This is a genomic window from Salmonella sp. SAL00653 (assembly GCF_046552515.1).
Classification (GTDB): domain Bacteria; phylum Pseudomonadota; class Gammaproteobacteria; order Enterobacterales; family Enterobacteriaceae; genus Salmonella; species Salmonella enterica.
This window is the reverse complement of the sequence record NZ_JBGDTY010000019.1, coordinates 1-103,674: the sequence shown is the minus strand read 5'-3', so window position 1 is coordinate 103,674 and position 103,674 is coordinate 1. Positions and strand designations below refer to the sequence as shown.

98 protein-coding genes and 5 pseudogenes are annotated in these 103,674 nt (G+C 52.3%); 57 read left to right on the top strand and 46 right to left on the bottom strand.

The window, feature by feature from the left end:
• Positions 1 to 122 precede the first annotated feature (122 nt).
• Positions 123 to 335 (bottom strand): 50S ribosomal protein L31, encoded by a 213-nt coding sequence (gene rpmE, locus ACLJRU_RS20155; RefSeq protein ID WP_000715284.1) that lies wholly within the window; start codon positions 333 to 335, stop codon positions 123 to 125.
• Between the two features lie 203 nt (positions 336 to 538).
• Here rpmE and priA point away from each other — a divergent pair, with 203 nt between their 5' ends.
• From priA to rraA, 7 genes are all read left to right on the top strand, one after another.
• On the top strand, positions 539 to 2,737 hold the full coding sequence (gene priA, locus ACLJRU_RS20150; RefSeq protein WP_023235440.1) for a primosomal protein N': 2,199 nt from the start codon (positions 539 to 541) through the stop codon (positions 2,735 to 2,737).
• Between the two features lie 154 nt (positions 2,738 to 2,891).
• Positions 2,892 to 3,917 carry a DNA-binding transcriptional regulator CytR gene (gene cytR / locus ACLJRU_RS20145; RefSeq protein WP_000841337.1) on the top strand — a complete coding sequence of 342 codons (1,026 nt, stop codon included), beginning with the start codon at positions 2,892 to 2,894 and terminating at the stop codon, positions 3,915 to 3,917.
• Between the two features lie 93 nt (positions 3,918 to 4,010).
• Complete coding sequence (ftsN, locus tag ACLJRU_RS20140) at positions 4,011 to 5,015, top strand: cell division protein FtsN (RefSeq protein ID WP_187790676.1); 1,005 nt, start codon at positions 4,011 to 4,013, stop codon at positions 5,013 to 5,015.
• Positions 5,016 to 5,106: 91 nt separating this feature from the next.
• Positions 5,107 to 5,637: an ATP-dependent protease subunit HslV gene (hslV, locus tag ACLJRU_RS20135; RefSeq protein ID WP_000208240.1), complete on the top strand. Its 531-nt coding sequence runs from the start codon at positions 5,107 to 5,109 to the stop codon at positions 5,635 to 5,637.
• Between the two features lie 9 nt (positions 5,638 to 5,646).
• On the top strand, positions 5,647 to 6,978 hold the full coding sequence (gene hslU, locus ACLJRU_RS20130; protein WP_001293360.1) for an HslU--HslV peptidase ATPase subunit: 1,332 nt from the start codon (positions 5,647 to 5,649) through the stop codon (positions 6,976 to 6,978).
• Between the two features lie 66 nt (positions 6,979 to 7,044).
• Positions 7,045 to 7,974 carry a 1,4-dihydroxy-2-naphthoate polyprenyltransferase gene (gene menA, locus ACLJRU_RS20125; protein ID WP_023235438.1) on the top strand — a complete coding sequence of 310 codons (930 nt, stop codon included), beginning with the start codon at positions 7,045 to 7,047 and terminating at the stop codon, positions 7,972 to 7,974.
• 92 nt (positions 7,975 to 8,066) lie between these two features.
• Entirely contained in the window at positions 8,067 to 8,552 is a 486-nt protein-coding gene (gene rraA / locus ACLJRU_RS20120; protein WP_000872918.1) for a ribonuclease E activity regulator RraA, read from the top strand.
• A gap of 221 nt (positions 8,553 to 8,773) precedes the next feature.
• Here the strand turns inward: rraA and zapB are convergent, their stop codons facing one another.
• On the bottom strand, positions 8,774 to 9,013 hold the full coding sequence (zapB, locus tag ACLJRU_RS20115; RefSeq protein WP_000051370.1) for a septal ring assembly protein ZapB: 240 nt from the start codon (positions 9,011 to 9,013) through the stop codon (positions 8,774 to 8,776).
• Positions 9,014 to 9,411: 398 nt separating this feature from the next.
• On the opposite strand from zapB, the gene ACLJRU_RS20110 reads away from it, so the two are divergent.
• From ACLJRU_RS20110 to fpr, 4 genes are all read left to right on the top strand, one after another.
• Complete coding sequence (locus ACLJRU_RS20110; protein ID WP_000084285.1) at positions 9,412 to 10,257, top strand: MIP/aquaporin family protein; 846 nt, start codon at positions 9,412 to 9,414, stop codon at positions 10,255 to 10,257.
• Between the two features lie 20 nt (positions 10,258 to 10,277).
• Positions 10,278 to 11,786, top strand: coding sequence for a glycerol kinase GlpK (gene glpK, locus ACLJRU_RS20105; protein ID WP_000136809.1), 1,509 nt, complete (start codon positions 10,278 to 10,280; stop codon positions 11,784 to 11,786).
• Between the two features lie 111 nt (positions 11,787 to 11,897).
• Positions 11,898 to 12,908, top strand: a complete 1,011-nt coding sequence (gene glpX, locus ACLJRU_RS20100; protein ID WP_023235437.1) for a class II fructose-bisphosphatase — start codon at positions 11,898 to 11,900, stop codon at positions 12,906 to 12,908.
• A gap of 96 nt (positions 12,909 to 13,004) precedes the next feature.
• Positions 13,005 to 13,751 (top strand): ferredoxin--NADP(+) reductase, encoded by a 747-nt coding sequence (fpr, locus tag ACLJRU_RS20095; RefSeq protein WP_000796304.1) that lies wholly within the window; start codon positions 13,005 to 13,007, stop codon positions 13,749 to 13,751.
• A 105-nt stretch (positions 13,752 to 13,856) separates the two neighbouring features.
• On the opposite strand, the gene ACLJRU_RS20090 is transcribed toward fpr, so the two are convergent.
• Positions 13,857 to 14,285 carry a DUF805 domain-containing protein gene (locus ACLJRU_RS20090; RefSeq protein ID WP_000155236.1) on the bottom strand — a complete coding sequence of 143 codons (429 nt, stop codon included), beginning with the start codon at positions 14,283 to 14,285 and terminating at the stop codon, positions 13,857 to 13,859.
• 100 nt (positions 14,286 to 14,385) lie between these two features.
• Here ACLJRU_RS20090 and ACLJRU_RS20085 point away from each other — a divergent pair, with 100 nt between their 5' ends.
• Complete coding sequence (locus ACLJRU_RS20085) at positions 14,386 to 14,982, top strand: YiiQ family protein (protein WP_000802241.1); 597 nt, start codon at positions 14,386 to 14,388, stop codon at positions 14,980 to 14,982.
• 112 nt (positions 14,983 to 15,094) lie between these two features.
• Positions 15,095 to 15,862: a triose-phosphate isomerase gene (tpiA, locus tag ACLJRU_RS20080; RefSeq protein WP_001216339.1), complete on the top strand. Its 768-nt coding sequence runs from the start codon at positions 15,095 to 15,097 to the stop codon at positions 15,860 to 15,862.
• A 91-nt stretch (positions 15,863 to 15,953) separates the two neighbouring features.
• Here the strand turns inward: tpiA and ACLJRU_RS20075 are convergent, their stop codons facing one another.
• The 7 genes and pseudogenes from ACLJRU_RS20075 to lsrA all read right to left on the bottom strand — a co-directional run bounded on the left by ACLJRU_RS20075 (position 15,954) and on the right by lsrA (position 22,625).
• Entirely contained in the window at positions 15,954 to 16,718 is a 765-nt protein-coding gene (locus tag ACLJRU_RS20075) for an epimerase (RefSeq protein WP_001088049.1), read from the bottom strand.
• A gap of 9 nt (positions 16,719 to 16,727) precedes the next feature.
• On the bottom strand, positions 16,728 to 17,018 hold the full coding sequence (lsrG, locus tag ACLJRU_RS20070; protein ID WP_001543603.1) for a (4S)-4-hydroxy-5-phosphonooxypentane-2,3-dione isomerase: 291 nt from the start codon (positions 17,016 to 17,018) through the stop codon (positions 16,728 to 16,730).
• An 82-nt stretch (positions 17,019 to 17,100) separates the two neighbouring features.
• Positions 17,101 to 17,976: a 3-hydroxy-5-phosphonooxypentane-2,4-dione thiolase gene (gene lsrF, locus ACLJRU_RS20065; RefSeq protein ID WP_000774147.1), complete on the bottom strand. Its 876-nt coding sequence runs from the start codon at positions 17,974 to 17,976 to the stop codon at positions 17,101 to 17,103.
• Between the two features lie 28 nt (positions 17,977 to 18,004).
• Positions 18,005 to 19,027, bottom strand: a complete 1,023-nt coding sequence (lsrB, locus tag ACLJRU_RS20060; protein WP_011264437.1) for an autoinducer 2 ABC transporter substrate-binding protein LsrB — start codon at positions 19,025 to 19,027, stop codon at positions 18,005 to 18,007.
• Positions 19,028 to 19,055: 28 nt separating this feature from the next.
• Positions 19,056 to 20,057, bottom strand: a complete 1,002-nt coding sequence (gene lsrD / locus ACLJRU_RS20055) for an autoinducer 2 ABC transporter permease LsrD (protein WP_000981826.1) — start codon at positions 20,055 to 20,057, stop codon at positions 19,056 to 19,058.
• Positions 20,054 to 21,097, bottom strand: a complete 1,044-nt coding sequence (gene lsrC / locus ACLJRU_RS20050; RefSeq protein ID WP_000911133.1) for an autoinducer 2 ABC transporter permease LsrC — start codon at positions 21,095 to 21,097, stop codon at positions 20,054 to 20,056. Before lsrC ends, lsrD begins: the two co-directional genes overlap by 4 nt.
• Positions 21,091 to 22,625: pseudogene (gene lsrA, locus ACLJRU_RS20045) on the bottom strand (autoinducer 2 ABC transporter ATP-binding protein LsrA). Before lsrA ends, lsrC begins: the two are co-directional and overlap by 7 nt.
• A gap of 255 nt (positions 22,626 to 22,880) precedes the next feature.
• On the opposite strand from lsrA, the gene lsrR reads away from it, so the two are divergent.
• The 3 genes from lsrR to ACLJRU_RS20030 all read left to right on the top strand — a co-directional run bounded on the left by lsrR (position 22,881) and on the right by ACLJRU_RS20030 (position 25,883).
• Complete coding sequence (gene lsrR, locus ACLJRU_RS20040; protein WP_023235436.1) at positions 22,881 to 23,840, top strand: transcriptional regulator LsrR; 960 nt, start codon at positions 22,881 to 22,883, stop codon at positions 23,838 to 23,840.
• Between the two features lie 86 nt (positions 23,841 to 23,926).
• Entirely contained in the window at positions 23,927 to 25,519 is a 1,593-nt protein-coding gene (gene lsrK, locus ACLJRU_RS20035) for an autoinducer-2 kinase (protein WP_001541244.1), read from the top strand.
• 13 nt (positions 25,520 to 25,532) lie between these two features.
• Complete coding sequence (locus ACLJRU_RS20030; RefSeq protein WP_001173080.1) at positions 25,533 to 25,883, top strand: cupin domain-containing protein; 351 nt, start codon at positions 25,533 to 25,535, stop codon at positions 25,881 to 25,883.
• A gap of 89 nt (positions 25,884 to 25,972) precedes the next feature.
• Here ACLJRU_RS20030 and ACLJRU_RS20025 read toward each other — a convergent pair.
• From ACLJRU_RS20025 to cpxP, 11 genes and pseudogenes are all read right to left on the bottom strand, one after another.
• Positions 25,973 to 26,113, bottom strand: a pseudogene (locus ACLJRU_RS20025) (CDP-diacylglycerol diphosphatase); the annotation flags it as partial.
• A gap of 45 nt (positions 26,114 to 26,158) precedes the next feature.
• Positions 26,159 to 26,284: pseudogene (locus tag ACLJRU_RS20020) on the bottom strand (hypothetical protein); the annotation flags it as partial.
• Positions 26,285 to 26,381: 97 nt separating this feature from the next.
• The gene (locus ACLJRU_RS20015) at positions 26,382 to 27,104 is read right to left on the bottom strand and encodes a GntR family transcriptional regulator (protein WP_023236134.1); all 723 of its coding nucleotides are present in this window, start codon (positions 27,102 to 27,104) and stop codon (positions 26,382 to 26,384) included.
• Positions 27,105 to 27,166: 62 nt separating this feature from the next.
• A complete protein-coding gene (locus ACLJRU_RS20010; RefSeq protein ID WP_000557885.1) occupies positions 27,167 to 28,207 on the bottom strand; it encodes an ADP-ribosylglycohydrolase family protein in 1,041 nt (346 codons plus the stop codon).
• Between the two features lie 9 nt (positions 28,208 to 28,216).
• Positions 28,217 to 29,176, bottom strand: a complete 960-nt coding sequence (locus tag ACLJRU_RS20005) for an aminoimidazole riboside kinase (protein ID WP_001541242.1) — start codon at positions 29,174 to 29,176, stop codon at positions 28,217 to 28,219.
• A gap of 10 nt (positions 29,177 to 29,186) precedes the next feature.
• Positions 29,187 to 30,521: an MFS transporter gene (locus ACLJRU_RS20000; protein ID WP_000777314.1), complete on the bottom strand. Its 1,335-nt coding sequence runs from the start codon at positions 30,519 to 30,521 to the stop codon at positions 29,187 to 29,189.
• A 262-nt stretch (positions 30,522 to 30,783) separates the two neighbouring features.
• A complete protein-coding gene (locus tag ACLJRU_RS19995; RefSeq protein WP_000750761.1) occupies positions 30,784 to 31,539 on the bottom strand; it encodes a CDP-diacylglycerol diphosphatase in 756 nt (251 codons plus the stop codon).
• 100 nt (positions 31,540 to 31,639) lie between these two features.
• Entirely contained in the window at positions 31,640 to 32,629 is a 990-nt protein-coding gene (locus ACLJRU_RS19990) for a sulfate ABC transporter substrate-binding protein (RefSeq protein WP_000758720.1), read from the bottom strand.
• A 203-nt stretch (positions 32,630 to 32,832) separates the two neighbouring features.
• Positions 32,833 to 33,795, bottom strand: coding sequence for a 6-phosphofructokinase (gene pfkA, locus ACLJRU_RS19985; RefSeq protein ID WP_000591793.1), 963 nt, complete (start codon positions 33,793 to 33,795; stop codon positions 32,833 to 32,835).
• 184 nt (positions 33,796 to 33,979) lie between these two features.
• The gene (fieF, locus tag ACLJRU_RS19980) at positions 33,980 to 34,882 is read right to left on the bottom strand and encodes a CDF family cation-efflux transporter FieF (RefSeq protein WP_001541240.1); all 903 of its coding nucleotides are present in this window, start codon (positions 34,880 to 34,882) and stop codon (positions 33,980 to 33,982) included.
• A gap of 146 nt (positions 34,883 to 35,028) precedes the next feature.
• Positions 35,029 to 35,529, bottom strand: coding sequence for a cell-envelope stress modulator CpxP (gene cpxP, locus ACLJRU_RS19975; RefSeq protein ID WP_001233463.1), 501 nt, complete (start codon positions 35,527 to 35,529; stop codon positions 35,029 to 35,031).
• Between the two features lie 150 nt (positions 35,530 to 35,679).
• Between cpxP and cpxR the strand changes: the two genes are divergently transcribed.
• Positions 35,680 to 36,378, top strand: a complete 699-nt coding sequence (gene cpxR, locus ACLJRU_RS19970) for an envelope stress response regulator transcription factor CpxR (RefSeq protein ID WP_001033731.1) — start codon at positions 35,680 to 35,682, stop codon at positions 36,376 to 36,378.
• Positions 36,375 to 37,748 carry an envelope stress sensor histidine kinase CpxA gene (gene cpxA / locus ACLJRU_RS19965; protein ID WP_000580402.1) on the top strand — a complete coding sequence of 458 codons (1,374 nt, stop codon included), beginning with the start codon at positions 36,375 to 36,377 and terminating at the stop codon, positions 37,746 to 37,748. The genes cpxR and cpxA overlap by 4 nt, the downstream gene beginning before the upstream one ends.
• 50 nt (positions 37,749 to 37,798) lie before the next feature.
• Here the strand turns inward: cpxA and ACLJRU_RS19960 are convergent, their stop codons facing one another.
• The 3 genes from ACLJRU_RS19960 to sodA all read right to left on the bottom strand — a co-directional run bounded on the left by ACLJRU_RS19960 (position 37,799) and on the right by sodA (position 39,585).
• Positions 37,799 to 38,194: a nuclear transport factor 2 family protein gene (locus ACLJRU_RS19960; RefSeq protein WP_000133656.1), complete on the bottom strand. Its 396-nt coding sequence runs from the start codon at positions 38,192 to 38,194 to the stop codon at positions 37,799 to 37,801.
• 11 nt (positions 38,195 to 38,205) lie between these two features.
• Positions 38,206 to 38,895: a 6-hydroxyaminopurine reductase gene (gene yiiM, locus ACLJRU_RS19955; RefSeq protein WP_000559229.1), complete on the bottom strand. Its 690-nt coding sequence runs from the start codon at positions 38,893 to 38,895 to the stop codon at positions 38,206 to 38,208.
• Between the two features lie 69 nt (positions 38,896 to 38,964).
• Positions 38,965 to 39,585 (bottom strand): superoxide dismutase [Mn], encoded by a 621-nt coding sequence (sodA, locus tag ACLJRU_RS19950; protein ID WP_011264436.1) that lies wholly within the window; start codon positions 39,583 to 39,585, stop codon positions 38,965 to 38,967.
• Between the two features lie 328 nt (positions 39,586 to 39,913).
• Here sodA and ACLJRU_RS19945 point away from each other — a divergent pair, with 328 nt between their 5' ends.
• Genes ACLJRU_RS19945 through ACLJRU_RS19935 form a run of 3 tightly spaced genes read left to right on the top strand, consistent with a single transcriptional unit; the run spans position 39,914 to position 42,731 of the window.
• Positions 39,914 to 40,897 (top strand): TRAP transporter substrate-binding protein, encoded by a 984-nt coding sequence (locus tag ACLJRU_RS19945; protein ID WP_000812816.1) that lies wholly within the window; start codon positions 39,914 to 39,916, stop codon positions 40,895 to 40,897.
• Between the two features lie 18 nt (positions 40,898 to 40,915).
• Positions 40,916 to 41,431 carry a TRAP transporter small permease gene (locus ACLJRU_RS19940; protein WP_001091413.1) on the top strand — a complete coding sequence of 172 codons (516 nt, stop codon included), beginning with the start codon at positions 40,916 to 40,918 and terminating at the stop codon, positions 41,429 to 41,431.
• Positions 41,424 to 42,731: a TRAP transporter large permease gene (locus tag ACLJRU_RS19935; RefSeq protein WP_023235433.1), complete on the top strand. Its 1,308-nt coding sequence runs from the start codon at positions 41,424 to 41,426 to the stop codon at positions 42,729 to 42,731. Before ACLJRU_RS19940 ends, ACLJRU_RS19935 begins: the two co-directional genes overlap by 8 nt.
• A 158-nt stretch (positions 42,732 to 42,889) precedes the next feature.
• Here ACLJRU_RS19935 and ACLJRU_RS19930 read toward each other — a convergent pair whose 3' ends face one another.
• Positions 42,890 to 43,573 carry an oligogalacturonate-specific porin KdgM family protein gene (locus ACLJRU_RS19930; protein WP_000378721.1) on the bottom strand — a complete coding sequence of 228 codons (684 nt, stop codon included), beginning with the start codon at positions 43,571 to 43,573 and terminating at the stop codon, positions 42,890 to 42,892.
• Between the two features lie 618 nt (positions 43,574 to 44,191).
• Here ACLJRU_RS19930 and rhaT point away from each other — a divergent pair.
• Complete coding sequence (gene rhaT / locus ACLJRU_RS19925) at positions 44,192 to 45,226, top strand: L-rhamnose/proton symporter RhaT (protein ID WP_000063541.1); 1,035 nt, start codon at positions 44,192 to 44,194, stop codon at positions 45,224 to 45,226.
• Here rhaT and rhaR read toward each other — a convergent pair.
• Both rhaR and rhaS read right to left on the bottom strand, forming a co-directional pair.
• The gene (gene rhaR / locus ACLJRU_RS19920) at positions 45,223 to 46,071 is read right to left on the bottom strand and encodes an HTH-type transcriptional activator RhaR (protein ID WP_001541234.1); all 849 of its coding nucleotides are present in this window, start codon (positions 46,069 to 46,071) and stop codon (positions 45,223 to 45,225) included. The genes rhaT and rhaR overlap by 4 nt on opposite strands.
• Positions 46,072 to 46,223: 152 nt before the next feature.
• The gene (gene rhaS, locus ACLJRU_RS19915; RefSeq protein ID WP_000217112.1) at positions 46,224 to 47,060 is read right to left on the bottom strand and encodes an HTH-type transcriptional activator RhaS; all 837 of its coding nucleotides are present in this window, start codon (positions 47,058 to 47,060) and stop codon (positions 46,224 to 46,226) included.
• A gap of 287 nt (positions 47,061 to 47,347) precedes the next feature.
• Between rhaS and rhaB the strand changes: the two genes are divergently transcribed.
• From rhaB to rhaM, 5 genes are all read left to right on the top strand, one after another.
• Entirely contained in the window at positions 47,348 to 48,817 is a 1,470-nt protein-coding gene (rhaB, locus tag ACLJRU_RS19910) for a rhamnulokinase (RefSeq protein WP_000143971.1), read from the top strand.
• Positions 48,814 to 50,073, top strand: a complete 1,260-nt coding sequence (locus tag ACLJRU_RS19905; protein WP_000211472.1) for an L-rhamnose isomerase — start codon at positions 48,814 to 48,816, stop codon at positions 50,071 to 50,073. The genes rhaB and ACLJRU_RS19905 overlap by 4 nt, the downstream gene beginning before the upstream one ends.
• A 142-nt stretch (positions 50,074 to 50,215) precedes the next feature.
• Positions 50,216 to 51,043, top strand: a complete 828-nt coding sequence (rhaD, locus tag ACLJRU_RS19900) for a rhamnulose-1-phosphate aldolase (protein ID WP_001179696.1) — start codon at positions 50,216 to 50,218, stop codon at positions 51,041 to 51,043.
• A 126-nt stretch (positions 51,044 to 51,169) separates the two neighbouring features.
• Positions 51,170 to 52,318 (top strand): lactaldehyde reductase, encoded by a 1,149-nt coding sequence (fucO, locus tag ACLJRU_RS19895; protein ID WP_023235432.1) that lies wholly within the window; start codon positions 51,170 to 51,172, stop codon positions 52,316 to 52,318.
• On the top strand, positions 52,315 to 52,629 hold the full coding sequence (gene rhaM, locus ACLJRU_RS19890; protein ID WP_000619478.1) for an L-rhamnose mutarotase: 315 nt from the start codon (positions 52,315 to 52,317) through the stop codon (positions 52,627 to 52,629). The genes fucO and rhaM overlap by 4 nt, the downstream gene beginning before the upstream one ends.
• Positions 52,630 to 52,717: 88 nt before the next feature.
• Here the strand turns inward: rhaM and ACLJRU_RS19885 are convergent, their stop codons facing one another.
• Positions 52,718 to 53,266 (bottom strand): helix-turn-helix domain-containing protein, encoded by a 549-nt coding sequence (locus ACLJRU_RS19885; protein WP_001517951.1) that lies wholly within the window; start codon positions 53,264 to 53,266, stop codon positions 52,718 to 52,720.
• A 100-nt stretch (positions 53,267 to 53,366) separates the two neighbouring features.
• Between ACLJRU_RS19885 and ACLJRU_RS19880 the strand changes: the two genes are divergently transcribed.
• Together ACLJRU_RS19880 and ACLJRU_RS19875 are read left to right on the top strand one after the other, a co-directional pair.
• Positions 53,367 to 54,026 carry an AzlC family ABC transporter permease gene (locus ACLJRU_RS19880; protein ID WP_023235431.1) on the top strand — a complete coding sequence of 220 codons (660 nt, stop codon included), beginning with the start codon at positions 53,367 to 53,369 and terminating at the stop codon, positions 54,024 to 54,026.
• Positions 54,026 to 54,349 (top strand): AzlD domain-containing protein, encoded by a 324-nt coding sequence (locus ACLJRU_RS19875; protein WP_000527677.1) that lies wholly within the window; start codon positions 54,026 to 54,028, stop codon positions 54,347 to 54,349. The genes ACLJRU_RS19880 and ACLJRU_RS19875 overlap by 1 nt, the downstream gene beginning before the upstream one ends.
• 354 nt (positions 54,350 to 54,703) lie before the next feature.
• Here ACLJRU_RS19875 and ACLJRU_RS19870 read toward each other — a convergent pair whose 3' ends face one another.
• Positions 54,704 to 55,804 carry a YiiG family protein gene (locus ACLJRU_RS19870; RefSeq protein ID WP_023235430.1) on the bottom strand — a complete coding sequence of 367 codons (1,101 nt, stop codon included), beginning with the start codon at positions 55,802 to 55,804 and terminating at the stop codon, positions 54,704 to 54,706.
• A gap of 182 nt (positions 55,805 to 55,986) precedes the next feature.
• Between ACLJRU_RS19870 and ACLJRU_RS19865 the strand changes: the two genes are divergently transcribed.
• A complete protein-coding gene (locus ACLJRU_RS19865) occupies positions 55,987 to 57,018 on the top strand; it encodes a YiiG family protein (protein ID WP_000710972.1) in 1,032 nt (343 codons plus the stop codon).
• Between the two features lie 264 nt (positions 57,019 to 57,282).
• On the opposite strand, the gene fdhD is transcribed toward ACLJRU_RS19865, so the two are convergent.
• A complete protein-coding gene (fdhD, locus tag ACLJRU_RS19860; protein WP_001059668.1) occupies positions 57,283 to 58,119 on the bottom strand; it encodes a formate dehydrogenase accessory sulfurtransferase FdhD in 837 nt (278 codons plus the stop codon).
• Between the two features lie 194 nt (positions 58,120 to 58,313).
• Between fdhD and fdnG the strand changes: the two genes are divergently transcribed.
• The 4 genes from fdnG to fdhE are packed head-to-tail and all read left to right on the top strand — an operon-like array spanning position 58,314 to position 63,837.
• The gene (fdnG, locus tag ACLJRU_RS19855) at positions 58,314 to 61,364 is read left to right on the top strand and encodes a formate dehydrogenase-N subunit alpha (protein WP_077248424.1); all 3,051 of its coding nucleotides are present in this window, start codon (positions 58,314 to 58,316) and stop codon (positions 61,362 to 61,364) included.
• A gap of 12 nt (positions 61,365 to 61,376) precedes the next feature.
• A complete protein-coding gene (gene fdxH, locus ACLJRU_RS19850; RefSeq protein WP_001541228.1) occupies positions 61,377 to 62,279 on the top strand; it encodes a formate dehydrogenase subunit beta in 903 nt (300 codons plus the stop codon).
• Positions 62,276 to 62,911: a formate dehydrogenase cytochrome b556 subunit gene (gene fdoI, locus ACLJRU_RS19845; RefSeq protein WP_000829025.1), complete on the top strand. Its 636-nt coding sequence runs from the start codon at positions 62,276 to 62,278 to the stop codon at positions 62,909 to 62,911. Before fdxH ends, fdoI begins: the two co-directional genes overlap by 4 nt.
• A complete protein-coding gene (fdhE, locus tag ACLJRU_RS19840) occupies positions 62,908 to 63,837 on the top strand; it encodes a formate dehydrogenase accessory protein FdhE (RefSeq protein ID WP_001541226.1) in 930 nt (309 codons plus the stop codon). The genes fdoI and fdhE overlap by 4 nt, the downstream gene beginning before the upstream one ends.
• A gap of 46 nt (positions 63,838 to 63,883) precedes the next feature.
• Here fdhE and ACLJRU_RS19835 read toward each other — a convergent pair whose 3' ends face one another.
• Both ACLJRU_RS19835 and ACLJRU_RS19830 read right to left on the bottom strand, forming a co-directional pair.
• Positions 63,884 to 64,174 carry a helix-turn-helix domain-containing protein gene (locus ACLJRU_RS19835; protein WP_000362050.1) on the bottom strand — a complete coding sequence of 97 codons (291 nt, stop codon included), beginning with the start codon at positions 64,172 to 64,174 and terminating at the stop codon, positions 63,884 to 63,886.
• Entirely contained in the window at positions 64,175 to 64,486 is a 312-nt protein-coding gene (locus tag ACLJRU_RS19830) for a cytotoxic translational repressor of toxin-antitoxin stability system (protein ID WP_001159630.1), read from the bottom strand.
• Positions 64,487 to 64,703: 217 nt separating this feature from the next.
• Between ACLJRU_RS19830 and ACLJRU_RS19825 the strand changes: the two are divergent.
• Positions 64,704 to 65,619: pseudogene (locus ACLJRU_RS19825) on the top strand (alpha/beta hydrolase).
• Between the two features lie 13 nt (positions 65,620 to 65,632).
• Here ACLJRU_RS19825 and fabY read toward each other — a convergent pair.
• The 6 genes from fabY to ACLJRU_RS19795 all read right to left on the bottom strand — a co-directional run bounded on the left by fabY (position 65,633) and on the right by ACLJRU_RS19795 (position 70,442).
• Positions 65,633 to 66,574, bottom strand: a complete 942-nt coding sequence (gene fabY / locus ACLJRU_RS19820; RefSeq protein WP_001518251.1) for a fatty acid biosynthesis protein FabY — start codon at positions 66,572 to 66,574, stop codon at positions 65,633 to 65,635.
• Between the two features lie 44 nt (positions 66,575 to 66,618).
• The gene (dtd, locus tag ACLJRU_RS19815) at positions 66,619 to 67,056 is read right to left on the bottom strand and encodes a D-aminoacyl-tRNA deacylase (protein WP_000560969.1); all 438 of its coding nucleotides are present in this window, start codon (positions 67,054 to 67,056) and stop codon (positions 66,619 to 66,621) included.
• Positions 67,053 to 67,925 carry a virulence factor BrkB family protein gene (locus ACLJRU_RS19810; protein ID WP_023235429.1) on the bottom strand — a complete coding sequence of 291 codons (873 nt, stop codon included), beginning with the start codon at positions 67,923 to 67,925 and terminating at the stop codon, positions 67,053 to 67,055. The genes dtd and ACLJRU_RS19810 overlap by 4 nt, the downstream gene beginning before the upstream one ends.
• On the bottom strand, positions 67,919 to 68,518 hold the full coding sequence (yihX, locus tag ACLJRU_RS19805) for a glucose-1-phosphatase (protein ID WP_000965695.1): 600 nt from the start codon (positions 68,516 to 68,518) through the stop codon (positions 67,919 to 67,921). Before yihX ends, ACLJRU_RS19810 begins: the two co-directional genes overlap by 7 nt.
• A gap of 190 nt (positions 68,519 to 68,708) precedes the next feature.
• Entirely contained in the window at positions 68,709 to 69,512 is an 804-nt protein-coding gene (locus ACLJRU_RS19800; RefSeq protein ID WP_000059694.1) for a DeoR/GlpR family DNA-binding transcription regulator, read from the bottom strand.
• Between the two features lie 33 nt (positions 69,513 to 69,545).
• Positions 69,546 to 70,442: a sugar kinase gene (locus tag ACLJRU_RS19795; RefSeq protein WP_001520529.1), complete on the bottom strand. Its 897-nt coding sequence runs from the start codon at positions 70,440 to 70,442 to the stop codon at positions 69,546 to 69,548.
• 164 nt (positions 70,443 to 70,606) lie between these two features.
• Between ACLJRU_RS19795 and yihU the strand changes: the two are divergent.
• The 14 genes and pseudogenes from yihU to ACLJRU_RS19725 all read left to right on the top strand — a co-directional run bounded on the left by yihU (position 70,607) and on the right by ACLJRU_RS19725 (position 86,001).
• Positions 70,607 to 71,502 (top strand): annotated as a pseudogene (gene yihU / locus ACLJRU_RS19790) (sulfolactaldehyde 3-reductase).
• Between the two features lie 22 nt (positions 71,503 to 71,524).
• A complete protein-coding gene (yihT, locus tag ACLJRU_RS19785) occupies positions 71,525 to 72,400 on the top strand; it encodes a sulfofructosephosphate aldolase (RefSeq protein WP_001541221.1) in 876 nt (291 codons plus the stop codon).
• 15 nt (positions 72,401 to 72,415) lie between these two features.
• Positions 72,416 to 73,657 carry a sulfoquinovose isomerase gene (yihS, locus tag ACLJRU_RS19780; RefSeq protein WP_000870942.1) on the top strand — a complete coding sequence of 414 codons (1,242 nt, stop codon included), beginning with the start codon at positions 72,416 to 72,418 and terminating at the stop codon, positions 73,655 to 73,657.
• 3 nt (positions 73,658 to 73,660) lie between these two features.
• Positions 73,661 to 74,518, top strand: coding sequence for an aldose-1-epimerase (locus tag ACLJRU_RS19775; RefSeq protein WP_001541220.1), 858 nt, complete (start codon positions 73,661 to 73,663; stop codon positions 74,516 to 74,518).
• Between the two features lie 43 nt (positions 74,519 to 74,561).
• Positions 74,562 to 76,598, top strand: a complete 2,037-nt coding sequence (locus ACLJRU_RS19770; protein ID WP_023235425.1) for an alpha-glucosidase — start codon at positions 74,562 to 74,564, stop codon at positions 76,596 to 76,598.
• A gap of 45 nt (positions 76,599 to 76,643) precedes the next feature.
• Complete coding sequence (locus ACLJRU_RS19765; RefSeq protein ID WP_000084250.1) at positions 76,644 to 78,026, top strand: MFS transporter; 1,383 nt, start codon at positions 76,644 to 76,646, stop codon at positions 78,024 to 78,026.
• Positions 78,027 to 78,071: 45 nt separating this feature from the next.
• Positions 78,072 to 79,493 (top strand): MFS transporter, encoded by a 1,422-nt coding sequence (locus ACLJRU_RS19760; RefSeq protein ID WP_000064892.1) that lies wholly within the window; start codon positions 78,072 to 78,074, stop codon positions 79,491 to 79,493.
• Between the two features lie 67 nt (positions 79,494 to 79,560).
• Positions 79,561 to 80,253 carry a porin OmpL gene (ompL, locus tag ACLJRU_RS19755; RefSeq protein WP_001541218.1) on the top strand — a complete coding sequence of 231 codons (693 nt, stop codon included), beginning with the start codon at positions 79,561 to 79,563 and terminating at the stop codon, positions 80,251 to 80,253.
• A gap of 156 nt (positions 80,254 to 80,409) precedes the next feature.
• On the top strand, positions 80,410 to 81,258 hold the full coding sequence (locus tag ACLJRU_RS19750) for an STM4015 family protein (protein WP_038394066.1): 849 nt from the start codon (positions 80,410 to 80,412) through the stop codon (positions 81,256 to 81,258).
• A 12-nt stretch (positions 81,259 to 81,270) separates the two neighbouring features.
• Entirely contained in the window at positions 81,271 to 82,296 is a 1,026-nt protein-coding gene (locus ACLJRU_RS19745; protein WP_001541215.1) for an STM4014 family protein, read from the top strand.
• Entirely contained in the window at positions 82,289 to 83,164 is an 876-nt protein-coding gene (locus ACLJRU_RS19740) for an STM4013/SEN3800 family hydrolase (protein WP_000282790.1), read from the top strand. The genes ACLJRU_RS19745 and ACLJRU_RS19740 overlap by 8 nt, the downstream gene beginning before the upstream one ends.
• 1 nt (position 83,165) lies before the next feature.
• Positions 83,166 to 84,407 carry an STM4012 family radical SAM protein gene (locus tag ACLJRU_RS19735; protein WP_001062051.1) on the top strand — a complete coding sequence of 414 codons (1,242 nt, stop codon included), beginning with the start codon at positions 83,166 to 83,168 and terminating at the stop codon, positions 84,405 to 84,407.
• The gene (locus ACLJRU_RS19730) at positions 84,404 to 85,282 is read left to right on the top strand and encodes an STM4011 family radical SAM protein (RefSeq protein WP_015899457.1); all 879 of its coding nucleotides are present in this window, start codon (positions 84,404 to 84,406) and stop codon (positions 85,280 to 85,282) included. Before ACLJRU_RS19735 ends, ACLJRU_RS19730 begins: the two co-directional genes overlap by 4 nt.
• A complete protein-coding gene (locus ACLJRU_RS19725; RefSeq protein WP_001270587.1) occupies positions 85,267 to 86,001 on the top strand; it encodes a Cof-type HAD-IIB family hydrolase in 735 nt (244 codons plus the stop codon). The genes ACLJRU_RS19730 and ACLJRU_RS19725 overlap by 16 nt, the downstream gene beginning before the upstream one ends.
• Positions 86,002 to 86,055: 54 nt before the next feature.
• Here the strand turns inward: ACLJRU_RS19725 and typA are convergent, their stop codons facing one another.
• The gene (typA, locus tag ACLJRU_RS19720) at positions 86,056 to 87,879 is read right to left on the bottom strand and encodes a ribosome-dependent GTPase TypA (protein WP_000572060.1); all 1,824 of its coding nucleotides are present in this window, start codon (positions 87,877 to 87,879) and stop codon (positions 86,056 to 86,058) included.
• A 375-nt stretch (positions 87,880 to 88,254) separates the two neighbouring features.
• Between typA and glnA the strand changes: the two genes are divergently transcribed.
• From glnA to ACLJRU_RS19700, 4 genes are all read left to right on the top strand, one after another.
• The gene (gene glnA, locus ACLJRU_RS19715; RefSeq protein WP_001271699.1) at positions 88,255 to 89,664 is read left to right on the top strand and encodes a glutamate--ammonia ligase; all 1,410 of its coding nucleotides are present in this window, start codon (positions 88,255 to 88,257) and stop codon (positions 89,662 to 89,664) included.
• Between the two features lie 274 nt (positions 89,665 to 89,938).
• Positions 89,939 to 90,988 carry a nitrogen regulation protein NR(II) gene (gene glnL, locus ACLJRU_RS19710; protein ID WP_000146194.1) on the top strand — a complete coding sequence of 350 codons (1,050 nt, stop codon included), beginning with the start codon at positions 89,939 to 89,941 and terminating at the stop codon, positions 90,986 to 90,988.
• 8 nt (positions 90,989 to 90,996) lie between these two features.
• Positions 90,997 to 92,406, top strand: a complete 1,410-nt coding sequence (gene glnG / locus ACLJRU_RS19705) for a nitrogen regulation protein NR(I) (RefSeq protein ID WP_001188782.1) — start codon at positions 90,997 to 90,999, stop codon at positions 92,404 to 92,406.
• 112 nt (positions 92,407 to 92,518) lie between these two features.
• Positions 92,519 to 92,629 (top strand): YshB family small membrane protein, encoded by a 111-nt coding sequence (locus tag ACLJRU_RS19700; protein WP_001578131.1) that lies wholly within the window; start codon positions 92,519 to 92,521, stop codon positions 92,627 to 92,629.
• Between the two features lie 89 nt (positions 92,630 to 92,718).
• On the opposite strand, the gene hemN is transcribed toward ACLJRU_RS19700, so the two are convergent.
• From hemN to ACLJRU_RS19685, 3 genes are all read right to left on the bottom strand, one after another.
• Complete coding sequence (hemN, locus tag ACLJRU_RS19695; protein WP_011264432.1) at positions 92,719 to 94,092, bottom strand: oxygen-independent coproporphyrinogen III oxidase; 1,374 nt, start codon at positions 94,090 to 94,092, stop codon at positions 92,719 to 92,721.
• Between the two features lie 188 nt (positions 94,093 to 94,280).
• The gene (yihI, locus tag ACLJRU_RS19690) at positions 94,281 to 94,796 is read right to left on the bottom strand and encodes a Der GTPase-activating protein YihI (RefSeq protein WP_000743291.1); all 516 of its coding nucleotides are present in this window, start codon (positions 94,794 to 94,796) and stop codon (positions 94,281 to 94,283) included.
• A gap of 118 nt (positions 94,797 to 94,914) precedes the next feature.
• Entirely contained in the window at positions 94,915 to 95,139 is a 225-nt protein-coding gene (locus ACLJRU_RS19685) for a hypothetical protein (protein WP_001541209.1), read from the bottom strand.
• 239 nt (positions 95,140 to 95,378) lie between these two features.
• Between ACLJRU_RS19685 and yihA the strand changes: the two genes are divergently transcribed.
• Positions 95,379 to 96,011 carry a ribosome biogenesis GTP-binding protein YihA/YsxC gene (gene yihA, locus ACLJRU_RS19680; protein ID WP_000183327.1) on the top strand — a complete coding sequence of 211 codons (633 nt, stop codon included), beginning with the start codon at positions 95,379 to 95,381 and terminating at the stop codon, positions 96,009 to 96,011.
• A 334-nt stretch (positions 96,012 to 96,345) separates the two neighbouring features.
• On the opposite strand, the gene polA is transcribed toward yihA, so the two are convergent.
• Positions 96,346 to 99,132 (bottom strand): DNA polymerase I, encoded by a 2,787-nt coding sequence (gene polA, locus ACLJRU_RS19675; protein WP_000249972.1) that lies wholly within the window; start codon positions 99,130 to 99,132, stop codon positions 96,346 to 96,348.
• A gap of 387 nt (positions 99,133 to 99,519) precedes the next feature.
• On the opposite strand from polA, the gene ACLJRU_RS19670 reads away from it, so the two are divergent.
• Positions 99,520 to 100,428 carry an acyltransferase gene (locus tag ACLJRU_RS19670; RefSeq protein ID WP_000196889.1) on the top strand — a complete coding sequence of 303 codons (909 nt, stop codon included), beginning with the start codon at positions 99,520 to 99,522 and terminating at the stop codon, positions 100,426 to 100,428.
• A 12-nt stretch (positions 100,429 to 100,440) separates the two neighbouring features.
• On the opposite strand, the gene dsbA is transcribed toward ACLJRU_RS19670, so the two are convergent.
• From dsbA to ACLJRU_RS19655, 3 genes are all read right to left on the bottom strand, one after another.
• On the bottom strand, positions 100,441 to 101,064 hold the full coding sequence (dsbA, locus tag ACLJRU_RS19665; protein ID WP_023235423.1) for a thiol:disulfide interchange protein DsbA: 624 nt from the start codon (positions 101,062 to 101,064) through the stop codon (positions 100,441 to 100,443).
• A 16-nt stretch (positions 101,065 to 101,080) separates the two neighbouring features.
• Positions 101,081 to 102,067, bottom strand: a complete 987-nt coding sequence (locus tag ACLJRU_RS19660; protein ID WP_000999261.1) for a serine/threonine protein kinase — start codon at positions 102,065 to 102,067, stop codon at positions 101,081 to 101,083.
• A 76-nt stretch (positions 102,068 to 102,143) separates the two neighbouring features.
• Complete coding sequence (locus tag ACLJRU_RS19655) at positions 102,144 to 102,413, bottom strand: YihD family protein (RefSeq protein ID WP_000649858.1); 270 nt, start codon at positions 102,411 to 102,413, stop codon at positions 102,144 to 102,146.
• A gap of 69 nt (positions 102,414 to 102,482) precedes the next feature.
• On the opposite strand from ACLJRU_RS19655, the gene mobA reads away from it, so the two are divergent.
• Both mobA and mobB read left to right on the top strand, forming a co-directional pair.
• Entirely contained in the window at positions 102,483 to 103,067 is a 585-nt protein-coding gene (gene mobA / locus ACLJRU_RS19650; protein WP_001048454.1) for a molybdenum cofactor guanylyltransferase MobA, read from the top strand.
• Positions 103,064 to 103,579 (top strand): molybdopterin-guanine dinucleotide biosynthesis protein MobB, encoded by a 516-nt coding sequence (gene mobB / locus ACLJRU_RS19645; RefSeq protein ID WP_012543414.1) that lies wholly within the window; start codon positions 103,064 to 103,066, stop codon positions 103,577 to 103,579. The genes mobA and mobB overlap by 4 nt, the downstream gene beginning before the upstream one ends.
• Positions 103,580 to 103,674 lie beyond the last annotated feature (95 nt).

Sequence of the window (103,674 nt, the reverse complement as noted above, 5' to 3'; positions counted from 1 at the left end):
GGCGTTTGAACTCAGTCATCATTACGTTCTCCGGATTTAAGTCTGGAACGTGTCAACGCTATTCAGGACGGGTCATAGAAAACAAAAAAAGCGCCCTGCGGCGCTTTTTTTCTGGCGGTAACTTATTTGCTGCCAGGGATGCTGAAGCGCTTGTTGAAGCGCTCAACACGACCACCGGTATCAACAACACGCTGCTTACCAGTGAAGAACGGGTGGCATTTGCCGCACACGTCCAGGTTCAGGTCGTGACCCACGGTAGAGTGGGTTTTGATAACATTACCGCAAGAACAGGTTGCAGTAATTTCTACGTAATTCGGGTGAATACCTTTTTTCATGGGGAACCTCAGTGTAAGGCCGCGTCGCTCTTCCAGCCCTAACGCCAGACACCACGCGAAGTTAATAGTAAAGGGTTTGATGCTCACAACACGCACCAAAGGCGGCGAATCATACAGAATTTGACCACCGTATGCAAACTGATCCGCGCTCCCTTATCGTAATGTGTATACTACCCGACGAAATTTCAAGTCAGGAAGATGCTATGTCCGTCGCGCACGTTGCCTTGCCCGTTCCGCTTCCCCGAACCTTTGATTACCTGCTGCCGGAAGGCGGGGTCGCCAAAGCCGGGTGCCGCGTGCGCGTGCCATTCGGCAAGCAGCAAGAGCGCGTGGGCATTGTCGTCTCGGTTAGCGACCACAGCGAATTGCCGCTCGATGAATTAAAATCGGTCATTGAAATCCTGGATAACGAGCCAATCGTTTCTCCCTCCATCTGGCGCTTACTCCTCTGGGCGGCGGATTACTACCACCATCCCCTCGGCGACGTTCTGTTTCACGCTCTGCCGGTTTTATTGCGTCAGGGAAAACCAGCCAGCAACGCGCCCCTATGGTATTGGTTCGCCACCGAAGAGGGGCAAGCCGTCGATATCAACAGCCTGAAACGCTCCGCCAAACAACAACAGGCGCTGGCGGCGCTACGGCAAGGAAAGATCTGGCGCTATCAGGTAGCCGAGCTTGATTTTACTGACGCCACGCTGCAAACGCTGCGGCGTAAGGGACTTTGTGAGCTTGCCAGTGAAACGCCCGCGTTTACCGACTGGCGGGAGCGTTATGCCGTCGCAGGAGAGCGCCTGCGGCTGAATACCGAACAGGCGACAGCAGTCGGCGCGATTCACAGCGCGTCGGACGGTTTCTCCGCCTGGTTGCTGGCAGGCGTAACCGGTTCCGGCAAGACCGAAGTGTATCTGAGCGTGCTGGAAAACGTCCTCGCCCAGGGCAAACAGGCGCTGGTGATGGTGCCGGAAATCGGCCTGACGCCGCAAACGATCGCCCGTTTTCGCGAACGTTTTAACGCGCCGGTGGAAGTGCTGCATTCCGGGCTAAACGACAGCGAGCGTCTTTCGGCATGGCTGAAAGCGAAAAACGGCGAAGCGGCGATTGTCATCGGCACGCGCTCCTCGCTGTTTACGCCGTTTAAAAATCTTGGCGTGATTGTCATCGACGAAGAGCACGACAGCTCTTATAAACAGCAGGAAGGGTGGCGCTACCACGCCCGCGATTTGGCAGTGTATCGCGCCCATAGCGAGCAGATCCCGATTATTCTCGGCTCCGCCACCCCAGCCCTGGAAACGCTATGTAACGTGCGGCAGAAAAAATACCGGATGCTGCGTCTGACGCGGCGCGCAGGCAACGCCCGCCCAGCTCTGCAGCATGCGCTGGATTTAAAAGGCCAGCGTCTTCAGGCGGGACTGGCGCCCGCCCTTATCGCCCGTATGCGCCAACATCTCCAGGCCGACAATCAGGTAATTTTATTTCTTAACCGCCGGGGATTCGCGCCCGCGCTGCTTTGCCACGACTGCGGCTGGATTGCAGAGTGCCCGCGTTGCGATCACTACTACACGCTGCACCAGGCGCAGCATCATTTACGCTGTCATCACTGCGACAGCCAGCGTCCGGTACCGCGTCAGTGCCCCTCCTGCGGCTCCACACATATGTTACCGGTTGGGTTAGGGACGGAACAGCTGGAGCAGGTGCTGGCGCCCTTCTTCCCCGGCGTGCCGATCTCACGAATCGACCGTGATACCACCAGTCGTAAAGGCGCGCTGGAGCAGCATCTGGCGGAAGTTCACCGCGGCGGAGCACGCATCCTGATAGGCACACAAATGCTGGCGAAAGGCCATCACTTTCCGGATGTCACGCTGGTGGCGTTGCTGGATGTCGATGGCGCGCTTTTTTCCGCAGATTTTCGTTCGGCGGAACGCTTCGCCCAGCTCTACACTCAGGTTTCCGGCCGCGCCGGGCGCGCGGGCAAACAGGGCGAAGTGGTGCTCCAAACGCACCATCCTGAGCATCCCCTGCTGCAAACGTTACTGTATAAAGGCTATGATGCGTTTGCGGAGCAGGCGCTGGCGGAACGGCAAACGCTCCAGCTTCCGCCGTGGACCAGCCACGTCATTATTCGCGCAGAGGATCATAACAATCAGCAGGCGCCCGTCTTTCTCCAGCAGTTGCGTAATCTGATTCAGGCCAGCCCGCTATCAGACGATAAGCTGTGGATCTTAGGTCCGGTTCCGGCCCTCGCGCCAAAACGCGGCGGCCGCTATCGCTGGCAAATTTTACTTCAGCATCCTTCACGGATTCGCCTGCAACACATCATCAGCGGCACGCTGGCGTTGATCAATACGCTCCCGGAAGCGCGGAAAGTTAAATGGGTTCTGGACGTCGATCCGATTGAAGGATAGTCCTCACGATGCGAGGCGGATCGTAAAATTAAAGATCCATCACACTTTTTATGAAAATTCTGTAACCGCTTCCACGCACTATCTGATAAAAATGTTTTCGATGAGTGTTACCAAGGATAGATCTGCGCCAGCAGTTCCCAGGCGAGGAGAAAGAGTGAAATCGAACAAGCAGGTTACTGCCGCTACGATGAAGGATGTTGCGTTGAAGGCGAAAGTCTCTACGGCAACCGTATCCCGCGCGTTAATGAACCCCGATAAAGTCTCCCAGTCGACCCGTAGCCGGGTTGAACAGGCCGCGCTTGAAGTGGGTTATTTCCCGCAGTCGATGGGGCGAAATGTAAAACGCAATGAATCCCGTACGATTCTGGTGATTGTCCCGGATATTTGCGATCCCTTCTTCAGTGAAATTATCCGCGGTATCGAAGTGACCGCGGCAGAACAGGGGTATCTGGTGCTGATTGGCGATTGCGCCCATCAAAACCAGAAAGAAAAAACCTTTCTTAATCTCATCATCACCAAACAGATCGACGGCATGGTACTTCTCAGTTCCCGACTGCCCTTTGACGCCAGCGTTGAGGAGCAGCGCAATTTGCCTCCGATGGTGATGTCGAATGAGTTCGCGCCGGAGCTTGAACTGCCGACGGTACATATCGATAACCTGACCGCCGCGTTCAATGCCATGAACTACCTGTTGGATTTGGGCCACAAGCGGATTGGTTGTATTGCGGGGCCGGAAGATATGCCGCTCTGTCACTATCGCTTACAAGGTTACGTACAGGCATTAAGACGCAGTGGCATTGTGGTCGATCCGCATTACATCGCCCGTGGCGACTTTACCTTTGAAGCCGGGGCAAACGCATTAAAGCAGTTGCTTGAGCAACCGTTGCCGCCTACCGCCGTCTTTTGTCATAGCGACGTAATGGCGCTGGGCGCCCTCTCCTGGGCCAAGCGCCAGGGTCTGAAAGTGCCTGACGATCTGTCGATTATCGGCTTTGACAATATCGCGCTGGCCGAGTTTTGCGACCCTCCGTTGACAACCGTGGCGCAGCCGCGTTTTGACATTGGTCGCGAGGCGATGCTGCTGTTGCTCGATCAGATGCAGGGGCAAAATGTGAGCAGCGGCTCGCGTTTAATGGATTGCGAGCTGATTATTCGCGGTTCTACGCGCGCTTTACCCTAAAGTAAATAGCTTTAAGACTCACCTGTCTGGTCAAAGGCCCGCCGCTTCAGTAACATGACGGGCTGACGAACGAATAAATACAGCGAAACGATAGTGGCACAACGAGATTATGTACGTCGCGGCCAACCGGCTCCTTCGCGGCGCAAAAAGAGCACCTCACGGAACTCACGGAAGAAGCAAAGCAACATGCCTGCCGTCTCGCCGGCAATGGTCGCGATTGCGGCAGCCATCCTTGTGACCTTTATCGGCGGTCTGTACTTCATTACTCACCATAAGAAAGAAGAGTCCGAAACGCTACAAAACCAGAAAGTCACCGGCAATGGGCTTCCGCCAAAACCGGAAGAGCGCTGGCGTTACATCAAAGAGCTGGAAAGTCGCCAGCCGGGCGTGCGTACGCCAACGGAACCGTCCGCCGGCGGCGAAGTCATGAATCCGAATCAGCTCACCAGCGAGCAGCGTCAACTCCTGGAACAGATGCAGGCGGATATGCGTCAGCAGCCGACGCAACTTAACGAAGTGCCGTGGAACGAGCAGACGCCAGAACAACGCCAGCAAACGCTACAGCGCCAGCGTCAGGCGCAGCAGCAGCAGCAGCAGCAGCAGCAGCAGCAGCAGCAGCAGTGGACTCAAACGCAGCCTGTTCAGCAACCACGCACGCAGCCGCGGGTAAACGAACAGCCGCAAACGCGCACGGTACAATCCGCCCCAGCGCAACCTGCGCGCCAAAGTCAGCCGCCGAAGCAGACGGCCTCGCAGCAACCTTATCAGGATTTGCTGCAAACGCCGGCGCATACCAGCGCGGCAGCGCCGAAAGCCGCGCCAATTACGCGCGCGCCTGAAGCGCCGAAGGCGACAGCAGAGAAAAAAGATGAACGTCGCTGGATGGTGCAATGCGGTTCATTCAAAGGCGCCGAGCAGGCAGAAAGCGTCCGCGCTCAGCTGGCGTTTGAAGGCTTTGACTCCAAAATTACCACCAATAACGGCTGGAATCGCGTGGTTATCGGGCCGGTTAAGGGTAAAGAAAATGCCGACAGCACCATTAACCGTCTGAAGATGGCGGGCCATACAAACTGCATTCGACTCGCCACCGGGGGTTGAAACCCTCAAAATCTCCCCCATCTATACTTGCATTATGCCCCGTACGCCGTACGGGGCCGCAATTCAGCATTAGTAACCAAGGGGTCTGCTCGTGACAACAATAGTAAGCGTACGCCGTAACGGCCACGTGGTAATCGCCGGTGATGGTCAGGCCACACTGGGTAACACAGTAATGAAAGGCAACGTGAAGAAAGTCCGCCGCCTCTACAACGACAAGGTCATTGCGGGCTTTGCGGGCGGTACTGCTGATGCATTCACGCTGTTCGAGCTGTTTGAACGTAAACTGGAAATGCATCAGGGGCACCTGGTCAAAGCCGCCGTTGAACTGGCGAAAGACTGGCGTACCGACCGTATGCTACGCAAACTGGAAGCGTTGCTGGCCGTCGCGGATGAAACCGCTTCGCTCATCATCACGGGTAACGGCGATGTCGTGCAACCTGAAAACGATTTAATTGCTATCGGCTCTGGCGGTCCTTATGCCCAGGCTGCCGCTCGCGCTCTGTTGGAAAATACCGAGCTCGGCGCGCGCGAAATTGCTGAAAAGGCGTTGGATATTGCAGGCGATATCTGCATTTACACCAACCATTTCCACACCATTGAAGAATTGACCGCCAAAGCGTAAGGACCCCTCATGTCTGAAATGACCCCACGCGAAATTGTCAGCGAACTGAACAAACACATTATCGGCCAGGATAACGCAAAGCGTTCCGTGGCGATTGCATTGCGTAACCGCTGGCGTCGTATGCAGCTTGATGAAGAGCTGCGCCACGAAGTAACGCCGAAAAATATTCTGATGATTGGCCCGACCGGCGTCGGTAAAACCGAAATCGCCCGTCGTCTGGCAAAACTCGCCAACGCACCGTTCATTAAAGTCGAAGCCACCAAATTCACCGAAGTGGGCTACGTCGGGAAAGAAGTGGACTCTATCATCCGCGATCTGACCGATGCCGCTGTGAAAATGGTTCGCGTACAGGCTATCGAGAAAAACCGCTATCGTGCGGAAGAGTTGGCGGAAGAACGTATTCTCGACGTGCTGATCCCACCCGCAAAAAATAACTGGGGCCAGGCCGAACAGCAGCAGGAGCCTTCTGCCGCCCGTCAAACGTTCCGCAAAAAACTGCGCGAAGGCCAGCTCGACGATAAAGAGATCGAGATTAACCTCGCCGCCGCGCCGATGGGCGTAGAGATTATGGCGCCTCCGGGCATGGAAGAGATGACCAGCCAGTTGCAGTCTATGTTCCAGAACCTGGGCGGTCAGAAACAGAAACCGCGTAAGCTGAAAATTAAAGACGCGATGAAACTGTTGGTTGAAGAAGAGGCTGCTAAGCTGGTCAACCCGGAAGAGCTGAAACAGGACGCTATCGACGCGGTTGAACAGCACGGCATCGTGTTTATCGATGAAATTGACAAAATTTGTAAGCGTGGCGAAACCTCCGGCCCGGATGTTTCACGCGAAGGCGTACAGCGCGACTTACTGCCGCTGGTAGAAGGCTGCACGGTTTCGACCAAACACGGGATGGTCAAAACGGATCATATTCTGTTTATCGCCTCTGGCGCGTTCCAGGTGGCGAAGCCGTCTGATCTGATCCCGGAACTGCAGGGCCGTCTGCCGATTCGCGTTGAACTTCAGGCGCTGACCACCAGCGATTTCGAACGCATTTTGACCGAGCCAAACGCGTCCGTCACCGTGCAGTATAAAGCGCTGATGGCAACTGAAGGCGTCAATATCGAGTTCACCGATTCCGGTATTAAACGTATTGCCGAAGCCGCCTGGCAGGTTAACGAAACCACCGAAAACATCGGCGCGCGCCGTCTGCATACCGTACTGGAGCGTCTGATGGAAGAAATTTCCTATAACGCCAGCGATCTGCATGGCCAAAACATCACAATTGATGCGGAATATGTGAGCAAACATCTGGATGCGCTGGTCGCAGATGAAGATCTAAGCCGTTTTATCTTATAATCGCGTCCAATGCATTTTCATCACTGTTGATGGGGCTGAAAAGCCCCATTTTTATTGGCGCTAAATATGACTGAACAACAACAAATTAGCCGCACCCAGGCCTGGCTGGAAAGCTTACGACCCAAAACCTTACCCCTCGCCTTCGCGGCGATTATCGTCGGTACGGCCCTGGCATGGTGGCAAGGCTATTTCGATCCTCTGGTCGCACTGCTGGCCCTTATCACCGCCGGGCTGTTGCAAATTTTATCCAACCTCGCCAACGATTATGGCGACGCTGTCAAAGGCAGCGATAAACCGGATCGCATCGGGCCGCTGCGGGGGATGCAAAAAGGCGTCATCACCCGACAGGAGATGAAGCGGGCGTTAATCATTACCGTCGTGCTGATCTGTATCTCCGGACTGGCGCTGGTGGCGGTCGCGTGCCATACGTTAACCGATTTTGTCGGCTTCCTGATTTTGGGCGGGCTGTCGATTATCGCCGCCATCACCTACACCGTGGGTAATCGGCCCTACGGCTATATCGGGCTGGGTGATATCTCTGTCCTGGTATTCTTTGGCTGGCTAAGTGTCATGGGGAACTGGTATCTCCAGGCGCATACGCTGATTCCGGCGCTGATTCTCCCGGCCACCGCCTGCGGTTTACTGGCGACGGCGGTGCTGAATATTAATAACCTGCGCGATATTAATAGCGACAGAGAGAACGGCAAAAACACCCTTGTAGTACGACTGGGCGATGTCAACGCGCGTCGTTATCACGCCTGCCTGTTGCTAGGCGCGCTGCTCTGTCTGGCGCTGTTTAATCTGCTCTCGCTACACAGTCCGTGGGGATGGTTGTTTATTCTGGCCGCGCCCTTGCTCATTAAACAAGCGCGCTACGTAATGCGCGAAAGGGAGCCTGCGGCAATGCGCCCGATGCTTGAACGTACCGTTAAAGGCGCGTTGTTAACCAACCTGTTATTTGTGATTGGGATACTCTTAAGTCAGTGGGCCGTTTAACTGACAAATATCAATTAACAATTGATGATTTTGCCAACAGTATACTTAGCGCGATATACTAAAAATTCTCGCAGCAACTGAACGTTAAGCCTATGAAATACGATACTTCCGAGCTTTGTGACATCTATCAGGAAGATGTCAACGTCGTGGAACCGCTGTTCTCTAATTTTGGAGGGCGGTCGTCGTTTGGCGGACAAATCATCACGGTAAAATGTTTCGAGGACAACGGGTTGCTGTACGATCTGCTCGAACAAAATGGCCGTGGTCGGGTTCTGCTGGTCGATGGCGGCGGTTCTGTCCGTCGTGCATTAGTCGATGCGGAGCTGGCGCGTCTGGCCACGCAAAATGAATGGGAAGGGCTGGTTATCTATGGCGCGGTGCGTCAGGTGGACGATCTGGAAGAGCTGGATATCGGCATTCAGGCGATCGCCGCCATTCCGGTTGGCGCCGCAGGTGAAGGCATTGGGGAAAGCGATGTGCGCGTCAATTTCGGCGGCGTGACATTCTTCTCCGGCGATCATCTCTATGCCGACAACACCGGGATTATCCTTTCCGAAGACCCGCTTGATATCGAGTGATCAAAAAAGGCGCCGTAAGGCGCCTTTTTTATGCGTTGTCGCTGATTGCCGGATGGCAGCTTACGCCTTATCCGGCCCACCGGTATCCGCATTCTAAATCCTCTATAGATTTCGCGTCAGGGCAAGGCGGCAAGTAAGTGAATCCCCAGGAGCATAGGCCACTATGTGACTGGGGTGAACGCACGCAGCCAACGCCGCCATAACGTGAAATATGACGAGGATTAGACTTCTTCCATACGACCAAGCAGCGCCTGCAAACGCTCCTGCCAGCCGCTCTGCTGTTCCTTCAGAGAATTATTTTCACGCTCGAGTTCTTCACGCTGATGCTGTGCAGACTGCACTTCCTGCGTCAGGCTGTTGTTCTTTTCTTTCAGCTCTTCAATTTCCATCTGTAACAGGGTGATGGTGTCAATCGCCTGCTGTACTTTTGCTTCCAGTTTCTCAAACACTTCTAAAGACATGATCTTACCTCTCCTGAATTGCAAGGCGACGCTTCACGTAAACGCGCACAATATATAGTGTCGATTGTATGAAGCCCCGCTCTCGCTGTCCAGCGACATACCGCGTAGATCGCGGTTTGCAGCAATTTTCATCCATCTCCTGGTAACATTCATTCAATAACTTAAAAGTGTTAACATATTAGTTAATGAAATGATTCAATTCACTCTCTTCTGCTGTCTCAAAATGCGCTTCATGGCGAGATAACGCTCATTTTATTGACGCAGTACACACATTTTGATTTCGATATTTCTCGTTTTTGCTTGTTAACGATAAATTAACAGTGTGCCTACAGGGCATCGTGGATGTCCATGACCTCCTCGCATACCAATAATCATTACATACTCTTCAGGATCCGATTATGAGTCAAACATCAACCTTAAAAGGCCAGTGCATTGCTGAATTCCTCGGTACCGGGTTGTTGATTTTTTTCGGTGTGGGTTGTGTCGCTGCGCTTAAAGTTGCCGGAGCTACTTTTGGACAGTGGGAAATCAGCGTCATCTGGGGTCTGGGGGTAGCGATGGCTATCTACCTGACGGCAGGTGTTTCTGGCGCACACCTGAACCCGGCAGTGACCATCGCACTCTGGCTATTTGCCTGTTTCGACAAACGTAAAGTTGTTCCTTTTATTATTTCTCAAGTTGCCGGCGCCTTTTGCGCAGCAGCGTTAGTTTACGGGCTTTATTACAATCTTTTTGTGGACTTCGAACAAACCCACCATATCGTCCGTGGCAGCGTTGAAAGTCTCGATCTCGCAGGCATTTTCTCAACTTACCCGAATCCTCATATCAATTTTGTGCAGGCCTTCGCGGTTGAAATGGTGATTACCGCTATTCTGATGGGGCTGATTCTGGCGCTGACCGACGACGGAAACGGCGTACCTCGCGGTCCGCTTGCGCCACTGCTCATTGGTTTACTGATCGCCGTTATCGGTGCCTCTATGGGGCCGTTGACCGGGTTTGCGATGAATCCGGCGCGTGACTTTGGCCCCAAAATGTTCGCCGGGCTTGCCGGCTGGGGTGAAATTGCGTTTACCGGCGGTAGAGACATTCCTTACTTCCTGGTGCCGCTGTTTGGCCCCATCGTCGGCGCCATTCTGGGCGCGTTTGCTTATCGCAAATTTATTGGCCGTCATTTGCCGTGCGATACCTGCGTCGTGGAAGAGAAGGACTCCACCGCGACCACACAACAAAATGCTTCGCTGTAATCTGATTACGGGACAAAATTATGACTGAAAAAAAATATATCGTTGCGCTCGATCAGGGTACCACCAGCTCCCGCGCGGTCGTTATGGATCATGACGCGAATATCGTCAGCGTATCACAGCGTGAATTTGAGCAAATTTATCCTAAGCCAGGCTGGGTAGAACACGACCCGATGGAAATTTGGGCGTCCCAAAGCTCAACGCTGGTAGAAGTGCTGGCCAAGGCCGATATCAGTTCCGATCAGATTGCCGCTATCGGTATCACCAACCAACGTGAAACCGCGATCGTCTGGGAACGTGAAACCGGCAAACCGATATACAACGCTATTGTCTGGCAGTGCCGTCGTACCGCCGATATTTGCGAACAGCTTAAACGCGACGGCCTGGAAGATTATATCCGCGACAATACCGGTCTGGTCGTCGACCCGTACTTCTCTGGCACTAAAGTGAAATGGATCCTTGACCATGTGGAAGGTTCGCGCGAACGCGCGAAGCGTGGCGAGCTGCTGTTCGGTACGGTGGATACCTGGCTTATCTGGAAGATGACGCAGGGCCGCGTCCACGTTACGGATTACACCAACGCCTCACGAACCATGCTGTTCAACATCCATGATTTGGACTGGGACGATAAAATGCTGGACGTGCTGGATATCCCACGCGCGATGCTGCCCCAGGTACGTAAGTCCTCCGAAGTCTACGGCCAGACCAATATTGGCGGTAAAGGCGGTACACGTATTCCTATCGCCGGGATTGCCGGGGATCAGCAGGCCGCGCTATTCGGCCAACTGTGCGTAAAGGAAGGAATGGCAAAGAACACCTACGGCACCGGCTGCTTTATGCTGATGAACACCGGCGAGAAAGCGGTAAAATCGGAAAACGGCCTGCTGACCACCATCGCCTGCGGCCCAAGCGGCGAAGTCAACTATGCGCTGGAAGGCGCGGTGTTTATGGCGGGAGCGTCCATTCAATGGCTGCGTGATGAAATGAAGCTCATCAGCGACGCGTTCGACTCCGAATATTTCGCCACGAAAGTGAAAGATACCAACGGTGTCTACGTGGTTCCGGCCTTCACCGGTCTGGGCGCGCCGTACTGGGACCCGTATGCCCGCGGCGCCATTTTTGGCCTGACCCGCGGCGTGAACTCTAATCACATTATCCGCGCGACGCTCGAATCCATCGCTTACCAGACCCGCGACGTACTGGAAGCGATGCAGGCCGACTCCGGTATCCGCCTGCACGCTCTGCGTGTGGACGGCGGCGCAGTGGCCAACAACTTCCTGATGCAGTTCCAGTCAGATATTCTCGGCACGCGGGTGGAACGCCCGGAAGTGCGCGAAGTGACCGCGCTGGGCGCCGCCTATCTGGCTGGCCTGGCCGTCGGTTACTGGCAGAACCTGGACGAGCTGCAGGAAAAAGCCGTCATTGAGCGAGAATTCCGCCCCGGCATTGAAACCACCGAGCGTAACTACCGTTACAGCGGCTGGAAGAAAGCGGTTAAACGCGCAATGGCGTGGGAAGAGCACGACAAGTAAGGTCGCCATCCGGCAAAATCTTTGTGCGGAGGCAACTCCGCACACACATCAATTATTCCCTCCTTCCCCTGTGCTACACTGCGCGCCACTCCTTTTTGCTACGAGTTTGTTATGAGACGAGAACTTGCCATCGAATTTTCCCGTGTGACCGAAGCGGCGGCGCTGGCTGGCTACAAATGGCTGGGACGCGGCGATAAAAATACCGCAGACGGCGCGGCGGTCAACGCCATGCGTATCGTGCTCAACCAGGTCAACATTGACGGCACCATCGTGATTGGCGAAGGCGAAATCGACGAAGCCCCGATGCTCTATATCGGCGAAAAAGTCGGTACCGGCCACGGCGATGCGGTAGATATCGCCGTCGATCCGATTGAGGGCACGCGCATGACGGCGATGGGTCAGGCGAACGCGCTGGCGGTGCTGGCGGTCGGCGATAAAGGCTGCTTCCTGAATGCGCCCGATATGTATATGGAAAAACTGATTGTCGGTCCGGGCGCCAAAGGGGCGATCGATCTCAATCTGCCGCTGGCGGATAACCTGCGCAACATCGCGGATGCGCTGGGTAAACCGCTTGGCGATCTGACCGTGACCATTCTGGCAAAACCGCGTCATGACGAGGTCATCGCAGAGATGGCCAAACTGGGCGTACGCGTGTTTGCCATTCCTGACGGCGACGTCGCGGCCTCAATTCTGACCTGTATGCCGGATAGCGAAGTCGACGTGCTGTACGGGATTGGCGGCGCACCAGAAGGCGTGGTATCCGCAGCGGTGATCCGCGCGCTGGACGGCGATATGCAGGGGCGTCTGCTGGCGCGCCATGACGTGAAAGGCGACAGCGAAGAAAACCGCCGCATTGGCGAACAGGAACTGGCGCACTGCAAAGCAATGGGCATTGAAGCGGGCAAGGCGTTATGCCTGGGCGACATGGCGCGTAGCGATAACGTTATTTTCTCCGCGACCGGCATCACGAAAGGCGATCTGCTGGAAGGAATTAGCCGGAAAGGCCATATTGCCACGACGGAAACGCTGCTGATCCGCGGCAAATCACGCACCATCCGCCGCATTCAGTCGATCCACTATCTTGATCGTAAAGATCCGGATGTACAGGCGCATATCCTCTAGCGCATTTGTTAGTTAGAGCCTTCCAGCCTCGCGGGGCTGGAAATCTTTCTCCTGACGAACGAAGATAAGGTTAGCGATTCAGAACAGGAGAAAACCATGGCCGATTGGGTAACAGGTAAAGTCACTAAGGTGCAAAACTGGACTGACGCACTGTTCAGCCTGACCGTTCACGCCCCCATTAATCCTTTTACTGCAGGCCAATTTACCAAACTCGGACTGGAGATCGATGGCGAGCGCGTTCAGCGCGCGTATTCCTATGTCAATGCGCCTGACAATCCGAATTTAGAGTTTTATCTGGTGACGGTGCCGCAAGGAAAGCTCAGCCCGCGGCTGGCGGCGCTAAAACCTGGCGATGAGGTGCAAGTGGTCAGCGACGCGTCGGGTTTCTTTGTACTGGATGAAGTGCCTGACTGCGAGACGCTATGGATGCTGGCAACCGGAACCGCTATTGGCCCGTATTTGTCTATTCTGCAATATGGCCAGGATGTCGCGCGCTTTAAAAATCTGGTCTTGGTCCACGCCGCACGCTTCGCCGCCGATTTAAGCTATCTGCCGCTAATGCTGGAACTGCAACAGCGTTATGAAGGCAAGCTGCGCATCCAAACGGTGGTCAGCCGGGAGAGCGTGCCAGGCTCGCTTACCGGGCGCGTGCCTGCGCTCATTGAAAACGGCGAGCTGGAAAAAGCCGTTGGATTGCCGATGGATAAAGAGACCAGCCACGTCATGCTGTGCGGGAACCCGCAGATGGTGCGCGATACGCAGCAACTGCTGAAAGAGACCAGACAGATGACTAAACATCTGCGCCGCCGACCGGGGCAGATGACGGCTGAACATTACTGGTGATGTTTTACCGAATGGCGGCTGGGGCTTATCCGGCCTGCAAATCATCACCAATCTGTGGGCCCGGTAAGCGTCAGCGCCACCGGGCAAATTACGGTTTACCGCCCGTTACAGCTCTGCCTTAAACTTCACGTCCTGTGTCGCTTTCCCAAACTTATTTTCCCCCTGAACACCGACAAACGCGCCCAGATCGATAAGCATCATCACCAGGATCAGCGTCGGAATAAATCGCCCGACGACCCACTGCCACATCCCCGGCAGCATCACCCAGTTTCCGGCCAGCAGCATCCACGCCAGAATCATTAGCAACGCCCACGCGCCGGAACGTCCCCGGTCATGCAGACGTTTGACCATGACGGCAGCGGTCGGCCACAGCAGGCACACCAGGCAAAATGCCGCCGTTTGGATATCAAGCAGGTTTTTCCCCGCCAGCGAAAATAGCGCCAGCATCCCGGCAAACCAGAGGCCGATCCAAATCCAGAAATCACGGCGTCCGATACGCCCTTTAAATGAGAATAACCATTGCTGTATGGTCATGTAAGTTCCTTATATTTTGCCTTCCGCTACAGTTTACCCTTTTGACAAGCCCGACAGTTATCGTTTTAATCGTGAGCAGTCCTAACGAAAGGTAAGATTGATGAAGCCAGGATGTACTCTGTTTTTACTGTTGTTTTCTGCTCTCACCGCCAGCATAACGGCGCACGCGCAGCTCTCTTCATCGACCACGACAGCGCCCTATCTGCTGGCGGGCTCGCCAACCTTTGATCTTTCTATTAGCCAGTTTCGTGAGAACTTTAACCGCCAGAATCCCGATCTGCCGCTCAATGAATTTCGCGCCATTGAGAATAGCCGCGATAAGGCGAATCTGACCCGCGCCGCCAGTAAGATTAACGAAAATCTGTATGCCTCCACGGCGCTGGAGCGCGGTACGCTCAAAGTGAAAAGTATGCAGATTACCTGGCTGCCCATTCAGGGGCCGGAACAGAAAGCGGCGAAAGCGAAAGCGCTGGAATATATGGCCGCCATTATTCGCACTGTCGCCCCGTTGCTGACAAAAGAGCAAAGCCAGAAAAAACTGCAAAAGATGCTTATCGCCGGTAAAGGTAAACACTATTACGCCGAGACCGAAGGCGCGGTACGTTATGTTGTCGCAGATAACGGCGAAAAGGGGCTGACCTTCGCGGTTGAACCGATTAAGCTGGCGTTATCTGAAAATCTGGAAGGGGCGAATTGATGACAAAAAGCAAAGCCTTTCCGGGGATGAATCTCTATACTGTTTCACAGACCATGCTGCTCTGACGAGCGGCCATCTTCCTTAATTCGCTGACTAAGCGTGGAGAAATGAAATGCGACATCCTTTAGTGATGGGTAACTGGAAACTGAACGGCAGCCGCCACATGGTAAACGAACTGGTGGCTAACCTGCGTAAAGAACTGACGGGCGTAGCAGGCTGCGACGTGGCAATCGCTCCGCCGGAAATGTATATCGATCTGGCGAAACGCGCTGCTGCCGGCAGCCACATCATGCTGGGCGCGCAGAACGTTGATCTGAATCTGTCTGGCGCATTCACCGGTGAAACTTCGGCTGAAATGCTGAAGGATATCGGCGCGCAGTACATTATTATCGGCCACTCCGAGCGTCGTACTTATCACAAAGAATCTGACGAGCTGATCGCCAAAAAATTCGCCGTACTGAAAGAACAAGGTCTGACGCCGGTACTGTGCATCGGTGAAACCGAAGCGGAAAACGAAGCGGGCAAAACAGAAGAAGTGTGCGCACGCCAGATCGACGCGGTACTGAAAACGCAGGGCGCGGCAGCCTTTGAAGGCGCGGTTATCGCTTACGAACCCGTATGGGCGATCGGTACCGGTAAATCTGCAACTCCTGCGCAGGCTCAGGCAGTGCACAAATTCATCCGCGACCACATTGCTAAAGCTGACGCGAAAATCGCTGAACAGGTTATTATCCAGTACGGCGGTTCTGTTAATGCCTCCAACGCAGCCGAACTGTTCGCGCAACCGGACATCGACGGCGCACTGGTAGGCGGCGCTTCTCTGAAAGCTGATGCCTTCGCGGTGATCGTGAAAGCAGCAGAAGCTGCTAAACAGGCTTAATTGCCAATCAATATCTGATGGCGCTGCGCTTATCAGGCCTACCAGCCGAGTGCTTATGTAGGCCTGATAAGGTAAAGCCGCCATCCGGCATTTATGCTGTGGAGGGTAAGAAAGTAGTATCCCCGGCAACCTTAAACATCGCCCTCCAGCTCCGCGTATTCTCAACCAGCCGATCATCACGAAATAACGCACTACCAGAAACAACACGATCGATGCCCTGTGCAATCAGCGAAGGCAATTGATCCTGCGTTAACGACCCATCAATAACGATAATTTTACCTTCGCGTTTATCACCAAGTAGACAGAGAAGCTGCGCCACGCGCTCGTGCAAATCACTGGAGCGCATTTTACTGCCGTATCCAGGGTTCACTGCCAGTAGTTGAATAACCTCGACGTCGCTCAGAATGGGGATAATGACATCCAGTGGCGTTGCCGGGCATAAACTAATCCCCCGGATCACCGGCATTTCACCGCCAATAACGGGCACGGTCTGCTGACCAAGCCAGCTTAGCGTATGATGCAGATGAATATCGCCTTCTGCCTGAAGCGTGATGCAGTGTGCGCCCGCCTTCACGCAGGCTTGCGCCGCCGTCCATTGGTCCGCTACCATCAAATGAACATCTTTGATAAAAGTTTGCGGCAGTTGCCCAACTGCCCATGGCCCAACGGTAAACTGCGGGCAAAATTGACCATCCATCAAATCCAAATGCAACAGCGGCTGGTTTAGCGCTTCCAACTGTTGCAGATAGCGATGCAACGCAATCCACTGCCCTGCCAGAATACCCACACTAAGCGGATATGACGCTAACAATGCCACACATGCTTCGCGCGTTAATCCGGCAAACTGGCTGTTCATGAGCGCTCCTTAAGGCATCAAACCCATAAAAACTTTTTTTGTCCGCGGACCGGTCATCAACGGTTCAAGCTGCTCCACGCAAGTTTTGTAGTGTGGCGTTGTCTTGTGAAAAGCGACGGCCTGTTCATCAACGTAGGCTTCATAAATATAAAATCGCGTAGGCACCTGCGGATCCTGCAGAACATCAAAACGCAAGTTACCCGGCTCTTTAATTGAGCCCAGATGATTCTGCCGAAAAACATCGATAAATTGTTCAACCTTGTCATCATGAACGTTAATTTCAACCAGCGTAACGTGCATCATTACCCCCCTGATTATTCCAAATAAAATAACAGTCATCCCCATCTCCTCACATCGGTAAAAGATGGGGAAGCGATCTCATTTAACTTTTCTCACTCAAAAACAGCTCATAAGCACGCTCTGCTGTTTCGTTATGATGAACGACAGCATGTACCGCTTTAATCATGGCTACCGGATCTTCTGACTGGAATATATTACGCCCCATATCTACGCCAGAAGCCCCCTGGTCAATCGCCTGATAGCACATTTCCAATGCTTCACGTTCAGGCAGTTTTTTACCGCCGGCGATGACAATCGGCACCGGACAACCTGCCGCAATACGCTCAAAACCTTTATCGACATAATACGTTTTGATAATTTGCGCCCCCATTTCCGCAGCGATACGCGTTGCCAGTGAAAAATAACGCTGGTCGCGAGCCATATCTTTACCCACCCCGGTCACTGCCATTATTGGCATCCCGACGCGTAACCCGGCATCAATCAGTTGAATAATATTTTTAATCGACTGATGTTCATGCTCACTACCAATATAAACCTGTGCGGCAGCAGCACAGCTATTCAACCGCACAGCGTCATCCATCGCCACCGCAACCGCCTCATTGCTTAATTCAGTGAGAATAGAATTCGCCCCGGATGCGCGTAAAACGACTGGTTTATTGATTGCCGGAGGTACCACACTGCGTAATATGCCGCGAGTACACATTAAGACATCAGCATATTCAAAGAGCGGCGCAATATTGATATCAATACGCTCAAGTCCGGTTGTCGGCCCCTGGAAATATCCATGGTCAAAGGCCAGCATGACCGTTTTTCTGGTTTTGGGGTTAAAAATCCTCGCCAGTCTGGACTGCATTCCCCAATCCAGCGCGCCACAGCCTTTTAATGCGAACAAAGTGTTAGTTTGTGGTTTATCGGTGTGAAAATCTTTGCCATCTTTAATATCATCTAAATCAGCCATTCTTTACTCCGTCGATACATAACAGTTATCAGAAATCATATTTGTCGATATTGTCTTTGTTGAAAATGACACGCTCCGGCAATAACACAATGCCGTTACCTTTTGCCTCATAGTGATATCCCTGCTCACTATTAGGTGAAACGGTGACTTTGCCGATGCCGGGAATATCCAGTGAATCACCGACATTCATTGGCATATTTTTCAGCAACTCATTGGCGACATATACGGAAATTTTTCCCTGTTGGACGACATCCCACAGGCCAAATTCTTTAACAGTGCCGCGCTGAACATAAGGGCGCATCACATTCGGCGTACTAAAACCAACAATCGCGAGATTATTACGTTTAAGGTTCTCCGCCGCCTGTGCCGCAGCAGGTAAAGCGTTGGCGTCAGGCGCGATGATGGCATCCAGATCGGGATACGCTTTGATGATACCTTCCGCCGTCTGGAGCGATTTCGTGGCATCGTTATAGCCAAACTGGGTAGTGACTATCTCCCACCCCGGATGTTCCTTGCTAATTTTGGCTTTAGCTTCTTTCACCCACTGGTTCTGGTCGGTCACCGTTGGGCTGGAATAGAAGAAAGCGACTTTCGCTTTCTCTTTGTCCACCTGATGAGCGGCCATCTCTACCAGCATGCTGCCGAGCTGTTTTGGCGTCCCTTGATTGATATAGTAAGAACGGCACTCCGGCTTGGTATCGGAATCCCAGGTTAATATTTTCACGCCTCTTTGCATTGCCCGCTTCAACGCCGGGCACAGGCCATCAGGCGAAACGGCAGAAACGATAATGGCGTCATACCCCTGATTGACAAAGTTATTCACCAGTTGAACCTGGCCTGAGACGCTGGGCTCTGTAGGGCCATCGTAAGTTACGTCAATGCCCAGCGCTTTTCCCGCTTCCTGCGCGCCATTGCCGCCGCTGGTAAAAAAGCCCACGCCAACCAGTTTGGGAATAAAAGCAATCCGCTCTGCCGCCTGCACGGTCATTGCCGCAGATGCCAGACCAAACGCAGTGAGTAAGGCGATCATTTTAATGCTGTGTCTTGCCATTTTTTTCTCCATAAATTTCAAAAGGAAATCATGCCTGATGCGCATTGCGTCGGCGTGAGTACCATTCAAGGATTTGGTGACGATGCAAACTGACGGAACGACCAACGACAACAACAATGAGAAGCGCACCGGACAATGCGCTGGAAATTTGATTCGGCACTCCGGCCATCTGTAGCCCCTGCTGTAAAAATCCCACCAGCAGCGCCGCCAACGCGGACCCCATAATCGACCCGGAGCCGCCATAAATATTGGCGCCTCCCAGCACAACCGCCGTAATGGCCGGCATCAGGAAAGAGGCGCCCAGATCCGAACGTGCGGAGCCAAAGTAAGAAACCAGTAATACGGCGGCGATCGCGGAGGCGCATCCGGTCATGGCATACACGGTATACAACGTGCGATTCACCGGGATCGCGCTGTACTGCGCGACACGGGCGCTCTGGCCAATCAGAAAAACGTTGCGTCCCATATGCGTACGATGCATGAGCAGCCAGAAAAACAGACAGCACACAAGAAAAAAAATAAGCGGCATGGGAATACCAAGAAATGAAATATTGGCAAAGTCAGTGAACGCTGTGGGAAATCCACCAATACCTTCATAACCCGTGGCGCCAGCCATACCAGATAACAATAATGCGCTACCACCAAATAAATACATGGTTCCCAGGGTAATCACCAACGGGTTTACGCCGGTATAAATAATAAGTCCGGCATTTATCAGCCCACATATTGCGCCGAGTAGTAGGGTAATAATAATCGCTAAAGGTAGCGGCATACCGAGCTGAAACAGCACACCCAGGGTAATCGCGCATAGCCCGATTGTAGAACCAAATGAAATATCCATACCACCGCTGACAATAACCATTGTTAGCGGCAAAGCGACAATACCGATACAAATAAAATCGCTAGTGCTAAAAAGTAAGACATTAATATCTAATAAACGTGGGTTAATCAGACCGAAAGCCAGAATTTCAAAGATCAATAAGGCTGCCAGCGCAATTTCCCAGCTATAGCGTCGCCATGGATTCATCATGCCACCTCTTTGTTTTTATTCTGTTGTGCGTGCGTTTTTGCTTCCGCCTGAAGTGGAGTGGGTGGTGATATAAAACGGGCATATTTCTGGCGGCGCAGATTGCGTTGTAATGCGCAACGCAGCCGCCCATCGAATACCAGTACGCCCAACAATACCAGGCCGGCAATAAAATCGTTCCACCAGGCGGGGATACGCAGCAGCACTAACACACTATCGATTTGCGTAAGAAAATAAGCGCCGAGAATAGCGCCGATGACCGTGCCTGACCCGCCTAACAGGCTAATTCCCCCCAATACGCAGGCCGCGATGGCTTTCATTTCCAGCCCCGTGCCGGTTTGATTGGGAATGAAGCCAATCTGCGAGGCAAACACGATTCCAGCCAATGCCGCCATACCGCCATTAAGTGAAAATGCCATGATGCGTACCATCTCGGTACGGACACCCAATTGCCGGGCGCCCTGCAGGTTATCGCCGGTGGCGTAAAAATTGCGGCCAAAGGCGGTTTTCGCCAGGAGCCAGGCCATAAGCAGCGCTAACACCAGGGTAAACCAGCCGATTGCGGAAATTCCCAGAAACACCGGAGCAGAGAGTTGCTTTAAGCCTGCGGGTAATCCTTCAATCCATTTCCCCCCTGTCCATAGCAGCATGATCCCACGATACAAGCCCAGCGTTCCCAGCGTGGCGACAATGGCGGGTATCTTCAACCAGGCAACCAGTACGCCATTAAAAAATCCGGCGACAATTCCTAATATTAGTGTGGCCAGGCAGGCGACCGGCAGGCTATAGCCGGCGTTTAACATCACTCCCAGCAATACCGCGCACATTCCTGTCGTCGAGCCCACCGATACATCAATATTGCGGGTGAGCATTACCATCGTCGCGCCAATCGCCAACAGCATCAAAATTTGCGCGCTACTGAAAACCATTGTCAGCGTTTGCACGCTCAAATACTGGCTATCCAGCGCGCCAGGAAACACGAATAAACAGACTATTGCCAGCAGTGCCGTCGCTTCCCGGTTATTTTGGATGAATTTCAACATGTTGCCTCCGACGCACCATGTTCGCCAAACGCAACGTGCATGATGGTATCAACGTTAATTTCCTCGCCGCATAACGCAGGCCCCCCCAGTTCCCCCTGGTGCATGACATATACGCGATCGGCCATCTGCTCTATCTCTTCCAGATCGGAGGAAATAAACAGCACCGCGACATTTTGTTGCGCGATACTGCGCAACAGCTGATAAATATCGCTGCGGGCGGAGACATCGACACCGCGGGTCGGTTCATCGACAATCAGTAATTGCGGAGAGGCCTCCAGGCATTTGGCAATCAATACTTTTTGCTGGTTACCGCCGGATAAAGTACGCGCCGCCTGTTCGGCATTATTGAGTTTGATATTTAACGCGCGGTGGTAACGTTCAAGGGTGGCGTTATCCCGCTGGGGCTTTATCCAAAATCCTTTTTGGTTGTGGGTCAGCGAACAGACATTCCATGCCAGGGAAGCGTCAAGATACAGCCCGGATGACTGCCGATCTTCCGGCAAATAGACCAGGCCGAGCTGCAACCGCTGTTGGGTCGTCAGGGCGTTAATTTCTTCACCATTGAACAGCATCCGCCCCGCATTGACCGGTCTAATACCGTACAGCGTTTCAGCCAATTCTGTGCGTCCCGCGCCGACCAACCCGGCCAGACCAAGGATTTCGCCTGCCCGCACCTCAAGGTTGATATTCATAAAACCTTCGCCCGTCAGTGACTCCAGCGCTAATACCGTCGCGCCGCGTTCGTTCTGCGGGCGGCTGCCAGGCAATTCCAGCCACAACTTTTGACTCGCGGAAAGACTGACGCCCTGCGTTGCCGGGGTGATAGCTTGAATAATCTCGTCGGTAGAAGGTCATGCGTTTTTCCGAATAATGCGATTTTACCGTCACGCATCACGCTAACGCAGTGAGCTAACTGTCTAATTTCTGGCAGCTTATGAGAAATAAATACAATTCCGACACCCTTTTTCAGCAACTCTTGCAGACGCGTAAATAACCGGTCAGTTTCGGCTGGCGTTAACGACGCCGTGGGCTCATCAAGAATTAAGATTCGCGAGTCGCGCATCAAGCCGCGCATAATTTCAACGATCTGGCGGTCTGCAACATCAAGCGTACCCGCAGCGCTCGCCGGATCGAGTTGGCATCCCATCGCCTTTAATAGCTGCTGCATTTTTTCCGTGGAGGCCTGACGTCCCTGCAAGCCAAACAAGATATTTTCCCGCACAGATAAACTCGGAAATAACAGAGGCTCCTGGGGAACCAGGTAAATGCCATACTGGTGCGCCTTCAGAGGCGTTAAATGACTGCAACGCACACCAGCAATATCGATAGTCCCTCCATCTGGCGGGACTATACCGGCAATAATCTTCATTAATGTTGATTTACCCGCACCATTGCCGCCAAGCAATGCGTGCACCTCTCCCGCATGCAGAGTAAAGTCAATTCCCTTTAGTACTTCGACGCCGGAATAACTTTTATAAATGTTCTGCACACAAATCAGAGGGGATGCAGTATTGTGACTGATTTGCATGTTGCCTCCGCTCCCTCAATGTTGACTGACGGGACTGAACAAATGTTTTTTGAAAAAGAAATTGTTCAAAACGGTAGTAGTTATTTGGTCAAAAAACTCTCATCCAGATCACGTTTTCTGAATAAATGAATTTTTAGATGATAAATATTCAGATTTGACGCGTTTTTGTGGCGTTAATCACGGTTATTTCGGAGTGATAACTGAACAATTGTGTTAATGATTTAGAAATGTTCAAAGTAAAGCCAGGTTATGACAATGAGCGATAATACGTTGGTATCTGATTATGGAATGTGCGAAGAAGAGCAGATGGCGCGTATTGCCTGGTTCTACTATCACGATGGATTGACGCAGAGTGAAATCAGCGAGCGTCTGGGGCTAACCCGGCTAAAGGTTTCTCGTCTGCTGGAGAAAGGGCATCAGTCCGGTATTATTCGCGTACAAATCAACTCCCGCTTCGAAGGGTGTCTTGAGTATGAAAATGCCTTGCGCAACCACTTCGCATTGCAGAATATCCGCGTGCTGCCGGCATTACCCGATGCCGATATTGGTCTGCGCTTAGGAATCGGCGCCGCCCATATGTTGATGGAGTCACTGCGGCCACAGCAACTGCTGGCCGTCGGCTTTGGCGAAGCCACGATGACCACATTAAAACGCCTCAGCGGATTTATCTCGGCGCAACAAATCCGACTGGTCACGTTATCCGGCGGCGTGGGGCCGTATATGACCGGAATAGGCCAGCTTGATGCCGCTTGTAGCGTAAGTATTATGCCCGCGCCGCTGCGCGCATCATCGCAGGAAATTGCCTGCACGCTGCGCAATGAAAATAGCGTGCGGGATGTGATGCTCACAGCGCAAGCTGCCGATGCCGCCATCGTGGGGATTGGGGCAATTAACCAGAAAGATCAAGCCAGTATCTTAAAATCCGGCTATATCACTCAGGGTGAACAACTCATGATTGGCCGCAAAGGCGCAGTAGGCGATATTCTGGGCTATTTTTTTGATGCTCATGGCGAAATTATTCCAGGCATCAAAATCCATAACGAATTAATTGGCCTGAAGTTAAATTCACTTTCCACGATCCCAACCGTGATTGGCGTCGCCGGCGGCGAACAAAAAGCAGAAGCTATTATTGCCGCTATGCGCGGTAACTATATCAATGCGCTGGTTACCGATCAGAAAACCGCAGGGAAAATAATTCAACTTATTGAAAAATAAAAAATAAAATAACACTTACCTCAATTCAATAAACAATAACTGACAGGATTTTATGTAACGATGTAAAAATAGCCGAGGATAAAAAAATGGCTCGACTCTGTACCCATACTGAATCAGGACATTACCTGATGGCTCTTGACGCCGGTACCGGTAGCGTCAGAGCAGTAATTTTTGATCTACAAGGAAAGCAAATAGCTGTCGGTCAAGCGGAATGGCAGCATCTGGCCGTGCCGGATGTGCCTGGTTCGATGGAGTTTGATCTTGCCAAAAACTGGCAACTGGCTTGCCAGTGTATCCGTCAGGCACTACAGAAAGCCGCCATCCCTGCAACGGCTATCGCTGCCGTATCGGCCTGCTCGATGCGTGAAAGCATTGTTATTTATGACAGTAACGGCGAACCAATTTGGGCCTGCGCTAATGTTGACGCCCGCGCGGCGCACGAAGTCAGTGAATTAAAAGAGCTGCACGATAACACCTTTGAGGAGGAAGTTTATCGTTGCTCCGGGCAAACGCTGGCGCTCAGCGCTATTCCGCGTCTGCTCTGGCTTGCCCACCATCGTCCGGATATTTATCATCGCGCGTCAACCGTCACTATGATCAGCGACTGGATGGCCTTTATGCTAAGCGGCGAACTGGCGGTCGATCCCTCCAACGCAGGCACGACGGGGTTATTGGATCTGGTGACCCGCAACTGGAAACGTAGTCTGTTACAGATGGCGGGCCTGCGTTCTGACATTCTTTCGCCGGTAAAAGAAACCGGGACGCTGCTCGGTCACATTTCACAGAAAGCGGCTGAACAGTGCGACCTGCAAGCGGGTACGCCGGTCATCGTTGGCGGCGGCGATGTGCAGTTAGGCTGTCTGGGGCTGGGCGTCGTACGCCCGGCGCAAACGGCCGTGCTGGGCGGAACCTTCTGGCAACAGGTCGTTAATCTTCCCGCGCCGGTCACCGACCCAAACATGAACGTTCGCATCAATCCTCATGTGATCCCCGGTATGGTACAAACCGAGTCTATTAGCTTTTTTACTGGGTTAACGATGCGTTGGTTCCGCGACGCCTTTTGCGCCGAGGAAAAACTAATCGCTGAAAGGTTAGGTATTGATGCGTATTCCCTGCTGGAAGATATGGCCAGCCGGGTGCCTCCCGGCGCGTACGGTGTGATGCCCATCTTCTCTGACGTTATGCGTTTTAAACGCTGGTACCATGCCGCGCCGTCGTTTATCAATCTGTCTATCGATCCTGAAAAGTGTAATAAAGCGACCCTATTTCGCGCGCTGGAAGAGAATGCCGCCATTGTTTCCGCCTGCAATTTACAGCAAATTGCCGCGTTTTCCGGCGTTCAGGCCGACTCGCTGGTTTTTGCCGGCGGAGGATCTAAAGGCAAATTATGGAGCCAAATCCTTGCCGACGTTACGGGACTCACCGTTCACGTACCTGTCGTCAAAGAAGCTACCGCGCTAGGGTGCGCTATTGCCGCAGGCGTTGGCGTGGGTATCTGGCCATCGCTGGCGGAAACGGGAGAAAAGCTAGTGCGCTGGGATCGGGAGCATAAACCTAATCCTGAAAATTTCGCTGTCTATCAGCAGGCCAGAGAAAAATGGCAGGCCGTTTATCAGGATCAACGCGCGCTGGTCGATGGTGGCTTAACGACATCCCTCTGGAAAGCGCCAGGCCTGTAACAGGAGAATAAGCATGCAAAAAACGAATGAGAAGAATCATGAATACCGCTTTGGCGATAATGGCCCTAAATACTTAATCCGTGGGCCGGGCTGCGATATGGGCGTCGTCATACTACAACCAGGGCAGTCATTCCCTAACCATCGCCATAATACCGCTTGTGAGATTTTTTATACCCTAAGCGGTGAAGTGTGCCTGTATCTGGAAGGAACACCTCATATCCTGCAAACTGGAGATGTTTTACAGTGCGAACCTGGGGAGGCGCATTATCTCATTAATAACGGCGATAAACCCTGGAAAGGCGTGTTTATTAAATCGCCGCATCTGGAAAATGACAGCCACCCCGCAGATCCACCGGCCTGGTAACGCCCGCGCCATCGCCAGATTTTGCCGGATAGCGCTACGAGAGCCTTGTCCGGCCTCCAAACGGCATTCGTTAATGCAATATCAAGCTGTCATTTGATGACCTGTTGGTTCAAGATATCACACTGATGATCCTGAATTTCCTCGGCAGAAGCGCGATTGAAGATCAGTAAATTACGCTCGGTCGCCAGCAAGACAAAAGAGCCATCGCTTTGGCGTATCACCGCCAGCGCGATACATAACAGCATCCCCGCCCGCGCAGGAACTTTCCCTGGTCCCATCGCCACAGCAAAAAATAGCAGTGCGGTCATAAACTCCGGCAGTGGCGAAGTCGCCAACAGAAGGATAGTAATGCCAACCATGATGAAAGGAAGGAACAGAGGATGGGGCAACCAGAGCGACATACCTGTCTCCTGACGATTTTTTCAGCAAGAATACGACGGACAGTCAGGCAGGTAAACGCCAGATATAGTGGGGTTATCGCAGGATTAAGCGGACAGATCAGTGATAATGAATTTCACCAAAGTATTCAGACAGCACGTAATAGCGGCAATACTCAAAAGGGCTGTCCTTCCCGGCCTGAAACATCTGTCTGGCGACGGATAACAGCGGTTTATTGGCGGCGATTTGCAATTTTTCGCACAGGTCAGCGGAAGGTAAAATCGCCTCAACTTTTTCTATCGCCGAGTCGCTTGTGACGTTTAATAACGAATAGAGCGACGTATGCTCCAGCGCCTGCGGTGTAAGTTGCAGATCGGGAAAGAAGCTAAGATCGAGATAGATCTTTTCATGGTTAAACGGACGGTTATTCAGGCAACGAATACGCGAAATATAGAGATAGTGATGCTGTGCGGGCAGGCTCAAGCCGTCTGCCTGAGCGTCGCGCGCGCGGCGCGGCGCGATTTCCAGAATACGGTTCTCAATCGCCACGCTGGCGTCCTGGAGATCGCGGGTAATACCGCGAAACGTGTGCCCGTAGCTCACGCCTTCCGGCACCGAGCACACCACCGAACCACTCCCGCGCTGCGACGAAATAATGCCCGCATTGATTAATTCGCTCCAGGCCTGTTTAACCACAATCAGCGAGACGTTGTAGGCTCTGGCAATCTCTTTTTGCGTCGGCAGCTGGCTGCCTAAAGGCAGGGATCCATTTTGGATCTGCTGACAGATGATAAAAAATAGTTGCTTATAAAGCGGAGTAAAGCTCGTTTTATCAACCTGCAAGCTGCGCACCTCACGTCTTCGCCAGCAGGGGACGTTTTACCGTCCCCGGCAGGGTGAATTCGCTACCCTGCGATTTGCCTGGCCAGTTCTGCCAAATCGAAATGATTCATACGATCCAAAGTCGTTAAATAATCGGCGGGAAAAGCCTCCACGCCATGGAACGCGCCGGAAATCGCCCCGACCATGGTGGCGACAGTATCAGTATCATTGCCGATATTAACGCCGGAGATAATAGCATCTACGGCAGAATTCGGACAACATGCGAACAGGCCAAAGGCCGCCGGCACCGCTTCACTCACGTGCAGCCCGGAGCCAATAATATCAGCAAGTTCCACCACCGCCGTTTCCCAATGGCGATGACGTTTACCGATCTCCACGGCCAGCTCAATGCGTCGGGCAACGGAAGGCCCGGCGACCATCATCGCACCTTGCTCCTGCGCCAGCAGATAGCCCCTTTGCGCACCGTAAATACCGGCGGCAATAATGCTGTCTGCGTTGGTCTGCGCTCTTAACGCCTCGCTGGTTGCCGCCGCCATCGCCGCTGCGCCGGACATCGCCAGCACGTTATTATGCGTAAAACGGCAAATCTGCAGCGCGCAGTCAATCGCCGCGTCATTATCACCCGGATGCAGCACCGCCGCTGGCCAAATCTTCATGGCGGCGCCGTTCGTTGCCTCCGCGTTACCCTTATTAATAATCTGTACCGACTGTTTCTCGCCTTCCAGCTCGCCCTGCAAAGAGGCGCGATTATCATTAAATATCGCTTTCATTGCCGCACGCGTCGTCGGGCCGGTAAAGTTGGCGTAGTACGGGTAATCCAGCCACTGCTGAAAAGCCTCGCGCATCGCCTCGTCGCTGACCTGGCGTTGATGGCGCAGCAGCGCATCCATGATGTACTTCGCCTGAATAAAATCATCCGTGCACATCCCCGCTTCGTTGCAGCGGCCAAACGTGTCCGCTGGCGGTTTTTGAAAGGTCGTCACCCAGCCGCCAAAATAGTCTTTTATTTGCTGCTGGGTGCGTACTTCCGTCGCGGCTCCCATCGCGTCCGCGGCGGCGGCGCCCACCAGGCATCCCAGTATTTTGTTTTGATCAACGTGCATGATGACTCCTTATTTCACGGTCATGGCTTGTGCCAGCGAATGGCTGGACAGAAAAGTGTTGAGCTGGTCGGGAAACGGTAAAGCGGTCATTGCGCCTTTTGCCGTCACCGCCATAGCGCCGCAGGCATTGGCATTGCTGATGGCCTCCGCCAGCAGGGCATGATCCCAGCAATTTGCGCGGGAAAGGGTGAACAGCAGGCCGCCGACAAAAGCATCGCCTGCCCCGGTGGTATCGACGACATCGACGCGCGGTGTGGGGAAATGGAACTCCCCCTCGGCGGTAATCAACAGCGCGCCATCGGCCCCCAGCGAAATGATCGTGGTGTCGCAGCCCAGATCGCGCAGGTAATAACGCGCATCCTGCCAGTAGCTGGCCCCGCTGAGCTGGCACAGCTCATCTGCCGAGACTTTGCAGATAGAAGCCAGCGCGGCGGACCGGGCGATCAGTTCAGGGATTTCATCGGTATTCCCCCACATTTTGCTGCGTAAGTTGACGTCGAATAACACGTAGCCACCGGCTTCTCGCATGCGTCTCGCCCCTTCCAGACATGCTTCGCGAGCGGGACTGTCGGTGAGGCCAATTGAGCTGAAGTAAAACCATTCGTACTGCCTGAACGGCGGCAAATCCTGCGGCGAAACGTAGGTATCAGCCCCCGGATGCACCAGATAGGTAAAGCTGCGTTCCCCGTCAGCCGTCAGGTTGACGATCAGCACCGCGCTGGTCAGGTCCGCATCCAGCCTTAGAAACGTGACATCCACGCCGTTATCCTGAAAAACCTGGCGCAGGAAGCGGCCGGCGTCATCGTCACCAAGACAGCCAATAAAACCGCACTCTCCGCCCAGCCTGGCAACGCATACCCCCACGTTCGCCGACGCTCCGCCGGGGCATTTCAGATAGCTGTTCTGTTTTTCCGGCACCAGGTCAACGGAGGCATCGCCGATAACCCAAACCTTATTCATGGCTTTCATTTGCGCCTCCTTATGCCTGTTTCTGCGCCAGGGCAAGCTGAATATCACGATAATATTCGTTGTTAATCAGATACTTTTTCATAAGCAGCCCAACCGCAAGGTGAAACAGAGCCGGAATGAGCGTCATCATCAGCGCAATACCGGTGAGCGAACGCGCGCTCTGTTCAACATCGGCCTGATAGCCAAAGTGGCTCAGCAGAAATCCGAGTATCCCGCCCGCGATCCCCATCCCAAACTTCTGGAAGAAGAGGATGCCGCCAAACGCCAACCCGGAAACGCGCAGACCGGTTTTCTTTTCGCCGTAATCCACCGCTTCGGCGATAGAGGACCAGAACACCGGCATTTGCATATCGCAGAAGAAATTAATAAGAAAATAGAACGCAAACGCCAGGATAAGATTTTCACGCCCGACGGAGAAATACATCAGCGCGCTCAGGATAAAGGTAATAATCTGGGTGTAGCGGAACATCTTAATTTTGTCCCAGAACTTGGTTATCCAGGTGGTAGCGATCATCGCTAAAATAGAGGCAACGACGCCGGTAGTCAGGAAGGGTGAAATCAGACTATCTCCGCCGTTCAGATAATACTTGGCGTAATAAGCGGCAACGGAACCGCGAATAACATAACCGCACATCAGCAGCAGAATAACAACGCCGAGAATAATCCACTGATCGTTGCGTAACAGATATTTAAACTGTTTCCCCACCGATAACGACGTAATTTCCGGCTCGCTGCGTTCACGCGTGGTAAGAAAACAGAAGATAAACAGCAAGGCGCCCATCGCCCCCATCAGCCCCATCGAAAACTGATAGCCCAAAGCCTTATTACCCTGCCCCAGCCAGACGGCAAGCATCGGTACGACGATAGTCACCAGAAAAGCGGCAATCTTGGTCATCACAAAACGATAACCGTTGGCGCTTAACCGTTCGACGGGGTCGCTGGTAATCACGCCAATCATCGAAATATAGGGAATGGTGATCGCGGTATAGACCAGGGTCATAAGAATATAGGTGCCATAGGCCCACGCCAGCTTGGCCATATAAGCCATGTCAGGCGTAATAAACATCAAATACACGGCGAAACCAAAAGGAATGGCAAACCACAGCAGCCACGGGCGGTAACGTCCCCAGCGCGTATTCAGTTTATCGGTCAGAACCCCCATGGCCGGATCGATAATGGCATCAATCATCCGCACAACCACAAACAGTACGCCAACATCAGCGGCGCTCAGGCCGTAGATATCGGTATAGAAATAGGCGAGGAGCAGCTGCATGGCGATAATCACAACGTTTATCGCCATATCTCCCGCGCCGAAGCCGATTTTTTCCACGATAGAAAGTTTCATGTTGATATTCCTTTACGCTTAACAGCGCAAATCTGGTGAACAATTAATGATGTCACTACATGAAATAAAAACGTTTTTATATAAGCCATCCACCAGACAATCTATGGAGGCTATGAAGAGAGTGTAACTAACCATCAAAAGATATAAAGGTATACCTTTATATCTTTTGATCGATTTCACATATTTTTATAGACACGATCTTACCCCGGTTTTAAACCGGGATAAGAATCAATAAGATAATGAACAGGGGGTGTAACGAAAATCAGCGGGAAGACAAAATGGCGCAACTATGATCCTGAATCTCTTCCGCCGATGCGCGATTGAAGGTCAGTAAATTACGCTCGGTCGCCAGCAGAACAAAAGAGTCGTCGCTTTGGCGTACCACCGCCAGCGCATAGCGTCCCATATGATCGCGCGCTTCCGGCACCTCTTCCGCCAGCATCATAAACGGACTACGCTGCGCCAGTTCGCTCTCGGTTACCCGGCGCGCCAGGTATTCATGCCCCATCAGGCCACCCGGCAGCGGAAGCCAGCGAGTGCTGATGCGCGTGAGATCGTTATCCAGTTGTTCCCGAACGTCAGGACGGATGCAAGAAATATGGATATGCAAATGGTCCTGTGAACGACCAAGCCGCGAATTAATCGCCAGCGAGACCGCGCTATCCGGAATATCATGCCCGTATTTTTTACTCATATAGCCGCGAGCCTGCCAGGCCAGCCAGAAAAAGTTGGGCGTAGCGGGTTCCAGCAATAGTGGGCTTTCTGTACCGTTGATACGGTAGGTGGGCATCAATAAATATTGCAACGGACCGTGACGATCTTTAAAGACGACATAGCCGGCGCGAGGTTTGACTTCCGCGCACGGCGCTGGGTTTTGATGCTGTAACTGATCGGGCAGGCACTGTTCAAGCACGATTTCCCGTAATGCATCAGGATTGCCGGAAAATTTCCAGTAACCGACGCCCGCCGCGGCGACAATCACTATCACCGCCAGTAAAAAGTAGCCTGTTTTTTTCATGATATGCGTTCCCTGTGACCCATAGACGGGGAAGAGTAACGCAAAATTGTGGCAAAGAAAAAACCCGGTAACATAATACGTTACCGGGTTTATAAACGGTTTAGCGTTTGCTGATTTGGTCGAACGTACCGCCATTAGCGAAGTGATCTTTTTGCGCCTTCGCCCAGCCGCCAAACACCTCGTCAATGGTGAAAAGCTTCAGCTTCGGAAACGCATCGTCGTATTTTTTCGCCACGTCAGCATCGCGCGGACGGTAGAAGTTTTTCGCTGCTATCTCCTGCCCTTCCGGCGAGTAGAGATACTTCAGATACGCTTCCGCTACCGCTTTGGTGTCTTTCTTTTCCACCACTTTGTCGACCACGGAAACGGTCGGCTCTGCGAGAATAGATTCACTCGGGGTCACTATCTCGAATTTATCTTTACCCAGTTCATTCGTCGCCAGTAGCGCTTCGTTTTCCCAGGCAATCAGCACATCACCGATACCGCGTTCAACGAAAGTATTGGTTGAGCCGCGCGCGCCGGAGTCCAGCACTTCAACGTTTTTAAACAGGGCTTTGACAAAGTCCTGCGCTTTGGCCTGATCGTTATTGTTGTGGTGCAGGGCGTAGCCCCATGCCGCCAGATAGTTCCAGCGTGCGCCGCCAGAGCTTTTCGGGTTTGGCGTAATCACCGACACACCGGGTTTAATCAGATCGTTCCAGTCATGAATTTGTTTTGGATTGCCTTTACGGACCAGGAAAACGATGGTGGAGGTGTAAGGTGCTGAGTTATCCGGCAGACGCTTAATCCAGTTTTTATCGATACGACCACGTTCCGCAATAGCGTCCACATCGTAAGCCAGCGCCAGCGTCACGACATCGGCTTCAATGCCGTTAATAACGGAAGTCGCCTGTTTACCCGAACCGCCGTGCGATTGGCGGATCACGACGTTGTCGCCGGTTTCCTGCTTCCAGTGCGCGCTAAACGCTTTGTTGTACTGCTCGTACAGCTCACGCGTTGGATCGTACGATACGTTAAGTAACTGAATATCCTTTGCCAGAAGGCTGGTTGACGCCAGCAATAATGTGAACCCCACGCCCCACTTTTTCATCGCCCGACTCGCTTATGTTGTGTTGTGATGAGCAAAGCGTGCCAGAAAGCGATCCAAACATTAAAGAATAAAAAAAGATTGGCTATAACTTCGAGGAATAAATCTGAGGGATTGCCGGATGGCGGCTAGCGCCTAATCCGGCCTACACGTTTCTGCAACCTGTAGGCCTGATAAGCGTAGCGCCATCAGGCGCGCAAAAACAATCAGTACAGTTTTTTCGCGCACTCCATCCAGTCGCTTTTGAACGGACGCTTCATGTTTTCAATCGCATCGATGATGTCATGATGAACAAGCTGCTCGTTCTGGATACCGACACAACGACCGCCATGGCCTTCCAGCAGCAGGTCAATAGCATACGCGCCCATACGGGAAGCCAGAATGCGATCGTAAGGTACCGGGGAACCACCGCGCTGAATGTGGCCGAGCACCGTCGCACGCGTTTCACGGCCCGTTTCTTTTTCAATAAAGTGCGCCAGCTCGTCAACATCGCACATATGCTCAGTAATAGCGACGATAGCGTGTTTTTTCCCTTTCGCGATCCCGGCTTTGATTTCGGCCACCAGATCTTCGCGATTAAATTCAACTTCCGGCACCACGATAAACTCACAGCCGCCAGCAATAGCCGCCGCCAACGTCAGGTCGCCGCAATAACGGCCCATCACCTCAACGATAGAGATACGCTGGTGAGAAGAGGAGGTGTCACGCAGACGGTCAATCGCTTCCACTACAGTGCCGAGAGCAGTGAAATAGCCGATAGTGTAGTCGGTGCCTTTGATGTCGTTATCGATAGTGCCTGGCAGACCGATGCACGGGAAGCCCATTTCAGTCAGACGTTTTGCACCCATATAAGAACCGTCGCCGCCAATAACTACCAGCGCATCGATACCGCGTTTTTTCAGGTTTTCGATCGCGACAGCGCGAATATTTTCGTCACGGAATTCCGGGAAACGGGCAGAACCGAGGAAAGTACCGCCACGGTTGATCATGTCAGATACGCTGTAACGGTCAAGCTGAACCATACGATCTTCATACAGGCCCAGATAGCCGTCATAAATGCCCATGACTTCCAGCCCTTCCGTCAACGCTGCGCGCACAACACCGCGGATTGCCGCGTTCATGCCCGGCGCATCACCGCCGCTTGTCAACACACCGATTTTCTTAATCATGACTACCTCTGAACTTTGGAATGCAAAATGAAATCTATTGCCGGAAGCCGATTTCGCACTTCGAAACGATCCAACGAATATACAGATAGTATAACAATCCCTTCCTGCTGAATTGATTCAGGTCAGGCCAAATGGCGGTAATTTATACACAAAATGCTGGCCTGGCTCACTTTTTAACAATCAATTATACAAGCTCGAACTTCCTGCCTTCCCTGGGAACGACTGAACAGGGATCCTGATGAATAATGACATCTGAACCCGGAAAACGCTGTAAAATCGCCTGCTCTACCTGGTCAGCCACAAAATGCGCCTGAACGAGCGGCAGATTATCTTCCATTTCCAAATGAATCTGAATAAAGCGAGTCGGCCCTGACTGCCGCGTGCGGAGATCGTGCGCGCCGCTGACTCCCGGCCATGACGTCACGATATCAATAATTTCCTGTCGTTCCGCATCGGGCAGCGCGCGATCCAATAATGACTGCACCGCCTCATACCCCATACGTAACGCGCTATACAAAATATAGATGCCGATACCTAACGCAAACAGGGCATCCGCACGATGCCAACCGTACCAGGATAACCCCAGCGCGATAAGAATCGCTCCGTTCATCATAACATCAGACTGATAATGAAGCATATCCGCCCGTACCGCCTGACTTTGGGTCTTGCGTACCACCCAGCGCTGAAACGTGACCAGTATAATAGTGCATATCAGAGCGATGACGGTAACGCCAATCCCCACGCCGGGGTCGTTCATTGGCGTCGGCTTAATCAGATTCTGAATACTGGTCAAAAACAGAAACAACGCCGAACCGGAAATAAACATACTTTGCGCCAGCGCCGCCAGCGACTCCGCTTTACCGTGCCCAAACGTGTGTTCATCATCTGCGGGTTGCAGCGAATAACGCACGACCAACAAATTCGTCAATGACGCGGCAATATCCACCAGCGAGTCCACCAACGCCGCCAGAATACTCACCGATCCCGTATACCACCACGCAAAAATTTTGATCAAAAGTAACGCTGATGCCATCGCTGTTGCCGCGATAGACGCCCGGCTAACCAGCCGTCCATAGGTTTGATTCATAAATACTCCCGCTATCTTCTGCCGGTAGTATAACGGATGGTTTAAAACAGTAAGCTAATAACAGAATGACAAACTGGAGATAAAAAAAACCCCACATCATGTGGGGGAAGACAGGGATGGTGTCTATGGCAAGGAAAACAGGGTTGTTACTGGGAACGTGAGTTGCTACTACTCAATAATTTCAACGATGAACTTTTTTGCCATTGCGCCACGTCGCGCAGTTGCTCCATTCGTTGCTGATGCTTTTCATTCAAAACCGCTTGCTGCTCCGGCGTTAACAGGCGATACATCTGGTTACGCACGCGGGCCATTTCGACCTGGCGGGCAACCTGCTCTTGCGCCATTTTTTCTGCCTGAGCGCGCACAGCGCTTTCATCAAATTTTTCTGCGGTGACAAGCCGATGCATTGTCTCCATTTCGCTAACATTAACAGGAGGCTGTTCATGCCTTGCCTGTTGCATAAGATCTCGCATCTGCTGACGCTGATGTTCGGTTAAACTTATGCCGTCAAACATATGATTTTGCGCGCTACGCTGCGTGGCCCCGTCACCGGGGTGCCAGTTATCGCTTGTAACAACTTCAGCTGCGTGGCTTAAAAAACTGAATGCCAGCGTTGAGGCCATAACAGCAGCGGTAACTTTGCGCATCGCTTGCTCCCAAAATCTTTTCTGTCGCGATTCAACGAGAGACAGTTTACGATTCGGGCTGCAAACATGCGTCAGGGGGTGTAAAACAACGTAAAGTCATGGATTAGCGACGCCTGATGACGTAATTTCTGCCTCGGAGGTACGTAAACAATGAATAAAATCCTGTTAGTTGATGATGACCGAGAGCTGACTTCCCTGTTAAAAGAGCTCCTCGAAATGGAAGGTTTTAATGTCCTGGTGGCCCACGACGGCGAGCAGGCGCTTGAGCTTTTGGATGACAGCATCGATTTACTTTTGCTTGACGTCATGATGCCGAAGAAAAACGGTATCGATACGTTGAAAGCGCTTCGCCAGACACACCAGACGCCTGTCATTATGCTGACCGCGCGCGGCAGCGAGCTGGATCGCGTTCTCGGCCTTGAGCTGGGCGCGGACGACTATTTACCCAAACCATTTAACGACCGCGAGCTGGTAGCGCGCATCAGGGCTATTTTGCGCCGTTCCCACTGGAGCGAACAGCAGCAGAGCAGCGACAACGGCTCGCCGACGCTGGAAGTTGATGCGCTAAGCCTTAATCCGGGTCGCCAGGAAGCCAGTTTCGATGGCCAAACGCTGGAGCTGACCGGTACGGAATTCACCCTGCTCTATTTGCTGGCGCAACACCTCGGCCAGGTGGTTTCCCGTGAACATTTAAGTCAGGAAGTGCTGGGTAAGCGCCTGACGCCGTTCGATCGCGCCATTGATATGCATATTTCTAACCTGCGCCGCAAACTGCCGGAACGCAAAGACGGTCACCCGTGGTTTAAAACATTGCGTGGTCGCGGCTATCTGATGGTTTCCGCTTCATGATAGGAAGTTTAACCGCGCGCATCTTCGCCATCTTCTGGTTGACGCTGGCGCTGGTGCTAATGCTGGTACTGATGTTGCCCAAGCTCGATTCACGCCAGATGACCGAGCTGCTGGACAGCGAACAGCGCCAGGGATTGATGATAGAGCAACATGTAGAAGCTGAACTTGCGAACGATCCGCCCAACGACCTGATGTGGTGGCGTCGCCTGTTCCGCGCGATCGATAAGTGGGCGCCGCCTGGACAGCGGTTATTACTGGTGACCTCTGAAGGACGCGTGATCGGTGCTGAACGCAGCGAAATGCAGATCATTCGTAACTTCATTGGTCAGGCGGATAACGCCGATCATCCGCAGAAGAAAAAATATGGCCGCGTAGAGATGGTGGGGCCGTTCTCCGTTCGCGACGGAGAGGATAATTACCAGCTTTACCTGATTCGACCGGCCAGCAGTTCGCAATCCGATTTCATTAATCTGCTGTTTGACCGCCCGCTCCTGTTGCTCATTGTCACGATGCTGGTCAGTTCGCCGCTCTTGCTATGGCTGGCATGGAGTCTGGCGAAACCGGCGCGTAAGTTGAAAAACGCGGCTGATGAAGTGGCGCAAGGCAACCTGCGTCAGCATCCGGAGCTGGAGGCGGGTCCGCAGGAGTTCCTCGCCGCTGGCGCTAGTTTTAACCAGATGGTGACGGCGCTGGAACGGATGATGACCTCGCAGCAGCGTTTGCTGTCAGACATCTCCCATGAGCTGCGAACGCCCCTTACGCGCCTGCAACTGGGTACCGCGCTGCTGCGTCGTCGTGGCGGCGAAAGCAAAGAGCTGGAGCGTATTGAAACCGAAGCGCAGCGTCTGGACAGCATGATCAATGACCTGCTGGTGATGTCGCGTAACCAACAGAAAAACGCGCTGGTCAGCGAAACGATGAAAGCCAATCAGCTATGGGGCGAAGTGCTGGATAACGCCGCCTTTGAAGCCGAACAGATGGGCAAGTCGTTAACGGTAAATTATCCGCCGGGGCCGTGGCCGCTCTATGGCAACCCAAACGCGCTGGAAAGCGCGCTGGAAAATATTGTTCGTAATGCGCTGCGCTATTCACATACGAAGATTGAAGTCGGCTTCTCGGTGGATAAAGACGGTATTACGATCACGGTCGATGACGACGGGCCGGGTGTCAGTCCTGAAGACCGTGAGCAGATCTTCCGTCCGTTCTATCGCACTGATGAGGCGCGCGACCGCGAGTCTGGCGGCACCGGGCTGGGGCTGGCGATTGTCGAAAGCGCCATGCAGCAGCACCGCGGCTGGGTGAAGGCTGACGATAGCCCGCTCGGCGGGTTGCGGCTCACGCTGTGGCTACCGCTGTACAAGCGAACCTAAAAACCATCGGCCTGCGAATGCAGGCCGATTTTTTATCTCGCCGTCAAGATTTACCGGGAGATTTCCGGCGCTAAAATCCACTCAGCGCTGTCATTCCACACGTCCATCCGGGTAATTTTGCCATCGCGCACTTCGAAACGGTCAATAAAGCGGTTATCGGCAAACGGGCGACCGTCGGGCCATTCGCCATACAACGTACCGTTGGAATAAATCACAACGTAATCATCATGCTGCACCGCATCAAACTCGCCCAGCGCCTTCTTCACCCACTTGTAGCGAGCGCCGTTAAACTGCGCGATATCTGCCGCGCCCGCCATCGCCCGGCCTCCGGTGAAGGTAATTTTCACCTCCGGGTGCATATACGTTGCGGCGCGTTCAGCATCGGGAATCATGGAGGCCACCAAAAATTCTTTTACGATCGCCACTGCGTTTTCACATTCAGTCATAACCCTTCCTTTCATTTTGGCGGAGTTTTATCCCCCCACAGTCGTCTGGCGCTATCTTCAATTTTGCCGCTCAAACGACGCTTCTGCATGGTGCGGCTCCAGCTCGCCGACAGCCCGGCGGCGCTCAGCAGCCGATGATATTGTTCGTCATCAAACGGCATAGACCAGGCGATAACACCCGCTTCATGAACCGAGACATCGCTCAGACGCGACGCCAGTTCCAGCGGCGCATCGCTGGAGACCTTACCTGGCGCAATGACCCGATACAGCCAGCCGGTTTTTCCGCTGTTCTGCATAAGGAGGGCCATGTCGCTGATGGCAAAGTGGAAATTAAGTTTAAAGCATGGAGAGCGCGGCTGAGTGACCTGGATCAACGCCTCGCCCCAGCGGTAGATGTCGCCAATAAACACGTTGTGTTCGGTCATTCCGTTCGTCGACAGATTCTCGCCAAACGCCGGGGCGCAAAACAGCGTCGCCTGCTCGGGGAACTGGCGAATCCAATCAGCATAGTGTTCGCGGGGGTAATGGCATAGCGCGCGATCGGGGCCGCCGTGGATTTTCTTTTCGGCCTGCTGATCGCCTGCCAGACCCAGCTCGGTCAGCATGAGTTCGCCGTCGATTTGCACCTTGGCGATAGCGCTCGGGCGGCTGCCGTCATAGTCACGAATTTTGCCAATAAACACGTCAACCGGATAATGCATCTGCTGCTCCTTACGCGGATACAAAAAAAGCGAGTCATCAGACTCGCTTCTACAGACGTGCAATGCAAATTATTTTTTAGCGGCGAAACGCGCTGCTGCTTCGTCCCAGTTCACCACGTTCCAGAACTCTTTGATGTAGTCCGGGCGGCGGTTCTGGAATTTCAGGTAGTAAGCGTGTTCCCACACGTCCAGGCCCAGGATCGGGAAGCCGGAAGCGCCGGAAATGGCTTCACCCATCAGCGGGGAATCCTGGTTTGCGGTAGAAACCACAGCCAGTTTGTCGCCTTTCAGCACCAGCCACGCCCAGCCGGAGCCGAAACGGGTTGCTGCTGCTTTTTCGAATTCAGCTTTGAAGTTGTCAACGGAACCGAAGTCACGCTCGATAGCCGCTTTCAGATCGCCCTGCAGAGTGGTGCCTTTTTTCAGCCCTTTCCAGAACAGGCTGTGGTTAGCGTGGCCGCCCGCGTTGTTACGCAGTACGGTTTTTTTGTCCGCTGGCACCTGATCCAGTTTAGTAATCAGTTCTTCAACCGGCAGGTCAGCAAACTCAGGCAGGTTTTCCAGCGCCGCGTTAGCGTTGTTGACATAGGTTTGATGGTGTTTGGTGTGGTGAATCGCCATCGTCTGCTTATCGAAGTGCGGTTCCAGTGCATCATAAGCGTACGGCAGGGATGGCAGTGTATAACTCATAATCATCTCCATTATTGTCGAGCGGCACAGTGTTAACGCCGCGTAAGCAGTTGGTTCATTATAGTTAATTAAATGATATTGAAAATGATTATCAATGCCGTACTTTTTCCAGGGTTATAAACGTTACGGCATCCGCTGAAAAAAATCGTTTTTTACGCCTCCAACCGAAACCGCCTGTTGATGAATTCCTGGAAATCATGAAATGTGAAACAGGGTTTCAAAATCTTTCTTTTGGTGCCAATTTTTGTCAGCGGTGGCAAAATCAAGAAGGTTATAATTTCACCATGCAATTACATTCCCGGTAAATTATTACAATTGCGAGGGAATTATGAAGCAACCTGGTTTTATACGTCTGGCTACGTTGGCCTTACTCTCCACACTCTCTTTCTTCTCCCACGGCGAAACCATTTTGCGCCTGGCCTACGCTGAAAATAGCCAGCCGGTAAAAGATGCGTTGCACTTCCTGGGGCAGCAAGTTGAAGAGAAAACGGGCGGCGATATCAAAGTACAGTACTTCCCGGACGGACAGCTTGGCGGCGAGCGCGAACTGGTGGAGTTGACGCAGGTCGGCGTCGTCGACATCACTAAAGTGTCGTCCGGGCTGATGGAGAGTTTTTCGCCTGAGTACGGCGTGTTCTCACTTCCCTACCTGTTTGCCACCGTCGATGAATACTACCGCGTAATGGATAACCCACAGGTGATGGAGCCTGTTTATCAGTCCACCGCCGCACAGGGGTTTGTCGGCGTAGGCTGGTATGATTCCGGCGCGCGTAATTTTTATATGAGCAAAGCGCCGGTTAAACGCATTGAGGATTTACGCGGGAAGAAGATCCGCGTCATGCAGAGTGAGACGGCGATCCAAACTCTCAAACTGCTGGGCGCTTCGCCCATCGCCATGAGCCAGGCGGAGGTCTATACCTCGTTACAACAAGGCATTCTCGACGGCGCGGAAAACAATGAGTTCGCTCTCACCATCGCCCGCCACGGCGAAGTCGCCCGTTATTACACCTACGATATGCACACCCGCATTCCCGATATCCTGCTAATGAGTACCCTCACGCTGGAAAAGCTGACGCCGGAACAGCAGCGCATCGTCGAAGCCGCCATCAAGGCGTCGATCGAATTTGAGAAAGCCGCATGGGACAAGGAAATAGAGAAAACCAGGCTGGCGGCGGTAAAAGATTTCAACGTTGAATTCTACGAGATCGACAAAAAACCCTTCCAGAAGGCAGTACAGCCTATTTACGACGGTCTGAAAAACAAACCGCGGCTTTACGGGCTGTATCAACGTATCCAGACAGCAAAAAATTAATCTAATCAGGAAATTAAGATGAACACATTCAGAAAAGGACTTGATTTATTGCTGGGCGCTATCTGTTGCCTGGTGCTGGCGATAATGGTTGGCATCGCCTGCTGGCAGGTGGTGAGCCGCTACATTCTGGGCGTTCCCAGCACCCTTACCGAAGAGATGCTGCGATTTCTCCTGGTGTGGGTATCAATGCTGGGCATGGCTTTTGTCGCCGGTCAGAAACAGCATATTAGCCTGACTCTCTTACTGGATAAGGTGTCGCCGACGATTCGCGGCTGGTGGGATATTATCCTGCAGGTCATTTTTATCGCGTTTTCCATTTGGGTATTGATTATCGGCGGCTTAAAGATTTCTGCGATTTCTATGCTGCAAATCTCCCCTGCGCTGGGCATTCCGATGGGAAAAATTTATTACGCGCTCCCCTGCGCAGGCGTACTGATCATCCTCTATGGGCTGCTGAATATCGTTGACGCCCTGAAAGCTATCCATTCCGCCACGGATACCACTGAGCACACTCTGGAGAAATCACATGATTGACCCTATTTTTGCGTCCTGTACGCTAATTGCCGTCTTTGTTGTTTTACTGGCCATGGGCGCGCCTATCGGGATCTGCATCGTTATCGCCTCTTTCAGCACCATGATGCTGGTACTGCCTTTCGATATTTCGATGTTCGCCACCGCGCAAAAAATGTTCTCCAGCCTGGACAGTTTTGCCTTGCTGGCCGTGCCGTTCTTCGTTTTGTCCGGGGTGATCATGAATAGCGGGGGAATTGCCGCCCGGCTGGTCAATTTTGCCAAACTGTTTACTGGCAAACTGCCCGGTTCGCTCTCTTATACCAACATCGTCGGCAATATGATGTTCGGTGCAATTTCCGGATCGGCAATTGCCGCCTCAACCTCCATCGGCGGCGTGATGGTGCCGATGAGCGCGCGCGAAGGTTACGATCGCGGCTTTGCGGCCGCGGTGAATATCGCCTCCGCGCCGACGGGAATGTTAATTCCGCCCACCACGGCTTTTATCCTTTATGCGCTGGCAAGCGGGGGAACATCGATTGCCGCTCTGTTCGCCGGCGGTCTGGTCGCGGGAGTGCTGTGGGGCGTTGGCTGTATGCTGGTCACGCTGGTAGTCGCTAAGCGTCGAAATTATCGGGTTTTCTTCACCGTCCAAAAAGGCATGGCGCTAAAAGTTGCCGTTGAGGCCATTCCCAGCCTGTTACTGATCGTGATTATCGTCGGCGGCATTGTGCAGGGGATTTTCACCGCCATTGAAGCCTCCGCGATTGCCGTGGTGTATACGTTATTGCTGACGATGGTGTTTTACCGCACGCTGAAAATTAAGGATTTGCCTTCGATTTTGCTCCAGACAGTGGTAATGACCGGGGTCATCATGTTCCTGCTGGCAACCTCTTCGGCGATGTCCTTCTCAATGTCGATCACCAATATTCCTGCGGCGCTGAGCGATATGATCCTCGGTATTTCCGCCAATAAACTGGTTATCCTGTTAGTCATTACCGTCTTTTTGTTGATTATCGGCGCATTTATGGATATCGGTCCGGCCATTCTGATTTTTACCCCGATTCTGCTGCCGATCATGGCTAAACTGGGCGTCGATCCGGTGCATTTTGGCATTATCATGATCTATAACCTGGCGATTGGCACCATTACGCCGCCAGTTGGCAGTGGTTTATATGTCGGGGCGAGCGTCGGTAAGGTCAAAGTTGAGGAAGTGATTAAACCGTTGCTGCCTTTTTACGGCGCGATTATCGGCGTTCTGTTATTAATTACCTACATTCCGGAAATCATACTGTTCTTACCCCGTCTACTGGGCATCATGTAAGCGCATAGTTTCCTGCACATCTCGTTGGCCGGATGGCGATTCGCGTCTTATCCGGCCAACGCACGATAATAATTATCCGCAGGTCATCACCAGGTAAAAAAAACCGGCTACCTATAAAGTAGCCGGAAAAGGGAATAAATAATAAACAGGGATAATGATTAGAATGTGTAGCCTATACCCACGCGGAAACGGGTTTGTCTTTCATCGCTGTTGCTATTGACGGAAACATTACCTACCTCAACGAATGGCGACCATTGATCAATAATATAGGCAGTTCTGAAGTTATATTCATAGTTATCTTTGCCGCCATCGTAAAGATCATATTTATCGGCTTTCTTATAAATTCCTTCGATTGTCCAGTCAAAGTTGTTCCATTTATAACCCGCCCAGACATCCATACGATTGATGGTATCATCATCACGGATATCAGAAGAACGGCGTACATATTCAAAACGATAGCGCGCGCCAACCCACCAGCTTTCATTTAATGTCCACGTCGCGCGGAAGTAAGGCTTATAGGTAGAGTAACCGTTGCCTGTTTCCAGCACAAAACCCGGTTGCCAGGCGACATCACCGGTTTTAAATTGGTAGCTTATCGTATATTCGTTGCCCTGTGTTTCCAGGTCATTAAACGCTTTATTGGTGTCATCCCCGCCTGATTTTGAGATAGCTTCTATCGCAAAACCAACACCATTCGCAAACCGATGAGAAATATACGCACGGTCATAGTTAGCTTTACTGTCATCAAGATATTCATGACGAACATCGACATATACTGCATGCGCATTTGTTACAACAAGAGGTAATAGTAAGAAAAGAGATTTTCTCATAACAGAATCCATTTAATTTAAAATTAAAACGTTGTTTCATGTCAGGCCGTTACAACCATAATACGCAATGTGAATGGCGACAATATAGACAAAGATCTTTAATTTAAAATTGGGATAATGTTCAAAAAGCAAAATAAAATAAATGAAATTCATATTCGTCATATAAAATAAAAATCAAAACTCCATCAACAACGCCAATATAGGGATTTCCTTATATTTATATTTCATTGATTCCTAACGTTAATTTCAATATATTTAAATTGTAAATACAAATAAAACAACTAAATAATTACTGTATAACTACCCTTTTATCAAACGGTAAGTCAGACTATTCCCATTATGTGATCTCACGCAGCGTTTTCTTTGCATTGTTGCCAGCTAAGTCGTTTCGTGTCGTTATGATGAAGGTATTTTAGAAAACAAATATTACCCACTGATTTAAATAACATCCAGACGGTCACGATGCGCTCCGACTTTTTTAAAACGTGAAGTTAATCACTTCATTAACGTGCTGATTGCCAGAATACACCCAACGGCGGCAATCGTTATAAGGTTACCAGGCTGCGTAATTTTTAAACTCATGCAAACGGAAGGGGTATCCCGTCCATAAAAAATAATGAGGAACATGTCATGAGTAACGCGATTACGATGGGTATTTTCTGGCATCTGATAGGGGCGGCCAGTGCAGCCTGCTTCTATGCCCCGTTCAAGCAAGTGAAACAGTGGTCATGGGAAACCATGTGGTCAGTGGGCGGCATCGTCTCATGGCTTATTCTGCCGTGGACAATTAGCGCTCTGTTACTGCCTGATTTCTGGGCCTATTATGGGCAGTTTAACCTCTCCACCCTTTTACCGGTTTTTCTGTTCGGCGCCATGTGGGGCATCGGCAATATTAACTACGGCCTGACCATGCGTTATCTCGGGATGTCGATGGGTATCGGCATCGCTATCGGCATTACGCTTATCGTCGGCACGCTGATGACGCCTATCATCAACGGTAACTTCGATGTGTTAATCCATACCGAAGGGGGACGCATGACGCTACTTGGCGTTTTTGTCGCGCTGATCGGCGTCGGGATTGTGACGCGCGCCGGACAGTTAAAAGAACGCAAAATGGGCATTAAAGCGGAGGAGTTCAATCTGAAGAAAGGGCTTCTGCTGGCAGTGATGTGCGGTATTTTCTCGGCGGGGATGTCTTTTGCCATGAACGCCGCGAAACCGATGCATGAAGCTGCTGCCGCGCTTGGCGTTGACCCGCTCTATGTCGCGCTGCCGAGTTACGTGGTGATTATGGGCGGCGGCGCGCTGGTGAACCTCGGTTTCTGTTTTATCCGCCTGGCAAAAGTGCAAAATCTGTCGATAAAAGCCGACTTCTCGCTGGCAAGGCCATTGATTATCAGCAATATTCTGCTGTCCGCGCTTGGCGGTCTGATGTGGTATTTGCAGTTCTTTTTCTATGCCTGGGGTCACGCGCGCATTCCAGCGCAATATGACTACATGAGCTGGATGCTGCACATGAGCTTCTATGTGCTGTGCGGGGGGCTTGTCGGTCTGGTGCTAAAAGAGTGGAAAAATGCTGGCCGCCGTCCCGTTGCCGTATTAAGCCTCGGCTGCGTGGTAATTATTATCGCGGCGAATATTGTCGGTTTAGGCATGGCCAGTTAATCGCTTTGATTACTGAGATGACGCCATTGGCTCGGCGTCATCCCGGTTTCCCGCGTGAACACCACTGAAAAATAATTACTATCTTCAAAACCGCACTGCATCGAAATCTCGCTAACCATCAGCGGGCTATGCTGAAGCAGATACTGCGCGTGGCAAATACGGACCTGGCGTAAATATTGATTAATCGTCATCCCGGTTTGGGCGCGAAACTGCTGCCGCAGCACCCGCTCGCTGCATTGTTCCTGCTGGCAAAACGCATCCAGCGCAAAGGGACACTCAAGGCTATTAGCCAAAGCGGTAATTAATTTATCCAACAGGGTTTCTCGGGAGGTTGCCGGAAGATCGTCGGTCGCGTAGCGATGCCGTTTTAACGTCATCACCAGTTGACCAAACAGCAATTCCGCCATCTCATTCGCCAGCGGATCGCGTCCATTACTCTCATGTTCAAGCTGGTTAATGACCTGCCGCGCCTGATTCATTCCCATACTGCCCAGCCGCCAGTGAGGATGCCACTGCGCTCCCTGAAAGCCGGGAATCATCGCCTGCCAGTTTACATTGAGTTTCAAACGCTCCGGGCAGTAAATGATATTTTGCAGCACCAGATCGTTAACGGAGGTATAGGAGTGTTTGTCTTCAGCACGAATGTAAAACAGATCGCCGCGGGTAATTCTGTATGGGCGCTCATTAAGAACGTGTAGGCCATTGCCCCGCCAGACCATCACCAGTTCACAAAACTCATGCGTATGTTCCGCAAAAATATCCTGTGGATAGCGATCGGCAACCGTAACGGCCTGCTGCTCATCAGTAAAAAAATCTTTTTTCAAAAGGATTAACTGATTTGCCACCGCAGCACCTCATGTTGAATGCTTGCCGGATGGCGCTACGCTTATTCTGTCTACCGCTCGCCGCCGTAGGCCAGGTAAGGCGCAGCCGCCATCCGGTATTAAAGGGTATAATTATCAGCATATTGGCGACGAAAACGTTGATAGCGTTCGCGTTACTGGATTATCGCATCGCGTCCCTGACGGATATCCCGCGGCGACCAGTTAAATTCTCGGCGAAACAGAGTCGAAAAGTGGTTACTGTCGCCAAAACCGCAGCGGTACGCGATTTCTGTCACGCTATGATCGCTATGGCGCAATAAATGCCGGGCTTTGATCAAACGCAGGCGATTAAGGTAACGTTGCGGCGTCAGCCCGGTATGCTGTTTAAGCTGACGATGCAGCGTGCGTAGCGACAGCGAAAACTGTTCAGCTACCGCCTCCCAGCAGACCTCCTCCGCAAAATGGTCTTCCAGCCATGCCATCAGTTGGTTGAGTTTGGCGTCGTTATTGGTCGCGCCTTCCATCAGGCTACTGCGGCGTAACAACACCAGTAGTTGCATAAACAAAATTTCGCGATTCGCCACGGCAGGCGCATCCATGCCGTCTCCGGCGCGCTCCATCAGACCGACCAACTGGCGCACCTGCTGCAACACACTCTGATTCACCCGCCAGTGAGAAGGATAGTAACCATCCTGCTCCTGCGGCAGCAATTGATCCAACCCCGCCAGAAACTGGAAGGCGTCCGGTGAACGCCACAGTACATTCGTCAGGCATAGGTTGTCGGTATGTTCATATAAATGCCGGTCGTGATCGCGAACAAAACACACGGTACCGCCGCTGATGGTATACGGCTGCCCGTTGAATACATGAATGCCCGTACCGTGTTCCACAATCACGATTTCATGAAAATCATGATGATGTTCAGGGAAAGCGGCTTGCGGCAGACGAGGTTCAATCGCCACGGGCGCTTTACCTGATGGAAAAAAATCCACGCTATGCAGTACGGTCATGGTTGCTTCCTCCTGAATTCAACATGTCCGAATAGTAATTAAGGGTTATCGGCCTCACCTTAAATTTTTGACGCTAAAGCGCGCAAACATGGTCTTTTTTTCAAGAAAAGGCGGGAAAAAGCGGGAAATGCGGACGACATCACACCGGCCTATTAGTAGAAACTGTGAACGCTATCACGTTCATCTTTGCCTTGTTGCCAGCGGCTCATTTTCCTGTCAGTAACGAGAAGGTAGGTCTTTGAGGGCTTTTTTAGACTGTGCGCAATGACTCTAAGAAGGACCTGATTATGACTTTTCGCCATTGTGTCGCGGTTGATCTCGGCGCATCCAGCGGGCGCGTGATGCTGGCGCGTTACGACAGCAAACACCGTACCCTGACGCTACGTGAAATTCACCGTTTTGTGAACTGCCTACAAAAAACAGACGGGTTTGACACCTGGGACATCGACAGTCTGGAAAAGGATATCCGTCTTGGTCTGAAGAAAGTCTGCAATGAAGGCATTCTTATCGACAGCATCGGCATCGACACCTGGGGCGTCGATTATGTCCTGCTGGATAAACAAGGTCAGCGTGTCGGCCTGCCGGTCTCCTACCGCGATAACCGTACCACGGGCATCATGCCGCAAGCGCTGGTCCAGATCGGCAAAAGCGAAATCTATCGCCGCAGCGGGATTCAGTTTCTGCCGTTTAACACCATCTATCAGCTACGCGCGCTGACGAAACAACAGCCTGAGTTAACGGCGCAGGTCGCTCATGCGCTGCTGATGCCCGATTATTTCAGCTACCGCCTGACCGGTGAAATGAACTGGGAATACACCAACGCCACGACCACCCAGTTGGTCAATATCAATACCGATGACTGGGACGATACCCTGCTGGCGTGGACTGGCGCGAAAAAGAGCTGGTTCGGTCGCCCCTCGCACCCTGGCAATGTTATCGGCGACTGGATTTGCCCGCAGGGCAACCGTATTCCGGTGGTAGCCGTCGCCAGCCACGATACCGCCAGCGCCGTTATTGCCTCTCCGCTGGCAAATAAACATAGCGCTTACCTGTCTTCAGGCACCTGGTCATTGATGGGTTTTGAAAGCAAAATGCCCTACACCACTGATGAGGCGCTGGCCGCCAATATCACCAACGAGGGCGGCGCGGAAGGGCGTTATCGGGTACTGAAAAACATTATGGGTTTGTGGCTGCTCCAGCGCGTGCTGAAAGAACGGCGCATTACCGATCTGCCTGCGCTTATCGCCCAAACAGAAGCGCTGCCGGCCTGCCGTTTCCTGATTAACCCGAATGACGATCGCTTTATCAATCCTGACGATATGCGCGCTGAAATCCAGGCCGTCTGTCGCGAGACCGACCAGCCCGTTCCCGTCAGCGATGCCGAACTGGCGCGCTGCATTTTCGACAGTCTGGCGCTGTTGTATGCCGACATTCTGCACGAACTGGCAAATCTGCGCGGCGAAAAATTTACCCAACTGCATATTGTCGGCGGCGGATGCCAAAACTCGCTACTCAACCAGTTGTGCGCCGATGCATGTGGCATTCGCGTGATAGCCGGGCCGGTTGAAGCCTCCACCCTTGGCAATATTGGTATTCAGCTTATGACCCTCGACGAATTAAACAACGTCGATGACTTCCGTCAGGTCGTCAGCGCTAACTACGACCTGACAACCTATATCCCTAATCCTGATAGTGAAATTGCCCGCCACGTTGCGCAGTTTCAACCCAAACGACAGACAAAGGAGCTTTGCGCATGACCACTCAACTGGAACAAGCCTGGGAACTGGCAAAACAACGTTTCGCCGCAGTAGGTATTGATGTCGAGGAGGCGCTGCGCCAGCTCGATCGCCTGCCGGTTTCCATGCACTGCTGGCAGGGCGACGATGTTGCCGGATTCGAGAACCCGGAAGGTTCGCTGACGGGCGGAATTCAATCGACCGGCAACTATCCGGGCAAAGCGCGTAACGCCACCGAACTGCGCGCCGATCTGGAACAGGCGCTGCGTCTGATCCCAGGCCCAAAACGGCTGAACCTACACGCCATTTACCTTGAGTCGGATACGCCGGTTGCTCGCGACCAGATCAAACCGGAGCATTTTAAAAACTGGGTGGAGTGGGCGAAAGCGAACCGGCTGGGGCTGGATTTCAACCCCACCTGTTTTTCTCATCCACTGAGCGCTGACGGTTTTACCCTCTCTCATCCAGACGCGAAAATTCGCCAGTTCTGGATCGATCACTGCAAGGCCAGCCGCCGCGTCTCGGCATACTTTGGTGAGCAGCTCGGTACGCCGTCGGTGATGAACATCTGGATTCCGGACGGCATGAAAGACATTACCGTCGACCGTTTAGCCCCGCGCCAGCGCCTGCTGGAAGCGCTGGATGAGGTCATTAGCGAGAAATTCGACCCGGCGCACCACATCGACGCCGTTGAGAGCAAACTGTTTGGCATCGGCGCGGAAAGCTACACCGTCGGCTCCAATGAGTTCTACATGGGCTACGCCACCAGCCGTCAGACCGCGCTGTGCCTGGATGCGGGACACTTCCATCCCACTGAAGTGATTTCCGACAAAATTTCCGCCGCCATGCTCTACGTGCCACGGCTGCTGCTGCACGTCAGCCGCCCGGTACGCTGGGATAGCGACCACGTGGTGCTCCTGGACGATGAAACCCAGGCAATTGCCAGCGAGATCGTCCGTCATAACCTGTTCGACCGTGTGCATATCGGCCTGGATTTCTTCGACGCCTCTATCAACCGTGTCGCCGCGTGGGTTATCGGTACCCGCAACATGAAAAAAGCGCTGCTGCGCGCTCTGCTGGAACCCACAGATCAACTGCGTCAGCTTGAGGCCAGCGGCGATTACACCGCGCGTCTGGCGCTGCTGGAAGAGCAGAAATCTCTGCCGTGGCAGGCCGTCTGGGAAATGTATTGCCAGCGTCACGACACGCCGACTGGCAGCCAGTGGCTGGACAGCGTTCGCACCTACGAAAAAGAGATCCTGAGCAAACGTAGCTGACAGCGACACCTGATCTGTAGGCCGGATAAGACGCCCGCGTCACCATCCGGCAATAAATGAAACACGATTGCCGGATGGCGCTGCGCTTATCCGGCCTACGTAAGACCCGAATAACCTTCGGGCAATGAATGGGAACACGAACATGCAAAATATTACCGATTCCTGGTTTGTCCAGGGCATGATTAAAGCCACGTCTGATGCGTGGCTGAAAGGGTGGGACGAACGTAATGGCGGTAACCTGACACTGCGTCTGGATGAAACCGATATCGCGCCTTTTGCGGCTAATTTCCACGAAAAACCGCGCTATATCGCGCTAAGTCAACCCATGCCGCTGCTGGCGAATACGCCGTTTATCGTTACCGGTTCCGGCAAATTCTTTCGCAACGTGCAGCTCGATCCGGCAGCCAATTTAGGCGTGGTCAAAATCGACAGCGACGGCGCAGGCTACCACATTCTGTGGGGCTTAACCCACGACGCGGTACCCACCTCTGAACTCCCGGCGCATTTCCTTTCCCACTGCGAACGCATCAAAGCTACCCACGGCAAAGACCGCGTCATTATGCATTGCCATGCGACTAACCTGATCGCCCTCACCTACGTACTGGAAAACAACACTGCGCTGATCACCCGCAAACTGTGGGAAGGCAGCACCGAATGCCTGGTGGTATTCCCGGACGGTGTCGGCATTCTGCCATGGATGGTGCCAGGCACCGATGAAATCGGCCAGGCCACCGCGCAAGAAATGCAGAAACATTCGCTGGTACTGTGGCCGTTCCACGGCGTGTTCGGAAGCGGACCTACGCTGGATGAAACCTTCGGTTTGATAGATACCGCAGAGAAATCCGCTGAGGTATTAGTCAAAATCTATTCGATGGGCGGTATGAAGCAGACCATCACGCGCGAAGAACTGGTCGCACTCGGCAAACGTTTTGGCGTGACACCGCTGGCCAGCGCCGTAGCGCTGTACTAATACCTCCCAACTCAACGCCGGATGCGGCTTTGCCTTATCCGGCCTACAGGACGGTGCGCATTTTACCGTAGGCCCGATAAGCGTAGCGCCATCGGGCAACAGGGAATTTTTTTAAGGAGAATAGTGATGAGCTTTATGTTGGCACTGCCAAAAATTAGCCTGCATGGCGCTGGAGCGATTGCCGATATGGTGAACCTCGTGGCGAATAAGCAATGGGGCAAAGCGCTGATCGTTACCGATGGTCAACTGGTAAAGCTGGGCCTGCTGGATAGCCTGTTTAGCGCACTGGATAAACATCAAATGTCTTACCACCTGTTTGATGAGGTGTTCCCAAACCCGACAGAAGAGCTGGTGCAGAAAGGTTTTGCGGCATATCAGAGCGCAGAATGTGACTACATTATCGCCTTCGGCGGCGGCAGCCCGATCGATACCGCAAAAGCGGTGAAAATTCTGACCGCCAACCCAGGTCCATCTACCGCCTACTCCGGCGTCGGCAAAGTGAAAAACGCCGGCGTACCGCTGGTAGCGATTAACACTACGGCAGGTACCGCGGCAGAGATGACCAGCAACGCGGTGATTATCGACTCTGCCCGTAAGGTCAAAGAGGTGATTATCGACCCGAACATCATCCCGGATATTGCCGTGGATGACGCCAGCGTTATGCTGGAAATCCCCGCTTCTGTGACCGCCGCAACCGGCATGGATGCCCTGACCCATGCGGTGGAAGCCTATGTCTCCGTTGGCGCGCATCCGCTCACCGACGCTAACGCGCTGGAAGCGATTCGCTTAATCAATGTGTGGCTACCGAAAGCGGTTGACGATGGCCATAACCTCGAAGCCCGTGAGCAAATGGCATTCGGCCAGTACCTGGCGGGTATGGCGTTCAACAGCGCCGGTTTGGGGCTGGTTCACGCGCTGGCGCACCAGCCGGGCGCAACCCACAACCTGCCGCACGGCGTCTGCAACGCTATCCTGCTGCTAATTGTCGAGAACTTTAACCGTCCGAATGCCGTCGAGCGTTTTGCCCGCATTGCACAGGCGATGGGCGTGGAGACGCGCGGTATGTCTGACGAAGCCGCAAGTCAGGAAGCGATTAACGCTATCCGTACGCTGAGCAAACGCGTCGGCATTCCAGAAGGTTTCAGCAAGCTGGGCGTCACAAAAGAAGATATCGAAGGCTGGCTGGATAAAGCCCTCGCCGACCCGTGCGCGCCGTGTAACGCGCGCACCGCCAGCCGCGATGAAGTTCGCGGGCTGTACCTGGAGGCGTTATGATCCGCAAAGCCTTTGTGATGCAGGTAAATGCCGACGCGCACGAGGAGTATCAGCGTCGTCATAACCCAATCTGGCCGGAGCTGGAAGCCGTATTAAAATCTCACGGCGCGCATCACTACGCGATTTATCTCGATCAGGAGCGCAATCTGCTGTTCGCCACCGTTGAGATTGAATCCGAGGAGCGCTGGAACGCCGTTGCCAGCACCGACGTTTGCCAGCGTTGGTGGAAACATATGCGTGACGTTATGCCCGCGAATCCGGATAACAGCCCGGTCAGCGCAGAGCTAAAAGAGGTGTTCTATCTGCAGTAAGTCGTGTGCCCGGTGGCGCAAGCTTACCGGGCCTACGGTTTTATTTTTTGTCGGCCGGATAAGGCGGTTACGCCGCCATCCGGCAATTTCAATTCTGCTCCGCTACCAGGATAGCCTGAGTATCCGGTTCCAGCGCTTTAAAGATATGCGCCTGGTCGCCGGGATAACAAATGTAATCGCCCTCCGCCAGCTCTTCCGGCGCCTCGGTTAAGCCGACGAGGGCTTTTCCCTGCGTAACAATAATATGTTCCACCGACCCCGGCGGATGCGGGTGAGAGATCCGGTCGGCCCCCGGCTGCGTCAACAGCAGATAGATATCACGCCGCGCGCCGGGCGGACACGCCGCCAGTAATATCGCCTGATAATGCGCCTGCTCCGCCACGACTTTGGTGCCTTCTCCGCGGCGAATCACCTGCGTTTTTTGTACCTGCGGCTCCAGCAGCCTGGCAAAGGGAATGTCGAGCGCGACGCATAGCGACCATAACGTCTCCAGGCTGGGGTTGCCGTTCCCTGCTTCCAGTTGTGAAAGCGTAGATTTAGCGATGCCTGCGCGCCGCGCAATCTCCGCCAGCGACAGTCCGGTTCGCTGGCGTTCGCGTACCAGACTTCTGGCAATGACGCTAATAGGTTGTGTCATAAAGCATCCAACGTTCACTATAACGAACGAAATGTTCGTCTTGTAAAGCAAATCTGTTCCGTTCATTATAATGAAAATTCGTTCGATATGACTAAAGAAGATGAAACACTATTTTTCCTGTCTCAAGGGAGACACGATAAAAGCGATATTTTTAGTGTGCCTGGCCGTGGGCGTCGTCGGCATGCCCTATGGCTCACTGGCGATGGCCTACGGTTTCCCACTGTGGGTGCCGTTTGTCCTCTCTATTTTTGTACTGGCGGGCGCGTCCGAATTTATGTTTATCGGCATTGTTGCCAGCGGCGGCAATCCGTTAGCGGCGGCGGCGGCAGGACTGCTGGTGAATGCGCGCCACGTGCCGTTTGGCGTAACGGTGCGCGATTTGGTTGGCACCCGCGCCGCCAGCTTTTTCGGCTGCCATATTATGAATGATGAGAGCGTGGTGTTCGGCCTGTCGCAAAAAACACCCGAACAACGTAAAGCCGCCTACTGGCTATGCGGTCTGGGCGTCGCCCTATTCTGGCCGATTGGCACACTGATTGGCGCAGGTGTCGGCAAACTGCTCCCGGCCCCAGAAACCATCGGTCTGGATGCCGTATTCCCGGTAATCTTACTGGCGCTGGTGATCCCGGCGTTTAAAAACCGCACCACATTGATTCGTGGTTGCAGCGGCGCCGCGCTGTCGCTTGCCGCCGTTCCCTTTGTGGCTGCCGGATTGCCGGTGTTGCTTTCGCTGCTTGGCCTACTGGCGAGGAAAAAATAATGGGCAATATGACGCTATTTATTATCGGTATTGCTCTTTTGTCTGCGGGAACCTATTTGATGCGCCTCGGCGGCGCGAAACTTGGCAGCCGTCTGGCGCTGTCTGAGCGTTCACAGGCGCTGCTCTCGGATGCGGCAACGGTGCTGCTATTCTCCGTCGCGCTGGCGACCACCTTTTACGAAGGCGAACATTTTGCCGGAATGGCGCGCGTTCTTGGGGTTGGCTTCGCCGTATTTTTAGCCTGGCGTAAAATGCCGCTTATTGTGGTGATTATCGCCGCTGCAGTGGTGACCGCGTTATTACGAATGGCGGGTATTAATTAACGTCTTACAGAATAGTTGGACGTGACACCCTATAAGTGATGAAGGCTGGGCCGCCCTATGCTGAAGTGGCCCAGAACTTTCGCATCAGGGGGATAAATGCTTTCCATATAAATGCCGATCCTCAATGACACTACCAGTACCTTCCAGCGTGACGTCAACATCTTGTGATAGCTTCAGATTACTGGTTTTTCTAATAACTCTCTTTAGTTAATGTTTACGTCAGCTATTTTTACAGATATTGCCTGATGAAGAATACATGAACGAAAAAAGCGCCTGATCGGCGCTTTTTATTGGCGTTATAGCGTAATTTTATAGGCACTTGCGCCAGCCTGCGCGCAGTTAATGTGCCGTCACTCAACGCAGGCGGTTATAATCATCCACCATCTCGTTATAACTTCTCAACGACGCCGGATAAGAATCCGCAACCATCCATCCTGTTGCAGGGTCCTGCACCCGTTTCTTTTCAAAATCAGAATACTCAACATTGTCTCTGATGCGACGAATATATTTTTTAGCTTGTAGCTGATAATCAGCCGCAGAGCTGATGAAAGAAGAATTACGGCCATCAGTATTCACTTCTTTCAATTGCGCAATCATTGTTTCCAGTTCCGCGACTTTTTTCATCATCGCTTCGGCATCAAAGGTATCGGCAGAAATAACCTTGTTGATCTGCTTTGCCGAAATCATGACAGCCAGAGAATAATAGTTAAATGTTTTACCTTCCGCTTCTTCTATTCTCTTCAACTGTGTCAATTGCCGCCTGTCATTTATTTCCTGAATAGCCTCATGATATTTTTCCGAGACGGGTTTAAAATCCTCGATATTCTTCAGTAATGTCTGATGCAGCGCCTTACCTTTAGCAAAGGCATCATCTTTATAGTTTTCCTGGGTATAATATTTTTCCATTTCGTTAATGGTATTACCCGGCGCGACGGCGCTATCAATATAGCTAACGGCAACGCCATCAATAGGCTCAAGTAATGGCGTTAAGGCGGCCACCTGTTTCATCTCTTTCTGGCAATTCGTTATGTAAGACTCCGTAATACCATAAATGCCATAAACCAGGCTCTCTTTCCCTGTCGGACCTTTTTTAAAGTCTTTCACCCAATCCGCGTAACGCGCCAGACTGCGCTGAACGGGCAATTGAAGTTTATTAAAACAATCGATATAGACATCCATTTTTTCACTATAAACTTCTTCAGCGTCAACCTCCGGCTGAGCTGGCGTTTCTGGCTTCGCCGCCGGGGGCTGAGTTGCCGTTTCTGGCTTCGCTGCTGGGGGCTGCGCTGGACTTTCGCCAGATTGCGTTTCCGGCGTCTGAGAAGGCGCTGGTGTCGCAGGCTGACTGCTGGCGGCCGACGTCGCCTCGGTTTTAACATTATTGTCATCACATCCTGTTGCGCCCAGGGTCATTAGCGCAATGATTATCGCTGAGGATAATAAATTCCTTTTCATTTAATTGCCTTTTGTATATTTACGTTGGGGTTCTCTTATTTTAACGAACACATTGATATTGATAATGTTAATTATAATGAAATATGCATTAAGTATTTTTTGTGTTGAATAATCCACATACCTGTTTTTTTTCATTAAAATGAATCTGTAAATTTCAATGATATTATTTATAGGTTATTCTAATGAAAAAGGATTTGTTATCATCAATTATTATCGCTATGCTGATGACTGCCGGGCTAAGCGCTTGTGATGAAAAAAAAGCGGACGAACAACCTGTAGCTCAGAGTGCGGATTCATCAGCGAGCAATACACAATCCACATCAGCGGAAAGCGCAGATGCGAACAATGTTCTTAACCAAAAGCTGAATGTTTACATTGATTGTTATAATAATCTCCAGGCAGATATTTACCGTGCTGTAAATCGTTATGCTAACACATTCGACGATTTCCGCACCGGTCCTACCGGTAAGGAAGACGATCCCTCTCCGCTGGTTCCTGTGTATCCTGCATTTATCCAGGACTGCCGGAAAGACATCAAGGCGGCGGCTGAATTAAAGCCGGCGTTTGCCTCTCTGGATAGTGCTGCTCTGGCATTTATTAATGCGGCTGGGCCACTAGCTGAAACAATCAATAGTATGAATAAATACTATGATCAAGATAACTTCAAGGATGATGCCTTTGCTGGCGCTAAAGCGTTCCATAAAACGTTTATAAAACAGTTCGATGAGTTTGATCCCATTGCGAAAAAATATATCGCCGAGATTACCATTATGAGTAAGCAGCATGCGGCTAATGAAATTAAGGCGACCGAGAAGAAAGAAGGTAAATCCATTAAGTACTATACACTTTTGACGATGCAGGAAGCCGAGACGCTTAATGACGCTGTAGCTGATGCTTCTTTTGATGTGGCGGCAGTAAGCAAACAGCTCGCTGATTTTGAAGAGCATACTCAGCAGCTCGGTGATAAAACAAAGGTTGATATGGATAAACACCAGCATTTCCCTGGTTTTATTGATCGCCTGGAAAAATTTCAGGGCAAGGTGAAAAAACGCATTCGGCGCGTGCGCGATAACGTGGCGTATACCGCGCATGAGCAGGACTACCTCAATAGCGGCAGCGGCGATATGGTAGATGGTTCTTATGAGGCTGTGGTTAAAGCTTATAACGAGCTCATCAATACCTATAATAGCTATCATCTTGAGCGTGAGTTCTAAGCTTTTCACGCTGCAAATCGCGTGCATATGACCGCTGAACTGAGCAAATAAGTCGTTAGCGACTGTCGAAAGAGCGCCCCAAGGGCGCTTTTTTCGCTCGAAGTACCGGGTAGCAAGCGCTTCGTGAATGGCTGGAATAAGCTGCGGCCCAGCATAAAAACGATTAAAACCTGTATGGCCTCGCCACTATACGTGATTCCGTTATCAAGAGAGGCTGTAAAATTGAGAAAATATATATTTTACGCAAATGTAGAGGGTACTATTTTAGTCTGCGATTAACCGCTGCGGATGGGTATAAATCGTCGCCCGACCCGGCTTACAGAACCCCACCAGCGTAAGATTACACCGTTCAGCGACGTCAACCGCGAGCGTGGTGGCAGCAGAAACCGCAAACAAAATTTCCACACCGCACATCGCGGACTTCTGCACCATTTCGTAACTCGCGCGACTGGAAACCAGCGCCGCGCCTTGCCGCCATTCCTCACCTTCCGTAGCGCGGCGGCCGAGCAGTTTATCCAGCGCAACGTGGCGTCCGACATCTTCATGGCCCCCCGCCAGTTCACCCGACGGCATGACCCACGCCGCAGCGTGCGTACAACCCGTCAGCTTACCCGTCGGTTGAAAATCATTCAGATGTTTTAACGCGCGATCAAGGTTACCGAGATTAAACGTTTGGCTAAACGGCAGCGGTTGCACCGGCTTACCGATGTCATTGAGCTGTTCCACGCCACACACGCCGCAACCGGTGCGTCCGGCCAACGCGCGACGACGCGCTTTCAGCCCCATAAATCGACGGCTGGAAAGATCAATCTGCACTTCAAGTCCGTTACAGGACGGCACAACGTCCATGCCATAGATTTCACGCGGGCTGTCAATGATCCCTTCCGACAGAGAAAACCCCATTGCGAAATGCGTCAGATCTTTCGGAGAGGCCATCATAACGACATGCGAAATACCGTTATACACCAGTGCCACTGGCACTTCCTCGGCAACATCATCAAGTTGGGGGGACTGCAAATCCTCGCGTTTCCAGAGAGTCAACTGGCGTGAGGTTGTGAAATCAGTCACATTTAGGACTTCTTCAAACAGTATATTGTTCACTTTCTTTTAACCATATAAGAACACGCACACCAACATTATGGTATTCTGTTACAACTCCTCCCGGATGGAGGAAAATTTATCCAATTCTGAACCTTTGCGGGCCCGTCCGCAAAGAAAAATAACAACCACTCCCTGAGCGTTTCGGATAGAGAAATGTGAAAGAGAAGTGACAATGTCGAAACAAGGAGCAAACCATGCAGGTCAGCAGAAGGCAGTTCTTTAAGATCTGCGCTGGCGGTATGGCAGGCACCACGGCGGCGGCACTGGGCTTCGCGCCCGGCGTAGCGCTAGCGGAAACACGGCAATATAAACTGCTGCGCACCCGCGAAACCCGTAACACCTGCACCTACTGTTCCGTTGGCTGCGGGCTGTTGATGTACAGCCTCGGCGACGGTGCGAAAAACGCCAAAGCATCTATTTTCCATATCGAAGGGGACCCGGATCATCCGGTAAGCCGTGGCGCGCTGTGCCCGAAAGGGGCCGGTCTGGTGGACTTTATCCACTCTGAAAGCCGCCTGAAATTCCCGCAATACCGCGCGCCGGGTTCAGATAAGTGGCAACAGATCAGTTGGGAAGAAGCGTTTGACCGCATCGCTAAACTGATGAAGGAAGATCGCGACGCCAACTATCAGGCGCAGAACGCCGAAGGCGTTACCGTTAACCGCTGGCTCACCACCGGGATGCTGTGCGCTTCCGCATCCAGTAACGAGACGGGTTATTTAACGCAAAAATTCTCCCGCGCGCTGGGTATGCTCGCGGTCGACAACCAGGCGCGTGTCTGACACGGACCAACGGTAGCAAGTCTTGCTCCAACATTTGGTCGCGGTGCGATGACCAACCACTGGGTCGACATCAAGAACGCCAACCTCGTCGTGGTGATGGGCGGTAACGCCGCAGAAGCTCACCCGGTCGGGTTCCGCTGGGCGATGGAAGCCAAAATTCACAACGGCGCGAAACTGATTGTGATCGATCCGCGCTTCACGCGTACCGCGTCGGTGGCCGATTTTTATGCGCCAATACGCTCTGGTACTGACATTGCCTTCTTGTCAGGCGTGATGCTGTATCTGCTGACTAACGAAAAATACAACCGTGAATACACCGAGGCCTATACCAATGCCAGCCTGATCGTGCGTGAAGATTTTGGCTTCGATGATGGTCTGTTCACCGGCTATGACGCAGACAAGCGGCAGTACGATAAAACCAGTTGGCACTATGAGCTGGACGAAAACGGTTTTGCCAAACGCGATACGACACTGCAACACCCGCGCTGTGTCTGGAATCTGTTGAAACAGCATGTATCACGCTATACGCCGGACGTGGTAGAAAATATCTGCGGTACGCCGAAAGCGGACTTCCTGAAAGTGTGCGAGTACATTGCAGAAACCAGCGCAAAAGATAAAACCGCGTCGTTCCTGTACGCGCTGGGCTGGACGCAGCATTCCATCGGTGCGCAGAACATCCGTACTATGGCGATGATCCAGCTTCTGCTCGGTAACATGGGGATGGCGGGCGGCGGCGTTAACGCCCTGCGCGGTCACTCCAATATTCAGGGACTGACCGACTTAGGACTGCTGTCGCAAAGTCTGCCGGGCTATCTGACGCTGCCGAGCGAAAAACAGACCGATTTGCAAACCTATCTGGCTGCCAATACGCCGAAGCCATTGTTGAAGGATCAGGTCAACTACTGGGGCAACTATCCGAAATTCTTCGTCTCGATGATGAAGGCCTTCTTTGGTGATAAAGCGACAGCGGAAAATAGCTGGGGCTTTGACTGGCTACCGAAGTGGGACAAAGGGTACGACGTGTTGCAGTACTTCGAGATGATGAAACAGGGTAAGGTCAACGGCTATATCTGCCAGGGCTTTAACCCGGTGGCCTCATTCCCGAACAAAAACAAAGTGGTCGCGTCGCTTTCCAAACTGAAGTACCTGGTGACTATCGATCCGCTCAACACCGAAACGTCCACCTTCTGGCAAAACCACGGTGAGTCGAACGACGTTGATCCCGCAAAAATCCAGACCGAAGTGTTCCGTCTGCCTTCCACCTGTTTTGCCGAGGAAAATGGTTCCATCGTTAACTCCGGTCGCTGGCTGCAGTGGCACTGGAAGGGCGCGGACGCCCCGGGAATTGCCATGACCGACGGCGAAATCCTCGCCGGTATCTTCTTACGCCTGCGTAAGATGTACTCTGAACAGGGCGGCGCCAACCCGGAACAGGTGCTGAATATGACCTGGAACTACACCAAACCATACGAACCCGCCTCTGAAGAAGTGGCGATGGAAAGTAACGGTAAAGCGCTGGCCGATCTTATCGACCCGGCAACCGGCGCGGTGGTGGTGAAGAAAGGTCAACAGCTCAGTTCGTTCGCGCAACTGCGCGATGACGGTACGACGTCCAGCGGCTGCTGGATTTTCGCCGGTAGCTGGACGCCGGAAGGCAACATGATGGCGCGTCGTGATAACGCCGACCCGTCTGGTCTCGGCAACACGCTGGGCTGGGCATGGGCATGGCCGCTTAACCGCCGCATTCTGTATAACCGCGCTTCCGCCGATCCGCAGGGTAACCCCTGGGACCCGAAACGTCAGCTACTGAAATGGGAAGGCGGAAAATGGGCCGGATGGGATATTCCGGACTACAGTGCCGCTGCGCCAGGCAGCGACGTCGGACCGTTTATCATGCAGCCGGAAGGGATGGGTCGCCTGTTTGCTATCGATAAGATGGCGGAAGGGCCGTTCCCGGAACACTACGAACCGTTTGAAACGCCGCTGGGCACTAACCCGCTGCACCCGAACGTTATCTCTAACCCTGCCGCCCGTATCTTTAAAGACGATGCCGACGCGCTGGGTAAAGCGGATAAGTTCCCGTATGTCGGAACCACTTACCGTCTGACCGAGCACTTCCACTACTGGACCAAGCACGCGTTGCTTAACGCTATCGCCCAGCCGGAACAGTTTGTGGAAATTGGCGAGAAGCTGGCGAATAAGCTCGGCATCGCGCATGGCGATACCGTGAAGGTCTCCTCGAACCGCGGCTATATCAAAGCCAAAGCAGTGGTGACCAAGCGTATTCGCACGCTGAAAGCGGACGGCAAGGATATCGATACCATCGGTATTCCTATTCACTGGGGCTACGAAGGCGTGGCGAAAAAAGGCTTTATCGCCAATACGTTAACGCCTTTCGTCGGTGATGCGAACACGCAAACGCCGGAGTTTAAATCCTTCCTTGTGAACGTGGAAAAGGTGTAACGGAGACGACCTATGGCTTATCAATCGCAAGACATCATTCGTCGTTCCGCCACTAACGGTTTCACCCCCGCGCCCCAGGCGCGGGACCACCAGGAAGAGGTGGCGAAACTCATCGACGTCACCACCTGTATCGGCTGTAAAGCGTGTCAGGTGGCGTGCTCCGAGTGGAACGACATCCGTGATGAAGTGGGCAATAACGTCGGGGTGTATGACAACCCGGCGGACTTAACCGCGAAATCCTGGACGGTGATGCGCTTCTCGGAAGTGGAACAGAACGACAAACTGGAGTGGCTGATCCGTAAGGATGGCTGTATGCACTGCGCCGATCCAGGCTGCCTGAAGGCCTGTCCGGCGGAAGGGGCGATCATTCAGTACGCTAACGGTATTGTCGACTTCCAGTCCGAGCAGTGTATCGGCTGCGGCTACTGTATCGCTGGCTGCCCGTTCAACGTGCCGCGCCTCAACCCGGAAGACAACCGCGTCTATAAATGTACGCTGTGCGTTGACCGTGTGGTGGTCGGCCAGGAACCGGCCTGCGTGAAGACCTGTCCAACCGGCGCCATTCATTTTGGCTCGAAAGAGGATATGAAAACGCTGGCGGGCGAGCGGGTGGCGGAACTAAAAACCCGTGGTTATGACAACGCGGGTCTGTACGATCCGGCGGGCGTAGGCGGTACGCATGTCATGTACGTGCTGCATCATGCCGACAAGCCGAATCTGTATCACGGTCTGCCGGAGAACCCGGAAATCAGCGAAACCGTTAAGTTCTGGAAAGGCGTCTGGAAACCGCTCGCCGCGTTCGGTTTTGCCGCGACCTTTGCCGCCAGCGTCTTCCACTATGTCGGCGTCGGCCCGAGCCGCGCGGAAGAGGAAGATGACAACCTGCATGAAGAGAAAGACGAGGTGCGCAAATGAAACGACGTGACACCATCGTGCGCTATACGGCGCCGGAACGCATCAACCACTGGATCGTCGCCTTCTGCTTCGTGCTGGCGGCGGTGAGTGGGCTGGGCTTTTTATTCCCATCCTTCAACTGGTTGATGCATATCCTGGGCACCCCACAACTGGCGCGAATTCTGCACCCGTTTGTGGGCGTGGTTATGTTTGCCTCGTTCATCATCATGTTTTTCCGTTATTGGCACCACAATCTAATCAATCGGGATGATATCTTTTGGGCGAAGAATATTCGTAAGATCGTCGTCAACGAGGAAGTGGGTGACACCGGGCGTTATAACTTCGGTCAGAAATGCGTATTCTGGGCGGCGATTATCTTCCTGGTGCTGCTGCTGGTAAGCGGGGTAATTATCTGGCGTCCGTACTTTGCGCCTGCTTTCTCAATCCCGGTGATCCGATTCGCGTTAATGTTGCATTCTTTTGCCGCAGTAGCGTTAATTGTGGTTATCATGGTGCATATCTACGCCGCCCTTTGGGTGAAAGGCACCATTACCGCGATGGTGGAAGGCTGGGTAACCCGGTCGTGGGCGAAGAAACATCACCCGCGCTGGTACCGAGAAGTCCGCAAGACAACGGAAAAAGAAACTGAATGAGTATTCGCATAATCCCGCAAGATGAGCTGGGGTCGAGCGAGAAACGTACGGCGGATATGATTCCGCCGTTATTGTTCCCCCGACTCAAAAACGTCTACAACCGCCGCGCCGAACGTCTGCGCGAGCTGGCTGAAAATAACCCGCTGGGCGATTACCTGCGCTTTGCCGCGCTTATCGCGCACGCGCAGGAAGTGGTGCTGTACGACCATCCGCTGGAGATGGATCTGACCGCACGCATTAAAGAAGCGAACGACCAGGGCAAGCCGCCGCTGGATATCCACGTGCTGCCGCGTGATAAGCACTGGCAAAAACTGCTGCATTCGTTAATTGCCGAGCTAAAACCCGAGATGAGCGGCCCCGCGCTGGCGGTGATTGAGAACCTGGAGAAAGCCTCAGAGCAGGAGCTGGAGCAGATGGCCAGCGCGCTGTTTGCCTCGGATTTTGCCTCCGTCAGCAGCGATAAAGCCCCGTTTATCTGGGCCGCGCTCTCCCTTTACTGGGCGCAAATGGCCAGCTTGATTCCAGGCAAAGCCCGCGCGGAATACGGTGAAGCGCGCCAGTATTGCCCGGTGTGCGGTTCGATGCCGGTCTCCAGCATGGTGCAAATCAGCACCACGCAGGGGCTGCGTTATCTGCACTGTAACCTGTGCGAAACCGAATGGCACGTCGTGCGCGTAAAATGCAGTAACTGCGAACAGAGCCGCGACTTACACTACTGGTCGCTGGAAAATGAGCAGGCTGCGGTGAAAGCCGAAAGCTGCGGCGATTGCGGGACTTACCTGAAGATTCTCTATCAGGAAAAAGACCCGAAAGTGGAAGCAGTGGCCGACGACCTCGCCTCGCTGGTGCTGGACGCGCGCATGGAACAGGAGGGCTTCGCCCGCAGTTCCATCAACCCGTTCCTGTTCCCGGGGGAAGGGGAATAAGTTCTCTGGTATACCGGCTAGCAATCTACGTTAGCCGGATCATTGCTCAATAACGCAATGCTTGTATAACGTTTCTCGGGTCGTTGGCAATGGCGCGAAGTAACGCTTTGGCTGGCCCTGTTGGTGAACGTCTTCCTTGCTCCCAGTTGCGCAGCGTATCCACGTTGACCGAAATCAGTTCTGCAAACTTAGATTGCGACAACCCAGATGCCTGCCGTATTTCTTTAATCTTCATTGCATCAATATGAAAGGTACGAGAAGGCTCACGGGTCCCTTCAATGATTTCATTCATTTGAGACATACTTTGAGTTAATCGCTCAAATAACACTTTATCCATCTACCACCTCTCATTCAGCATACGAAGCACCGCTTTTTCCTGCGGCGTGAGATCATCTTTAATGCCTTTTTGATAAATCAGAAGCAAGCGAATCTCATACCGTTGACTACGGTGAAAATAGATAATTCGCACGCCACTACGCTTTCCTTTGCCTCGCGCTCCCCAGCGCATTTTTCTCAGGCCGCCCGTTTCCTGAATGACATCACCACAATCTGGATGCTGAGCCATAAAAACCTGAAGCTTATGGTATTCATCATCATCGAGCAGTTTTTTAACATCTTCAGTAAAGAGTTCCGTTTCTATAAATTGCATATTCCATACGCCATTGGCTTATAGTAGTGAAAATAATCTATACGTCAATGGCGTATAGCATCATCATTTCACAGTACAAAAATTAAAAACCCAGCGCCAACCGCATTCCATTTTTTGCGAACCTCTATCCAGAATCATCATCCCCTCGTTTCACCACTTTCCATCCCCAACGAACCAGGTTATAAACTGTACATACATACAGTCAAAGGAGCGTTATATGCCACTGGAAAAAGGAATTGCCGAACTGGTCGCTGGGTTTATCGCCGCGGGACGCCCCTCTTCTCGCGAACAGAATATTGATGACCGGAGGGCGGGCTATATTGCCAGCACGTCGCTGGCGGGCGAGAAAGAGATTCGCGTAAAATCGGAAGATATCGTGCTGGAAGGGATGACATTTCGCGTCGTTTCGCCGCTAAACGCATCCGGTTCGCTACCCTGTATCCTCTACTATCACGGCGGCTGTTTTGTTAGCGGCGGCTTTCTGACTCATGACCCCCAGCTACGGCAACTGGCCTGGAAAAGCGGCTGTAGGGTGATTGCCATTCAGTATCGTCTTGCGCCAGAGCACACCTTCCCTGCGGCTCATGACGACGCTGAACGCGGGGCCAATATCGTCCATCAATACGCGGAGCAGTTAGGCATCGATCGTGAACGTATCACGCTTGCTGGCGACAGCGCTGGCGGGCATTTGGCATTGGTCAGCGCGCTACGCCTGAAATCCACCGCCCAATGGTCTCCGGCGAAGCTGCTGCTGATCTACCCGATGCTTGACGCTACTGCCAGTTTCCCCAGCTATGCCAGCAACGGGCAAGACTACATCATCACCCGCGATACGCTGCTATCGGGCTTCGAAATGTATCTCCACGGTACCGACCTCCGTCACCCGGAAGCCTAGTCCGATATGGCGTGAAGATTTTGCCGGTTTACCGCCGGTGCATATCCTCACCGCAGAGTTCGACCCACTGCGTGATGAAGGCGAAGCGCTATATCATCGTCTGAACGACCAGGGCGTGGCGTGTACTTGCCAGCGTTATCTCGGCGTTATCCACGGATTTTTCCAATTGGGCGGCGTGAGCAAGACGGCGCGGGACACAATACGCGACGTGGCCTGGCGCGCGGCCACTCGTGAATAAGCGCGGGCTCACACTACTCCTCCTCATTCCCGCCTTCTTCATACGGGCCGAACGGTTTCGCGGGTAGTACGATATAAATGCCTTCGAAAATTGCCCCGGCGGTCTCGCCGCCCAACAGTTCAACCTGCAACTGGACACGCGCTTTTTTACCCCGCGCCAGCCTGTCCAAATCACCGCTTAGCGAGCCCAAATCAGCCACGGCGTTTGGCTTTCCGCTAATCGGTTTACTGTAGCGAATATGGGCGTCAGCAAGAATAATCGTCCCGCCCAGGTGGCGTTCACGGAGCATCAGCCAGATAAGTCCCCATCCGGTCAGCGTCGCCAGGGAGAACAGGCTGCCGGCAAACACCGTGTGATGCGGATTTTGATTACCGGTTTCCGGCATCGTGGTAATAAATTTTTGCCCGGTGTACTGCTGAATGCGCACCCCCATCTTTTCGCTCAATGGAATGTGCTCATACCAGGCCTGCTGAAGCTGCCCGCACCAGTCACCGCGATGCAGGATATCATCCAGCGATGCTACCGGTTTAATCATCAGAAAATGGCGGATTGGCGTGGTTGTGGGCGTAGTAATCTCCCCCTGATTGACAAATCCGAGTTTGGCAAAGAACTCAACCGCATCTTCGCGCGCGCTGCAGGTGACGCGCTTAACGCCTTCCTGGCGGGCAACAGACTCCAGGGTCATCGCCATTAATGTCCCCAGCCCTTTATCCTGTACCGAGGGATGTACAGCCATAAAACGAATAGACGCCTCGTTATCTGCATTGATATACAGGCGGCCCACTGCAACTAAGTTTCCTTCTTCGTCCACCACCATTTGATGATGCGCCAACGCATCCCAGCCATCCCGTTCCGACCCTTTCGGCTGGTGCAGCGGTTTACGCAGCATCTCCCAGCGAAACTGGTAGTAACGTTCTAATTCTTCTTCTGTTTGCGGAACTCGAAGGTGATACATAGCCGTACTCTCTCTTGTTATCCGCGGCCACGCCGGAAGCTGACTCATACCTGGAGCCAGAATGTCACGGGACCGTCATTAACCAGCTCAACCTGCATATCGGCAGCGAAGCGTCCGGTTTGCGTGTTTATCGCCTGCTGGCGGCAGCGTTCGACAAAATATTCATAAAGCGCCTGCGCGCGATCCGGCGCAGCCCCGCCGGAAAAGCTTGGTCGCATACCGCGCTCGGTATCTGCCGCCAGCGTAAACTGCGACACCACCAGCACGCTGCCGCCAGCCTGTTGTACATTCAGATTCATCTTGCCGTCAGCATCGCTGAAGATACGGTATCCCAGCACGCGCTCGCACAGACGATTCGCTTTTTGTTCGTCATCTTCTTTTTCGACACCCAATAACACCAAAAGTCCTGGGCCGATTTCACCCGTCACCTCATCCTCCACGGTGACGCTGGCACGGGTTACGCGTTGAATTAATGCAATCATGGTTGGTCAGCTTCTTCTTGTTCTGCGGCTTGTTTGAGTTTTCGGTATTCCCCGAGAGTGACAGTTATTTCTGCGCCAAGCAAGACTATACACCAGGTCCAGTATACCCAGACAAACAGGATAGGGATCACTGCCAGTACGCCATAAATGAGCTGATATGACGGGAACATGGTGATATAAAGCGCGAAACCTTTCTTCCCGGCCTCGAACAGCAACGCTGCGACAAACGCGCCGACAAGGGCGTCACGGTTCGGTACGCGAGTTGTTGGGACAATACTGTAAAGTAACCAGAATGAGATCCACGAGAGCAGCAGCGGAAGGATGCGCAATACATTGTCGATGACCGTATTCAGATCGCTGGCCCAGCGTAAAGAAAGCAGATAGGAGCTGATCGCCAGACTGGCACCGGCGAGAAGCGGGCCGAGCGTGAGGATCATCCAGTACACCTCAAAAGAGTACACTTTTGGCCGTGTGCGTTTGCTGCGCCAGATAGTGTTTAAGGCGCTATCAATGGCGTACATCAACAGCAATGCCGTCACAATCAGTCCACAGGCGCCTACCGCCGTCATTTTGTTGGAGTTAGCGACAAACTGCTCAATATAGCGCTGAATCACGTCTCCGGTGGCTGGCATAAAGTTAGCAAAAATAAAATGGCGTAACTGAATGCTGACATCAGAAAACATCGGAAAAGCAGCGAAAAGGGCAAAAACGACGGCAATAAGCGGTACTAAGGAGAGTAATGAGACATAGGCGAGATTTCCCGCCAGAGTCGTCATATTATCCTCATCGATACGCTGCCATAATAGCTTGAGCCAGGCCCGAACAGGGCGCGTATGGCGTCCAGCTTTTTGGTGAACGGTTTTTAGCATAACAGCTTCGCGAAGTAGTCAGGGATGGTGGCTTTATCCTTCACCAGAATGCTGGTGATCCCCAGCTGGTTGGCCCCTTCTATATTATCGGCATTGTCGTCGAAAAAGACCGCATCGGCAGCGGAAAAACCTTCTTTCTGCAGGACGTGCTGATAAATACGCGCTTCCGGCTTACGCATTCCCAAGTCCTGCGATAAATAGATATGGTCGGCGGCAGCGCGCACCTCCGGGTATTCCTCCGGCCAGAAGTGGGTATGCAGTCGGTTAGTATTGGATAGCACCACCACGCGATGCCCCTGCTCGCGCAGTTTATGCATGATAGCAATCACTTCGGGCCGTAACCCGACAAATACCGCCTGCCAGCCGTGTGCAAATTGTTCATAACTGAGCGATAACGCCATTTCATGACAGAAAGCTTCAGCAAACGCTTCGTCCGTTATCTCACCGCGTTCATGTTGGTGAAAAGTCTCGCCCATCGTAAATTTTTGCTTCAGCGAAGCCAGCGGTACTCGACTCAGGTCGCTCCACACACCTAATACGCGGTTAAAGTCGATGTCGACAATCACATTACCTAAATCAAAGATGTAGAGCATGTCATTCTCCTTGCTAACCGGGGATGAATAACTGTAGCGGGAAAGGAGAAGTTTGACTATGTATCCCTTTATAAATCAATTAACAAAAAGACAATAGAAACGCAGACGATGTTCAATATCGCCTGCATCACAGCGCCGTTTTATTGGCCGGATAAAGCGCTGACGCGACCATCCGGCGCAAGGGCGCTTGTCACGCTGAAACGGCGTCGTCCAGCGAAGGACTCACCTGAACCACTTCGATTTGCTGGGATTGAAGTAAATTCTGTAATGCCGGACCTGGATACTCGTCCGTAAACAGAGCGGTAATCTGTGACACATTGCCGATCTCAACCGCCGCAGAAGCATGGTATTTCGTATGATCGGCGGCCAGCAAAATATGTCGCGAGTGGGACATCATGGTTTTCACTACGCTGGCTTCGTTGACATCAAACTCCAGTAACGCGCCATCGCTCTCTATCGCGCCTACGCTGGTGACGAGATAGTCCGCCCGGAACCCCGCCACAAACGCCGCCGCGGATGGCCCGATAATGCCGCTATTATGCGGGCGCAGCGTGCCGCCAGGCACCATCACTTCAAAACGAGGGTTATTATAAAGAATGTGCGCGACGCGCAGGCTATTGGTGATAATGCGCAGATGATTATGGTTGAGCAGCGCGCGCGCCACCTGCTCAACCGTCGTTCCAATCGTGATAAATATCGTGGAGCCATCCGGAATATAGTCAGCCACGGCTTCCGCAATGGCTTTTTTCTCTTGCGTCCAGGAGACCTCTCGCTGCTCAAAGGCGGTATTGACCACACTGGACGCTCTGCCAGCGCCGCCGTGATGACGCGTAATCAGCCCCTGCTCGCTTAATTTACGAATATCGCGGCGAACCGTCTGGGTAGAGACCTCCAACAAACTGGCTAACTCATCGATATTCATATAGCCGCGCTCATCAATTAGCATTAACAGCCGATCGTGTCGCGGATTACCGGTCAGTTCGGTAAGACTCATGAGCATTCCTCTAAAAGCTTCCTACTGCTCATATTATACAAAAAGTGACAAGAAAGATCGGGTTTGCTCACAATCAGGGATACCCGCCCGGCCACCCGGGCGCGTACACTTCAGCGCGGCAACGCCGCTGGCGAATCTGACAGCCTCTTCGATGGCGTATCCGCTTGCCAGGCCAAATGCCAGTGCGCCATGAAAAACATCGCCCGCGCCGGTAGTATCCACTACCTCCACGGTAAAACCCGGTTGGTGGCGTACCGCCGCTTTTTCCAACCAGTTGCAGCCTTCACTGCCTCGCGTGACATAGACATGTCCATTTGTGAGCATTTGTGCTTTTTTTAGCGCATCAATGGCTTCGCTCATCCCCGTCAGGCGTGCCAGCCCTGGCTCGGAGAAGGCGGCGTGGTCGCTTAACGCCACCAGCTCGCTAATATCCTGCGGCGTAATATCGCCATCAAGAACAGTCATGACGCCAGCCTGACGCGCCAGCGTAAACGCCTGTTTTGCGCCGTCATGCCAGCGCACATCCGCCAACACCACATCCCACTGCGAAAAATCGATGTCGTTAAGCCAGTCGGCGTCAGGTAATAAATCCGGGCTGGGATAATTAACGATAATCCGCTCTCCTTTGGCATCCACCATAATCGCTGACTGCGACGACATGGCCTGCGTGTAGCGGCGGGTATAGCGCGTATTTACCCCCAGGGATTCCAGTTCCGCCAGCAGGCTGTTTCCGGTGTCGTCATCGCCCACACGGCCAATAAAGTCCACCTGCGCGCCCAATTTCGCCGCAGCCACGGCAGCGGTCGCCGCAGGCCCGCCGCCCACTTCCGTATAGCGCTTCGCCACATATTTACCCCCTTCTGTCGGTAATCCTTCCACGTAATAGATGCGATCCATCACGGTAATACCTACACAAGCAATACGAACCATGGTCATTCCTCAAGCATTTTCGATGTGCTCATTTTAATTTCACGAAATGTTTAAAAAGTGACGGCTGTCAATTTTTTGACTATAAATTACAAATACGATCACAAATAGACAGAAAAAGGCTCATTAATGACAAAAAATGACACCACCGTGTTCAGGAGAACGATATGGCAGTTATAGCATTTATCGGGTTGGGACAGATGGGCTCTCCTATGGCGAGCAATCTGCTAAAGCAGGGCCATCAACTCAGCGTCTTCGATGTTAATCCCGACGCCGTACAGCGTCTGGTAGACAAAGGCGCGCAACCTGCAAGCAGCCCGGCTCAGGCAACCATCGGCGCTGAATTTGTTATCACCATGCTCCCGAACGGCGATCTGGTTCGTTCCGTTTTGTTTGGCGAGCAAGGCGTTTGTGAAACCCTTTCCCGTGAAGCGCTGGTCATTGATATGTCCACTATTCATCCGTTGCAAACCGATAAGCTGATTGCCGACATGCAGAGCAAAGGGTTCAGCATGATGGATGTGCCGGTAGGCCGGACATCCGACAACGCGATTACCGGCACATTGTTGCTGCTGGCAGGCGGTACGGCGGAGCAAGTAGAGCGCGCTACCCCTGTTCTGATGGCGATGGGTAATGAGCTGGTCAACACCGGCGGCCCGGGAATGGGTATTCGCGTAAAACTGATCAACAACTACATGAGTATTGCGCTAAATGCGCTCTCCGCCGAAGCCGCCGTGCTGTGTGAAGCGCTGGGGCTTTCCTTCGACGTGGCTTTAAAAGTGATGAGCGGCACTGCCGCAGGCAAAGGGCATTTCACCACCACCTGGCCGAATAAAGTGATGAAAGGGGATCTGTCTCCCGCCTTCATGATCGATCTGGCGCACAAAGATCTTGGCATCGCGTTGGATGTCGCCAATCAACTGCACGTACCGATGCCGCTCGGCGCCGCCTCCCGTGAAGTTTATAACCTGGCGCGGGCCGCAGGCCGCAGTCGGGAAGACTGGGCGCCATCCTGGAACAGGTGCGCATCAGCGCCGGGCTGACCGCCAACGTAAAAAAGTAACGACTGTATAAAGGAAAATTGAATGAACAACTACACCATCAAAGACATTACGCGAGCGTCCGGCGGGTTTGCCATGCTGGCTGTCGATCAGCGCGAGGCGATGCGTTTAATGTTTGCTGCTGGTGCGAAAACACCCGTTGCCGATAGCGTGCTGACGGATTTCAAAGTGAATGCGGCGAAAATTCTTTCCCCGTATGCCTCTGCCGTTCTGCTGGATCAGCAGTTCTGTTATCGCCAGGCCGTAGAACAAAACGCGGTCGCTAAAAGCTGCGCCATGATCGTCGCGGCGGATGATTTCATCCCGGGCAACGGTATTCCCGTTGATAACGTGGTCATTGATAAAAAAATTAATGCGCAGGCGGTAAAACGGGATGGCGCGAAAGCCTTAAAACTGTTGGTGCTGTGGCGCAGCGACGAAGACGCGCAGCAGCGTCTGGATATGATCAAAGAATTCAATGAATTATGTCACTCCAATGGTTTGCTGAGCATTATCGAACCGGTTGTACGTCCGCCGCGCTGCGGCGACAAGTTCGATCGCGAGCAGGCGATTATCGATGCGGCCAAAGAGCTGGGCGACAGCGGCGCCGATCTTTACAAAGTTGAAATGCCGCTCTACGGCAAAGGCGCGCGTTCCGATCTTCTTACCGCCTCACAACGCCTGAATGGGCATATCAATATGCCGTGGGTCATCCTCTCTTCCGGTGTGGACGAAAAACTGTTCCCTCGCGCGGTCAGGGTCGCCATGGAAGCTGGCGCATCCGGGTTCCTGGCGGGACGCGCGGTCTGGTCATCAGTGATTGGTTTACCGGATACCGAGCTGATGCTACGTGATGTTTCCGCGCCTAAATTGCAACGTCTGGGCGAGATCGTCGATGAAATGATGGCAAAACGTCGTTAATACGAGGATGAAAGAATGAAATGGTTTAACACGTTGAGCCACAACCGCTGGCTGGAGCAGGAAACCGACCGCATCTTTAATTTCGGTAAAAACGCCGTGGTGCCGACAGGCTTCGGCTGGCTGGGAAATAAAGGGCAAATTAAAGAAGAGATGGGCACCCATCTTTGGATCACGGCGCGTATGCTGCACGTTTATTCCGTGGCGGCGTCGATGGGCCGACCGGGCGCTTATGATCTGGTCGATCACGGCATCAAAGCCATGAACGGCGCGCTGCGCGATAAAAAATACGGCGGCTGGTATGCCTGCGTTAACGATCAGGGCGTGGTGGATGCCTCTAAGCAGGGTTATCAACACTTCTTCGCCCTGCTGGGCGCGGCCAGCGCCGTCACGACCGGGCATCCTGAAGCCAGGAAATTGCTGGATTACACCATAGAAGTGATTGAGAAATACTTCTGGAGTGAAGAAGAACAGATGTGCCTGGAGTCCTGGGACGAAGCCTTTAGCAAAACCGAAGACTACCGTGGCGGCAACGCCAATATGCACGCCGTCGAAGCGTTCCTGATTGTTTATGACGTTACCCATGACAAAAAATGGCTGGATCGCGCGCTACGTATCGCGTCGGTAATTATTCATGATGTGGCGCGCAACGGTGATTACCGCGTCAATGAACACTTCGATTCACAGTGGAACCCTATCCGCGACTACAACAAAGATAATCCTGCCCACCGTTTCCGCGCCTACGGCGGTACGCCAGGTCACTGGATTGAGTGGGGCCGTCTGATGCTCCATCTCCATGCTGCGCTGGAGGCCCGCTTCGAAACGCCACCCGCCTGGCTGCTGGAAGACGCGAAAGGTCTGTTCCATGCCACTATCCGCGACGCCTGGGCGCCAGATGGCGCAGACGGCTTTGTCTACTCAGTCGACTGGGACGGTAAACCTATCGTACGTGAACGCGTGCGCTGGCCGATTGTGGAAGCGATGGGTACGGCCTACGCCCTCTACACCCTGACGGGCGATAGCCAGTATGAAGAGTGGTATCAGAAATGGTGGGACTACTGCATTAAGTACCTGATGGACTATGAAAATGGTTCCTGGTGGCAAGAGCTGGACGCCGATAACAAAGTGACCACCAAAGTGTGGGACGGCAAGCAAGATATTTACCATCTGCTGCACTGTCTGGTCATTCCTCGTCTGCCACTGGCGCCGGGCCTGGCTCCAGCGGTCGCGGCGGGTCTCCTGGATATCAACGCGAAATAGGTCATGAGGATGGCAGCCATGCACAGCGGTGGAAAAACTATTCAGCTTAATGCGGGCCATTACCAGGCGAAAATCGTCACGGTTGGCGCAGGTCTGGCGGAACTGACCCATCATGGACGCCATGTGGTCATCCCGCATAAACCGGAAGAAATACCCATGGCGCATCTGGGGAAAGTATTGATTCCCTGGCCCAATCGCGTGACAAATGGCTGCTACTCCTATAACGGCAAGGTTTTCCAGCTTGCCGTTAACGACCCGGTTTCGCAGACCGCCATTCACGGTCTGTTAGCCTGGCGAGACTGGCAGATTAATTATCAGTCGGCGACGGAAGCGTCGCTAACGATTTTTCTGCCGCCCTCTTACGGCTATCCCTTTGCGTTGATATCGGAAGTGATTTATCGGTTAGATGCCGCCAGTGGGCTGCACGTATTGATTCGTACGCAAAACATTGGCGATGAATCAGCCCCTTATGGCGCGGGCGCACATCCTTATTTGACTTGTAATCTGCAAAGCATCGATAGCTGTGTATTAACACTGCCTGCAAGCGAAGAATTGCTCGCAGGCAGGGATTTTTCCGCATCATGCCTGCTCGGCGAAACGCGTCTTGATCATGCGGTTAAGACCGCGACTACCCCGGCTGAGTGGGAGGTCAGACTTACCAGCCCAACGCAGAACATGTCTACATTTTTACGCAGCAACCAACCCTGGCTACAGATCTATACCGGCGAAAAACTCAGCCGAAAAGGTCTCGCGGTAGAGCCTATGAGCTGCCCGCCCGATGCATTTAATTCCGGGATCGCGCTGATTCATCTTGCCCCAAAAGCGATCCATCAACTGCATTTTTCCATCGGCTGTGACTAGCCCAAATGGATTACCGAATTACCCTACATTCACGGAGATTACAATGAATTCTCTACCACAACGGTCAACCGATTTTGAACTGACAACATCACAGGATGGTTTTGCGCTTAGCTGGCAGCAGCGCCTGATTTTACGCCACAGCGCCGAAACCCCCTGTCTGTGGATTGGCGCGGGCGTTGCCGACATTGATATGTTTCGCGGCAACTTTAGTATCAAAGACAAACTTAACGAAAAGATTGCATTAACGGAGGCCACCGTCAGCGAGCCACCCGACGGCTGGCTGGTACAATTCAGCCGTGGCGCAACAATTAGCGCCACCCTTCGCATCTCCGCCGATGAGGCGGGACGCCTGACGTTGGATCTGCAAAACGACGACCTGCACCATAACCGTATCTGGTTACGCCTCGCGGCTAATCCAGACGACCATATCTACGGCTGCGGCGAACAGTTCTCTTATTTCGATTTGCGCGGCAAGCCGTTCCCGCTGTGGACCAGCGAACAGGGCGTTGGCCGTAATAAAACCAGCTATGTCACCTGGCAGGCAGACTGTAAAGAAAACGCCGGCGGCGACTATTACTGGACCTTCTTCCCCCAGCCAACCTTTGTCAGCACGCAGAAGTATTACTGCCACGTCGATAATAGCTGCTATATGAATTTCGACTTCAGCGCGCCGGAGTATCACGAACTGGCGCTGTGGGAAGATAAAACTACGCTGCGTTTTGAGTGTGCCGACACCTACATCGCCCTGCTGGAAAAACTGACTGCGCTGTTAGGCCGCCAGCCGGAGCTGCCGGACTGGGTTTATGACGGCGTCACGCTAGGCATTCAGGGCGGTACGGAAGTTTGCCAGCAAAAACTGGATACCATGCGCAACGCAGGCGTAAAAGTGAACGGTATTTGGGCGCAGGACTGGTCCGGCATTCGTATGACCTCTTTCGGCAAACGCGTGATGTGGAACTGGAAGTGGAATAGCGACAACTATCCACAGCTGGATAGCCGTATCAAACAGTGGAAAGAAGAAGGCGTCCAGTTCCTCTCTTATATCAACCCATACGTCGCCAGTGATAAAGACCTCTGCGCCGAGGCGGCGAAACACGGCTACCTGGCGAAAGACGCCACGGGCGGCGACTATCTGGTCGAGTTTGGCGAATTCTATGGCGGCGTGGTCGATCTGACCAATCCTGAAGCTTACGACTGGTTCAAAGACGTCATCAAAAAGAACATGATCGCGCTCGGCTGCAGCGGCTGGATGGCGGATTTCGGCGAATATCTGCCGACCGACACGTATCTGCACAACGGCGTCAGCGCCGAGATCATGCATAACGCCTGGCCCGCACTGTGGGCGAAGTGTAACTACGAAGCGCTACAGGAGACCGGCAAGCTCGGCGAGATCCTGTTCTTTATGCGTGCGGGTTACACCGGCAGTCAGAAATATTCCACCATGATGTGGGCAGGAGACCAGAACGTTGACTGGAGCCTTGATGATGGTCTGGCCTCTGTCGTGCCTGCGGCATTGTCGCTGGCGATGACCGGCCACGGTCTGCATCACAGCGATATCGGCGGCTACACCACCCTGTTTGACATGAAACGCAGCAAAGAGTTGCTGCTGCGCTGGTGCGATTTCAGCGCCTTTACGCCAATGATGCGCACCCATGAAGGCAACCGCCCCGGCGATAACTGGCAGTTTGACGGCGACGCGGAAACTATTGCCCACTTTGCCCGCATGACCACCGTCTTTACCACGCTGAAACCGTATCTCAAGCAGGCGGTGGCGCAAAACGCGGCTACCGGTCTGCCGGTCATGCGTCCGCTATTCCTGCACTACGAGAACGATGCCACAACCTACACCCTGAAATATCAATATCTGCTCGGTCAGGATCTGCTGGTCGCGCCGGTTCACGAGCAGGGGCGTTGCGACTGGACGCTGTACCTGCCGGAAGATCACTGGGTGAATATCTGGACCGGCGAAGCTCACCACGGCGGTGAAATTACCGTGGATGCGCCCATTGGCAAGCCGCCGGTCTTCTATCGCGCGAAGAGCGAGTGGGCTTCACTTTTTGCTTCTTTACGGAATATCTAATACGGCTCGCCCGCAGGGAAACCTGCGGGCAGATGGAGAAGAATAATGAGTCAAACATCATCGAATCCGGCAACCCTACGCTTGCCGTTTAAAGAAAAACTTGCCTACGGACTGGGGGATTTAGGTTCCAATATCCTGTTAGATATCGGGACCCTCTATTTACTCAAATTTTATACCGATGTGCTGGGTTTACCAGGGACTTACGGCGGAATCATTTTCCTGATCGCCAAATTTTTTACCGCATTTACCGATATGGGTACCGGCATTATGCTCGACTCGCGGCGTAAAATTGGTCCGAAGGGCAAATTCCGCCCGTTCGTGCTTTACGCGGCATTTCCGGTAACGCTACTGGCGATTGCTAACTTTGTCGGCACACCGTTTGAGGTGACGGGAAAAACCGTCGTCGCAACGATGCTGTTTATGCTGTACGGGCTGGTTTTCAGCATGATGAACTGCTCGTATGGCGCGATGGTGCCCGCGATTACCAAGAACCCGGATGAACGCGCCTCGCTTGCCGCCTGGCGTCAGGGCGGCGCCACTCTCGGCCTGCTGCTGTGTACCGTTGGCTTTGTGCCGGTCATGAACCTGATCGAAGGCAATGCCCAGCTCAGCTATATTTTCGCCGCCACGCTATTTTCATTGTTTGGCCTGCTATTTATGTGGCTGTGCTACGCCGGCGTTAAAGAGCGCTACGTCGAAGTGAAACCTGTCGATAACGCGCAAAAGCCCGGATTATTGCAGTCGTTCCGCGCCATCGCCGGTAACCGTCCGCTGTTTATTCTGTGTATCGCCAACCTTTGTACTCTCGGCGCCTTCAACGTCAAACTGGCGATTCAGGTTTATTACACCCAGTACGTTCTTAACGACCCGATCCTCCTCTCCTGGATGGGCTTCTTTAGCATGGGCTGTATTTTTATCGGCGTCTTTTTGATGCCCGGCGCAGTCAGGCGTTTTGGCAAGAAGAAAGTCTATATCGGCGGGCTGTTAATATGGGTGGCGGGCGATCTGCTCAACTACTTCTTTGGCGGCGGCTCGGTCAGTTTTGTCGCCTTCTCCTGCCTGGCGTTCTTCGGTTCCGCCTTCGTCAACAGCCTGAACTGGGCGCTGGTTTCCGACACGGTGGAGTACGGTGAATGGCGCACCGGCGTCCGCTCGGAAGGGACGGTTTACACCGGCTTCACGTTCTTCCGTAAGGTCTCCCAGGCGCTGGCAGGGTTCTTCCCCGGCTGGATGCTGACACAAATCGGTTATATCCCGAATGTGGTGCAATCGGCAGGCACCGTCGAAGGCCTACGCCAGTTGATCTTTATTTATCCTTGCGTGCTGGCGGTCATCACCATTATTGCGATGGGCTGTTTCTACAACCTCAACGAGAAGATGTACGTGCGAATTGTGGAAGAGATTGAGGCCCGGAAACATACGGTTTAACAACAATAAAATATAACGCCCTGCGGGGCGTTTTGAGAGGCGATTATGTCTAATCATGATCCGCTAACGCTAAAGTTGAGCCTGCGGGAAAAATGCGCCTATGGCGTGGGCGATTTCGGCTCAAATCTGATGCTGTGTATCGGTACGCTGTATCTACTGAAGTTTTATACCGATGAACTCGGGATGCCTGCATATTACGGTGGAATTATCTTTCTGGTGGCGAAATTCTTCACCGCTTTTACCGATATGCTCACCGGCGTATTGCTGGATTCACGCCGTAATATTGGCGCAAAAGGAAAGTTTCGGCCTTTTATTCTGTATGCGTCATTTCCAGTCGCTCTGGTTGCTACTGCGCAATTCTTTGCCACTCACTTTACTTTACCCGTTAAAACAGCCTTCGCGACGGTGCTGTTTATGTTGTTCGGTCTGTTCTACAGCCTGATGAACTGCTCATACGGCGCGATGGTACCCGCTATTACCAAAAATCCGCATGAGCGCGCCCAGCTCGCCGCATGGCGACAAGGCGGCGCTACCATTGGCCTTCTTCTTTGTACCGTAGGTTTTATGCCCATTCAGGCGCTGTTTACCCGTTCCCCTTCGCTGGGTTATCTGATTGCAGCAGTCATCTTTTCGGTCTGCGGGCTGTTCAGCATGTGGTGGTGCTTTAGCGGGGTGAAAGAACGGTATATCGAAACCGTGCCTGACACGCATAAACCCAGCATATTGAAATCCTTCTGCGCGATTTTTCGTAATCCGCCGCAGCTGGTGCTCTGCGTCGCCAATTTGTGCACGCTGGCCGCTTTTAATATCAAGCTGGCCATTCAGGTTTATTACACTCAGTACGTGCTGAACGATATTCATTTGTTGTCATGGATGGGTTTTTTCAGCATGGGCTGTATCCTGATTGGTGTTTTATTAGTACCAGCTGCGGTAAAACGCTTCGGGAAAAAACAGGTTTATCTTGGTGGTCTGATATTGTGGGCCGTTGGCGATATCCTGAATTTTATCTGGGGTGGAACGTCATTCCTGTTTGTTATTTTCTCTTGTATCGCCTTCTTCGGTACCGCTTTCGTCAACAGCCTGAACTGGGCGCTGGTTCCGGATACGGTTGACTACGGTGAATGGAAAACGGGTATTCGCGCTGAAGGCTCGGTGTATACGGGTTATACCTTTTCCCGCAAAATTTCCGCTGCGCTTGCTGGCTTTTTGCCAGGTATTATGCTGACGCAAATCGGTTATATCCCCAACATAGCTCAAAGTGACACCACGTTGCTTGGTTTGCGTCAGCTCATTTTTTTATGGCCTTGCGGTCTTGCCATTATCGCAGCACTAACGATGGGCTTTTTTTATAAGCTCAATGAACAACGTTTCGCTTTTATTATCGAGGAAATTGCCCAACGAAAGAAAACAGGTAATCAAATTGTCGCGACTAATAATAAACAAAGTATTTCTACTGTAAATAATTAAACGACGCTTGCCGCTTTATCCATCCCGATGGATGGCGGCTTCCCTATATTTGAAAAATGGATTTATTATGAAATCTCTGAATACTCTAGTGATATTAACTTCAGTAATATCCACCTCTGTTTTTGCTGGCGCTTATGTAGAAAACCGTGAAGCCTATAACCTGGCGTCTGACCAAATGGAGTTTATGCTGCGCGTCGGCTATAACTCCGATATGGGGGCCGGAATTATGTTGACCAATACCTATACGCTACAGCGTGATGATGAATTAAAGCACGGTTATAATGAGATTGAGGGCTGGTATCCATTATTTAAACCTACAGATAAATTAACCATCCAGCCTGGCGGGTTAATAAACGACAAAAGCATTGGTTCCGGCGGCGCCGTCTATCTGGATGTTAACTATAAATTTACCCCGTGGTTTAATCTTACGGTACGTAACCGATATAATCACAATAATTATAGTTCAACCGATTTGAATGGCGAACTGGATAATAATGACAGCTATGAAATCGGTAACTATTGGAATTTTATCATTACCGATAAATTTTCTTATACCTTTGAACCACACTATTTTTATAACGTTAATGATTTTAATAGTAGTAATGGTACGAAGCATCATTGGGAAATCACTAATACCTTCCGTTATCGTATCAATGAACACTGGTTGCCCTACTTTGAATTACGCTGGTTAGATCGTAACGTGGGCCCCTACCATAGAGAGCAAAACCAGATTCGTATCGGGGCGCAGTATTTCTTCTGATATTATCGCCTCTATTTTCCGAATCTGCATCACAGCGGGTAGTTGTTCTGCCCGCTCATTCATCCTGAATCAGACTCCCGATATCCCGCCTCTAAGCGCCATGATAATATTCGCAAAGCGTTTTACCATATTCATGCTTATAGAGAAGGGAAACAAATGAATAAGCGATTTAATATTGATTGGGACAATGAATTAACCCAGGAACAGCTCATTAATTTGATTTTAACCGATGAAGATCTGCCAAAGCTTCGCTCACTGACCATTGGTAACTGGGGTGATTGTTGGGAAGACGAAACCTGCCAGCCTATTATTGATATGATTGTGGAGAACGCCCCCCGCTTTACTCACCTGGAATCACTGTTTATCGGTGATATGGAGAGCGAAGACTGCGAGATCTCCTGGATTAAACAAGGTGACTATTCCAGGCTCTATGTGGCGTTACCCAATCTGAAAGAACTGATTATTAAGGGCGCGTCGGATCTGCGACTGGGCGCTATACATCATGAGAAACTGGAGCACCTGGAAATCATTTCCGGCGGCATCCCTTCTAACGTGCTTGCCGAACTACAAAATGCGCAGCTCCCTGCATTAAAAACGCTGAAGCTCTTCCTGGGCGTAGAGGGATACGGTTTTGACGGTTCGCTGGATGACGTGATGGCGCTGGCATCGAAAGCTCTTTTCCCTCAGCTCACCCATCTGGGGTTGATGAACAGCGAAGAGCAGGATGATATCGCCCGCCGGGTGCTGGCAAGTAATATCCTGCCGCAGCTTAACGTGCTGGAACTCTCATGCGGTACCTTAACGGACAACGGCGCAGAGGCGCTGCTGGAGCATAAAGACCGAATTGCGCATCTGGAAACACTCGATCTCCACCACCACTATTTGACGCCGGAGATGCAGGAAAAGCTAAAAGCCACACTGCCGATAAACTTGAATCTTTCAGAAGCTCTGGAGCCTGATGATTACGATGGCGATATTTATATGAATGCGATGTACACCGAGTGATTGTGTAGGGGAATGTGCACATTCCCCTACTCACTGATAAAGGGATTTATTGTGATTACGCTCATTGGCCCCCATCAGAGCAAGCGCACGCATTATTTTATGCAGGCTGCCGCCACACTTGGGGAATCCGTCACGGCGCTGACTCATCCGCAAGCGCTGGACGCTTCGCTGACCTCTGGCATCGTTAAAATCGACCCGCCAGTACACAGTGAAACAGACATCCGCAAAATAAACGCGATCGGTCTGGACTATATCCATTTTTTGCAGAACATGGCGGCGCGTCCTGGCGTCACCTGGCTTAACCATCCGGCGGGCCTCATTCACCTGTTGGATAAAAAACGCTGCAAGCGGCGCTTACTGGAACACGGCATCCCCACGCCGCCGTTGGTAGCGGAAGACGTAAAAAGTTTTGTACAGCTCACCGCCATCATGGAGGAAAAAAGGGTCGCCAGCGTGTTCATTAAGCCCTCGCTGGGTTCTGGCGCGGCGGGCGTTATCGCTTTGCGCCGCCACCCTGATGGCATAAAGCAGGTGCTTTACAGCGCGATTGCCATATCAGGACAACAGCTATTTAACAGCAAAAAAATCCAACAGTATCGTCAGAAAGAAGATATCCAGCTCATTATTGATGGCGTTCTTCAGCAGGAAAACCTCGTCGAACAGTGGCTGCCCAAAGCCAACGTAAAGCATAAAACCTATGATTTACGCATCGTCTGCCTGGATGGCGAAATTATCTGGCGAGTGGTCAGAACCTCCTCGCAGCCCATTACTAACTTACATCTGCAAAACCAGGCTTACTGCTTCGAAAGTCTGGAGTTATCTGCCGCAAAAGTGACTGAGATCGATACGCTCTGTCAAAATGCCATGCGGCTTTTCCCCGGCATTCGCTTAGCGGGTATTGATGTTTTACTTACCACCAGCCTGACGCCGTATATTATTGAAATTAATGGCCAGGGTGATTTGATTTATCAGGATGCGCAGCAGAATAATCTAATTTATCAGGCGCAAATCCGGGCCATGAGGAAGCAAAATGTATAATTCAATGGATGAAGTCCCCGTCTCGCTGCACGCGTCGATTGACACAGGCGATGGCGAATTCGATATGAATGCGCTAATTAGTAATAACGCTCATATTCTTTTTATTGTGCTGGACTCGTTACGCTACGATATTGCGCTTCAGGAACAAACCGCCGGAAATACGCCAAACCTTAATCATTATGGACAATGGACGAAATGCGAGGCGGCCGGTAATTTTACCTGGCCTTCGCATCACGCCATGTTTTCAGGTTTTATGCCAAAACCTATTGATGATACCGTTAATCAGACCATGCTGTTTTTCCCAAAAGATATCGGACTTGGTCGTAAAGGGCCGAAAAATGCATTTGCCTTTGATGACGCAACATGGATAAAAAGTCTGGAAAATAAAGGCTACCAGACCATCTGTATTGGCGGCGTCTCTTTCTTTAATAACCGCTCCGGCATGGGAAAAGTGTTCCCGTCGATGTTTAAAGAGAGTTACTGGCATCCACGCTTTGCCTGTACGGTTAAAGAAAGTATGGATAACCAAATCCATTATATCCAGAAAATCATGGCCGAGCGTGCTGGCAACCAACCGGTCATGATGTATATCAATATCGACACGATTCATTACCCTAACCATTTTTACGTTGAGGGCGCGGCCCCTGGCGATACCGTTGAGACTCATGCCGCCGCGCTACGCTATATCGACGCCCGCATCGACGGATTACTAAACATTTTCCGCCAAACCGGCGGCGAAACGTTCGTTATTGTCTGTTCCGATCACGGTACCTGCTATGGCGAAGACGGGAAATATTTCCATAGTTTTAATCATCCGATCGTTAATACCGTTCCCTATATGCATTTCTTGCTGAGCTGTAATCATTAATATGAATAACAATGATATTTATCGTCAGTATATGTACAGTTATCCGCATAAGACGGCTTATCGGGAGCTGGAGAACGTCGGCTTTAGCGAAGTAAAACCACGGATTTACGAGCACGGCACACATCTGTATGTTCATATGCCGTTTTGTCAAAGTCGCTGCGGGTTCTGTAATTTATTTACCTGCACAGGCGCAGATAATACGTTCATTGATAGCTATATCGACGCGATTATTACCCAGGGCCAACAAATGGCGCTGGCGCCCGTCCACTGGGGAAGCTTTACCGTAGGCGGCGGCACACCTCTGCTATTAAACATTGCGCAATTAGAGAAGTTATTTTTTTCCGTCTTTGATGTGCTCAATGTTGACTGGAATATTTATAAAACAATTGAAACTTCCCCTACGGATACCACAGCAGAAAAAGTAGCGCTATTAAACGCCTTTTCCGTTAATCGCGTCAGTATTGGCGTACAAAGTTTTCATGACAGCGAGTTACATACGCTGCACCGCCGCCACAATGCCGCCAGCGCGCACCAGGCGCTGGAATGGCTAAAGGCGGGTCATTTTCCATCACTCAATATTGATATTATTTACGGCATTCCCGGACAGACTCACGCAAGCCTGACGGAATCGTTACATCAGGCGCTCGTTTATCAACCGGAAGAGCTGTTTCTTTATCCGCTTTATAATATGCCTCGCCAGGAAAGTATGCATGGCTACTACGTTTTAGCCCGCGATCTTTTACGCAACGCGGGCTACACCCAAACGTCCATGCGCCGTTTCGTCCTTAATCCAGCGCCATCCGCCGCGGCGGAAAGCTGCGGATTTGAAAACTCACTGGCGCTCGGCGCGGGCGGCAGAAGTTATCTTGGCAATCTGCATTACTGTTCACCGTGGTCGTCGAACCTGCAGACATCACGAAAAATCATTCAGGCGTTTATCGACAGCCCGGATAAAACCGTCATCAATCACGGTTATCTGCTTCCCCCTGATGAAATAAAACGCCGCTTTATCATTAAAAATCTATTTTTCTGGCAGGGACTTTCTCTTAGTGATTATCAGCAATATTTTGCCAGCGATGCGCTAAGGGATTTCCCCAACCTGGAACGCTTTATACAGCAAGGCTACTGTTATCAGAATGGCAGTCGCCTCCGGCTAACGGAGACCGGTATGGCATTATCCGATTGCCTTGCTCCTGTGTTCGTTTCGCCTGAGGTGATGCTACGGGAGAATCGGCAGAGATGAGCATCCCCGCCCTGCGCGATATTCACACGCTGTTTTATCGCGGCTATCTTAAATCGTGTAATTATCATTGCGGCTATTGCCCGTTCCATAAACACGCCCGTAACGATAAAAAACGCGACGAAGCCGCGCTATGGCGCATGGTTGACCATTTGCCTCTTTTAGGTACGCCGTTGAATGTGATGATTACGCCTTATGGCGAGGCGCTACGCTTGCGTTATTACATGGCGGCGTTGGCAGAAATTAGCCGCTATCCTCATGTTCAGGCGGTCGGCATACAAACTAATGCCTCTTTTTCGTTAATGTCATTGCTGGAGGCATTTCGTGCTGGCGGCGGAGATATCTCAAAGCTTCGGTTATGGTGTTCTTTTCATCCCTCACAAATTACCGCTGAGCGCTTTCTCCAGCAGTGTTTAGCGCTCTCTGCCGCCGGAATAACCTGGTGCGCGGGGGCTGTCGCCAGTATGAAAGATATCGACCAGTTTCGTTGGCTACGCCAGCAGTTGCCTGACCAGAATTATTTTTGGTTTAACGCCAACGAGTGTGCCAATACCCGGCATACCGTCGAGGAAACCATCGCCTTCGGTGAACTCGATCCGCTGTATGTGATTGAAACGCAGCAGTGGCCAGCGCAGCTGGATATCTGTACCGCAGGAAGAAAAAGTATTTTTATGAACGCAGAAGGCGATCTTTTTGCTTGTCATATCAGCAAAATTAAAATGGGTAATTTATATCAGCAACGTCTTAATTCTCCCGCCTGCCAGGCAAAGCAATGCCACTGTTTTCTCGCTTATCAGCACCGTCTCGATATTCCATTGCTGAATCACCTGGATGCCTCACGCTGTTTTAGGATCGGACGCTCATGCGATATCGTTTAATCGCTTTTGATCTTGATGGAACGCTGCTAAACCGTAATAAACAAATTCTGCCAGAGTCGCTAACCGCCATCCGTCAGATGCAGGACATGGGCTGCCGAATAATGCTTGTTACTGGTCGCTCTCATCGTGAAGCCTATGCGTATTATCAAACGCTGGCGCTCACCGAACCGATGATCTGTTGTAACGGAAGCTATATTTATCAACCGGCTCAACAGCAGATCCTTGATCCGCTGCCGCTGACGCACTTACAAACGGAAAAAATACTGGCGCGGGTATATCCGCTTAAACCGACAATTCGTGCTGATGATAAAATAATCTTTCAGGCTGATGAGCTAAGCAGTAGGGAGAATATTTGGCAAATCAGCATCGTTCATCGGCACATAAAACAACTACAAAATATTGCTGAGTTTATACAGCATGAATTACAGCTAAGCTGTACCTGGTCCTGGCATCATCAACTGGATATTCTCCAGAAGGGGTGTAGCAAAGGGCAAAGCCTCGCCGGATATGCACAGCAACAGCATATCGCAATGCGCGAAGTGATGGCGTTTGGCGATAATGATAACGATGCGGAAATGCTACGTTTAGCCGGATTGGGCGTAGCGATGGGGAATGCCAGCGCCCGGGCAAAGGTTTATGCGGACAGCGTCATTGGTCGGCATAATACGCCAGCGATTGCTGATTTTTTGGCAACCTTATCCCTTTATCAATGTGAATAAAAAAACCCCGCCGAGTTTTCATTTCGGCAGGGTTTTTATCCGTAAGAGCGTTAATTACTCTTCTTTCTGACCACGGTTCGCACGGCGGCGATCGTTTTCCGTCAGGTGACGTTTACGGATACGGATAGAGGTTGGGGTGACTTCTACCAGTTCGTCGTCATCAATGAACTCCAGCGCTTGCTCAAGGCTCATTTTAATTGGCGGAACCAGAATCACCGCTTCATCCGTACCAGACGCACGCATGTTGGTCAGTTTCTTACCGGTCAGGCAGTTTACCGTCAGGTCGTTGGAGCGGCTGTGAATACCAATAATCTGGCCTTCGTAAACTTCCGCGCCGTGACCCAGGAACAGCTTACCGCGATCCTGCAAACCGAACAGCGCAAACGCCACCGCTTTACCCTGACCGTTAGAGATCAGTACGCCGTTCTGACGCTGGCCCACTTCACCCGGACGAATATCGTCGTAATGGCTGAAGGTGGAGTACAGCAGACCCGTACCGGAAGTCATGGTCATGAATTCTGAACGGAAACCAATCAGCCCACGGCTTGGGATCACGTAGTCGAGACGTACGCGGCCTTTACCGTCCGGATTCATGTTTTTCAGATCGCCTTTACGCTCGCCCAGCGCCTGCATGACAGACCCCTGGTGCTGCTCTTCGACGTCCAGCGTCACGTTTTCGTACGGCTCTTGTTTACGACCGTCGATTTCACGGAAGATAACTTTCGGACGGGAAACCGCCAGTTCGAAACCTTCACGACGCATATTTTCAATCAGCACGGACAGGTGCAGTTCGCCACGACCGGATACACGGAACGCATCCGCATCTTCGGTTTCTTCAACGCGCAGCGCCACGTTATGCACCAGCTCTTTGTTCAGACGGTCAAGAATCTGACGAGAAGTCACAAACTTACCTTCTTTACCGCAGAACGGCGAGGTGTTAACGCAGAAGAACATAGACACGGTCGGCTCATCAACGGACAGCGCCGGCAGCGCTTCAACGTTCTGCGGGTCGCAGATGGTGTCGGAAATGTTCAGCTCGCCCAGACCGGTGATCGCAATGATATCGCCCGCTTCGGCGATATCGCTGTCGATACGCTCCAGACCCAGATGCGTCAGCACTTTACCTACTTTCGCGTTACGGGTTTTCCCTTCACTATCGATGATAGTGACCTGCTGGTTCGGCTTCACTTTGCCGCGTTTGATACGGCCGATGCCGATAACGCCAACGTAGTTGTTGTAGTCCAGCTGGGAGATCTGCATCTGCAACGGACCATCGAGGTCAACGTCCGGCGCCGGAACATGATCAATGATCGCCTGATACAGCGGGGTCATGTCTTCCGCCATATCTTCGTGGTCCAGACCCGCGATACCGTTCAGCGCCGAAGCGTAGATGATCGGGAAGTCCAGCTGTTCGTCGGTCGCGTCGAGGTTAACAAACAGGTCGAATACCTGGTCAACAACCCAGTCAGGGCGCGCGCCAGGACGGTCAACCTTGTTGATAACCACAATAGGTTTCAGGCCATGAGCAAAGGCTTTTTTGGTCACGAAGCGCGTTTGCGGCATCGGGCCGTCAAATGCGTCAACCACCAGCAGCACAGAGTCAACCATGGACATGACGCGCTCTACTTCACCACCGAAGTCAGCGTGCCCGGGAGTATCAACGATGTTGATACGGTAATCATTCCATTTAATAGCGGTGTTTTTAGCGAGGATAGTAATACCACGCTCTTTCTCCAAATCGTTGGAGTCCATCACTCGCTCTTGAGTTTCGGCACGCGCGTCGAACGTACCGGATTGCTGGAGCAGCTTATCAACCAGGGTAGTTTTACCATGGTCAACGTGCGCGATGATGGCGATGTTACGCAAATTTTCGATCACAACTTTGCCTCAGGCATTAGAAATAGCGCGTTATTGTACACGGATTAATCGCACTACAAAACAGGATCACAAACATCCTCCGCAAACAAGTATTGCAGAGTCTCTTTGTGATCGCTTTCACGGAGCGTTAAAAGGGTGGCTTGCGTTCTATTGCACCAATGTGGTGCTTAATGTTCACATTGAAGCACTATTTTGGTGCAACATAGTCACCGTGGTGCAGCCCTTTTGCACGATGGTGCGCATGATAACGCCTTTTGGGGGCAATGTGAAAGTTGGCACAGATTTCGCTTTATATTTTTACGGCGACACGGCCAGCAGAATTGAAGATCTCGTTACCACGACGACCGACCATGACCAATCCGGGAGAGTACAAGTATGTCCGCTGAACACGTTTTGACGATGCTGAACGAGCACGAAGTGAAGTTTGTCGATCTGCGCTTCACCGATACCAAAGGCAAAGAACAGCACGTCACGATTCCTGCTCATCAGGTAAATGCCGAATTCTTTGAAGAAGGCAAAATGTTTGACGGCTCCTCTATCGGCGGCTGGAAAGGCATTAACGAATCCGACATGGTGCTGATGCCAGACGCATCCACCGCAGTGATTGACCCGTTCTTCGCGGACTCTACCCTGATTATCCGTTGCGACATCCTGGAGCCTGGCACTCTGCAAGGTTATGACCGTGACCCACGTTCCATCGCAAAACGTGCGGAAGACTACCTGCGCGCGACCGGTATCGCCGATACCGTCCTGTTTGGGCCGGAACCTGAATTCTTCCTGTTCGACGACATCCGCTTCGGCGCATCTATCTCCGGCTCACATGTTGCGATTGACGATATTGAAGGCGCCTGGAACTCCTCTACCAAGTACGAAGGCGGCAACAAAGGCCATCGTCCGGGCGTGAAAGGCGGTTATTTCCCGGTTCCGCCAGTTGACTCCGCGCAGGATATCCGTTCTGAAATGTGTCTGGTCATGGAGCAGATGGGCCTGGTCGTTGAAGCGCACCATCACGAAGTAGCGACCGCAGGTCAGAACGAAGTGGCGACCCGCTTTAACACCATGACCAAAAAAGCCGACGAAATTCAGATTTACAAATATGTCGTGCATAACGTGGCTCACCGCTTCGGTAAGACCGCGACCTTTATGCCAAAACCGATGTTCGGCGATAACGGTTCCGGTATGCACTGCCACATGTCGCTGGCGAAGAACGGCACCAACCTGTTCTCTGGCGACAAATATGCCGGCCTGTCTGAACAAGCGCTGTACTACATCGGCGGCGTCATCAAACACGCCAAAGCCATCAACGCCCTGGCGAACCCGACCACCAACTCCTACAAGCGTCTGGTCCCGGGTTACGAAGCGCCGGTGATGCTGGCCTACTCCGCCCGTAACCGTTCCGCCTCCATCCGTATTCCGGTGGTGGCGTCTCCGAAAGCGCGCCGTATCGAAGTTCGCTTCCCGGACCCGGCGGCTAACCCGTATCTGTGCTTTGCCGCCCTGCTGATGGCCGGTCTGGACGGGATTAAGAATAAGATTCACCCGGGCGAAGCCATGGACAAAAACCTGTATGACCTGCCGCCGGAAGAAGCGAAAGAGATCCCACAGGTAGCGGGTTCTCTGGAAGAAGCGCTGAACGCGCTGGACCTGGACCGCGAGTTCCTGAAAGCAGGCGGCGTGTTCACGGATGAAGCGATCGATGCGTATATTGCGCTGCGTCGCGAAGAAGATGACCGCGTGCGTATGACCCCGCACCCGGTAGAGTTTGAGCTGTACTACAGCGTTTAATCGTATATTAAAAATCCGACGAATTTCGCGTTGCTGCAAGGCGGCAACTGAGCACATCCCCAGGAGCATAGATAGCGATGTGACTGGGGTAAGCGAAGGCAGCCAACGCAGCAGCAGCGTGAAAGGCGTCAGGAGTTTTTGAGTTGCCGTGGAAACTTTCAGCCCATCCCTGGATGGGCTTTTTTCTCCACCAACAATCTGATCTCACGCGCTTTTTAGTAGTAAAAAGCTATAATGCACTAAAATGGTGCAACCTTTTCCAGGAGACTGCTGAATGGCAAGCGGCATACAGCCCGATGCTGGGCAGATCCTCAATTCGTTAATCAACAGCGTGCTGGTGGTCGACGACGCGCTGGCAATCCATTACGCCAATCCTGCCGCGCAGCAGTTGCTCGCGCAAAGCTCACGCAAACTGTTCGGGACGCCGTTACCTGAACTGTTGAGCTATTTTTCGTTAAACATTGACCTGATGCGCGAAAGTTTAGCGGCAGGACAAGGCTTTACCGATAACGAAGTGACGCTGGTGATTGATAGTCGCTCGCATATTCTCTCTTTGACCGCCCAACGTCTGCCCGACGATTTTATACTGCTCGAAATGGCGCCGATGGATAACCAGCGTCGTCTGAGTCAGGAGCAGTTGCAGCACGCGCAGCAAATCGCCGCCCGCGATCTGGTGCGCGGTCTGGCGCACGAAATCAAAAATCCGCTCGGCGGCCTGCGCGGCGCGGCGCAGCTACTCAGCAAGGCGCTGCCCGACCCGGCGCTAACGGAATATACCAAAGTCATCATTGAACAGGCCGACAGGCTACGCAACCTTGTCGATCGTTTGCTGGGGCCGCAGCACCCGGGAATGCACATTACCGAGAGCATACATAAAGTCGCGGAGCGCGTGGTGGCGCTGGTGTCGATGGAACTGCCGGATAATGTCCGGCTTATCCGCGATTACGACCCCAGTCTGCCAGAACTGCCGCACGACCCGGAACAAATTGAGCAAGTACTGCTGAATATTGTCCGCAATGCCTTGCAGGCGCTGGGGCCGGAAGGCGGCGAAATTACGCTGCGTACGCGTACCGCCTTCCAGTTAACGCTGCATGGCGAACGCTATCGCCTGGCGGCGCGTATAGACGTTGAAGACAATGGGCCGGGCATTCCTCCCCATTTACAGGATACTCTGTTCTACCCGATGGTCAGCGGTCGCGAAGGCGGCACCGGGCTTGGGTTATCTATCGCCCGCAATCTTATCGATCAACACGCCGGCAAAATTGAATTTACCAGTTGGCCGGGGCATACCGAGTTTTCGGTTTACCTGCCGATTCGGAAATAGAGGTGTTTATGCAACGAGGAATAGTCTGGGTCGTCGATGATGATAGTTCCATCCGTTGGGTGCTTGAACGTGCTCTCGCCGGGGCAGGGTTGACCTGTACCACCTTTGAGAATGGTAATGAAGTACTGGCTGCGCTGGCCAGTAAAACGCCGGACGTCTTGCTGTCGGATATCCGAATGCCGGGAATGGACGGGCTGGCGCTATTAAAGCAGATTAAACAGCGTCACCCGATGCTTCCGGTCATCATTATGACCGCGCATTCCGATTTAGATGCCGCCGTGAGCGCCTATCAGCAGGGGGCGTTTGATTATCTGCCTAAACCGTTTGATATTGATGAAGCCGTCGCTCTGGTCGAGCGCGCGATTAGCCACTATCAGGAGCAGCAGCAGCCGCGTAATATCGAGGTTAACGGCCCGACAACAGACATGATAGGCGAAGCGCCCGCCATGCAGGATGTGTTTCGCATTATTGGTCGGCTGTCGCGTTCTTCGATTAGCGTGCTGATTAACGGCGAATCAGGAACCGGTAAAGAACTGGTCGCCCATGCGCTACATCGCCATAGCCCACGCGCCAAAGCGCCGTTTATCGCGCTCAATATGGCGGCCATCCCGAAAGATTTGATTGAATCCGAACTGTTTGGCCATGAGAAAGGCGCTTTTACCGGGGCGAATACCATCCGGCAGGGCCGTTTCGAGCAGGCTGACGGCGGCACGCTGTTTCTGGACGAAATTGGCGATATGCCGCTGGATGTCCAGACTCGTCTGTTACGCGTGCTGGCTGACGGACAGTTCTACCGTGTGGGCGGGTACGCGCCGGTAAAAGTGGATGTGCGCATTATCGCCGCCACCCACCAGAACCTCGAACGACGCGTTCAGGAAGGGAAATTCCGCGAAGACCTGTTCCACCGCCTGAACGTGATTCGTATCCATCTTCCGCCGTTGCGTGAACGCCGTGAGGATATTCCGCGCCTGGCGCGCCATTTTTTGCAGGTCGCCGCCCGTGAATTAGGCGTGGAAGCCAAATTATTACATCCAGAAACCGAAACGGCGTTAACACGCCTGGCATGGCCTGGTAACGTGCGTCAGTTAGAAAATACCTGCCGCTGGCTCACCGTCATGGCCGCCGGACAGGAGGTATTGATCCAGGATTTACCAGGCGAACTGTTTGAAGCCTCGGCGCCGGATAGCCCGTCCCACCTGCCGCCGGATAGCTGGGCGACATTACTGGCGCAATGGGCGGACCGCGCCTTGCGATCCGGTCATCAAAACCTGCTTTCTGAAGCGCAGCCAGAACTGGAGAGAACGCTACTGACCACGGCGTTACGCCATACGCAGGGTCATAAACAGGAAGCCGCCAGGCTGCTCGGTTGGGGGCGAAACACCCTAACGCGGAAGTTGAAAGAGCTGGGAATGGAGTAAACATTACCCGCGAGTGTAAAGATTAATAATTGAGCGCAAAACGCTGCTATTTTGCGCTTTACTGTTCCGATGAGTTCAGTATGATCATGCCCGGCAAACGGGGGGATTCATTATGTTAGAATCTATTATTAATCTGGTATCGAGTGGAGCGGTCGACAGCCACACGCCACAAACTGCGCTAGCCGCCGTGTTGTGTGCCGCGCTGGTGGGACTGTTCAGCTGACAATGTGCCGGATGGCGCTAATGCTTATCCGGCCTACAGGTTGTCGCAACGTGTAGGCCCGGTAAGCGCAGCGCCACCGGGCAACCCGGCTAAATGACGCGTGAGAACTGCTGCATCCGCGCTTTCTGGCGCAGATACGCGTCAAAGCACATGCAGATATTGCGGATCAGCAAACGACCTTTCGCCGTCACCTGAATTCCCTTCTCGCTAATATCCACCAGCCCATCTTTCGCCAGCGGCGACAGTAACTGCAAATCTTCGGCAAAATACTCAGCGAAATGCAAACCCCACTGCTGTTCGACAGCGTTAAAATCCAGGCGGAAGTTACAAATCAGCGCTTTGATAACATCGCGACGAATGCAATCATCACGGGTCAGCGTAATACCACGCCATAGCGCATTGCCCCGCTCATCCACTTGCTGGTAATAACGCTTCAGCTCTTTCTGGTTCTGCATGTAGCCATCGCCAATCATGCTGATAGCAGAAACCCCCATCCCCAGCAGATCGGTATCGCCCTGGGTCGTATAGCCCTGAAAATTACGGTGCAGCACGCCTTCGCGCTGCGCGACGGCCAGTTCGTCGTCCGGACGGGCAAAATGGTCCATCCCGATAAACTGATAACCGGCCTGAGTAAGCGATACGATCGTCTCCTGCAAAATATCCAGTTTCTGCTGCGCGCTGGGTAAATCGGCATCTTTAATTTTACGCTGGGCGGCAAAAAGCGTTGGCAGATGCGCATAGTTAAAGACGCTCAAACGATCGGGGTTCAGCTCCGTCACACGCTTCAGCGTGAAAGCGAAGCTTTCCGGCGTCTGTTTCGGTAGACCGTAGATCAAATCGATATTGGTCGAGGTAAAGCCGATATCGCGGGCGTGATTAAGCAACGCAAAGATGAATTCTTCATCCTGCTCGCGGTTAACCAGGCGCTGCACCTCTTTATTAAAGTCCTGCACGCCCATACTCAGGCGGTTAAAACCTTCCGCACGTAAATGATCGAGCACATCCAGATCAATTTCACGGGGATCGACTTCGATCGAGATTTCCGCGTCGGTATTAAAGTGGAAATTTTCACGCAACAGCGTCATTAAGCGGCTGATTTGCGCTTTATTCAGGTAAGTAGGCGTACCGCCGCCCCAGTGAAGCTGGCTGACATGACGGTCTGCAAACAGCGGCGCGCGATGACGAATTTCCTGCTCAAGCGCGTCAAGATACTGGTCAGCTTTATGCTGTTGGCGGGTGACAATCTTGTTGCAGCCGCAGAAATAACACAACTTGTGACAAAACGGGATATGCACATACAGCGAGAGCGGACGTTCAGGATAACGCGCCACAGCCTGCAAGAATGCGGCGTCCTCGAAGTCTTCAGAAAACTCCAGCGCGGTTGGGTACGAGGTATATCGTGGCCCGGAATAGTTATATTTCTGGATCAGGGCCAGATCCCAGTCTATTTGCTGTTCAGACATGCTCACTCCTTCCGATGGCGTCTCTGGCGGGTACGGCGTACCGGCTTCACGCCATGACGGGCGGCAAGCCGGCTGCGCAGCCATTTCTGTCGCCGCGACAATCGCTGTAGTTTAACGAATAACCACACCAGATAACATATAACCGGAAGGGTTATAAGCAGGACGGGCAAGCCCACGGTGTAAACCCATTAGTTGCCGCCTCTTAGCAGGCGCATCATATCTTCCTGCTTCTCGTCCTCTTCGTCGTCTTCGTCGTCGTCATCGTAAGACAGACCAAGCTTCTGCATCAGTTCATCAATACGATCCAGTTTGGCATCTACCCAGGCTTGATCTTCCGCACTCAGGGTTTCGCCCGCTTCCAGACGTTCTAACAGCGCATCCAGGCGCTCATCCGTTTCCAGTAAATCCAACTCCGCCTGCGGTGAAAGCATAGGTTTCTCACTTTTCGGTTTATGCTGTTGGGTCACTTTTTCAGTCACGCCCAATGGAACAGGTGTTTTACTGCCAATACGTGGATCTTTTTGTTGATTCTGATTGCCGCCGCCCGAAGCGGAATTGCCGCCCGCCGCGCGACTTCCCGGCGCATGACCGCGATGTTTTTTCAGGCGTTTACGGTCGCGCGCCTCCTGGTTTAACTCTTCACGCGTTTTACGACGCTGTTTGCCAAAGGCTTTACTGCGCGGTGCAGAGGTTGGTTTTTTCATGATGTCAGATCTTTAAGCCGTTTTATTCAGTATAGAATTGAGGCGGAATCTAGCAGAAAGCAAGCAAAGAAAAAAGGCGACAGAGTAATCTGCCGCCTTTTTTCTTGACTCACGACCCTTAACGGGTTCCACCATCCCTGTTGGCTATCAACACGCCCTGTTTTTCCCTTAGCCTGGAACATTCCATGTTGTTTCCATTTCCTTTTACTAACGTCTCCGGACGTTTGTCTTCCTGACAATCCTGTGTCTTCGCCTCCTGGCGCTCCTGACCCTCATCCTGAGTCGTTGATCCTGTTAGCGTCCTCGCTATGTGCATTACTTTACTCTTTTGGGGTAAACTCACAAGATACCGACACGGCAAATCCCTTTTTTTCAGACAACTACCTTTCTATAAATTCATGATTTAACTATATTAACTGGCTTTGAGCCTGACAACGACTCTGTCATGTCGCATAAGTGCAATGGACAATGTCTCACAAAGCGTATGGCTTTTACTTACAGCACCGATGCGCCGAAAAATCCGTCTTTTGCTGGCGTTCAGGTATAATCGCCACAATGCTTTGACTGACGGAGACGACCGCTTTGACTAACCTGAATTATCAACAGACGCATTTTGTGATGAGTGCGCCTGATATTCGCCATTTACCTTCCGATTGCGGAATTGAAGTGGCTTTTGCTGGCCGTTCCAATGCAGGCAAATCCAGCGCCCTGAACACGTTGACCAACCAAAAAAGCCTGGCGCGCACCTCTAAAACGCCGGGCCGTACCCAACTGATTAACCTGTTTGAAGTCGTAGATGGCAAACGGTTGGTCGACCTGCCGGGCTATGGCTACGCGGAAGTCCCGGAAGAGATGAAACGCAAGTGGCAACGCGCGCTGGGGGAATATCTGGAGAAACGTCAAAGCCTACAGGGCTTAGTCGTTTTAATGGATATCCGCCATCCGTTGAAAGACCTCGACCAACAGATGATCCAGTGGGCTGTAGAGAGCAATATCCAGGTTCTGGTTCTTCTGACCAAAGCGGACAAACTGGCCAGCGGCGCGCGCAAGGCGCAGTTGAATATGGTACGTGAAGCCGTGCTGGCTTTTAATGGCGATGTGCAGGTAGAAGCGTTTTCCTCGCTGAAAAAGCAGGGCGTGGATAAGTTACGTCAGAAACTGGATAGCTGGTTTAGTGAACTGGCACCGGTCGAAGAGATTCAGGACGGGGAATAATCACCCGCTATGCCGGATGGCGCCGCTGCGCGTCTTATCCGGCCTACGGTGTGAGCGAAACTTTTCTTGCGCACAATAAAAAACGCCCCAGTCATAAACTGACTGGGGCGGCTAAAATATTCAGCCAAATCCGATTACGTGAAGTAAAAGGTCTGAAAGATAGAACATCTTACCTCTGTACCCTACGTGAATAACTTTACTCTTTTTTGAGCAACACAGAAAGACCTTTTCGTAATTTTTTTTCATTCTTTACATAGGGAATTCTAATACCCATCACAAAACCCCCGTGCTTATGTTGCTTAATTACGAAAAAAGCGCGTTATTCCTTAAATGCTTAGTGCGCTTGATCCCAATTTTCCCCGCTACCGACTTCCACCAGCAACGGCACATCAATACGCGTGCAGTTTTCCATCAACTGATGGATACGTTTTGCTACCGCATCTAAGTCGTCTTTATGCACCTCGAACACTAATTCATCGTGTACCTGCATAATCATCCGCACGCGTGGCTGCTCGGCCTGTAGCCAGGCATCGACGGCAATCATGGCGCGCTTGATGATATCGGCAGCCGTTCCTTGCATGGGAGCATTGATCGCCGCGCGTTCCGCCCCCGCGCGCCGCGCCGCGTTGCTGGATTTAATATCCGGCAGATAAAGGCGGCGTCCCTCCAGCGTTTCCACATAGCCTTGTTCTTTTGCCTGAGCGCGGGTGCGCTCCATATATTCCAGCACGCCAGGGTAGCGTTCGAAGTAGAGATCCATATACTTCTGCGCCTCTTTACGCGGAATATTAAGCTGGCGAGAAAGACCGAAGGCGCTCATCCCGTAAATCAGGCCAAAGTTAATGGCTTTCGCACTTCGGCGCTGTTCCCCGGTCACGCTATCCAGCGGCAAGCCAAAGACTTCCGCCGCCGTTGCGCGGTGAATATCCTTCCCTTCGGCGAACGCCGTGAGCAGTCCTTTATCACGGGAAAGATGCGCCATAATACGCAGCTCAATCTGTGAATAGTCCGCAGACACGATGAGATAATCCTCAGGCGCAATAAATGCCTGACGAATGCGGCGGCCTTCTTCATTGCGCACCGGAATATTTTGCAGGTTCGGATCGGTGGACGATAAACGTCCCGTCGCCGTTACCGCCTGATGATAGGACGTATGGACGCGCCCGGTTTTCGGGTTAATCATCAGCGGCAGCTTATCGGTATAGGTGGATTTTAGCTTCGCCAGACCACGATACTCCAGAATCACTTTCGGCAGCGGATAGTCCAGCGCCAGCTCCTCCAGCACCTCTTCCGACGTTGACGGCGCGCCGCCAGGCGTTTTCTTCAGCGGCTTAATACCCTGCTTTTCAAACAGGATAGTCTGCAACTGCTTCGTCGAGGACAGGTTGAACGCCTCGCCCGCAATGTCATGCGCTTTCTTTTCCAGTTCCGCCAGACGTAGCGTGATTTCTTCCGAATGTTTGTGCAGGACGGCAGGATCGATTTTTACACCATTGCGCTCAACGCGTGACAGTACCGGCACCAGCGGCATTTCGATGTTTTCGAAAACATTCAGCGGGCCTTTGTGCTGCTGGAGCTCAGGCCACATTTTGAGATGCAACTGTAACGTGACATCCGCATCTTCTGCCGCATAGCGCCCCGCTTCCTCCAGTGCGATCTGGTTAAAGGTGAGCTGGTTTTTACCTTTACCGGCAATGTCTTCAAAGGTGATAGTTTTGTGCTTCAGCCAACGATCGGACAAACTGTCCATATCATGGCGTCCGGCGACGCTGTTCAGAATGTAAGACTCAAGCATGGTATCGAAGGCGATACCGCGCAGCTCAATACCGTAATTTTGCAAGACGCCGCGATCGTACTTGAGGTTTTGCCCCACTTTGCGCACTTTTTCATCTTCCAGCAGCGGCTTCAGCAGTTCCAGAGCACGCTGGCGGGAGATTTGATCCGGAGCGTCCAGATAATCATGCGCGACAGGTACATACGCGGCAACGCCAGGTTCGATAGCAAACGAGAGGCCCACCAGGTTGGCGGCGATATTATCCAGACTGTCGGTCTCCGTGTCGAAAGCAAAAACTGGCGCTTTTTTCAGCTTTTCAATCCAGCTTTCCAGCGTAACGTCGTCCAGAATCGTGACATAATTTTCATAAGAGAGCGCCGCTGCCGGTTCGCTGGGCGATTCATCAATAACGACCGTTTCCTGCGGTTTGGCCGCCGGTTTCGCGCCCTTTGCCTGTAGCCACTTGCCTGACTCAACGTCCGCCGTCCAGCGCTTAAACTCATATTTTTTAAACAGGCCCAGCAGTTCATCCGCAATCGGCTGCTGCACTTCAAGCTGTTCGCAGGTCAGCTCCAGCTCAACATCCGTTTTAATGGTGGCGAGTTTATAAGACAGGTACGCTACGTCTTTATTCTGCGCTAATTTACCGGCCATCGTTTTGGCGCCGCGGAAAGTGAGACCGGCAATTTTTTCCGGCTCGGCGTACAGCGTATCCAGGCCGCCCAATCCCTGAAGCAAGGCTTGCGCCGTCTTCTCACCCACGCCTGGTACGCCTGGAATATTATCCGAGGAGTCCCCCATCAGCGCCAGAAAGTCGATAATCAGCTCAGGCGGCACACCGTACTTATTAACGACTTCATCCGGGCCGAGGATGGTGTTAGTCATGGTGTTGATCAGCGTAATATTCGGCGTCACCAACTGTGCCATATCTTTATCGCCGGTGCTGATTAATACCGGACGCCCCACCTTCTCCGCTTCTCGCGCCAGTGTACCGATAACGTCATCCGCTTCTACGCCAGAGACTGCCAGCAGAGGTAACCCCATGGCTTTAACCATGGCATGTAACGGCTCTATTTGCGCACGCAGATCATCCGGCATCGGAGGACGATGCGATTTGTAATGTTCAAAGAGCTCATCACGGAAGGTTTTTCCTTTGGCGTCAAACACCACCGCAGCATGCGTCGGCTGATACTGCATGATCAGGCTGCGCAACATGTTGAGGACACCATACATTGCGCCCGTAGGTTCTCCCGCGCTGTTGGTTAACGGCGGAAACGCATGATAGGCGCGATAGAGATAGGATGAGCCATCTACGAGAATAAGTGGGTTTTCTGGGATCTGAACCATAATGTCCGTGCCTGTTTAACAGATTATGGTTAAAGGATGCCACATACAGGAGGAAAACTTGAGTTTTTCGCCGCATTTGCGGAAAAGTTTTGTCGATCTTCAGGATCGCTCGCAAAACAACCTGTGGATAACTTTGTGTGTAAATTCTTACCATTACTTTAAAATCAGCGCGATAGCCTTCTCGTCTTAATAATTACCCATTATTTTCAATGAGTTGTTAACATCACGTTTTTCTGATTATCTGATTCATGCCGTTATCATAATGTGGATAGTTGTTACGAGTGTTTCTATTTCACTCAGCGCCATCATTAGCATCGTTTTCTGATAGAATCAGCCCCTTGCGCCCTTTTCGCGCACCATTTATGGCTAACTTTTGAATAATTTATTATGACGAGAATACTCGCGGCTATCACGCTCCCATTGAGTATCGTATTGACCATCCTGGTCACTATTGTTTGCTCAGTACCGATCATCATTGCCGGTATGGTAAAGCTTCTTTTGCCTGTTCCCGGTATCTGGCGCAAGGTCTCCATTTTCTGCAATTTCATGATGTATTGCTGGTGTGCTGGTCTTGCAGCGCTGTTACGCCTTAATCCGCACTTGCAATGGGATGTAGAAGGGTTAGAAGGGCTGAGCAAGAAAAATTGGTATTTACTGATTTGTAATCATCGCAGCTGGGCCGATATCGTTGTGCTTTGCGTTCTGTTCCGCAAGCATATCCCAATGAATAAGTACTTTCTTAAACAGCAATTGGCCTGGGTGCCGTTCATCGGCCTGGCGTGCTGGGCATTAGATATGCCGTTTATGAAGCGCTACTCCCGTAGCTACCTGCTCCGACACCCCGATCGACGCGGCAAAGATGTTGAAACAACTCGTCGCTCTTGCGAAAAGTTTCGTCGGTATCCCACCACTATCGTTAACTTTGTTGAAGGCTCGCGATTTACGCATGAGAAACGTCAGCAAACGCATTCACCTTATCAACATCTGTTGCCGCCAAAAGCAGCCGGTATTGCAATGGCGATTAATGTTTTAGGCTCACAGTTCGATAAGCTGCTTAATATTACGTTGTGTTACCCAAACAACGATCGTCACCCCTTCTACGATATGCTAAGCGGTAGGCTGACGCATATTGTTGTTCGGGTGCAACTGGAACCCATAAATGAAGAACTGCACGGCGATTACGTGAACGACAAAACATTCAAACGCCGTTTTCAACGTTGGCTTAATACGCTGTGGGATAAGAAAGATATACAGATAGAAGAGATTAAAACATCTTATAAAAACGCCGGTCAGTGACCGGCGTTCTTTTTATTTTTTATCAACCAAATATTTCACGGTATCAGCATACTGCTGAACAAAAACATCCATGCTGCTGGTATCCATACCTTGTGGGTTAATCTGGTATTTGCCATTGACGAACATCGCCGGAACGCCCTGCAGTTGCAGGTCAGCCGCGGCTTTCTCCTGTTGCGCAACCAGTGATTTCACCACGAAGCTGTTCCAGGCCGCATCGTAATCTTCGCCCTTGACGCCCGCATCAACGAACACTTTACGGATATCCGCGGCAGATTGTACTGTCTGGGTTTTCTGTACGGCTTCAAACAGCGGGACCGTGACTTTATCTTCTACACCCAACGCCATCGCCACCGCCCATGCCTGGGTGAGCTCCTTGCCCAACGGCCCCAGGAACTCAACGTGGTACTTGGTCATTTTGGTGCCTTCCGGCAGCTTTTTCTTCACATTGTCAGACACATGAAGCACTTCTTCAAACTGATAACAATGTGGGCAGTAGAAGGAGAAAAACTCCAGTACCTGGGGTTCGCCAGCGACCGGTTTATCCAGCGTGATATACTGTTTACCGTCTCTGATCTGTGCTGCCGAGGCGCTAAAAGCTAAAACCATACCAGCCAGCGCCAGCCAAATCTTTTTCATGATCAACTCTCTCCGATTAATACATTGGCGTTAATTGTAAAGGGGGTTCGTGCAAAATTTTAGTCTGCTCAATAAAAGTCGTTGTCTGTCGCTGCCAGTAATCTTCCCCTGTTAACCAGGGAAAGTTTTTTGGAAACGCAGGATCGCCCCAACGACGAATCAACCAGGCAAGATAATAAACTAAACGCATGGCGCGTAAAGGTTCAATAAGACCAATTTCAGCCGTATCGAACTCACTAATTTCTTCATAAGCTTCAATAATGGTTTCAAGCTGCATTCGCTGTTCGGCTTTGTCGCCGTTCAGCAGCATCCATAAATCCTGTATCGCCGGGCCGTTACGGGCATCATCTAAATCGACAAACAGCGGTCCATCACGCCATAGAATGTTGCCGGCATGACAATCGCCGTGCAATCGCAGCGTGGCGAAATCGGTGCGCCAGCATTCGGTAACTGCAGACAGTAGAGTATCAGTGGCTTTCAGGAAAGCCGCTTTTTGCCCGGAGGGAATCAGTGCGGCATCTTCGAATACCTGGCGAGGTTCAAAAAGATACTCTGCAAGCCCAATGTCAGGCCGGAAAGTGAAAGGACGTTTTCGCCCCGTCTGATGCAATCGACCAAGATAACGCCCTACCGCCTCCATCTGATCGATATTATCTGCTTCAAACTGACGACCGCCTACGCTGGGGAAAATGGCATAATGATAGCCCTGATGCGCTAACAGCGTCTGGCCATTAAACGCGAGCGGAGCGGCAACCGGAACCTCATCCTTCACCAGTTCAAGCGCGAATTGGTGTTCTTCCCGAATTTGATCAACAGACCAGCGCTCAGGACGATAAAACTTAACGACAAAACGTCGACGGTCTTCATCCTGAAACTGATAGACGCGGTTTTCATAACTGTTTAGTGGAGTCAGCCCGGAATCCACCCTGATCCCCTGTTCAAACAGCGCATCCATGATGGTTTCCGGGTGTAGCGTCTGGAAAGTAAAAGCGTTGTCGTTCATCCCATCATCCGGAAAATACTACGAATGATTCAGGATATCATTTCGTGGCGATTTCGGTGGCGCCGCTTACAAGGTTTTACTCTTTAATAACGCCGCGGGCGCGTAAAAGCGCCGTTTTAAAGTCCTCTTCATAGTCTTTTTGAATCCCTGGAATGGCGGCGTCTTTGGCGGAATCGCGCATTTTCAGATGGTAGATCAGGATATCATCAGTTAAATCTTCCAGTTTGCCGTCAAAACCTGACTCTTTCGCCAGTTTCTGCAAAAATTGCGTCAGATTAAGATCAGGCTCTTTCTGCCAGGCTGGCTGGAGGAGTTCAATGACTTCATTCAGGCGTTTACATTTCATAGCTGTGCTCCTTATTCTTGATACAGACACGGTAGCAGGGTCAATCCCACAATAAAAGAGGCGATATCGGTGAATCTGGGTGAAGTAATAACCGGCGTGGTGCTGGCAGGCGGTAAAGCCCGGCGGATGGGAGGTGCGGACAAAGGTCTGCTTGAACTGGACGGGAAACCGCTCTGGCGACACGTTGCCGACGCGCTCGCGCCACAGCTTGCTACGGTCGTCATTAGTGCTAATCGCCATCTGGATATCTACCAGGCCAGCGGCCTGAAAGTCATTCCGGATTCAATCGCTGACTTTCCCGGTCCGCTGGCGGGTATGCTTTCCGTTTTTCAGCAGGTAGTAGGCGACTGGTTTCTGTTTTGCCCCTGTGACAATCCCTGTATCCCCCACAACCTGGTCGATCGTTTAGCAGCGCAGCGTCATGGCGCACCCGTGGTTTGGGTTCATGATGGAGAGCGCGATCATCCAACGATCGCGTTGATTAATCGTGCCGTTGAGCCCCAGTTGACAGCTTATTTGCAAGCAGGCGAGCGGCGGGTAATGATTTTTATGCGCCAGGTAGGCGGACACGCCGTTGATTTCAGCGATTGTAAGGAGGCATTTGTGAACGTCAACACGCCGGAGGAGCTCGCGCAATGGCAAAAGAGACCATGATACCGCTACTCGCCATTGCCGCATGGAGCGGCACGGGAAAAACAACACTGCTGAAAAAACTGATCCCGGCGCTTTGCGAGCATGGAATTCGGCCAGGGCTGATTAAGCATACCCATCATGATATGGATGTTGATAAACCGGGTAAAGATAGCTACGAATTACGTAAGGCCGGGGCAGCACAAACGCTGGTTGCCAGTCAGCAGCGCTGGGCGTTAATGACTGAAACGCCGGGGCAAGAAGAGTTGGATCTGGCATGGCTGGTGAGCCGGATGGATGCATCAAAGCTGGATATGGTGCTGGTAGAAGGGTTTAAACACGAGGCAGTTGCGAAGATCTTACTTTTTCGTCAGGGATGTGGGCACAGCGAGGAAGAATTAATTCTTGATGAGCATGTTATTGCAGTTGCCAGTGATATTCCACTTGCCGTAGCGGTACCCGTTTTGGATCTTAATGATGTATCGCAGATTTCTGCCTTCATTTTGCGGTGGTTAGAGAAAGCACGTTCCTTGTAGGCCGAATAAGGCGGAGCCGCCATCCGGCGGTGCCGGTTGCCTGATGGCGCTGCGCTTATCAGGCCTACATTTTTACAGTTACCGCACACGCAAAA

Bases quoted from the DNA above. Each gene is read 5' to 3' on its own strand.
- lsrF (WP_000774147.1), bottom strand. From the start codon at position 17,976: ATGGCTGATTTAGATGATATTAAAGATGGCAAAGATTTTCACACCGAT.
- ACLJRU_RS19945 (WP_000812816.1), top strand. From the start codon at position 39,914: ATGAAGCAACCTGGTTTTATACGTCTGGCTACGTTGGCCTTACTCTCC.
- yihI (WP_000743291.1), bottom strand. From the start codon at position 94,796: ATGAAAAAACCAACCTCTGCACCGCGCAGTAAAGCCTTTGGCAAACAG.
- cpxA (WP_000580402.1), top strand. From the start codon at position 36,375: ATGATAGGAAGTTTAACCGCGCGCATCTTCGCCATCTTCTGGTTGACG.
- glpK (WP_000136809.1), top strand. From the start codon at position 10,278: ATGACTGAAAAAAAATATATCGTTGCGCTCGATCAGGGTACCACCAGC.
- ACLJRU_RS20000 (WP_000777314.1), bottom strand. From the start codon at position 30,521: ATGAAACTTTCTATCGTGGAAAAAATCGGCTTCGGCGCGGGAGATATG.
- dsbA (WP_023235423.1), bottom strand. From the start codon at position 101,064: ATGAAAAAGATTTGGCTGGCGCTGGCTGGTATGGTTTTAGCTTTTAGC.
- ACLJRU_RS19765 (WP_000084250.1), top strand. From the start codon at position 76,644: ATGAGTCAAACATCATCGAATCCGGCAACCCTACGCTTGCCGTTTAAA.
- fdxH (WP_001541228.1), top strand. From the start codon at position 61,377: ATGGCTTATCAATCGCAAGACATCATTCGTCGTTCCGCCACTAACGGT.
- ACLJRU_RS19730 (WP_015899457.1), top strand. From the start codon at position 84,404: ATGAGCATCCCCGCCCTGCGCGATATTCACACGCTGTTTTATCGCGGC.
- cpxP (WP_001233463.1), bottom strand. From the start codon at position 35,529: ATGCGCAAAGTTACCGCTGCTGTTATGGCCTCAACGCTGGCATTCAGT.
- ACLJRU_RS20005 (WP_001541242.1), bottom strand. From the start codon at position 29,176: ATGAAAGCCATGAATAAGGTTTGGGTTATCGGCGATGCCTCCGTTGAC.
- ACLJRU_RS19770 (WP_023235425.1), top strand. From the start codon at position 74,562: ATGAATTCTCTACCACAACGGTCAACCGATTTTGAACTGACAACATCA.
- ACLJRU_RS19930 (WP_000378721.1), bottom strand. From the start codon at position 43,573: ATGGATTCTGTTATGAGAAAATCTCTTTTCTTACTATTACCTCTTGTT.
- ACLJRU_RS19740 (WP_000282790.1), top strand. From the start codon at position 82,289: ATGTATAATTCAATGGATGAAGTCCCCGTCTCGCTGCACGCGTCGATT.
- rhaD (WP_001179696.1), top strand. From the start codon at position 50,216: ATGCAAAATATTACCGATTCCTGGTTTGTCCAGGGCATGATTAAAGCC.
- ACLJRU_RS20030 (WP_001173080.1), top strand. From the start codon at position 25,533: ATGCAAAAAACGAATGAGAAGAATCATGAATACCGCTTTGGCGATAAT.
- yihX (WP_000965695.1), bottom strand. From the start codon at position 68,518: ATGCTCTACATCTTTGATTTAGGTAATGTGATTGTCGACATCGACTTT.
- fucO (WP_023235432.1), top strand. From the start codon at position 51,170: ATGAGCTTTATGTTGGCACTGCCAAAAATTAGCCTGCATGGCGCTGGA.
- tpiA (WP_001216339.1), top strand. From the start codon at position 15,095: ATGCGACATCCTTTAGTGATGGGTAACTGGAAACTGAACGGCAGCCGC.
- rhaS (WP_000217112.1), bottom strand. From the start codon at position 47,060: ATGACCGTACTGCATAGCGTGGATTTTTTTCCATCAGGTAAAGCGCCC.
- ACLJRU_RS19655 (WP_000649858.1), bottom strand. From the start codon at position 102,413: ATGAAATGTAAACGCCTGAATGAAGTCATTGAACTCCTCCAGCCAGCC.
- ACLJRU_RS19735 (WP_001062051.1), top strand. From the start codon at position 83,166: ATGAATAACAATGATATTTATCGTCAGTATATGTACAGTTATCCGCAT.
- ompL (WP_001541218.1), top strand. From the start codon at position 79,561: ATGAAATCTCTGAATACTCTAGTGATATTAACTTCAGTAATATCCACC.
- ACLJRU_RS19810 (WP_023235429.1), bottom strand. From the start codon at position 67,925: ATGCTAAAAACCGTTCACCAAAAAGCTGGACGCCATACGCGCCCTGTT.
- lsrB (WP_011264437.1), bottom strand. From the start codon at position 19,027: ATGGCAAGACACAGCATTAAAATGATCGCCTTACTCACTGCGTTTGGT.
- priA (WP_023235440.1), top strand. From the start codon at position 539: ATGTCCGTCGCGCACGTTGCCTTGCCCGTTCCGCTTCCCCGAACCTTT.
- ACLJRU_RS19940 (WP_001091413.1), top strand. From the start codon at position 40,916: ATGAACACATTCAGAAAAGGACTTGATTTATTGCTGGGCGCTATCTGT.
- polA (WP_000249972.1), bottom strand. From the start codon at position 99,132: ATGGTTCAGATCCCAGAAAACCCACTTATTCTCGTAGATGGCTCATCC.
- ACLJRU_RS19700 (WP_001578131.1), top strand. From the start codon at position 92,519: ATGTTAGAATCTATTATTAATCTGGTATCGAGTGGAGCGGTCGACAGC.
- lsrR (WP_023235436.1), top strand. From the start codon at position 22,881: ATGAGCGATAATACGTTGGTATCTGATTATGGAATGTGCGAAGAAGAG.
- fdhE (WP_001541226.1), top strand. From the start codon at position 62,908: ATGAGTATTCGCATAATCCCGCAAGATGAGCTGGGGTCGAGCGAGAAA.
- ACLJRU_RS19995 (WP_000750761.1), bottom strand. From the start codon at position 31,539: ATGAAAAAAACAGGCTACTTTTTACTGGCGGTGATAGTGATTGTCGCC.
- ACLJRU_RS19905 (WP_000211472.1), top strand. From the start codon at position 48,814: ATGACCACTCAACTGGAACAAGCCTGGGAACTGGCAAAACAACGTTTC.
- fabY (WP_001518251.1), bottom strand. From the start codon at position 66,574: ATGTATCACCTTCGAGTTCCGCAAACAGAAGAAGAATTAGAACGTTAC.
- glpX (WP_023235437.1), top strand. From the start codon at position 11,898: ATGAGACGAGAACTTGCCATCGAATTTTCCCGTGTGACCGAAGCGGCG.
- rraA (WP_000872918.1), top strand. From the start codon at position 8,067: ATGAAATACGATACTTCCGAGCTTTGTGACATCTATCAGGAAGATGTC.
- zapB (WP_000051370.1), bottom strand. From the start codon at position 9,013: ATGTCTTTAGAAGTGTTTGAGAAACTGGAAGCAAAAGTACAGCAGGCG.
- ACLJRU_RS19750 (WP_038394066.1), top strand. From the start codon at position 80,410: ATGAATAAGCGATTTAATATTGATTGGGACAATGAATTAACCCAGGAA.
- yiiM (WP_000559229.1), bottom strand. From the start codon at position 38,895: ATGCATTATCCGGTTGACGTGTTTATTGGCAAAATTCGTGACTATGAC.
- ACLJRU_RS19880 (WP_023235431.1), top strand. From the start codon at position 53,367: ATGAAACACTATTTTTCCTGTCTCAAGGGAGACACGATAAAAGCGATA.
- yihS (WP_000870942.1), top strand. From the start codon at position 72,416: ATGAAATGGTTTAACACGTTGAGCCACAACCGCTGGCTGGAGCAGGAA.
- rhaM (WP_000619478.1), top strand. From the start codon at position 52,315: ATGATCCGCAAAGCCTTTGTGATGCAGGTAAATGCCGACGCGCACGAG.
- glnA (WP_001271699.1), top strand. From the start codon at position 88,255: ATGTCCGCTGAACACGTTTTGACGATGCTGAACGAGCACGAAGTGAAG.
- lsrD (WP_000981826.1), bottom strand. From the start codon at position 20,057: ATGATGAATCCATGGCGACGCTATAGCTGGGAAATTGCGCTGGCAGCC.
- ACLJRU_RS19760 (WP_000064892.1), top strand. From the start codon at position 78,072: ATGTCTAATCATGATCCGCTAACGCTAAAGTTGAGCCTGCGGGAAAAA.
- pfkA (WP_000591793.1), bottom strand. From the start codon at position 33,795: ATGATTAAGAAAATCGGTGTGTTGACAAGCGGCGGTGATGCGCCGGGC.
- ACLJRU_RS20010 (WP_000557885.1), bottom strand. From the start codon at position 28,207: ATGCACGTTGATCAAAACAAAATACTGGGATGCCTGGTGGGCGCCGCC.
- ACLJRU_RS20090 (WP_000155236.1), bottom strand. From the start codon at position 14,285: ATGACCATACAGCAATGGTTATTCTCATTTAAAGGGCGTATCGGACGC.
- lsrG (WP_001543603.1), bottom strand. From the start codon at position 17,018: ATGCACGTTACGCTGGTTGAAATTAACGTTCATGATGACAAGGTTGAA.
- cpxR (WP_001033731.1), top strand. From the start codon at position 35,680: ATGAATAAAATCCTGTTAGTTGATGATGACCGAGAGCTGACTTCCCTG.
- yihT (WP_001541221.1), top strand. From the start codon at position 71,525: ATGAACAACTACACCATCAAAGACATTACGCGAGCGTCCGGCGGGTTT.
- fdoI (WP_000829025.1), top strand. From the start codon at position 62,276: ATGAAACGACGTGACACCATCGTGCGCTATACGGCGCCGGAACGCATC.
- ACLJRU_RS19800 (WP_000059694.1), bottom strand. From the start codon at position 69,512: ATGAGTCTTACCGAACTGACCGGTAATCCGCGACACGATCGGCTGTTA.
- ACLJRU_RS19830 (WP_001159630.1), bottom strand. From the start codon at position 64,486: ATGCAATTTATAGAAACGGAACTCTTTACTGAAGATGTTAAAAAACTG.
- ACLJRU_RS20085 (WP_000802241.1), top strand. From the start codon at position 14,386: ATGAAGCCAGGATGTACTCTGTTTTTACTGTTGTTTTCTGCTCTCACC.
- hemN (WP_011264432.1), bottom strand. From the start codon at position 94,092: ATGTCTGAACAGCAAATAGACTGGGATCTGGCCCTGATCCAGAAATAT.
- ACLJRU_RS19660 (WP_000999261.1), bottom strand. From the start codon at position 102,067: ATGAACGACAACGCTTTTACTTTCCAGACGCTACACCCGGAAACCATC.
- fieF (WP_001541240.1), bottom strand. From the start codon at position 34,882: ATGAATCAAACCTATGGACGGCTGGTTAGCCGGGCGTCTATCGCGGCA.
- fpr (WP_000796304.1), top strand. From the start codon at position 13,005: ATGGCCGATTGGGTAACAGGTAAAGTCACTAAGGTGCAAAACTGGACT.
- ACLJRU_RS19795 (WP_001520529.1), bottom strand. From the start codon at position 70,442: ATGGTTCGTATTGCTTGTGTAGGTATTACCGTGATGGATCGCATCTAT.
- mobB (WP_012543414.1), top strand. From the start codon at position 103,064: ATGATACCGCTACTCGCCATTGCCGCATGGAGCGGCACGGGAAAAACA.
- ACLJRU_RS19885 (WP_001517951.1), bottom strand. From the start codon at position 53,266: ATGACACAACCTATTAGCGTCATTGCCAGAAGTCTGGTACGCGAACGC.
- ACLJRU_RS19875 (WP_000527677.1), top strand. From the start codon at position 54,026: ATGGGCAATATGACGCTATTTATTATCGGTATTGCTCTTTTGTCTGCG.
- ACLJRU_RS19835 (WP_000362050.1), bottom strand. From the start codon at position 64,174: ATGGATAAAGTGTTATTTGAGCGATTAACTCAAAGTATGTCTCAAATG.
- ACLJRU_RS19725 (WP_001270587.1), top strand. From the start codon at position 85,267: ATGCGATATCGTTTAATCGCTTTTGATCTTGATGGAACGCTGCTAAAC.
- ACLJRU_RS19775 (WP_001541220.1), top strand. From the start codon at position 73,661: ATGAGGATGGCAGCCATGCACAGCGGTGGAAAAACTATTCAGCTTAAT.
- rhaT (WP_000063541.1), top strand. From the start codon at position 44,192: ATGAGTAACGCGATTACGATGGGTATTTTCTGGCATCTGATAGGGGCG.
- lsrK (WP_001541244.1), top strand. From the start codon at position 23,927: ATGGCTCGACTCTGTACCCATACTGAATCAGGACATTACCTGATGGCT.
- ACLJRU_RS19865 (WP_000710972.1), top strand. From the start codon at position 55,987: ATGAAAAAGGATTTGTTATCATCAATTATTATCGCTATGCTGATGACT.
- lsrC (WP_000911133.1), bottom strand. From the start codon at position 21,097: ATGTTGAAATTCATCCAAAATAACCGGGAAGCGACGGCACTGCTGGCA.
- ACLJRU_RS19745 (WP_001541215.1), top strand. From the start codon at position 81,271: ATGTGCACATTCCCCTACTCACTGATAAAGGGATTTATTGTGATTACG.
- rhaB (WP_000143971.1), top strand. From the start codon at position 47,348: ATGACTTTTCGCCATTGTGTCGCGGTTGATCTCGGCGCATCCAGCGGG.
- menA (WP_023235438.1), top strand. From the start codon at position 7,045: ATGACTGAACAACAACAAATTAGCCGCACCCAGGCCTGGCTGGAAAGC.
- ACLJRU_RS19870 (WP_023235430.1), bottom strand. From the start codon at position 55,804: ATGAAAAGGAATTTATTATCCTCAGCGATAATCATTGCGCTAATGACC.
- dtd (WP_000560969.1), bottom strand. From the start codon at position 67,056: ATGATTGCATTAATTCAACGCGTAACCCGTGCCAGCGTCACCGTGGAG.
- sodA (WP_011264436.1), bottom strand. From the start codon at position 39,585: ATGAGTTATACACTGCCATCCCTGCCGTACGCTTATGATGCACTGGAA.
- ACLJRU_RS19935 (WP_023235433.1), top strand. From the start codon at position 41,424: ATGATTGACCCTATTTTTGCGTCCTGTACGCTAATTGCCGTCTTTGTT.
- ACLJRU_RS19670 (WP_000196889.1), top strand. From the start codon at position 99,520: ATGACGAGAATACTCGCGGCTATCACGCTCCCATTGAGTATCGTATTG.
- ACLJRU_RS20075 (WP_001088049.1), bottom strand. From the start codon at position 16,718: ATGAACAGCCAGTTTGCCGGATTAACGCGCGAAGCATGTGTGGCATTG.
- ACLJRU_RS20110 (WP_000084285.1), top strand. From the start codon at position 9,412: ATGAGTCAAACATCAACCTTAAAAGGCCAGTGCATTGCTGAATTCCTC.
- glnL (WP_000146194.1), top strand. From the start codon at position 89,939: ATGGCAAGCGGCATACAGCCCGATGCTGGGCAGATCCTCAATTCGTTA.
- hslU (WP_001293360.1), top strand. From the start codon at position 5,647: ATGTCTGAAATGACCCCACGCGAAATTGTCAGCGAACTGAACAAACAC.
- rpmE (WP_000715284.1), bottom strand. From the start codon at position 335: ATGAAAAAAGGTATTCACCCGAATTACGTAGAAATTACTGCAACCTGT.
- ACLJRU_RS19990 (WP_000758720.1), bottom strand. From the start codon at position 32,629: ATGAAAAAGTGGGGCGTGGGGTTCACATTATTGCTGGCGTCAACCAGC.
- glnG (WP_001188782.1), top strand. From the start codon at position 90,997: ATGCAACGAGGAATAGTCTGGGTCGTCGATGATGATAGTTCCATCCGT.
- ACLJRU_RS19960 (WP_000133656.1), bottom strand. From the start codon at position 38,194: ATGACTGAATGTGAAAACGCAGTGGCGATCGTAAAAGAATTTTTGGTG.